Source organism: Bacillus sp. FSL M8-0063 (assembly GCF_038005545.1).
GTDB lineage: Bacteria > Bacillota > Bacilli > Bacillales > Bacillaceae_G > Bacillus_A > Bacillus_A wiedmannii.
Genome location: NZ_JBBOTJ010000001.1, coordinates 1,169,495 through 1,284,837 on the forward strand (window position 1 = coordinate 1,169,495; position 115,343 = coordinate 1,284,837).

Below are 115,343 nucleotides of genomic sequence, written 5' to 3' on the forward strand. Positions count from 1 at the left end.
GTAAACAAGAAAACTTATTAATCGTTGCATGTTCTGTAGGAATTGGGCTTGGGGTTACAGTTGTTCCTACATTATTCTCACAACTTCCTGAAAACATTCGTATTTTAACAGATAACGGAATTGTACTTGGAAGTGCGTCAGCAGTACTTTTAAATATCGTATTTAATATGGTGCCGCAGCGTAAAGTGAAAGTAAAAGAAGAGCCAGTGTCTATGCAAAGTGCAGTAAGGGAAGCGTAAAAAGTAAGTAGACACAATACGAATTGTATGTAATTAAGCCTATCTCATTTGAGATAGGTTTTTAATTTGTAGTGATGTTTAAAATACCAATCAAATTGAACCCATCGTTTTTATTACTGAGCTAGTTTAATAAGTTTATAATGTCTCAATTTCCAGATCTACTTTTAATTCTAAAGCTCCATTACTACAGGAGTTTTACCTGATGATGCAAAACGGTGCAACTTTATTCAAAAAGGTATGTTTTTTATAAACAGTACAAATTTGTTTTAAATCGACAGTAAAACTAGAAAAAGACCCTTGAAATTGCTGCTTAACAACAGCTTTCAAAAGGGGCGTTATAACAAAAAATGTACATTATTGTTAGAATATAATTATCCGTTAAAATAAGGAGAAACCAAAATATATATTTAGGAGGAGAAATATTTTGGAAATAGATCAAATAAAGAATATCTTAAGAAAAAGAGCAACTATCTTTCAAACAGGCGGAAAAAGACCTGATTCATCTATAAATGAAAGTTGGATTGGAAAGATTCCCTATTCATTCCCAAATGAAACTTGCCCAATCGACCGTTATCAAGACAAAATGTATGCGATTATGATGCTTAATTTAACACAAATACCTTTTGTTCCAGAAGCAGTAAAAGATATGAAAGTCATTGCAGTATTTCTTTCTCCAAACTTTGCTAAAGATTTGTCCAATTTATCAGGAAATTTTTGTGTTAGAGAATATGATTCTTTAGAGGAACTAGTACCGAATGAAATGTCACTTACGTTTCCAAATCTAAAACCTTTTCCCTTAATACCAAGATTAGTAGCTGATGAGTTTCCACAATGGGATACGGAAGATTTCCCTAACAACGTGCAAGATAGAATTATTGAACTTGAAAACACAATTGAGATTGACTACTACGAGGACATTTTTGAAGAAAATCATTACATACACAAATTAGGAGGCTATGCTTGCTTTGCACAATCAGGTATCCAATGGCCTGCGGATTATGAATTTATTTTTCAAATAACAGACGATCCCAAAGCCCATTTAAAGATTATTCATGGCGGTGGAATTTATTTTGCTAAAAATAGTAAAACAAATGATTGGATCGCACATTGTGATTTCTTATAGGAATATAAAGTGACGTTCTCTCATGTTATTTTTTCTCTAGTCCCTTTTAATATTTCTCCAGTTACATTGTGCCCCCTTACATCAATTAAAATGGTTTATTTAGTGCTACTTCAAATGTTGCAACTAGAACAACCGATGCAAAGTGCAGTAAGAGAAGCATAAAAAAAGAAAGGTCTCGTTATGAGACCTTTCTTTTCTTTTTAAGTGGCATCATTTTCCCGTACGTACCAAGACGCCAAATGTACTCAAGTGGCCCGTATTGATAACGTGATAGCCACCAGCGGCTAATAAAGATTTGTAACGTATAGAAACTAATGCAAAATAGAGGACCTACCCATAATGGAGCAAGATAATCATTTTTGAACAATAGTCCGAATACAAGTAACGTAACAATTGTATGCGAGATGTAATTTGTTAACGCCATTCGACCAACATATTGGAATGGTCGTAATAATGTTTGCCATTTTTCTTTCTGTAATAAACGCATAAGCGTGAAAATGTAGAAGATGAATAATGTTTTTCCGCTAAACATTGTAAAGCCTTGCATATAAATTGGTTCATAAGATGGTTTTGATAAGAAATAGCGGACCATGAGGAACCACATTGGCAACGTTAAAATGAACATAATAATTTGCCATTTTTTAAGCTTTGGATCTAACTCTTTCGTACGGCGGAAAATATCCTTTTTACCGGCATATAAACCAAGTAAAAATAGCCCAACTGTTTCTGGGAGCATGAATGCGTTTAGTCCAATTCCATCAGCATAAAATGCATGGAAACGATTTTGTATTTGTGACACCCAGTCTTCAAGTGGCATGATTGGTAAGGATAACCCAAGTTCATCTTTTGGCATGAAGGCAATACCAATACTAGCAATTAGCATAAGAAATTGAAAAATACTTAATAAAGCGATTGCCCATATTAAAATGGTACGAGGTTCTCTCTTATAAAATAAAAATAAGAAAAATCCAGCGATTGCATAAGTATGTAAAATGTCTCCGTCCCATAAAAGAACGTAGTGTAAGAAACCAAATAATAATAAAATAAGTAAGCGACGAACAAATAAAGTTTTTGGTCGATCTGTTTTCGCTTCAGCACGAGTCATAAAAATGTAAAAGCCTAGGCCGAATAAAAACGAAAAGATGGTATAAAACTTTGTTTGAATAAACATATCGTAAAACAGACGGATATAGCTATCTAGCCCCTCATAAATTCCTGAAAGATCACGTGAGTCAATCCCAGCGATAACAGGCCAGTTAACAAGAAAAATACCTAGTACAGCTATTCCTCTAATAATATCGATGGAGTGTATCCTCTCGCTTTGTGAAATATTTTGTGTCATTATTTTCCTCCTTGTTAAGTAATTCCCTTTTATTATACAAAATGTAAAGAGGAGGGTATATAGGTAATTTCCAATTTTTAAAACTGTTAAGATGTGTATTATGAGATATAATAAGAGTGCACAACAAGTTTTAACCTTCTTCAAAACAGGCAGTAAAGCTCCTTCTTATAAGGGGCTTTCTTTATGAAAAGTGTTGATAATGATTCTCTTTAATGATAAAATGTATTCAAAAGTGATAATCATTATCAAAAAGGTTGGTGCATGAGTATGGTATACGCATTAGTAGCAGGTACAGTCGCTGTATATGCAGTTATTGCAAAGTATGTTTTAAATGGAGTAGGAACAGCAAAATGAGTGATATGACATAAAATCCCTTTCATCTGTAAAAAGAATGAAAGGGATTTTTTATTTTTAATGAGAATATGCTGAAAATTTAGTATGATAGTAAAGTGAAACTGTAATCGATGAGGGGATGTATCTCCTGATGATTATGAGCTCGCAAATAGCGGGAAAAAGTATATACATCTTGGATAAAGGGGAACAAGGGGATGACAAACATAGTACAGACAAACGGTATGAAAAAACTTGTTTGTTTTTATGAAGAGTGGCAAAAACACGGCGATGCAGAGAATAGTGTAAAGTTGTTTGAGGTGATTCAAAAATATAAACAAGAACAGCTTATGATAGCGTTCTGCGGTCACTTCTCTGCAGGGAAATCAACGATGATGAATCATCTATATAAAGCGCAGTTGTTACCAACAAGTCCAATTCCGACAAGCGCTAACGTTGTCAAAATTGAAAAAGGAATGGATCGTGTTGTTGTAACAGTTAAATCTGGAGAACAGTACGAATATGATGGTGCATATTCAGCGGAAGAATTAAAACAAATTTGTAAAGACGGTGATGAGGTAATTGGTGTTCATATTTATCGGAATGATGCGCCAATTCCTGAGGGTGTTATGTTAGTTGATACACCAGGGATTGATTCAACAGATGATGCCCATCAATTAGCGACAGAATCAACGCTGCATCTAGCAGACGTAATTTTTTATATGATGGATTATAATCACGTCCAATCGGAAGTGAATTTGCAATTTGTTAAAGAATTGAAACAACGTAATAAAACGGTTTATCTAGTTGTAAATCAAATAGATAAACATAAAGAAAATGAATTATCGTTTGAGGATTATAAAGATAGTGTAAAACAATCGTTCTCTAACTGGGATATTGAAGTAGATGGAGTGTATTATACTTCATTGCGAATGATGAACCATACACATAATGAAATTGGGAGCTTAGAAACATTAATTACTTCTATTATGAAAGAAAAAGTGCAGTATGTAAGAGATGGAATGGAGCGAGAAACAGAATATTTAATGGGGGAACATTTCTCGTTTATTCTTTCAGAAAATGAAAAAGCTCTTTTGAAATATGAGGAAGAGCTAGCATCGCCGCTTTCTATTTCAGAGATAGTTGAAAAGAAAGAAGAGCTAACGGAAACTAAACAATGCGAGGCTAGTAAAGAATCTCATGTGAGAAACGAATTTATAAAAGGCTTACAAGCTATATTAGATAACGCGTATTTAATGCCATTTGAAATGAGAGAATTGGCAAATGTGTATTTAGAAACGAAATTAACAAAATTTAAGGTCGGTTTGCTGTTTGCGAAAGGAAAGACGGAGCAAGAAAAACAGAGACGTTTAGATGCTTTTTATTCTGCTTTGCAAAAGACTGTTGAAACGCAACTTGATTTTCATGTGAAAGAATTTATTGTTGCCTTCTTAAAAGAAGAAGGATTGTTCACAGAGGAAATTGGGAAAGACATATATGCTTTAGAAATTGCTTTTGGACCAGAAATGTTAGCTGAAGTCATTAAACAAGGTGCAGGTTTCACAGGGGATTACTTACTTCTTTATACAGCGGATGTAGCGAATGAACTGAAGAAACGTTATTTTACAAAAGCGCAGCAAATTTTTGATAAAAGTGCAGTCGTTTTAAAGCAAAAGGTGAAGGAAGCAGTTGCACGCATTGAAGAAGAGATTGAAAAATATACGATGTTGCAAACGGCAAAAGAAACGCAATTGCAATACAGTAACAATTTAGAGACATATGAAAGTTATTTGCAAAATGTTTGGCACGAGCGTGTTGCTACACCAGAAGGCTTGCAAATAGAGGAGATATTGCAAAGTAAAACACAAATTGTTAGTGAGAAATTCACACTACAAGAGCAGGAAAGCGCAAACGATCACGTAATGGCTCGTGAGGAAGAGATAAAAGGAACGGCAGCTTTAAATATTCAGCGTATATTAGAGAAAGTGAAGAAAGCTGAAACGATATTAGAGCCATTGCCAGCGCTGAAACATGTACAGCAAGAGGTAATAGAAAAAAGGCGTCGTGTGGAAACGAAACAATTTACAGTAGCGTTATTCGGAGCTTTTAGTGCTGGGAAATCATCATTTGCTAATGCACTGCTTGGTGGGAATGTACTTCCTGTATCACCAAATCCGACGACGGCAACGATTAATCAAATTTTGCCGGTTACAGAGGAAAAACCACACGGAACAGTAATGGTTCAATTCAAATCAAAGCAAGCTCTATTAGAAGATATGAAAGCTGTTTATAAGTTGTTTCATTATGAGATTACTACGTTAGATGAAGCGTTAGCACAAATTGATAAAGTTATGAAATATCCTTCACCAACTGGGAAGCAAAAAACAACATTTAGCTTTTTACGAGCGGTACAAAAAGGGTATGATACGGTTTCTGCTCATTTAGGCGAGCAGGTACAAGTTACATTAGAAGAGTTTTCTGATTATGTAGCGAATGAAGAAAAATCATGTTTTGTTGAGTACATGGAGCTTTATTATGATTGTGCTTTAACAAGGCAAGGAGTAGCGCTTGTAGACACACCTGGAGCGGATTCTATTAACGCCCGCCATACGGACGTTGCGTTCCAGTATATTAAAAACGCAGATGCTATTTTATTTGTAACGTATTATAATCATGTGTTCTCTCGTGCTGACCGTGAATTCTTAATCCAGCTTGGTCGTGTAAAGGATACTTTTGCACTTGATAAAATGTTCTTTTTAATAAATGCGGCCGATTTAGCAGAGTCTGAAGAAGAACTTGAAATGGTAAAAGGTTATATCGCAGACCAGCTACTGCAATACGGTATTAGAAATCCGCGTTTATTTGCAATTTCAAGTTTATGTGCACTTGAAGAGAAGCAAGGAAAGAATATTGAAAAAGAGAAGTACGGTATTTTACAAAACTCTGGGATTGTTAAGTTCGAGGAATCATTTACATCCTTTATGATGAGAGATTTAATGCTCGTATCTGTTCATGCTTTATATGGTACATTGCAAGGAGCAGATCAGCTTTTAGTAAATATGATAAACGGTGCAAAGCAGGGGAATGAAGAGAAAGAGAAGCAAACGAAAAAATATGAAGCAGAGCGTGATCAGCTACTTCATATTATTTCATCATATAGTGTGCTCGCTGAAGAGCAGGCGATGCAAAATGAAGTGAAAGAATTGCTTTATTACGTGCAACAGCGTCTATTCCTACGCTATAACGATGTGTTTACTGAATTTATTAATCCAGCATCGCTGCGAACGGATGGGAATGTGAAAGTGCAGTTGCAACAGTGCGTTATGGAATTAGTAGCATTTATTCAGCATGATTTATTACAAGAAATGCGTGCGACATCATTACGCCTTGAAAAATGGATAGATGAAGCGATGAAGCGTGCAAAGAATGAAATTGTGGTGAACTGTAAAGTAGAAAATGAATCAATTTCTATGAGTGGAACAGTGGATTATAAATATAAAGATATTGCACATAAAGAACCTTTCCCTTCAGTTGAAATAAAAGATTTCAAAAAAGCACTAGCGCATTTTAAAAATGAAAAAAGCTTTTTTGAAAAGAATGATAAAGCTTTCATGCAAGAAGAGGCTAAAGTTGTATTAGAGCCCTTCGTATCAAACTATGTAGCTGATGAAAAAGATTTATTTGTTCATCATTATAAGCAAGAGTGGGATTTGAAATGGAACTTATTCCAAAAAGTGATGCAGCAAGATGTGATGAATTATTATGAAAGTGTATTATTTGCATTGGCTGAAACAATTGATGTATCACTATATGAACAAAGTAAAGAACAGTTGCAAAAGCAGTTAGTAGAGATTGAAAAAGAAATTTATGTGATATAGTCGTTATGAGAAAAAGATTCGTTCGATTTTCTTTTGCAATACTGTATCTAAAGATTTGACAAACCCAGCAAATTCATCTGTAGAAATCATATGAGTAAGAACGAGGCGTCGGCCGTCTGGTGTTTCACCGCATAAGACGAATGAAGAAAATTCATATGTTTTGTTTTCTACTACTAATTTTGGGTAGGAATACGTGTCGCTTTTCTTCTTCTTTCCATCAATAGAGATGACGTTGCATTTTTTCTCATTGTTGTCCATGGTGAATCCCTCCTTTCTATTATTTATGGTAGACAAGGAGGGTTTAGAACAATAGAGAAAGGGGAGTTTTTTATGTGTGTAGTAATAGAGTATATTTCGAAAGAAGCTATACCGAAACCTTTACTATTGCTTGCTGATCCAAGTGAGCAGCAAATTGATGCATATGTACAAAGAGGGTTAACATATGTAGCTAAGCAAGAGGAGAGAGTTGTCGGTGTATATGTTCTTTTGGAAACAAGGCCGAAGACGATGGAAATTATGAATATTGCAGTTGTAGAGCATTTGCAAGGAAAAGGGATTGGAAAGCAGCTATTAAGTCATGCCGTAGAAACTGCTAAAGGATATGGTATGTCAAAACTTGAAGTTGGTACAGGCAATTCTAGTGTTTCACAACTTGCTTTATATCAAAAATGTGGATTTCGTATTTTTTCTATTGATTTTGATTACTTTTCAAAGCATTATGAAGAAGAGATTATTGAAAATGGGATTGTATGTCGTGATATGATTCGGCTTGCAATGGAATTGAATAAGAACGTATAACTTATTTAGGGGGAAGAGAAGATGGAAGTACATAAAGCAATTACAGCACATTCTCGTAAACAAAATGAAAGTGTAAAAGCATGTTTACAATTAGATGCGCAGCGTGAAGCAGCTATTGAAGCAGCCGTATCTCTTGCGTCAAAGGGGAAAGAATTTTCGGTTGATATCATTAATGTTGTAACAAAGCAAATTAATGATCTTGCAAAAAATGGTGTTACACTGCAACGTAAATTTGTTACGGAAGAAATGGTTATGGAGTATGTAAGTCGTTTGCAAGAGAAAGAAGGTCGTTAAAGATGATAGTTACAGTCGAATGGTTACGTGAGCATATAGAGGATGAGAATGTCCGTATAATCGATTGTCGTTTTGATTTAGCGAATCCTAATTGGGGTAGAGAAAAGTATGAGGAAGAACATATTCTTCATGCGTTATATTTTGATTTAAATTTAGATTTATCAAGTCCTGTAACAGAACATGGTGGTCGCCATCCATTGCCGAATATTGAGGAGTTTGCAGACAAGCTTTCACAAGCTGGTATTGGTGAACATACGACAGTAATTGCATATGACAGTCAAGCGGGTGCAAATGCTTCTCGTCTCTGGTGGTTATTAAACTATGTAGGACATGAGAAAGTATATATATTAGATGGTGGATTTCCAGCTTGGAAAGAGAATGGACTACCGATAACAAAGGAAATTCCTGTTGCTATACGAAAAACATTCAAAGCAAATGTACAAGATCATATGCTTGTAACGATGGAAACGGTGAGAGAGAATATTCATGCAGGTGCAGATGTTACGTTAATTGATTCTAGAGAGCCAAAACGTTATGCTGGTGTAGAGGAACTAGTTGATCCAAAAGCAGGACATATTCCGACAGCAGTAAACTATTTTTGGAAGGATGGAATTGTACAATCAGGACAATTTAAGAATGAAGCTGGGCAACAAGAACGATTCCGAAATCTTTTGAAAGATAAGGAAACAATTGTATATTGTGGTTCTGGTGTTACAGCATGTCCAAATATCCTTGCATTGAAATTAGCTGGATTCCAAAATGTTAAATTGTATGCAGGTAGCTGGAGTGATTGGATTTCTTATCCAGAAAATCAAATTGCAAAAGAAGAAGATTAATCACTTGCATGCAAAAATAATTTGTATTAAAATAAGGTCACAAGCAAGAAATTGCTCGAAAAACTTTGTATTTTACACATTGGAAACAATGTGATAATATAACGACAAGTAAATAATACATCCTGCGGTGTACGTAACTTATTTATGTCTAAAACCGATGTTAGTTATACGGAAGCTCAATATTTAGCGACCATCATCAAGCCTTCCTTGTGGAGGAAGATGTACGGTAACTGTGAGGGCATCCACCTGCGAGTAGCGGGTTTTTGGACATTTACGAGGAGCGGCACGTGCGGGGGTCTTATTTCAACTAACATTATATAAAATTCCTACGGTGTACGTAGCTTATGCATGTCTTAAACCAATAAGTTTAATATGGAAGTTCAATATTTAAATGTAGCTAACAAGCCGTCTTTTTAAGAAGGAAGTTACAAACATTTGTGAGAGCATCCACCTGTGAGAGCAGGTTTATGGACATCTAGAGAGAACGGCATATGTGGGGCTATATAAAAACCTTACGTTTTATACGTAAGGTTTTTTTGTTGCATAAATATATTTGTTTTATCTGGATTCACCTGTGAAGTTTCCATAATAAATATAGCACTTTCTATCTTCATCAATCTCTCTTGAATCTAAAGCGAACTCCATATGCATGCCGTCGCGCTGAATATATATAAGGTCTGAATGAAGAGATGGCAAAATTTCTTCATAGTTCCATACATCTTTCCGATCTATTATGCTAGAACTCGTTTCACTTAGTTCTCTAACCTCAAAACCGATGTGAGAGTATGTAGGATCTGAAGGGTCATTTGCAAACTCTTCTTTTTGAATATATATAACTGCTGTTCCGTCTGGATCTACTGAAGTTGCAGTAACAACATATGTCTTGTTATCTTTTATAAAATATTCACACGTCATGCGTGCGATGATTTCAGAATTAGAAATATTTGCGTAGTTCCATAAAGCAGGATACCTTTTCGTTTCATCATTAAGTCGATATTCTAAGCGCATTTTATCCCTCTTCTTCCTTTTTCTTCTACTTTATCATGCTATCTTATATAATAGGAATAGAATTTAAAAAGGGGAGTGCGAAGGTGACGAAAACGAAATGGCTAGTAGGTGGTGTCGTAACGTCTTTAATGACTGGCACCTTATTTGGCTGCGAGCAAGATCTTCCCCCAAAACCGAATGATAATAGTTGTTCAGATTGGGATTGGGATGATGAACTTGGGGTATGGCAGTGTGATGATAGTAGGTCAGGTTATCGTGGGCATTATTTTTATGGTGGGAGTTACTATCAAAATAAATCCACTTTTAAAAATTCATCGGCGTTTAAATCTTATCAATCGTCTGCGGAATTTAAAGGTGGAATTGGAAGCGGTTCAAAGGGAGGATTTGGGGGCTAACATATGTCGCAATACATAAGGGATCGAAAAGAATTTTACTCGAAATATCCGAATTTTTGGTCGGATTTATATGAATGTGAGTATAGTTTGTTTCATGTTTTTTTTATAACAAATCAGACTATGAAACAATTGCAATTAGCAACTGAACGAATGGGGAAAATATTTTTTAAGACTGCTAAACTTTTGCGGAATTTAAGTGACGAACAGCTTCTTGAACTTGGGTATCCTCCTGCAAGCTTATCGTTTATTAGAATGAAAGGATTATATCCTGAATCTGTTATTTCACGATTTGATTTCGTTTTAACAAATGATAACCAAATTAAAATGCTTGAGTTTAATAGTGATACACCAACTTTTATTATGGAATGCTTTCAAATGAATGGAAAAGTTTGTGGAAAACTAGGCTATGATGATCCAAACTTGGGTCAAGAACGATTACTATCTTCTGGTGTTACAAAGGCTGTAATGGAAGCGACAAAGGGAATAGATAACCCAAATGTTGTTTTTACAGCACATCATGAACATATTGAGGATTGGAATACGACTATGTATTTGAGTCAGTTATGCCATGTTGAAAATAAAGTAGTGCCAATGTCAGAACTTAGAATTACAAAAGATGCTTTAGTGGATAGGGATGGAGTACAGATTGATATTTTATATCGCCAAACATATCCGATAGAAGATTTAATTGAGGATCAAGATCCTGAAACAGGAGACTTCGTAGGTGTGGAACTGTTGCAACTTGTAAAAGCCGGAAAGCTTTTTATAATAAATCCTTTGTCAGCATTTTTGCTTCAGCCAAAATCAATTCAGTGTCTTATTTGGGGGTTAGCAGAAGAAAAGGCCTTTTATACAAATGAGGAACAACAGTGGATTAAAGAATATATGTTACCTACATATTTAGAACCAGATTTATTTTTAGGAAAAGGCTCTTTCGTTCAAAAACCTTCATTTGGTAGAGAAGGAGACACAATTACCGTTCGCGATAAGGACGAAAATATTATGATTCAAAATGCACACCAAACGTATAAAGCGTCACTGCCGATATTTCAAAAGTATACAGAACTTCCAGTCGTATCTTTGGAAACTGAGAAAGGGATGGAGAAACTGTCGTATGTGTTTGGTTCGTTTTTAATTGCTGGAAAAGCGAGTAGTATCGGTATTCGCGCTGGGGAAAAAATTACGGGGAATGAATCGTACTATTTACCGGTAGGTATAAAAAAGGAGGAAAGTATATGATTAATTTTTTATTATATTTAGCAGTAACACTGGGCCTTTTATGTATTGGTCTGTTCCTCATGGAAGTGACAACGAAAGTAAAAGAATTTAAGTTAATGGCCCAAGGAAATAAGGCGGTAAGCTATGTACTTGGAGGACGATTACTTGGGTTAGCTATTGTTTTATATTCGACAGCAGCTAATTCCATTTCACTTCTTGATATGGTTTCATGGGGAGCTGTTGGGATTTTGGCTCAAATTATCGTCTTTTATTTAGCTGAGTGGCTTACACCACGCTTTAATATAAACAAAAGTCTTGAAGAAGATAACCAAGCAGTCGGTCTTTTTCTTATGTTTTTATCACTTTCCATTGGGATTGTAATTGCTGGTTGTATAACTTATTAAAAACTTTACGTTTAAACGTGAAGTTTTTTATTTTATATACGTTAGTTCGCCATACATTTCGAAAAAATTGTAGGCTACTGTTGACATCTATTTTAAATAAGAGTAACATTTTCTATGTAATAAAAATAAGTCTCTGTTAGGTGAGGCTCCTGTATAGAGAAATGCTACTGCCCAAAAATGTCGAGAGACGCCAATGGGTCAACAGGAATGATCGAATTAAGGTTTTTCTTAACGTAGCTGGTAATGTACCTATGCTATACAGTGCTAAAACTCGGCGAGGGAGAGGTCCGTAGATTTCTAATTGTTTAGGAATCGTTTATTTGTGTATGTCATGACCTTTACTCTTTTCGGAGTAAGGGTCTTTTTGTTACAAAGCTATGAGTAAATTCATAGTATAAACTATAAAATTAAACGAGGAGGTGAGGAGCATGTCAAATTCTGACTCGGTTCCGTTACCCATATACTTCAAATCAAAAATATATGATGTAGGCAGGAAACGACTTGTTCCTCCCTCTATATTTATCATAATGTAGCGTTTATATGCATGTTTAAGCGCTAGACACTGTTACGGTAAAGTGGATAAATTGAGAAACAAAGCGTTTCTTCCTATGTTGTACAGGAGGAGACGATAATATGTTATATGCAAACAAAACTGTGGGTAACACGTCATATAAATTAAGTAAAAAATCAATGAAAGAACAAACAATGCTTCAAAAAAATAAAGATTTATTAATTGAAATCGCAACGAGAGATGTAAAATCTGTATTTGCGTATTTTAAAACAACAAGAGACGGATTATCTATGAAAGAGGCACAAAAACGCATTCAAGTATACGGCCGAAACGAATTAATTTCAAAAAGAGCGCGTATTGCGGAAGTAATGATGAAGCTAAGTGGAATGATTCCAGGTTTTTCAAAACAACATGTGCGTGATGGATTACAATGTGAGAAAATTACTGTGTCTCGAGTAGAATGTTCTAGTGTAACTGGTTTAAACGGTGAATTAAAAATGATGAATGTGCCAGTACAAGAGCTTGTTCCTGGGGATATGATTTTTCTTTCAGAAGGTGATACAGTACCGGCAGATGTACGTATCATTTACGCGAATGATTTATTAGTAAATGAATCCGTGCTAACAGGAAAAGATGCAAGTATTGAGAAATTTGAAAGTTGCTATCACCTTGAGCGTAAACGATTTATTCCTTTAAAACGAATGAAAGACTATAATCCACTTGAACTTGAAAACGTATGTTTCAAAGGGACTCATATTGTTGGCGGAAATGCAAAGGCTGTAGTTGTTTCGACTGGGAAAAATACGTATACAGGAATTCTTCATACTTGTTGTAGTAGAACGTCTTAATGTGTAAATGATGCTAAATATACAAAAACAATGTATAATAGACAAAGTTGAAAAAACGTAGAATGGTAATCTATTTATATAACCTTACGTGATGACGTGGGGTTATTATTTTTTTTGGTAGGAGAGGGATTATGAAAAAAGTATTATTAGTTGATGGTATGGCACTATTATTTCGTGCTTTTTACGCAACAAGTGTCTACGGACAATTTATGAAACGACAAGATGGTACCCCTACAAACGGGATTCATGGTTATATGAAACATTTATTAACAGCTATGCAAGCAATTGAACCGACACATATCGTAACATGCTGGGATATGGGTAGTACGACATTTAGAACAGAATCGTTCTCGAATTATAAAGCGAATCGTGTAGCGCCGCCTGAAGAATTAATTCCGCAATTTGATTTAGTTCAAGAAATGACTGCGAAATTGTCTATTCCAGTTATCGGTATGAAAGGGTATGAAGCGGATGATTGTATCGGCACGCTTGCAAAACAATACTGTAATGAAGCGGAAGTGTATATTTTAACAGGTGATACGGATTTACTTCAGCTTGTTGATAAGAACGTTACAGTAATGCTCTTGCGCAAAGGAATTGGAAATTACGAATATTACACACCAGAGAAAATCATGGAAGAAAAAGGCGTAGAGCCGTGGCAAATCGTGCATGCGAAAGCATTCATGGGAGATACGAGTGATAATTACCCAGGTGTAAAAGGTATCGGGGAAAAAACAGCTTATAAATTGATTCAAGAGCACGGAACAGTAGCAACTGTACTAGAAAATGTAGCAACATTAACGAAAGCGCAGCGTACAAAGATTGAAAGTGATCTAGAGAACTTAAATATTTCATTACAATTAGCACAAATTCATTGTGAAGTTCCAATTTCATGTTCATTAGAAGAAGGCTTACACACAATGGATGAAGAAAAACTTAGATTCGTTTGTGAAGAAATGAATTGGGGAAGACCAGAAATATTAATAAATATGCTATAAATAGTTTTGAAAGAGGGATGTTGTATAAGTCAAACTTTGACTTATACAACATCCCTCTTTTTGTTTTTACGAACAGTATCGTAGTAAATAAAATTATATCGAACTCAATTTTAAATATATAAATGTTTCGACAAAATATATGGATAGAAGTTGATGACAATAGCAACTTTTATAATGAAATGAAGCAATTTCAAAATGGTTTTAGGATGATCACATTTTTGCATGTTCACAAAGTTGTCAGAAAATAAATGAAATTTTCATATGAAGTTCAAATGGAATTCACAACAATCAATTATTATAAGGGCACACAGATAATTCCTTATCTTTTATATAAACCATCCCCCAAGGAGGACAATGGAAATGAGAAAAAAAGTGAGAAAATCTTTTAAACAATTATTAATTGAAAATAAACAATCACTATTAAATAATAAAGAAAATATGAAAGAAATTGAAGAGAGAATTGAGAAACGACATGTAGCATATAGTGGTGCCAATAATTAAATAAAATAAAAAAGATAGCCTTTAAAGGCTATCTTTTTTATTTTATATTGAAAAAACTTTATTCCTCTCTTTAATTTTGCAACTATGCAAGATGTTTTTATAGTGTTTTTCTGTCAATATTATTCATTTTTCGAGGTTGTAATTGGTATATATCAATTTTGAAGATTCGCTATTCATAATATTACAAAAAATGTTACAATACATTCAAAATTACGCTATAAAATCATTTTAATATGAAAAATTGGAATGAAAAGAAAGGAGAGGAATATGAATAATGGTGTCGCTTTGAAATGATTATTATCATTTCAGTAGGAGTTGATGTAAAACGATGGATAGGTATGAAGAACTGGATTCTATACGAGGAATTTCTTCATTGATAGTAATGATTAGCCATCATTTAATGATTTTTTCAGTATTTCAAAATTACAGTTATGAAGATAATAAACCATTTGTTATTTATCTATTAAAAGAAACACCTGCTCGTCTAATTTTTAGTAGTGGTAACGAATCTGTTATTATCTTTTTTGTTTTGAGTGGATTTGTTTTGTATAGATCCATTCAAAAAAACTACGATAGCTATGGATCATTCCTTTTAAAGCGTATATCTAGAATCTATATTCCATATATCATAGCAATAAGTATAGCTATTTTATGCCAGACTACAATGAGTAAATATGGTATTTCTAATTTAAGTGAATGGTTTAATCGCTCATGGACGATTGAAAGTTCTTTAAGCTTAATAGCGCAACATATTTTATTGATTGGGAAATATAATACAGATGCATATAACGGCGTAATTTGGTCACTTGTTCATGAAATGCGAATATCGATAATTTTTCCGTTAGTTTTGATGGTTTGTTTACGAAAAACGTTGAGGTATTCATTATTGTCATTGTTTATTTTTAGTATATGTTCTGTCGTGATTTTATTTTTATTTCACTCAAGTTTAACATTAACTAGTTATGCATTAACTCTGCATTACACAGTGCTGTTTTTACTAGGAGCACTAGTTGCGAAATATAAAAATAATTTAATAGTTTTTTATAGTAATCGTACTAAAAATGAGAAAATTGCATGGTTTTTATTTGCGGTTTTACTTTATATGTATGAAGGGCTTGTTGGAGAAATTAATTTGCTTAATAATTTTATATTTCGAGACTACGTAGTAGCGATAAGTGCATGTTTATTTGTCATATTAAGCTTGTCAGTATCAACTTTGTCATCCTTGCTACGTAATAAATACTTGTTATATTTGGGGAAGATTTCTTACAGTCTTTATTTATACCACACCATATCTTTATTTTCCCTAGTGTATATGCTTCATGAAATATTTCCGTTACCCATTGTTTTAATGTTATCGCTCATTCTTTCGTTTATACTAGCAATAATTTCTTATTTGTTTGTAGAAAAATTTGCATTCAGGATCGGAAAGTATATAACAAAGCAATCGAATTTAGAAAAGAAAAGACTATCTGTAGAAAGTGAGTTGCAGGATGTTATTCAAACAAAGGCGGTGAAATAATTGAAGCAAGAAATTAGTATGAAGGATTTTCAGCAGCTATTGAAAAGAAGAGTAGTAACAATTATTTTGACGATGTGTTGTGTAACATTTTCTTTAATTCTTATTTCTATGTATGTATTAAAGCCTTCGTATCAATATTCAACGCAAATTCTCGTTGGGAATTTAGATGGGTTTAATAAAGAAAATGCAGTGAATAAAACACAGGAAAATAAGCAACTTGTAACGTCGTATGTTGATATATTAAAAAGTCCACTCATTATTTCAACGGTTAAAAAAAATTTGAAATTAGAGCAATCAATTTATGAATTAGCACAAAAAATTTCAGTGGTGAATATGGACAACTCTCAAATCGTTACTGTTACAGTAAAAGATTCAGATCCTACAATCGTCAAAGAAATTGTAAAGTCATTGGCAGAACAATCTCAAAAAAGCTTTCAACAGTATACGAATGTACAGGGGATAAAAATATTAACTGACCCTGAGTTACAGGAAAAAGCTGAAAAGTTGTTTCCGAAATTGCAACTTATCATTCCTATCTCTTTAATTGTTAGCTTTTTTGTTGGGATAGGTTTAGCTGTATTTCGAGATTATTTTGATGAGCGTATATACGTGGAACAAGATTTAGAGAAAATAACAACAGTATCTGTTATTGGTCACATAAATATGAAACCGAATAGAAAAAAGAAATCTACAGAAGTTGATGCGCAATCATCTATATATCGAGGTGAACATGTCGATGTTTAAGACAAAGAAAAAGCTGCCATTTAATCCGCATGATGCTCTAATGAAAGAGCAGTTTTATACGGTGTATCACGAGTTGAAAAAATCGGGGAAACAAGTGTTCACAGTTACCTCAACGAAGGATAGAGGTGTTGTCGCGTCGCTTATAGTAAATCTAGGGCTAGTGTTTGCAGAGATGAAAAAAAAGGTGTTACTTATCGATGTGAATTTTTCTGATCCTAAACTACATCTACTATTACAAAGCAATTATACGAAAACAGTGAACGATATAATAAACGATTCCCCTTGTAGTTATGAATCTTTTTCTAGTAATTTATCTAAATACTTATATTGTATTCCTGCCCAAAAAACAGTACACACCGGAACGCCTTTAGTTGCTACGGATGAATTTGATCATGTAATTGCGAAGTGGAAAGAAGATTTTGATTACATTTTCTTGTATTCCTCTGAAGTATTTGAGCTTCCTGCTACGCACATGATTGCAGGGAAATGCGATGGAGTGGTCTTAGCAGTCAAAAAGAGAAAAGATTCCCTACGTACGGTGCAAAAAGTGATAGCAAATATAAAGAAGAAAGAATGTGAATTAATAGGTATAGTTTTATATTCTTGAATGTGGGGGTAACGATCTATGATTCGTGAAACAAACCAAGCCAAGTTGTATACGATTCCGGCTCAAGAAAAGACCAGTATTTTGAATCGAAGTATAAAGCGCTTGTTTGATATTATATTTTCACTCATATTGTTACTATTAACGCTACCAATTATGTTGTTCTTTTGTATTATGATTACTTTCGAAACAGCAGGAGCTCCAATTTATTTTCAAGAACGTTTAGGGATTAATGGAAGGAAATTTAATGTATTTAAATTAAGGTCGATGGTAAAAGATGCTGAAATAAATGGCCCACAATGGGCAAATGAAAATGATTCAAGAATTACTAAAGTTGGATCGTTTATAAGGAAAACGAGAATTGATGAGTTACCGCAACTTTTAAATATTTTAAAAGGTGATATGTCTTTTGTCGGACCAAGACCAGAGAGAGAGTATTTTTATAAACAATTTGATACGTATATTCCAGAATTCAAGGATCGTTTAATAGTGAAGCCAGGGTTAACAGGATGGGCACAAATAAATGGAGGATATAATCTTGATCCGAAAGAAAAGTTGAAATTGGATATGGAGTATATTGAAATGAAAACGATTAAGATGGACATTCGGATTTTATGTAAAACTGTTTTAATAGTATTGAACGGTAATGGTGCAAGATAAATATATGTAAGTAGGTTGCTTGCAAAGGAGAGCCGGTATGGGTAGATCTATTTTAAATAATATTATCCATCTATTTTATAGCACAATTTTAGCTAATCTTCTTCAAGCTGTGAGTTTAATTGCTTTAGCAAATTTTTTTAATGCACAAAATTATGGGATGTTTAGTGTTGCTATAGCAGTGACGTTTGTTATGTTATTTTTTACAGATTTAGGACTTACAAATACGTTTCTTCGAGAAGGCGCAAAAGATGGAGTAGACTTAGAGACGATTTTATCGTCGTATATAAAAGTAAGGATGATTCTACTTATTTTTATTTCTATAATCGGCTATATTGCTATTCATTATATGTATGCGGATAGAAATTTGATTTATATGATGATAAACGTAATGTTTTTCATGTTAATAGGATTAACTTGGCAAAATATAGGGATTGCCTACTTTCAGCTGACGGAGCGTATGAAGTATATAGCGCTTATTAAAGTTGTATCAGCGGCAATTGTCATTATCATTACATGTTTTTGTATTTTCGGAGAGTTACCAGTTTATATAACTGCTCGTTTATATGGATTTGGTTATATGATTGGTGGTGTATTCAGCATATATGTAATGAAAAGAAAGACGAGTATGAATATGAAAGTCGTAATTCATAAAGCGTTGTTTTGGCAAGTGACGCCTTTTATTATTAGTGGTTTTTTAATAATGAGTACGCCACAATTAGCACCTATCTTACTTAACTATACATTGCCATTAAGTATGGTAGGTGTTTTCGCGGTGGCTTATCGGATGCCAGCAGCTTTATATCAAGTACCAGGGGTGATTGCAGGGGCATTTTATCCAGTGCTCTTTAAGCATTATAATCAGAATAATTTAGAAGAGCATACGAAATTAAACTTACTTCAAATAAAATCAATGGCGATTGTGGGAATATGTATGACGATAAGTTTATATCATTTAGCGCCATACTTTATTTCTATATTTTTTCATGAGGAATGGAGAAATGCAGTAGAGCCACTCCAAATATTATCATTTCTCATTGTGCTGCAAAGTTTAAATATTGCTATAGCTGACGGCTTAACAACGAGTGGACGTCAAAATAAAAGAACGGTTGTGCAATGTATAGCATTAGTGATAGGTGGGATTATGCTTTATAGCTTTAGTAGTATTGGTGGAGTGATAGGAGCGGCTTACGCTATGGTTTTATTTGAAATTGTGGCTTTAGTTGGGTATATAGCGGTAAGTGTAGTGAAGAAAAAAATTGTATTCCAAATTGTAATACCGTATACAATTTATTTTGGCGTAACTTTTATTGGAGTGCAATATATATTGCATGCATATCATTTCATTGCGCTCGTTTTGAATACGTTAATCGTAGTAGTTGGTATATTCCTATATGATTACGAGTTGAAAAAACTTCTTCTTTCGTTTATAAGAAAAACACGCAAAAAGGATTATATTACGAAACAGGGGATATAGCCTATGGAAAATAATATAAAGATATCGATGAAATGGATTATGCTCTTAATATTATTTGTCATGTTAAGTAAATACAACATATATATTGGATTTTCGCTGAAGATATATATGATTTTTTTAGTTATATATTTTTGTTTAACAGTTAAAAACTTTCATATTCAAAAGCTATATTTTCATGAAGTTGTATTTTTGCTATTTTATTTCATCTATTGTTACAGTGGAATTCTTTCTATATATTTACATGCTAGTATTCGTATGATTCTTGGTGTGCTACTTGTTTTAGGGTGTTATTTTATAATGAGAAATTTATTAGGAAATGTTGAAATAGCAACACTTGAATCATCTATTGTTTATGTAGGATTCATATTTAATGTTGTAAGCCTAATACTGTATATAGTCGGTTTACAGCACTTTGGATTGTACGGTGGAGAAGAGAGAGAAATTTTTGCTGGACTATTAGTTGATAGAGGGTATCCAAGATTAATTGGTTTGCTAGATGATCCTAACATTTTTATTTTTTATAATACAATATTTTTTATGTATTATATGACAAACCTACATAATATGACGAACATTTTAGGATTGATTTTATGTGTTACGACAAGTTTATTAACTTTTTCAAGGGGAGGAATATTGGCACTTGTGCTTGTCGTTTTTGTATATGTATGTACATCTAGTTTTGCAAAAAAAATAAAAATAATAATGAGTTTACTATTGTTTGGTGTAGTGATTTTTAGTTTATCGAATAGTGTAATGGGTGGCCAATTGGATGACATATTGAATAAACGAATTTCTGATTTTTCGCATGATAATGGAAGTGGTAGATTTACATTATGGGAAGCTGCTTTTAAATATTATTTATCCAATCCATATATCGGAATCGGTGCATTTAATTTTTCGAATTATTATGAGTTTCAATTTAATGAAAAGTTATATGTACACAATACATTTTTAGAAATTTTGTCTGAATCGGGTACAATTGGTTTTCTGTTATATAGCGCTTTTTTATTCATATTAATGTTCAAGTTAACGCAGTATACTTTGTTTCGTGAAAAACCGTATCTTTTATTGACTATGATTGCATTTTTATTTCAGATGATGTCATTGTCACTCATTATTAACGAAGCGTTCTTTTTATTTTTAGCAATGGTTGTGAAGTACATTTCAATATATGAAGGAAGGGGAAAGGTAGATGGTAAAATGTCTATCAGCACATAATAAGGCGCCTCATGTTTCTGTAATAACACCTTCTTATAATAGTATATTTATAGGTGAGACGATTTTATCTGTACAGAATCAATCATATGAAGAGTGGGAAATGATTATCGTTGATGACGCTTCAACTGACCAATCTCTTGCAAAAATTAAAGAGATAATAGAAGGGGACTCGCGTATTAGATTATTATCATTAAAAGAAAATGTTGGTGCTGCTAAAGCTCGGAATATAGCGATTGAAGAGGCGAGAGGAAGGTATATTGCCTTTTTAGATAGCGATGATATATGGTTGCCACATAAATTGAAGACGCAATTGTTATTTATGGAAGAAATGAATGCGGCTTTTTCATATGCATCGTATAGCTTAATCGATGAAAACAGTAATGAACTAAATCGAGAAGTGAATGTACCAAAATTTGTTGACTATCATCGTTTGGCAGGAAATACAATTATCGGTTGTTTAACAGTAATGATTGATCGTGAAAAAATTCCGCATATTGAAATGCCTAGTGTACAGCCAGAAGATACAGCGTTATGGCTGAACTTATTAGATGAAGGACATGAAGCCAAAGGAATACAGCAAGTGTTAGCGAAGTATAGAATTGTAGCAAATTCTGTTTCGAGAAATAAAATTAAAGCGGCTTTTCGATATTGGAAATTATTAAGGGAACAAAAACGACTGAATGCAGTGCAAATCTTTTACTATTTTAGTAAGTATGCTTTTCATGCCTATAGAAAAAATAAAATCAATGTAGTTGGGAAGACGCAATTATGAATATACTGTTGATGACAGATAAATTGATAACTGGAGGAGCCGAGAGTTATTTTTGTAAATTGGAAAGCAATTTGCGTGATGAGAAATTTACGGTTTATACAGCTGCAGGTGATGGAGAACTATATGAATCTCTTACTAGAAAAGAAAATTTCATGTTACTTAGTCGATGGAATCATTTGAGAAATATTCATTACTTACGAAAAGAAATTTGTAAACGAAAGATAGAACTTATTCATGCAAATAGTTTTCGAATGGTATTATATTCTTTTTTAATTCAAAAGTTCATGAAAAAAAAGATAAAAGTCGTATATACGAAACATAATGTAACGATATTAGAAAAGAAAATGCCAACTTTTTTTCGTTATTTTATAAATAAATATGTGAATAATATTATTACAGTAAGTGAGTTTGAAAAGAATAATTTAATTTCAATGCATGTAGCAGAAGAGAAAATAAAGACAATTTATAACGGTGTGGATATTGAAAAGTTTTTATTCCAGCAGAAAAAGAAAGAATCTATTTATAAAATAGGGATATTAGCTAGACTATCCAAGGAGAAAAACCATCAGTTATTTGTAAAAATTGCAAATGTGTTGAAAAAAAGAGATGACTTTTTGTTTTATATTGCTGGTGATGGACCAGAGAAAGAATCTATTATGAAAGAAATAGAAAAGTATGGATTGCAGCAAAGTGTAAAGATGTTAGGGAATATTTCAGAGCCGCATAGGTTTATAGGAAATATGGATGCCCTACTTTTATTATCTTTTCGTGAAGTGTTTCCAATGGTAGTAATTGAAGCAATGGCTACAGGAACACCGATTGTTTCAATAGATGTTGGTGGAATAAATGAAGCGGTAATAGATGGGGAATCAGGTGTTTTGTTATCTGAATATTGCGAATCGGTATTTGCAAGTGCGCTTGAGGAACTACAAGGAAATGAGAAAAAGGTGAATGGTATTAGACTGAAAGCACGAGAGAAAGCAGAGAGATATTTCTCATTAACTAAAATGATAGAAGAAACGAAAAGTATATATGAATTAAACAAATGACCGTGCAAGTCGTTTGTTTTTTTTATTATAGAAACTTTTAAGAGAAAACTCACATATTATATGAAAAAGGTAATATGAGGAGTGAATTTATTTTGTCAGAATATATTTCTTCCCAAGAAGATTGTGTACCAGAAAATAGCGTTCATATTAATTGTTTTGGAGCAGTTCCGAATTCAGGGAATGATAGCTCATTAGCAATTCAGCAAGCTATAAATTATTGTGTAGCGAACCGAATTTCGACGGTTAGAATTACAGGGGTAAATACGTACAAAATTGTAAAGCCGATTGTTATTAAATCAAATGTAAGGTTAGAGCTAGATCCTACTGTTACGTTGCAAATTGATGGAGATTTTAATGCGTTTGAACTGCAACAAAATGCATCTATTACGGGTGGTACAGTTCAAGTTATAAATCCAGTGTTTCAATCTACTGTTATTTATGTTTCCGGTTCACAACAAATAGAAGTTCCTAATCACTCTCTTATATCAAATATAAATATAGTAAATGCAACGTCGTCATATAAAGGTAAGGCTATACACTTTTATTGTCAAAAAGCATGGGATTATATTAGTTTCTTTCAAGTTAACTTTATTCAAATTAAAAACTTTCAAACTGCAATACATTTGAAGACAGAATATATAGACGATATAAATACACCTTGCTGGATTAACGCAAATGTATTTCAATCTATATTTATTGATGGATGTCAGTATGGGATAGAAGTTGATGGAAACAGTGATTTACCAAATGAAAGTTCAGGAAATACGTTTCATGATATTCAAGTACAATGTAGACAGCAAACGAAAAAGGTCATTCGTTGTACGGGTGCCTATAATACATTTGATTGTATGATTTGGGATACGTACCGGATGAGTAGTGAACAGATTGTCATTGAATTTTCTTCTAATTCGCATCGTAACTACCTTTTTTCGAATTTACTTTCCACAACTATTGTAGATAAAGGACAATACAATGTTTGTAAGTCTACCTATGAAGAATCTCTTCGGATTCAGTTGCCGATTACGTTAAATAAACCACATTTAATAGGGAACCAAGATGATATATTAGTAAATGCTCCACAGAAGTATACTGTTAAGCAAGTAAGTGGGAAATTACCTTACGGGGGGAATCTCGCAAATTGCTTTAATTTAATAGATGAACAAAGTGTAAACTATATCGATGTTCCAGATAGTAATCCAGTTGTGATTGAGCTAGATTTTACGAAAAATCCAATCAAAATGTTGAATTGTTTTGGCATGTATTTTGGATGGGGAGAGAGTCCGAAGAAAATTAAAATCGAATATGCATTAAGTGCAACTGGAAATTGGGTTGTTGCATCGGATGTTCCATTAAATGTAGGCGATACAATTATATCGAATATGAAGGCGAGTCAACTATATAAAGTAAGAATTACATTGAGTGGTTATTCTCAAGACCAAAAGCGTTTTCGGATTAATCGTATGTTTGCAAGATCGTCGATGGAAAATGGGAATGCTTGGTTAGCGACAACTGGCGGAAGAATGTTTGGAGATATTGAAATAGAAGCAAGTAAAGGTATCATTATGAAGACTGCTAGTGGAGCGAAATGGAAAGTAACGATTAATGAGGCTGGCCAGCTTATTACGACTAAAATAACTTGAGATGATGATTGGTTGTAAATGCTTGGACGAGTTATTAGGTAGTACGATAAAGGGAATAAAAAAGAGATTGTAATTTGGGTTCAACCAAACTACAATCTCTTTTTGTTTAAATTAACGCCACCAAATCCAAGTCCAAAAGTAATTTCGTATATTTCGAGGGGTAATGCGTATAAAATGTTCGCCGTCAAAGAAACAATTGAAATTTGGAAGTGTTTCATCAGGATTTTTTGGAATAAAGTTGACGGTGTTTTCGTTGCTTGTAACGGTTACTGTAATTGGTGGGTCGGTAGGTGAGACTTGAAGTTGTAACGAAATATCCGCCGTGTTTTTAAATTCATTATTAACAGGTGGACTTATCACTTGTACTGTGAATAACACGCTAATTGTTTCGTTTGGTTCCAAATTAGTAGCGACTAGGAAACCGATATTCGGATTCGCTAGTGGAGAGCGTTCGCCGTTAATAAAGACAGTGCCGTTCATGAATTGTAAACCTAGTGGAATGGTATCTTGTAATGAAACATTTGAAAGTGAAATATCAGAAGTATTCGTAATCCGCACCGTATAATCAAAATATTGGTTTAAATAAGCTGAGTTGACGGAAGCGTTTTTTACTACTGTTGCAGTTATAAATTGAACTAGTATGCGTACAATGTTTGAATTAACAATGAAAGTAATAATCGGGTCTTGTGGTGTCAATTGGAAAGCTGCTGTAACTGTTGCGGAATTGACAATTGTATTGTTTGAAGGAATAGAAGTGACGAGAACTTTAAATGTTATCGTTGATACTCCATCTGCAGGTAAAGCGCCGATATTAATACCAGTGTCTGGACGAACATTTGGAACCGGAGTACCGTTAATTGTTACGCTGTTTTCTATAAATGTTGTACCAGCTGGAATGATATCTAGGACAGAAGTACTGATTGTAGGAATTGGTGAATGATTTATTACTTCCAATGTGAAAGTTATGGTCTCTCCTGTTGTTACGATAGATTTATCAGCTGTCTTTTCAATGCGAACCATCGGATCAACTACTGTTGTTGTAACGGTATTTGTTTGCTTTGTAATTGTAATAGGCGGTTCATTCGGATCAATGGTAACAGTATAGGAAATAGAAGCATCGTTATTGATTGCAGATTGAAGAGTTGAAGAAGATATTGTTACTTGGAAAGTAATGATAGCAGCTTCATTAGGAACAAGATTTCCTAATGTAATACCATTTTCAGGATTTGCATTAGGTTGATTGATTCCGTTAATCGTAACGCTGCCCGTAACGAAGGCTGTATCTACTGGTACGGTGTCTATGGCAAGAAGGTCTTCAATCGTAACATTACCGCTATTTGTAATCGTAATTGTATACGTTAAAGTTTGACCAGGTAATGCATTCGTTACATCAACAGACTTAATAGCAAAGACATTATCATTTTGGACAGTCGTTGTGACGGTATTGGTTGTAGTTGCATTCGTAACAGGTACGTTATTTGGGTTGACTATATAGTTAAAGGTAGTAATTGCGTTGTTGTTGAGTTCATTTGGTGTTGGGATAGAAGTCACAGACACTTGGAATGAAGCGATAGCATTTCCGCCAACAGTTATGGTACCAATTGGTATACCACTTACTGGATTAACTCCCGGAAGAGTTTCTCCGTTTACAATGACGCTATTTTCTATAAACGTAGTACCTTGAGGAATAATATCTTGAATGACTACATCATTTGCTGCAACATTACCAGTTTGATTGAGTGTAATCGTATACGTTAACGTGTCACCGACTGTTGCAAATGCTAGGTCAACAGTTTTATTACTATTCAAAGTCACATGATTAATTGTTGTTACGGCAGCTGATGAAATAATAGTTTCGGTAATAGGTGGTCGATCTGGTAACGTGTATTGGTATTCAATTGTACTCGTGTTAGAGATTGGATTTGTTTGCGGAATTGAAGTAACCCGTACTTGGAATAGAATAGTTGCTGTCGTATTAGACGGAATGTTATCAAGTTGTATCCCGTTAAGTGGATTGTCATTTGGACGAGCGGTGCCATTCACAATAACACTATTCTCTATAAAGCTCGTATTTGCTGGGATGATATCTGTAACGATAATGTTTTCTACTTGTATATTCCCACTGTTTGTGATGGAAATGGTGTAAGGGATAATCGTTTGTAGGTCAGCATATTGGATAGGTGTTGTTTTTATAGCGAGTACATTAGCAGAAATAACTTCAGTGAAGGTAATATTACTAGTTGATATTTGTTCCTCGCCATTAATTGTATAACGAGAAGTTGATTGGTTTTGGATACGACTGCTAGCTGGAAGAGATACCACGGTAACGGAAAACGTGACTGGGATAGAAGTGTTAGGAGCAATCGTTCCTACAAGTATACCAGTACTTGGATCCGCGTTAAGCTGAGGGATATTATTTACTAACACACTACCGTCTATAAAGGTTGTTCCATCAGGGATATTGTCTGTAAATACAACAGAAGTAGCATCCGTATTTCCTGTATTCGTTAAAGTTGTTGTATAAGTTAAAATGTCACCAATTGCTACAGAGGTCAAATCAACTGTTTTCAGTGAAACGATATCAGCGTCATTAATTTGGACGAAAGTAGTATTGGAAGTAGTAGATTTTTGAATAGGTGCAAAGTCAGGGTTGAAAATAAAATCGTAGACGATGTTTGCAGTATTAGGTGTTGGGTTTACAGCAGGTAAATTCGTAACGGAAACTTGGAACGTTATTGTTGTCGATTGATCTGCTGCGATATTAGGAATAGAAAAGCCGATATTTGGATCTGCTGCAGGAAGTACAGTGTTGTTAACTGTTACACTTCCCGGAATAAATACTGTTCCATCCTCTATAGTATCTGTAAAAAAGATGGAGTTAGTTGTAGTGGATCCGTTATTTTGAATGAGTACTGTATATTCAATGGTTTCATCAATATTAGCTAATACTGTATTAGCGGATTTTGTAGCGATAAGAATCACATCAATAAATTGTATATTTGTAGTATTGGAAGATGTCGTTTCTGAAATTGGTGGCAAGCTTGGGTCTGGCTGATACTCATAGTGGATGACGGCGATATTATTAATGTTATTTTGAGAAGGTGCAGAGACTACATTTACTTGGAATGTAACGATAATTGTATTGTTTGGAAGGATAATATCAAGGGTGATTCCGGTAATTGGATTTTCGTTAGGTCTCGGTATGCCATCTACAAGAATGCTATTTGGAACGAATGTGGTGCCAGCAGCAATTGCGTCAATTAGGAGAGTATTTGTAATAGGTACTGTACCAGCGTTTGTAACTGCGACTGTATATGTGATGATTTGACCTATGCGTGTAATAGATCTGTTAGCGGATTTAATTGCACTCACATTTGCCGTCCGCACTTCAGTATTTACTGCATTTGATAATGATCTACGCTGAATAATCGGAGAACTAGGGTCAATTTGGTATTCATACGAAGTGTCTGAAATGTTAATGACTGTGTTGCCCTCGGGTATATTTGTAAGTTGTACTTGGAATGAAATAGTGACTGTTTCATTTGGTTGTATCGTGCCGAGGGTTACTCCATTTTCAGGGTTCACACCAGGCTGAATCACGTTATTTATTGATAAGCTATCTTCAATGAATATAGTACCTTCTGGAATGTTGTCAATGAACACCGTATTGTTAGCTGGAACAGTTCCTATATTTTGTAGTGTATTTGTGTAGGTAATATGTTGCCCGATGGATACGAAAGTAACATCCGCCTGTTTAACAGAAATAATATTTGCATTTTGAAGTGATGTTGTAACAATATTAGAATTTGCAGAGCGATTCACTGGTGGAGCTGTAGGAATACTTACATATTGGTAATTTACAGATGATTGATTTACAATTTCGGTTTCAGTAGGTGGATTATTTGTTTGTACTTGAAATAGTATCGTTTTGGAACTATTTGGTGGAATCGTTCCAATTGGTATTCCGTTTTCAGGATTTGCATCAGGCTGAAGTACACCGTTAATTGTGACACTGTCTGGAACGAATGTAGTCCCAGCTGGAATAGAATCTGTAAAAGTAATATTTATTGCGTCAACATTTCCGGTATTTTTCACTTCAGAAATATAAAGTATAGTTCCGCCAATATCTACAGTGATTGGATTGGACGTTTTTGTAACTGTCAATTGTGCTTGCACGAAATTTGTAATGACAATATTACTTGTAGATGTTTCAGTAATAGGCGGTTGCCCTGGGTCTGGTTGAATTGTATATGTTGTATTAGATTGATTTGTAATCGATTGTTGCGAGAATGAATCGTTAATAAGAATTTGGAACGAAATAAGGTGAGTAGCGTTTGCTACTAGGTTAGGCAAAGTAACACCTGCATTTGGATTTGCACCAAGTATAGCTGTTCCGTTAAGTGTAAAACTATTTTCTACGAATGTAGTCCCTTCTGGAAGCGTATCTGAAAATATGAGATTAGTAGCTGGAATATTTCCGGTATTTTCTAGCGTTATCGTATAGGTCAAAATGTCACCGGTTGTTGCTTGTTGTGCATTGACAGCTTTTAAAGAAAGAACATTCGCATCCGAAATTTGTGTGAAAGCTGGATTAGACGTAATGGTTCGAGCGATGATAGGAGCAGTTGGATCGGCGATAAAAGTATAGTCAATACGGGCTATATTAGAAATTGGATTCGCGCTTGGAATGGATTGAACGATAACTTGGAATGTGACGGTGACGATTTCTGAAGGTGCAATGGCGTTTAATGAGATCCCTACGTTTGGATCAGTACCTGGAGCTGAAACGCCATTAATGGTCACACTATCCGGAATAAATGCAGTTCCCTCTGGGACCAAATCTGTTAAAGTAACTGTATTTGCAGTTGTATTCCCGTTATTTTGAACGACTACTGTGTAAGTGATTGTACCGTCAGTAGACTGTACGAGGGAATCTGTATTTTTAATTACAGATAGCGATGCATCAACGACAGCTGTATTCACCGTATTAGATGAAGATGTTGCTGTAACTGGAGGTTGACTTGGATCGACAATATAAGTGTAACTTGTAAGTGCTTGATTTATAATTGCTCCTTGCGGTGGAATAGAATTTGCAAGAAATTGGAACGTAATCGTAGCAGAATCACCTGGTGCGATAATACCAACTGGAATACCGAGAGTTGGACTTGCATCTGGAAGTGGAATCCCGTTAAGCGTAACACTATTTGGAACAAATAATGCCCCTTCAGGAACTCCGTTAATGAGTAATACAGAATTTGCAGGGAAGTTTCCAGTATTCGTTAATGTTGCTGTATACGTAATGATATCTCCGATAGATACGATTGATCGATTTGCTTCTAAAACAGTTGTAACAGTCGCGTTATTAATTTGTGTGGAAGCACTATTAGAAGTTATTGTACCTGTAACAGGAGGAGAGGCTGGATTAACTATAAATTCGTATTGAATAGATGCAACGTTTGTAATTGGGTTCGAAGGTGGAGTGGATGTAACTATGACTTGGAAAGTAACTGTTAAGGAACTATCGGTGTTCACGGTTCCGATATTCACTCCGTTATTTGGATTTGCACCTGGAATGGTACTTCCATTTACAGTAAAACTATTTTCAACAAAAGTTGTTCCTGTTGGAATCGGATCTGAGAAATTTACATTCGTAGCGTTTGTATTGCCGCTATTTTGAATTAAAACTGTATAAGTGATCGTGTCGCCGATGTTTGCAAAGGCAGTATTAGCAGTTTTTACAGCTGAAAGTATTGCTGAATTAATAGAAGTAACGAAGACGTTCGTTTCCACATTGCCAGGCTGAGCCTGTAATGCATTTCCTACGTTATATTGGAAGTTCACAAATCCTAAGTTTTGGAGTTCAGGTGTGAACGTTGTTGGGTTGCTTGTGATTTGAACTTGGAACATGATTGTTACAGTTTGATTTGGAATGATTGTATTTATGCCAATACCGTCAATGATAGAAGTAGATGCTAATGGTGTGCCATCAACAATAACTGATCCTGCAACAAATTGTGTCCACGATGGAATCGGGTCTGAGAAAATAACGTTATTAGCAGGAATATTTCCTGTATTCGTAATCGTAGTTGTATACGTAATCGTATCACCAATCGTTGCAAAAGCTTTATCTCCGATTTTAGTAGTAGTTAAAATAGCACTTTCAATTGTTGTTGTAACACTATTTGAAGTAATGTTTTTTGAAACAGGAGGATTAGCTGGATTGACGATATGTTGGAAACTAACACTAGCTTGATTGGTAATTGGATTTATAGGCGGAATTTCATCGGCACTAATATGAAATGTTACAATGACAGATTCGTTTGGCACAATATCACCAATTGGAACGCCTGTAATTAGGTCTGCATTTTGGATGGTAGTTCCGTTAAGTGTAAAACTATTCGGTTCAAAGGAAGTTCCGTCTGGAATTAGGTCGGTAAAAATAACATTCGTCGCACTAACATTTCCGCTATTTGTAATCGTAACGAAGTAGACAGTATCTTGCCCAATATCTACTGTTTCCACATTTGAATTTTTTTGTGCAGTAAGGATAGCGCTATTAACTTGTGTCGTCGTTGTATTAGATTGATTAGAAGTTGAAATGAACGGCTGATCTGGATCAACAATATAACGGTAAGTGGTAAGAGCCGAATTAGAAATAGGATTGTTGATTGGGAGGGTTGAAACGATGGCTTGGAATGTGACGATTGATGTGTTTCCACCATTAATTGAACCGATATTTACACCAGTAGATAAATCAGCGTTTGGAATGGTTTGCCCATTAACTGTGAAACTGTTTGGAACGAAACTTAAATTGCTATCAAGTATATCGATAACGGTAACATCAGTTGCAGCCACATTCCCGGTATTAGGAAGGTTAAGTGTAAATGTTATTGTATTATCAACATCCGCAAAAGTAAGATTTGCTGTTTTTGTACTAATAATAGTTGCATTGTTTATTTGAAGAAGCGTCGTGTTAGAATTAGCTGTACTTGAAACGGGAGGATTAACAGGATCAACAGTAAACTCATACGTCGTTGATGCTGTATTTGGTACAGGATTAATAGGTGGGATGCTGTTAACCGTAACTTGAAATACGATACTATATATTTCATTAGGCGGAAGTGCTGCAAGTAATACACCTGTATTTGGATTCGCGCCAGGTTGTAAAACACCATCAACAGTTAATGTGTTAGGAACAAATGTGAGTCCGCTCGGTAATACATCTGTGAATACAATGTTGGCTGCATCTGTATTTCCTATATTCGAAATAGAAGTAGTGTAAAAAGCAGTTTGCCCGACGTCTATAAAGGATACACTCTCGTTTTTCATCATGGATAATATAGCTTCTTTAATTTGAGTTGAAACAGGATTGCTAATTGAAGTTTCTGCATCAGGCGGTGAGACTAATTGATACGATGTTGATGAGAAATTTACAATTAGGTTTTCGGTTGGTAATGACGCCACGTTTACTTGGAATGAAACATTTACTGTAGACCCAGCTGTTATAGGCCCAATATTTACACCGTTCGATGGGTCCGCACCACTTTGAGGAACCCCGTTAATAGAAAATGAGTTTGTAATAAATGTAGTTCCGCTCGGTATTGTATCTGAGAAAATAACATTTTGTGCGGATGAGTTTCCATTGTTTGTTAAAGTAACAGTATAGGTGAGTGTGTCTCCAATACGACTAAAGGATTTATCGACTTGTTTTAATGAAAGAATGTTAGCTGTGTTAATTGTAGTGAACACTGTGTTTGAAGTAACATTTCTTGAAACAATAGGGGCATTAGGGTCAGTGATAAATGTGTAAGAAGAACTAGCGGAATTGGCAATAGGATTTTGAACAGGAGTAGAAGTAGCGGTAACTTGAAATGCTATTGCTATTGAGCTGTTAGGAGCAATTGCTCCAATTGTTATGCCTGTATTAGGATTAAGACCAATTTGCGTGATGCCATCTATTGTAACGCTATCAGTAATAAACGTTGTACCATCTGGTATAAGGTCAGTGAAAGTAATATTAGTTGCGTTTGTATTACCACTATTCGTTAAGGTTGTCGTATAGGTAATGGTATCACCTAGCGTTACAAGTGTTTGATCGACTGATTTAATCATCGTAATCATAGCATCTAATACAGGGGTTGTAACAATATTCGTTGAAGTAGAAGTAGTAGCAGGAGTTCCGTTTGGATCAACAGTATAAGAGTATAAAATCGTATCGTTACCCATAATCGAGCTTGAAGGGGGAACAGAAATAACATTTACTTGGAAAGTAACAGTTACTGTTTCACCTGGAGCGATATTTGGTATAGTTACTCCAAGTGCTGGCTGTGCACCAAGCTGTTGGATGCCATTTATTGTGACCGAATCTGGTACGAAAGTAGTGCTAGGAGGAATGGTACTTGTAAAAGTTATATTTGTAGCAGGTGTATTTCCTGTATTCGTAATTGTAGTTGTATACGTAAGTGTATCACCGACGGAAATAATAGATTTATCAACAGTTTTTGTTGTATTTAATATTGCACTATTAATTGTTGTTGAAACTGCATTAGATACATTCGTTTGTGATACGGATGGTTGGCTAGGATCGACCACATGTGCAAATTGTACAGAACTAAAATTCGAAATTGGATTTATACTCGGAATGTTTGTAACAAGTACGCTGATCGTAATAGCAACCATACTACCAGGGTTTATATTTCCAATCTGAATCCCACTAGCTGGATTCCCAATTTGTTGAGTGCCTAATTCGTTTATAAGAGTTCCAGAAATAAATGTTGTTCCGTCAGGTAACATATCAGTAAATATCACATTTTGTGATGTTACATTTCCAGGATTGCTTAATGAAATTGTATAAGAAATTGTATCTCCAATTGTTGCAAAAGTTTTATCTACAGATTTAATTGCCACAATTTCCCCAGAATTTATTTGTGTCGAAACAGGATTGGATGTCGTACTTCTTGAAACGAGTGGTAAATTAGGTCCTGTCATAAATTGATAATTAATAGAAGCACCGTTTACAACCGGTGAATTTGGCCCTCCAGGTCCGATTGTAAAAATAGGATTTGGAATACTAACTACTTGCACACTGAAGGTGACGTTTATAAAATCTCCTGCAATAATATCCCCAATTGGTATCCCATTCGCCGGATTTACTCCAGGTAATAAACCCCCACCTACTCGAACGCTATCTTCTATAAATACTGTATTATTTGGAATTGGATCTGTAAAAATGATATTCGTAGCAGTCGTGTTCCCTATATTATCTAATAAAACAGTATACGTTAAAAATGAATTTCCTGGTGCAACGTCAGAAAAGATACGGTCCACACTTTTCGTTGCTTGAATAAATGCTTCGTTAATTTGCACTAAAGTTGGATTACTTGTAGCTGTTTCTGTCACCGGTGGCTGGGTAGGATCCACAATGATAGAATATGTCGTACTGGATTGATTCAACGTAGGATTTGTAGCTGGTATTGAGCCAACGATAACTTGAAAACTAATTGTTGTCGTTCCTCCAACTGGAATGGGGTCTAAAGAAATCCCGCTCTCTGGTCTAAATCCAAGTTGTGGGATCGTATTAATTTGTACGCTATCAGGAACGAATGAAAGTTCAGGTGGTAATATATCGATAAAAACAGGTGTGTTTGCGGTAGTATTTCCGCTATTAGTGAGGGTAGTTGTATACGTAATTGTATCTCCAACAGCAGCAAATGCACTGCTTGCAGTTTTTGTTGCGATAACGGAAGCGGTATTTACTTGTGTAAAAGTTTTATTGGATTGAACTGTTCGTGAAACAGGCGGCTCATTAATATCAACAATAAAGCTATATTGAAGCGAGGATTTGTTAGGAATTGGATTAGGGTTTGGAAGAGTTGTAATATTTACTTGAAAACTAAGTGTAACCGATGCATTTGAATTCAAGTTACCAATAGTGATACCGTTTTGTGGATTTGCATTTGGGATGGTTACACCATTTATTTTAAAGCTATTTGGGACAAAAGCGGTACCGTTTGGAATTGTATCTGTAAATACAACGTTATTAGCAGTAGTATTTCCGGTGTTTGTAACAACTGAAGTGAATGCAATTGTATCTCCAATTGTAGCAAAAATTGTACTAGCATTTTTATTTATTACTAAAGTAGCATCAACAATCGGTGTAACTGTCGTGTTTGTTACGGTACTACCAACAGCTGGTGTTTCAGTTGGATTCACTGCATATTCGTAGTTTACAAGAGCATTATTCGTTAAAGTTCCACTAGGTGGAATAGCGAGGATTTTCACTTGGAATGTAATGAAAGTAGTGCCTCCTGGTGAAATATCGTCTAAATGAATACCTAATGACGGGTCTAATCCAGGTTGGGAAACGTTATTTATTGTAACGGAATTTGGGATGAAGGATGCGCCTGGTCCAAGTCCATCTGTTAAAACTGTAGCACTAGCAGGGATATTTCCTGTGTTCGTAACTGCAATCGTATAGGTAACGATATCTCCAATTGCAGCAGTCGGTGTGTTCACTGATTTCGTAGCGATGATTGTAGCGTTATTAATTTGAGTTGTTATTACGTTACTTAACGCATTGGCGGATGTTGGAGGTAAGTTAGGATTTATGACATATTGGTATGCTGTATTACTTTGATTAGGGATTGGGTTCGGATTCGGGATGGAATTTACTTGCACTTGGAACGAAATTATCGTATTTGCATTCGGATTTATTGGATCAATTGCTATTCCATTCGCTGGATTTACATTAGGAAGTAGATTCCCATTTACTGTTACACTATTAGGAATAAACGATGTCCCGTTTGGAATTACATCTGTAAAAATCACGTTTGATGCAAGAGTGTTCCCATTATTCGTTAAAGTAGTCGTATACGTAATAATATCATTTACGTTCGCAAACTGTTTATCAGCAGATTTTGTGGCGGTAATCGAGGCGTTATTAATAGTTGTCTGTACAGTGTTAGATACCACCATCTGCATGACAGTTGGTTTGGATGGATCGTACGTGTATTGGAATGTAGTGCCTGATTGATTCGTAATTGGATTTACAGCAGGAATAGTTGGTACAAAAACTTGGAATGAAACGGTACGTGATGAATTTGCCCCAATCGTACCGATCAAAATGCCGTTAGCAGGATTTGCATTTGCTATAGGGACACCGTTAATCGTTACAGTATTAGGAAGGAAGATGGTACCATCTGGAATGATATCTGTAAACGTTACATTAGTGGCAGGGAGATTGCCGTTATTCGTTAAAATTGTTGCATAAGTTATGACATCGCCAACATCAGCGAAATTTGTACTTGTTAGTTTCGTAGCAACAAGATTTGCGGTGTTAATTTGTGTCGTTACGATATTGCTAGTGGCATTTCTAACAACAGCAGGTAAATTTGGATCTGTGATAAAGCTATATTGTAGTGCAGCACTATTTTGAACTGGATTTGGTGAAGGTAAACTATTTGCACTAATTTGAAAAACAATGGTTGTAATTCCACCTGCGGGAATTGTCCCAACTTGAAGACCAACACTTGGATCAGCACCTAGCTGTAAAGCGCCGCCTATAAAAATACTATTTGGTACAAGAGTCGTACCAGGAGGGAGTATGTCGGTAACGACTACATTATTCGCTGGAGTATTCCCAGGGTTAGCTAAAGCAATTGTATATGTGATTGGTTGCCCAACATCAGCAATAGTTAAATCTACCTGTTTGACAATAACTACATTCGCTAAATTAATTTGTGTGCTTACAGTGTTACTTAAAGAGGTTTCTATAGTTGGTGGATCGCCTGGATTTAGAATAAAGCTATACTGTGTACTAGATGAATTTGTTGTTGGATTTTGTGTAGGTAAAGCAGTGACGGTTACTTCATAAGAAACAGTAATTTCACCGTTAGCAGGAATGGAAGGTAACGGAACACCGACGTTTGGATCAGCGTTATTTTGGAGTACACCATTAATAAGGAAAGTGTTTGGAATAAAGGTAGTACCATCTGGATTTGTATCTACGAAAGTAGGGCTATCAGCAGTAACACTTCCTGCATTCGTTAAAAGAATAGTATAAGTTAATACATCCCCAACAGTAGCAAACGCTCGATCCACTGTTTTTGCTGAAATGACATTTGCATCGTTTACTTGAGTAAATGTAGTGGTTGAAGTAGTGTTCTTACTTACAGGTGAAGCGTTTGGATCCACGATAAAGTTATAGGAAATAGAAGCGCTATTTGAAATAGGATTAGGATTTGGAATGCTAGTTATTAATACTTGGAATGAAGCTGTAATTGTAGTATTTGCATTGATGCTACCAATATTGATGCTAGCTGGTGTAGCACCTGGCTGAGCAACATTGTTAATCGTAACACTGTTTGGTACAAAGGCAGTACCATTCGCAATTGAATCGGATAGTAATACATTGTTCGCCGCAACATTTCCATCGTTTGTAAGAGCAAAGGTATAAGTTAATACATCTCCAACTTCCGCAAATGTTTTATCTACAGATTTAGTAGCTTGAAGATTTGCTAGTCTAATTGTTGATGTAACAGAATTAGAATTTGCTGTTTTTGAAGTTGGTGGCAGACTTGGATTTACACTATATAAATAAGAAACGAAAGCATTATTAATGATAGGATTTTGGGCGGTAATATTGATGACTGTTACTTGGAAAGAAAGTGTAAAAGTAGCTCCGCCAGGAATTGTGCCGATAGGTAAAGCAACGAGAGAATCTACATTTTGCAAAACTCCGTTTAATGTTACAGTACCAGGAGTCAATATCGTTCCATTTGGAAGTGGATCTGTTAGTTGCACGTTAGTTGCAGCTGTATTTCCACTGTTTGTAATGAGGATTGTATAACTTATCGTTTCGCCAATTGTGGCAAATTGTTTGTTTGTTGATTTTGTTAATGTTAAATTCGCGTTGTTAATTTGAGTGGAAACAAGATTAGAAGAGATATTTTTTGTAATTGGTGATTGGCTAGGATTGACGGTATATTGATAAGAAGCGCTTGATCCATTAGATACGACATTTGACGCGGGTATTGTGTTTACTACTACTTGAAAGGAAACATTTTTTGTTGAGCCAGTTGGGATAGATCCAATGTTCACACCGTTAGCAGGATTTGCTCCAACTTGTGTCGTTCCATCTATTGTTAAACTGTTTAGAACAAAAGTTGTTCCAGTAGGAATGACATCTGTAAAAATAACATTGTTCGCATTCGTATTACCTGTACCTGTAAAGGAAACAGTGTACGTTAGCGTATCACCAATATCTGCAAAATTTTTATCTACTGCTTTTGCCATAGTTACAGTAGCGTTATTCACTTGAGTAGATACGATATTCGTCGTATCAGTCCCGCTTACTGCAGGCTGATTTGGCACAGGAATGTATTGATATGTTGTTGTACCACTATTTAATATTGGATTTGTTTGGGGGATAGAAGGAACGAATACTTGAAATGAAATAGTAGTAGTAGAATTTGCAGCAATGGTTCCAATGGATATACCATTAGCGGGATTCGCTCCAGCTTGAATAACTCCGTTAACAGTTACACTTCCTGGAATGAAAGTAGTCCCACTAGGAATTGGATCCGTATATATAACGTTCGTTGCAGCGATATTTCCTATATTAGCTAAGGCAATACTGTAAGTTAACGTTTCACCAATGTCAGTAAAGATTTTGTTAACTGATTTTGTTCCATTAATATCTGCGAGATTAATTTGTGTTCCTGCAGAGTTGCTTGTTGCAAGACCGTTAAAAGTCGTTCCTCCGGCAATCGGTGTATATTGAAATGTAATATTCGCAGTGTTAGAGATAGGATTTTGACTTGGAAGAGAAACGACAGTCGCTTGGAAAGCTACTGTACGAGAAGAGCCATTATTAATTGTCCCCAGAGATATACCGGCGACCGGATTTGCGTTTGTTTGTGGTACGTTATCTATCGTTACGCTTCCAGGTATAAAGGAAGTACCGTTAGGGAGAACATCTGTAAAAGTAACGTTATTTGCAGGAAGAAGCCCGGTGTTAGGAACAGTAACTGTATAGGTTAGAATATCTCCAATTGTAGCGACACTTTTATTCACGCTTTTAGTTGCTTGTATATTAGGTGAGTTTATATTGATTTGTAAACCGACTGTATTTAACATATATGCATCCCCGTTAGTAGTTAAACGAATTGAGGCAGACACTTGGGAATTTGTTAAATAAGGAGAAATATCAATGGAAGTAATGTCCCATCCTTGTCTTCCAGCGGAGATATTTGTACTTGTAGAGGCACTCTGGTTTCGCGTTCCAAATGTACCAGTTGTATCTAAGTTCCCTGCAGCATTATTAATTTGAGAACCGAAGAAATTATTAACAGCATTATTTGGCCCAGATAATGCATTTAATGAACTGAAATTTGGTCCAAATAAAGCTTGATCCCCAGTTAAATCAGCATCCCCTTCAGTAGAACTTAAAAATAATCTCCCGCTTACAGGTCCCCCGGCAGGTGTTAAAAACCCGGAGACAGATACATCTGCACTACCGGTTTCTACAGAAACGCGGTTACCAGCTACGTAAATTGTTAAATTTCTTGCGGGTAAGGAACCGTTTTGATAAGCGACAATAAGCGTCCATCCTGCAGAATTAATGGCTCCATTAGAAGCGTCTAAAGGATCTACAAGTCCAGGAACAGAACCTGTTGTATAAGATCCAGATCCAGCAGCTTGAACGAGTGACGTTACATCCGCTGATCGTGTGTAAAATCCAAATGTGACAGATCCAGAAACGAATGTTTGATTTGAAGCTGTAACAGCCGAAGGGGTAATTGAGTATGTTGACACAGGTGTTGTAAAAGAAACGGGGTTTCCTAATACACTCGTAATGTTTTGATCACGAGATAAATAGTTTCCACCCCAAACGAGTTCTGCGTAAAGAATAGTACTACCAGCAGGGATATTCAAAATAGCGGTAGAACTATTTTGTGTATAGTTTAATGTTGTACCAGCAGGAAAAGTCGTTACTTGTAAAGCAGTATTCGTAGTTACGAATGCACCAATTGCCCCGATTGTACCAGCACGGTTTTGATTACTAATTTTACTTAACCCGAGTGTATTACCTGTAATTGCGAGTGCGCCGTTAGTGGTGGTAGAAAATCGATTCGTAATGGGCATGTTGTCACCTCATTTACAATATAGTCTTGGTCAAAATAGGATATGTGTGTGACAGATAAAGTGAAACATGTACAAGTTGATTTGATAATAATGATTTAAATGTCTAGATAAGGGGATGGGGAATGATTGGATTGAAAATAAGAGTGGATCGTCTTAGAAAAGAAAATATAGAGGATATTGTTGCATTATCTTCTTATATTGGCTGGGATTATAACAGAGAAGAAATTGAGACTATTTTTGACTCAGGTATTGTATACGGTGTGTGGAATGGGAGGAAGGAACTTATTGCTAGCGCGGCAATTATATTATATGGGGAGAAATTAGCGTCTATCGGAATGGTGATTGTACATCCGATTTATAAGGGAGGTGGGATCGGAAAGGCGATAACGAATTCATGCATTATGACTGTATCAGCTCAAACTCCAATAATGCTTATTGCTACGGATGAGGGAAAGCCTTTATACGAAAAGTTAGGGTTCAAGTCAGTGAGCTATGTTTCTAAATACATATGCAACTCATACAATGTGAATCATAAATGTGTAGAAAATGAAGAATGTATGATGGATTATGAAGAGGTTGATTTAGAAGAAATAATAAAAATAGATGAATATGCGTTTGGAACAAATAGAAAAGTATTTTTAAAGAAAAGAATTATACAAAGTGAACAATGCATCGTTGTAAAGGACAACAAACAAAATGTATTAGGTTACGGTTTAAGTATACAAACACTAGAAAATAAAATAATAGGTCCGGTCGTTGCTGAAAATGATGCGATGGCAATGAGAATTGTACATTATTTAGCAAGAGAACATCATGGTAAAGTAAGAATTGATGTACCAGAGGGTAAAAAAGATTTTATAAATCAATTAGAGGCTGTTGGCTTTCAAAAGGTTAATACACCACCAATTATGATGAGAAATAGTGAACAATTATTAAAACGGAATAATGGGCTCTATAGTATTGCAGCGCAAATTTTCGGGTGAAAAAGAATCCTTCTGAATGAAGGATTCTTTTTATTAATTACGATATTGGTCGTGAGTTGGTTGAAAAAGGTCTTCCTCGACATCTCTAACCATTGAAAAATGATCAACGTTATAATGTCCATGTAGAGTTTTATTATGATGACCAATAATTTGCTCTGCAGATAATACGTTAGAATCAGTTGTGGAATGACCGTTTTTAATTAATGTAACATCAAATCCTTGTACAGTAGCTGTTCTAACTGCGGTGTCGATGCAATGTTCTGTTTTACATCCACCGATAACGATATGATTAATTTTTTCTTCTTTTAAAAGTTCAAGTAGAGAAGTGCCATAGAATGAGTTTGTTGCTGCTTTATTAATAAGGATTGCAGACTGAGGTACTTTAATTTCATTATGTACTTCAAATCCTTCTCCACTACCAGAAGCAACATCGATATCTCTTACGAAAACAATAAGGGCATTTGCATCTATCGCTTTCTGTACGGCTGTATTTAGTGTAGATAATAACTCGGTTTTACGAAAAACTTCTTTTTCTTGTTCATTTCCATCCATTAATTCTTGCTGCGCATCGATAATTAATAGTGCTTGTTTCATCGTGTCTCCCCTTTAATATGAAATAAGTTCCACTATACATATTCATTCATATTACAAGGAAATCCTCTATTGTCTATGCAGTAGACGATAGATTTACAAAGTTGTCAAAGAAATTTCATTCTCATAGCGTGTAAAAACATGTATGATAGGAGATGGAGAATTTTTGAGTAGGTGGGAATAACATGCAAACAGTAGAAGATTATCTTTCATTCTTACATACGAAAGGATTTAAATTATCAGAGGAAGCACAAGGATTTATTATGTTCGGACAAGGATATACTGGTGCATCTGATGGTATTGTGAACGCGGCAATAGAAGCGACAATTAAACATCAATTACAGTTTGATGGAAGTTATTTTGTTGCGTTATTAGAACGATTGAAAGAAGAAGAAATTACAGATAAAAAAAGCGCTAAGGCTTTTATGCGAAAGTTACAAGCGTAACTTCACGCAGCCTGCGCTTCTTTTTTTGTTTTGGAAGGTAATTCAACAAAAACCATGCCTAGGAAAATACATAGACATCCGATAATAGCAGAAATAGAAAGTTGTTCGTTTGCAACGAGAACGCCTGTTAATGCAGCAAAAACGGGCTCCATTGCGAAAATAATTGCTACTCTCGTTGGAGACGTATGTTTTTGTGCAGATGTTTGAATGAAAAAAGCAATGGATGTCGCGAATAGGGAAGTTAGAAATAGAGCGAATAAAAAAGAAGAATTCGTCCATAGTGCTACTGAAAATAATTTTTCCCAATCTTCAAACAAAAAGGCGCAAATAGAAGAAAACATACCGACAGCTAATACTTGCGACGTGCTTAATAATAAAGGTGATATTTTCTTAGAGAAGAAGCCGTTAACGAGAATATGAGCAGCGAAAGCAACTGCACAACCGAGAACGAGTATATCGCCGATGTTTAATTGAAAAGAATCACCAGCTGTTAATAAGTATAAACCTGCTGTTGCTACAGCAATACCAAATACGATAAAAATAGTAGCTTTTTGTTTTAAAAAGATAAAAGATAGAATTGGTACCATAACGATACTAAGCCCTGTTAAGAAGCCTGCTTTTGAAGAAGTTGTATAAAGTAAGCCGAATGTTTGTAATACATAGCCAATACATAAAAAGAATCCAACGATTAATCCAGCGAGGCTACTCTGTTTTATATCTTGTTTTGAAGATTTTTTTGAGAAAATCATTTGAACGAATAATAAAATAATTCCAGCGAATAAAAAGCGAATACCATTAAAAGTAAATGGACCAACGAAAGACATAGCATTTTGAACGACAACAAATGTAGCTCCCCAAATAAAAGAGACGAATAATAACGCAAGAGGAGCAATCCAATCTTTTTTCACACTCATCCCCCCGTTAATTTTGTAAGATAGCTTTTCTAGCTAATTCATCAGCAACTTTATTTTGACTACTTGGAATCCACTTAATAAAAAAGAGATCAAAACTTTTTATGTACTGTAATGCTTCCTCTAATAGTGGTGCAAACATTTTATTTTTTGCGTATTCTTTTTCAACAGCTCGCTCGACAAGTTGCGAATCTGTACGAAAAGAGACAATGTTATAATTATGCTCCGTGCAATATTTTAATGCCGCAAGTAAAGCGTGGTATTCTGCTTCATGATTGGACATTCTCCCAAGGGGCAGTGATAATTGTACAGCTGGTTGCACCCCTTTAATAAACACGCCTGCACCAGAAGGACCAGGATTTCCTTTTGATGCACCATCAATATATACTTCAATCAAAATGAGAAACCTCCATATTATAAGATGATCCCCTACTTATATGTTTCCTTGAAGTAGGGGATAGAGTAACTTAGCCGATTGTAATACTATAACGACATGTAAATGTTTCATTCGCTTGTAAAGATTGAATTCCTTTTTTTTCCTTGAAATCTTTTGCTGGATTTACTTCATCAGCAATACCGTACCAAGGTTCAATACATAAGAAAGGTGCGTTCTCGCCTGGTGTCCACACGCCAACAAATGGGAATCCATCAAATTCTACTTTTACAAATTTATTATGTTTATGAGAACGAATAGAGATTTCATCCGTATTCATATTTTCAAAAATAAGCGCATCATTTTTAAATAAATCGTATGTAAGTGGTAATTCATTCGTATTTTCAGCAATTAATTGTTTTTTACTTGAAAGGTAAGGTCCTTCTAATACGCTTGTTTCTAAGCGTTCAGAATCATTAAATGATAAATGATAATCTGTAAATGATTCGCCCTCTAATAAGGGGAAGTTGAAACCAGGGTGTGCTCCGATTGAGAAGAACATCTCTTTTGAAGCAGGATTATTTACTTCATATGTTACATGAACGATTTGTTCATCTAGTTCATAAGAAACGAGTAATTCGAATTCGTATGGGTATTTTTTTAATGTCTCTTCATTACTAGTAACAATGTAAGTGATTTTTGTTTCACTTTGTTCTTTTACAGAGAATGTAAGATCACGAGCAAAGCCGTGCTGTGTTAAAGAATATGGTTTACCATCTACGTAGTATGTATTATCTACTAATCGGCCGACAATTGGGAATAAAATTGGTGCGCGGCGCCCCCAATAAGTAGAATCGCCTTGCCATAAGTATTCAGTGTTATCTTCTTTTAAGCGAACGCTTTGTAATTCTGCACCATTGTCAGAAATGGAAACGATCACTTTTTCATTTTGAATTGTTGCTGTCATGAAGTGAAACCTCCTAAAACTTTCATATGTTTTATTATACGTTGTCCAAAAGAAAAAAGGTAGTTAATGATAGGGATCTATTGACGAAAGAGTGTGTATTGCGTAGAATATAATCTTGTTGCTTAAAAAACGAATAACGTGGTTCGAAACCATCCCACGTAAAAAAACTAAGGAGATTTTGTCATGAATATTAGAACATTAGTCGGTAATGGTATTTTAGCGGCATTATATATTGCTGTTTCTATGCTGATTCAGCCATTTGGCTTTACGAATGTACAGTTTCGTATTTCAGAGATGTTTAATCATCTTGTTGTATTTAATAAGAAAGCAATTTACGGAATTGTATTAGGTGTATTTTTAACAAATCTCTTTTTCTCACCTATGATCGCTTACGATTTAGTATTTGGAGTAGGGCAATCTATTCTTGCATTAGTTGCAACGATTATTTCTATGCGATTTATTAAAGGTGTTTGGGCTCGTATGATTTTTAATACAGTTATTTTTACAATTACAATGTTTATGATTGCAACTGAACTTCATCTTGCATTTGATTTACCATTTATGTTGACTTGGTTAACATGTGCAATCGGTGAATTTGTTGTCATGGCGATTGGTATGCCTGTAATGTACTGGATTAATAAACGAGTACAATTTGAAAGATTTATGCAATAGATGAAAGAGCTATTCCTATAGGGATAGCTCTTTTTGTATGTAAGCAAATTGAATATAATGCTGTGACTCTTGATACAATATAATAAAATAAAGTGAGGCTTTCATTAGCTGACTACATATAAGAAATCTTATATAAGGGGAATCTAGTATGAAATATAAAATCCATTGGTTGTATAAAACAAAGAGCGGATTACAGACGGAATTAACGACAGATTATATGAACATAGAAGATGCATTGCAATTTGCAGAGGATTTCGAGAAAACAGGAAGAGTGAAAGAACTATCATTTTATGATGAAATGGATGCAGAATGGTCATTAAAGGAAATGAAAAAGCTGAGTAAACAAGTGGAGGAAGAGCCCCAAGAAATACTCGTTTATTTTGATGGCGGTTATGATGTACAGAAGAAAGAAGCTGGAGTAGGTATATGTGTATACTATAAAAAAGGAAATACAAAATACCGAATTCGCCGTAATGCATATATAGAAGGTATATATGATAATAATGAAGCGGAATATGCATCATTACTATATGGCATGAATATACTCGAGGAATTAGGAATTAAGTATGAAGCAGTTACACTTCGCGGCGATTCTCAAGTTGTACTGCAGCAATTGGCTGGAGAATGGCCGTGTTATGATGAGCATTTAAATCATTACTTAGATCAAATTGAACAAAAAGCGAAGCAAATGAAATTAAAACTTGTATGTGAGCCGATATCTAGAAAACAAAATAAAGAAGCGCATCAATTAGCTACGCAAGCATTAGAAGGAACAGTCATTGATAGTCATAAAGAAATAACCGAATAGAGAGGTGCAAAGGTGGATAAAAAGCAACTCATTACAGAGGTAAATGACTTATTAGAAACGTATTGTGAAGGATGTTTTTTGCGAGAACATAATAGAAAGACAAATAGTAAGTATTATGCTCATTCATTTTGTATACGACAATGTACAGTTGGAGAAACATTGAAAAAGTATGGAGAACAGTTATCATGAAAAAACATCCAGAGAAAATTCTCTGGATGTTTTTTAGTGTCTTGCTTCATTTAATTGATGCTCGCATTTACTTAATTTCTTTTCCTCATTCATTAAAAATGGCTCATCTAAATCTGTCGCAACAGATTTCATAATTTCAAGCTGAGAGCGAGCGGCTTCTACAGCAGTAGTCGCATGCTCTAATGTATCTGGATCCATTGAAATTGTCGCTGATCCTACCATTTTTTGTGCTGTTTCTACACGGAATTTCACTTCTTCAAAATCATTTACTTCTGATCCCATTATTAATTCCTCCTTTGTATATTGCGCATTTCACATAGTTTTTGCTCTGTAAAACGGAAATATACAAAGGAATAACAAAGGAGGTTACCAAGTAAGGTAACCTCCTGTTATATGTTGGATTAAAGTTTTACTACGTTAGCAGCTTGAGGTCCGCGGTTTCCTTCAGTGATATCGAAAGATACTTCTTGACCTTCTTCTAAAGCTTTGTAGCCGTCACCTTGAATAGCAGAGAAATGTACGAATACATCGTCAGCGCCTTCCATTTCGATAAATCCAAAACCTTTTTCGTTGTTAAACCATTTTACTTTTCCTTGCATGCTACAATTCCTCCTAAAAACATTTGCTTTTTTCATTTAGTGAAATTCATTTGAAAGATAATATAAACTAAAAATGCTATAATCTTGAATATTCTGCTAAATGATTAATTTAAATATACACGAATTGGTAGAAATTAGTCAAGTAAGCGATTTTATTTTTTTGTATTTTTAAATAATTTTCCAGCCGAATTTTTAAATAGGTATAGGACAGGCCGAGTATGTAATATTCTTAATTGAATGCTATACATAATGAGGTGAAAGAAAGAATGAATGAGTCTTATTTATTAGATAATGAAGGAATGAGAACGAGAACTGACATACCAAATTGGGTTACAAAAGAATTTCAAAATTTTTCGAGTGTCGTGCTAGAACCAACTTTCCCGTGTTATTTCGGCTTAACAGCTTTAAAAAAGAATGAACTTCGTTATTCATTTCTCTCTCATAATGATTGGAGTCATTTGCCACATACAATGTTATCTTTTTTAGAGTTAATGAAAGAGCGCCCAATTGTAAGAAGAGGGTTCTTTCTTTTTGTGGAACCGGAATGTGAGGAACAATCACTGGAATATTATCGTGATTATTTTTGGAAAGTACTACAATATTTACATGAAAACGATGATCAAACATGGCCGAAGCAAATTCCGGAAGACCCAGACCATTACTTATGGGAATTTTCATTTGGTGGTGAACCGATATTCGCATTTGGAAATGCGCCAGCTTATAAACAAAGAAAAACTAGGCATTTAGGAAATTCTCTCGTTATTGGGTTTCAACCACGCACCATCTTTGATGGATTAGAAGGGGATCGCCCTAAAGGAGCATATTCAAGACAAACGGTCCGAGATCGAGTTGAAAAGTGGGATCAGCTGCCGAAACATCCTAATATTAGTCATTATGGTGATCCAGATCATCGCGAATGGAAACAATACTTCATAGGAGACGATGTAGAGGTGGTAAAAGGAAAATGTCCTTTTCTTCATAAGTTAGAAAAGTAAGAGCCATCATCCAGATGGCTCTTTTGTATATTTTGGATAAAAAAGGGTATTTTAGTAGTAAATATTTTGATGAAAGCTAGTCTATTTTTAATCATTACAACATTACTTAATAGTAAAGGAAGTAGAAAGGATAGAGCGATGTTTGGAGCGATTATACAACAAATTGTATTAGGTATTTCATTAGCTGCGCCAGTAGGTCCGATTAATATTGAAATGTTAAAACGAGGAATTGAACGAGGTTTTTGGCATGCGTGGGTTGTTGGAATTGGTGGGATGACTGCAGATATTTTGTTTATGCTTCTCATCTACTTCGGTTTATCTTCTGTGTTTATGTATACATATGTACAAGCTTTTATGTATTGCACAGGGTTTTTCTTATTATTTTATTTAGGATTTCAAAGTGTAAAACAAGGAATTTCCCACACGAATATGGAATATAAAAAGGAAGAGGTAGGTGGCCTGAAACAATCGTTTATGGCAGGTTTTTTAATTGCGATATCCAATCCATTAAATCTTGTTTTTTGGTTTGGTATATACGGAAGTACACTTAGCTCATTGCTTACGAAGGTAACGAAACAAGAAGCATTTTTGTACAGTCTTTGTATTATCGTTGGCATTATTTTATGGAATTTAAATATTGCTTTTTCTGTCCATTTTGGCAGAACTTTATTAAAGCAAAAAGCACTTGGCTATATAACAGCCGGAGCAGGTATTATTTTAGTAGGATATTCTATCCATTTTGCATACAAAGCTTTACAGTTGTTCACATAAGATTGAAGGGGAGATTTTTATGTATCGAACCACTATTGACGGAAAAGAAATTATTATTACGTTAGCACCAAAAATCCGAAAAGAAATTACTGATAGGAATCCACTATATGAAGCGGTATTTCATACTGCAGCAAGATTACTACAAACAAAGCAACCGACGTTTGCGGTAAATCATGAAATATTTGGGCTCATTATTGGAGAGGTACAAAGAGGAGAAGTAACAGTGTTTGCGGTGGAACATATTATTCCAAAGCAAAATATATTTGGATCGAACAATTTTTTCTCGACAATAGAGCAGCAGGCAAATTTGTAAAGTGAATAGAATAAAATAAAAAATAAAAGAAATAGTCGTAACGATATGTTGCGGCTGTTTTTTTGGAAAAGGGGGAAGGAAGATGAAGAGAGTGGGGAAAGAGTTCTTTTTACAACATGATATCGTTATTATGTATAGTATTTTATTTGTTTTTATCATTATTTTAAAAATGCAATTTTTCACATGGATCGGTATGTTCGCGTGTTTGTTTGGGATTGTTTTTTATACGCTTAACGAATATATGACACATCGATTTTTATTTCACTTAAAGCCACCTAAAAACGTATTTTTATTAAAAATGTTAAGAAGATTACATTATGATCATCACGTATATCCAGATGATTTAAAACTATTATTTTTGCCTGTATGGTTTAGTATACCTAGTTTTACTATATATTTACTTATATCATACGCTATAACAAAAAGTGTTACTATTACACTTTCATTCGGAATTGGAATGATTATTATGCTTCTCGTTTATGAATGGAAACATTATATTGCACATAAGCCAATTCGTCCGTTCACTAAGTTTGGGCGATGGCTCAAAAAACAGCACATATTACACCATTATAAAAATGAAAAGTTTTGGTTTGGTGTTTCAAATCCCGTATTCGATTTCATATTTGGAACGCTTAAAGATGGAAAGGACGTTGAATTAAGCGAAACAGCTCGTAATTTAGAAAAAGAGAAAAAGACAGAAGTAGTGCGATAAGCACTACTTTTTTATTCTGTTTTAATGGGCATCAAATCTTGACTGGTATGAGATTGAAGTACGTAATTTTTATGTTGAAAAAGTATATTAAAAATTTAGGGGAAATTGCCGAAAAATGTCTATCGAAAAATCTTTGCAGGAATGTATGGATTGTCTAAAATGGAAATAAGTTTCTGAATATTTATAAAATTTAGTCTTTAGGTATACAAGGGGGAATTGTATTTTCAGTAAGAGAGGGGAATGGGAATGAAAAGAGATGATACGTCAGCACGTAAGTTACAAAATGAAGTGAATTATACAGAGGTTGTTCAGTCAGAAGAATTTCAATTGCTATTAAATACGAAAAAGAAGTTTATCGTTCCGATGAGTATTTTCTTTTTAAGCTTTTTTATTGCATTACCTATTTTAACATCGTATTCAAAGGTACTCAATACACCAGCATTTGGGGATGTTACGTGGGCATGGGTGTTTGCATTTGCGCAATTTATCATGACGTGGTCATTATGTATGATTTATAGCAAAAAAGCAGAATCCTTTGATGAAATCTCGCAAAAAATTCTACAAGATATGCAAAAAGGGAGGGGCTGACTTTGAATATAACCGCTTTTGCACTATTTTTAATCATCGTTCTTGGTACACTCGTCATAACTTATTTTGCATCAAAGAAAACAAAAAATGCAAGTGAGTTTTATACAGCTGGAGGAGGATTAACTGGTTGGCAAAATGGTCTGGCCATTGCGGGAGATTACATGTCTGCTGCGTCATTTCTTGGTATAGCCGGAGCGATCGCATTAACTGGGTTTGATGGGTTCTTTTATAGTATCGGCTTTTTAGTTGCTTATTTAGTTGTTCTATACCTTGTTGCAGAACCGCTTAGAAATTTAGGGAAGTACACGTTAGCGGATATGATTGCGGCACGTTTTGATGCGAAAAAAGTTCGCGGCGTTGCAGCGCTTAATACAATGACGATTTCGATTTTTTATATGATTGCACAATTAGTTGGGGCTGGTGCACTTATTAAATTATTATTAGGGATCGAATATACGACATCAGTTTTAATCGTTGGTACATTAATGACAGTGTACGTTATTTTTGGCGGAATGACTGCGACGAGTTGGGTACAAATCGTTAAGGCTGTACTACTTATGGCTGGTACATTTATTATTTCTGTTATCGTTTTCTCAAAATTTAATTTTAGTGTGACTGAAATGTTCGCGCAAATGAAAACTGCTACTCCGTTAAAAGATTCGTTTTTAAATCCAGGAGTAAAGTATAAGGATGGTCTTGATACACTGTCTTTAAATTTAGGACTAGTTCTTGGTACTGCCGGATTACCCCATATTCTTGTTCGCTTTTTTACAGTACGTGATGCAAAAACGGCACGGCAATCTGTTGTGTACGCTACGTGGTTAATTGGCGCATTTTATATTATGACAATCTTCTTAGGATTTGGGGCAGCAGCATTTGTAGGGAATGAGGCAATTATGAAAGCAAACCCTGCTGGTAATATGGCAGCACCTTTATTAGCTAAAGCGTTAGGTGGAGATTTCTTATTTGCTTTCGTTTCAGCAATTGCCTTTGCAACTATTTTAGCTGTAGTGGCAGGCCTTGTATTAACAGCAGCATCAGCATTTGCACATGATTTTTATAATGAAATTATTCGCAAGGGGAAATCAACGGAAAAAGAGCAAGTTTCAATGGCTCGCTATGCGTCTATTGGGGTAGCGGTATTATCCATTATACTAGCGTTATTTGCTCAAACATTGAACGTAGCATTTTTAGTTTCATTAGCATTCGCAGTTGCAGCGAGTGCAAATCTACCAGTTATATTATTCACAATATATTGGAAGCGCTTCAATACAACAGGTGCTATTTCGGGTATGGTCGTTGGTCTTGTATCAGCAATTGTTCTCGTAGCATTAAGTCCAAATGTTTGGAACCCTGTAGCTGGAAAAGCTATATTTGTGGGGGAAGCGATTTTCCCATATACGACACCTGGAATTATTTCAATTCCGCTTGGATTCCTTGCAGCATATTTAGGAACAGTTTTATCTAGTAAGAAAGAAGATGCTGCGAAATTTGATGAGATTCTTGTAAAATCTAATACAGGTCATGGTGTTAGTGATGCATCGTCGCATTAAAAAAAGAGGGGCTTTTCGATATATAAGAAAAGCTCCTTTTTCTTGTAAATATTACTGTATTGTAAGTAGGATTTTGTCTTAATTTTGTGGAATGAAAATAAGCAGGGAGAAATTTAAATCATCATGGCACCAGCGCAGCTTTTGTGAAAAATAAGTTGTTATGGAAGGTGGAAGAAATGATGAAAACGAAACAGACTGATGAATTATTAGCAAAAGATGAGCAATATGTTTGGCACGGAATGCGTCCCTTTAGTCCAAATAGTACAATGGTAGGGGCAAAAGCAGAAGGGTGCTGGGTTGAAGATATAGAAGGGAAAAGATATTTAGATGGTATGAGTGGTCTTTGGTGTGTGAATAGTGGATACGGAAGAAAAGAGCTTGCAGAGGCGGCTTATAAGCAATTACAAACATTATCATACTTTCCGATGTCACAATCGCATGAACCGGCTATAAAGCTTGCAGAAAAATTAAATGAGTGGCTTGGAGGGGAGTATGTTATTTTCTTCTCTAATAGTGGCTCGGAAGCGAACGAAACGGCTTTTAAAATAGCAAGGCAATACTATGCTCAAAAAGGTGAACCGCATCGTTATAAATTTATGTCACGTTACCGAGGGTATCATGGAAATACAATGGCAACGATGGCAGCGACGGGACAAGCACAGCGTAGATATCAATATGAGCCATTTGCTTCAGGATTTTTACATGTAACACCGCCAGATTGTTATCGTATGCCTGAAATAGAAAGAGAGAACATTTATGATGTAGAATGTGTAAAAGAAGTAGATCGCGTTATGACATGGGAATTAAGTGAAACGATTGCAGCTTTTATTATGGAACCAATTATTACGGGCGGAGGCATTTTAATGCCGCCACAAGACTATATGAAAGCTATTCATGAAACGTGTCAAAAACACGGTGCACTTCTCATTAGCGATGAAGTAATTTGCGGTTTCGGACGTACAGGAAAAGCATTTGGATTTATGAATTATGACGTTCAGCCGGATATTATTACGATGGCAAAAGGGATTACGAGTGCATATTTACCGTTATCAGCGACAGCTGTGAAAAGAGAAATATATGAAGCATTTAAAGGGAAGGGAGAATATGAATTCTTCCGTCATATTAATACATTTGGTGGAAATCCTGCGGCTTGTGCATTAGCGCTTAAAAACTTGGAGATTATGGAAAATGAAAATTTAATTGAGCGGTCTGCACAAATGGGCTCGCTTTTATTAGAGCAATTAAAAGAAGAAATTGGAGAGCATCCACTTGTTGGGAATATTAGAGGGAAAGGTCTACTAGTTGGAATTGAACTAGTAAATGATAAAGAGACGAAAGAGCCAATTGATAACGACAAAATTGCAAGTGTTGTAAATGCTTGTAAAGAAAAAGGGTTAATTATAGGACGAAACGGCATGACAACAGCAGGATATAATAACGTCTTAACGTTAGCACCACCACTTGTTATTTCAAGTGAAGAAATCGCCTTTGTTGTTGGAACGTTGAAGACAGCGATGGAACGCATTTAATGAACGAAGCGAGTCGTAATACGGCTCGCTTTTGTTTATTATGTGAAATATGATACATTTTCAAAGGGAGGGGAATTTTTATGAAGAAATATGATCCTAGTCAACATTATCACATCGGATATTATGAAGATGGATATGATTTAGAAGTGACGGCGTACAAAAGAATAAATGAACCAGTTTGGGATGCTTATATTCTGCACTTCGAGGCAGACGATTTTTATAAAAAAGTGGAGGAAATGAAACTAGGTGAATATATAGATGATTACGGCATTATGGTGTATTCATTTAGTAATGATATGGATGATGAAGAAGCACGAATTATTTTTGAAAAAGGGTTAAAAAAGAACGAGATTGTTTAAAGATAAAATGAAAAAAGAGATTACTATCTTATAAGATAGTAATCTCTTTTTATTGTAGAAAGCTTATTTACTTGCTTTCATTGCTTTATCTTTAGCACCAAAAGTGTATTTTAACATTGGTGGTGTAATCATTGTAGTTAAAATAACGACGATAACGATAGCTGTAAAGTAATCTTGTGCTAAAAGACCTGAAGACAGTCCTGTTCCTGCGATGATAAGTGCAACTTCACCACGAGAAACCATTCCAGCCCCGATAATGGCAGAAGACTTAGCGTCAAATCCAGTCATTCGTGCACCGAATCCACAACCAATTAGTTTCGTTAATACAGCGATTACTGTTAATGCTAGGATGAACCAAATTTGATTGCCAATACCGTCAAATGTAATATTCATACCAATACTAACGAAGAACACTGGAACGAACATAGCGTAAGCGATTGGTTCTACTTTCTTTTCTACTTCATGTTTGTAGTTCGTTTGAGAAATAGCGATACCAGCTGCGAAAGCACCGATAATACCAGCAATTCCTAATAATTCACCGAAATATGCGAATGAGAAACAGATGATAAGAGCCGCGCTTACGATAGACTCAGATACGCGCAGTGGTGATAACCAGCGCATGATTGCAGGAACACCTTTCCATCCGATTAAAATAATAGAAGCGAAGAATACAACTTTCTTCAAGATAACCATTGTTAAGTTAACATCGTCTGTACCTAAGAAGCTCATTGCAAATGCTAATAAAATAACAACAAGAATGTCATCAAATACAGCTGCGCCAAGCATAGTTGTACTTTCACGTGTTTTCATCTTTCCTAAATCACGAAGTGTTTGTACGGAAATACTAACACTTGTCGCACATAGAAGTAATCCTAAAAATACAGCATTTCCTTGTTCCATTCCCATAACAAGACCAGAAACGTAACCACCTACGAATGGAAGAAGGATACCTCCAAGTGCAACTGCTAAAGAAGAATTACGATTTGCGTTTAATTCCTCTAAGTCTGTTTCAAGTCCTGCCATAAACATTAAAAGAATAACACCGACATTACTTAATTGTGTTAGAAGCTCTGAATTTTCAATCCAACCTAATATAGCTGGACCGATAACGATACCGACAATTAATTTACCTAGTACAGAAGGTTGACCTAGTCTAACACTAAGATCACCAGCAAGCTTTGTACTTAATAAAATAAGTGCAATTTGAAAGAAAAATTCGAAATCCATCGGATCCTCTCCTCATCATTTTTATTTTTATCATACGATTTCTCGGAATTTGCCTAATGAAAATATGTAAAACACATTAAACAAAGGGTCTGATTACAAGTTCTTTTGAACTCGTAATTTGAACCTGTAATTAATATATAATAAAATGTATGAAAAATCAATGAAAAAATAGCAGATTTTCATGATAGGATTCGATTTAGGTATGGAGGGAATCACTATATAATAAGAAGAAATAAGGCTACATTTTTTATGAATTGGAGAAGGATATATGTTATTAAATAAACGTTTTACAATTGGAGAAATGGCAAAAATGCATAATATAGCGGAATCTACTTTACGCTATTATGATGAAAAGGGGATTTTTCATCCGTCTATTGTGGACCCGCAAACAAATTATCGCTATTATACAATCGATCAATTTTCACTATTAGATACGATTAAATTTTTACGCCAATTAAATATTCCATTAAAGGAAATTAAGAAATATATTGATGAAAGAAATCCAGCATACGCACTCAATTTACTGGAAAAACAACAAGAAATGATGTTGAAAAAACAAAGAGACATTGAGTATGCTTTGGCGAAAATGGAACATAGAATTCATTTAATAAAGAAGGCGACAAAAGCAGAAACCGATCGAATTGTTATTAAAAAGATACCGAAAAGAAAAATAACAGCGATTGCAGTGGCGCCGAATACGACAGATGATATGTTTGATTACTATATTCATTCGCTTCAAAAAAATATGAAGCAAATGGATGATAGTCTATTTTCAGGAGATATAGGTGTGACAATTTCCAAAAAAGCATTCATGCAAAATGAATTTCAAGCATATAGCAGTGTGTTTATTCTTTTGGATTATATGCCGTATGAAGTGCATACTTCAGATGAAATTAAAGAAAGTTTATTTGCTTGTTCTTATCACCATGGACCATATGAAGAAACAGATGCAACGTATAGGGAGTTACTTTCATACATTGATAAAGAAGGTTACGAAGTGAATGGAGATTCGATTGAGATTGGGTTGATTGATTGGTCTGTAACAGAAAATCCAGAGGAGCAAGTAACAGAAATTCAAATTCCTATAATGAAAAAACAAAGCAATAAGATGTAGGACTCGTATCATTACAAACTGGCATCAAACACGATAATTCAGTTACCTATTTTTTAATTCTCTATTGACCTTCAAGTAACTTGAAGGTTTAAACTATGAACAGAGCATTGAAAAAGGAGCATTTATATGATGGAAACAACAGAAAAATTAAGAGAAAAACCAATAAAAAGTTTATTTATTTCTTATTTAATACCAGCTGTTCTTGGAATGGTATTAATGTCAGTTAATATTGTGATTGATGCGGTTATGATTAGTCGGGGAGTTGGAGCGAACGGATTAGCAGGAGTAAACGTGGCTATTCCAGCGTTTTCAATTTTCTTCTCTATTTCATTATGGATTGGAATGGGCGGAGCAACGTTATATTCCATTGCACTAGGTGAAAATAAATTAGAAAGAGCAAGGTCTATTTTTACTCAATCCATGACGGTAGCAGTAATTATCGTAGGTGTTTTAGCAGCGATTTGCTTATGGAGAATAGAAGATTTAGCATACTTATTTGGTGCAAACGAAGTGATTTTACCGTATGCTTTAGACTATTTACACGTATTATTAACATTTGGAATGATATACGTTTTAGAAAATATTTTAAGTACATTTATACGAAATGACGGAAATCCTAATTTAGCAATGGCAGGTCTAGTTGTAACGGCTGTATTAAATATAGTGTTTGACTATATCTTTATTTTCATCTTTGGATGGGGCGTAACAGGTGCTGCCTCAGCAACTATTCTTTCAGCAGCGATTGGTTTCCTTGTATTATTAACTCACTTCTTTAGAAAAAGTAGTATTTTAAAATGGACGAAATTCCATTTTGAATGGGATACAGTTAAACAAATTATGGTAATTGGTTTCCCGAGCTTTACAGCAGAAAGCACAGTTGCAATTGTAACAATCGGTTTTAACATTGCATTCGTTCAATATGCAGGAGAAGTAGGAGTCGCTTCTTATGCGATGGTGAACAGTATTCATGCGATGACATTACTACTATTCTTCGGTGTTGGAGCAGCGTTACAACCGATCGCTAGTTTCCATTACGGGGCAAATTTATCAGAAAGATTGCGTGAAGGATTAAAGTTCGCTGTAAAAATTGCGGTAGTACTCGGTGGTATTGCAATAGTTATCGGATTATTCTTCGGGAAATATATTATTGGTCTATTTGATGTCCAATCTCCAGAGTTATTGGAGTTAACATTAACGGGTATTAGCTTGTTCTTTATCCAATATGTATTTTTAGGCTATAACATTGTGTATGGAGAGTACTTCCAATCAGTGCGACAAACGACAAAATCAGTGCTTATTATAATGAGCCGAGGGTTACTATTTATTATTCCATTATTATGGATTATGCCAAAATTATTTGGGATAAATGGAATTTGGCTCGTTATGCCAGTAGCTGAAGTATTGACAGCGATTATCGTATTTACGATGAATCGTATGAAACATCCTGTTCCGTTAAATATGACAGGAAAGAAAGAAGCGATATAATGAAGAAAATCCCCTTGAGCAAGTAAGGGGATTTTTTTACTCTTTTAAACTAATTGCAAAAGATCCATCTATTTCTTGAACAGACGCGAAAGCAACGCTTTTAATATTAGTGATGCCTTTTTCTTTTAATTCTTTATATAACCATTTTTTGTCCTTATGAATTAACTTTAAGTTATCGTATTGAATTTGCGAATCAACAATAAGAGCAATTGGTAATCCAGCATACGTAACATCTATGTTCAAATCTTTTGGAGTTAATGGTACAAGTTCACGCTTTGGTAAAATGCTAATGGCTCCGTTCGCTTCTAAAATAGCATATTCAATTTCGTGAACACTTGGGTATCCTGCAACGCGAAGGTTAGACAGTAGTTCAGCAATTGGATATCTACTTTTTTGTAAGTTCTCAAAAATAATGTCACCATGTTTAATTAAAATAATGGGGTGTCCAAGAATAAAACGATTTAGTTTGTTTAGTAAGCTTAATTTTGTAAGAAGCAAATGTAAACATGTAATAACGACCATACCGAGAAAAGCTTGCAAAGCACCAGAGACTGGTATGGCCTGAAAAGCTAAATAAGATAAAAAGATAATAGCCCCAAAATCATGAGGCGTTAGTTGTGCTAAAGCAGATTTACCGAGCAATTTAAGTGATAGTAAAAATAAGATGAAAAAGAACGATACGTTACATAAAAAGAGAAGCAATAGAGACACTCCTTCGTGCAAAGTTGTACTTACTGTTCCCGAAAGAAATATAAATATTACTTTCTAGAGGATAAATTAGGCTGAATTGGAATTTGTCTGTATACAAACAAATAAATGGATATTATCATGAAAGAAGCAAAGAACTTAGGAGTATATGGATATGAAAAAGAAGAAAATAATTAAGTATATGATAGGCATTATAATGGTTTGCGCCGTTTATGCAGGATTTTTACAATATAACATTTATAAGCATGGGCAAATGAATGCTACCTACGATGCGGATTATATAATTGTATTAGGCTCGAAAGTAAACGGAACGAAACCGTCGTACTCATTGCAATATCGTATTGATAAAGCAGCTGAGTATTTACAATCACATGAGAAAACAATTGCTATAGTATCTGGAGGGAAAGGAAAAGGAGAAGATATTTCAGAAGCATTAGCAATGAAAAATGGATTAATGAAACTGAAAATTGCAGAAGACCGCATCATTATGGAAGATAAGTCAACGAGTACAGATGAGAATATTAAATTCTCAAAACCTTTAATTCCGGACAATATGAAAAAGGGAATGATCGTAACAAACGACTTCCATATGTTTAGAGCGAAAAAAATAGCAGCAAAACAAGGTTTACAATTAGAAGGTCTTCCGGCCGAAACACCGAAGCGAATTGTCATTTCATCGAATTTACGAGAGTATTTAGCCATTACTCAATATTGGTTTATGAATCGAATATAGAGAAAATAATCCCGCCTGAAATTTCAGGCGGGATTATTTTAGAGGGAAATCTTACAAATATGTCATGTTCATGAAAGGTAAAGCGATAGTTTCTAGAATGGATTCCTGACATAATGAAGATAACAAAAACTATTTAGAGGTGAGTCGGATGAAAGGAAATAATATATTATCTTCACTATGTTACTTTAGTATCTTTTTTGCACCATTTTTACTGCCAATTATCGTGTACTTCGTTGCGGAGGATGAAGTGAAATACCACGCGAAAAAAGCATTTTGGTCACATATTTTCCCGTATGCGATTTTATTTGGTGGATTAGCAGTATCCGGCATATATGGTTTAAGCTTCAATCAATCCGATGGTGCTGGAATTGGAATGATGATCACATATGCGGTGTTCATTCTTGTAGGGATTTATTACTTCATTTGGAATATCGTAAAAGGTATTAAAGTTTTGAAAACAGCGTAATAAGACAAGAAATAATTTGATGTAAATCTGTCGTTATTCGTCGGTAAGTCGATATATTCGAAAAATCGCTGATATATTTAAATTATCGTCAATAAAATTTCATTTACCGCACTAATAAACGTTTTAAAAAGAGCAATTCAAAAAGAATTGCTCTTTTTGTGCTTATAAGTTGTGAATATTGAAAAAGATATGTTAATTTTTCATTATGAAGAGAAAAAAGGAGTGATTTTCATGAATGAGATCATACATAAAATGGAGCAACACGTTTCAGTTCGTAAATATAAAGAAGAATCAATTCCGAAAGATGCAGTAGAAAGAATGGTGCAAACTGCGCAACATGCCGCTTCCTCACATTTTGTACAGGCGTATTCTGTTATATATGTAACAGATCAAGACTTAAAGGTTAAACTAGCAGAGTTATCTGGAAATCTTCACGTGAAAGACTGTGCAGCATTCTTTGTTTGTTGTGCAGATTTAAAACGACTTGAAATGGCATGTGAAAAACATAGTACAGAGATAAAGTATGAAGGAGTAGAAGACTTTATCGTTGCGACGGTAGATGCTTCACTGTTCGCACAAAACTTAGCGTTAGCAGCAGAATCGTTAGGATACGGTATTTGTTATATTGGTGGTATTCGTAATAACCCGAGAGAAGTGAGTGAATTGCTTCATTTACCGGATAAAGTATATCCTGTATTCGGAATGACAGTTGGTGTACCAGATGAAGATCATGGAGTGAAACCACGTTTACCAGTAGCGGCAATCCTTCATGAAAATGGATATGATGAAAAGAAATATGATGAATTATTAAACGAATACGATGAAACGATGAGCTCGTACTATAAAGAAAGATTAGCAAACAAGAAAAACGTAACATGGACGGAATCAATGAGTTCGTTTATGTCCAAAGAGAAAAGAATGCATATGAAAGAGTTTTTAAGTGAAAAAGGATTTAATAAGAAATGAGTAAAAAGGCAGACCTGCATGCAGGTCTGCCTTTTTTGGAGGAGAAATATGATTGTCTTCGAATAAGTATAGGAGGGAGGAGATAATATGAAAAAAGCTTTAATCTTTTTATTTGATGGATTTGCAGAATTTGAAGTAAATATAGCGAGTTTATTTTTAATAAGTAAGGAATTCGAAATAATAACAGCAACTGTAGACGGAAAAACAGTTAAAGGAGAAGGTGGTTTTTTATGTCAACCACATGTCTCTATCGAGCAGGTTGAAGTAGCAGACTATGAAGTGTTTATTGTGCCAGGAGGACATATTTTTGACCATTTAGAAAATGAACAATTGTTATCGATCGTGAACGAATTACATAAGCAGAACAAATGGATAGCGGGTATTTGTGCAGGAACATCTTTACTACATGCAGCAGGCGTACTTAATAAGAAGAAATTCTCAACATCATTAACATCAGATGAAAAACAGTTAGCACATTTACATGAATGGGAATATAAACAAAATAAAGATGTAACCGTTGATGGGAAAATCATAACAGCGGTAGGGTCTGCTTACGTTGAATTTGCTGCTGAAATAATGAAGCAGCTCAATTTATTTAACGAAGCTGAAGTGAAGGAGAACTTGCAATACTTTAAAAATGTAACAGAGGTTTGTGATGAAACGTTAGTATAAGTGAAAAGTTTGATTGTTAATACCTAAGTTCAGAATGTAGATTCCACTTTCTGAACTTAGGTATTTTATTTGCTATTATATACATAGAAATAAAAATTAAGAATTTTTTACAAAAGTGATAGAAAATGAGAATGAACTGCCAATAGTAAGTAAAAGCAGCTGCTAAAGGGGAACTGAGGAAGGAAGATACTTATGATTTTCAATTCTGAAGGGGATTTAATTATAGCTATGAAAAAACATGATCAAGATGCTTTGAAAGAAGTGATTGATCAATATGGAAAATTAATTTTGTACATTATTCATAAATCATTAAGTACCCCTATTGAAAAACAATATGTGGATGATTGTTATAACGATGTATTTACTGTCATTTGGTTTCATATCGACCAATTTGATACAGAAAAAGGAAACTTAAAATCTTGGATGATTGGTATTACTAAATTAAAGGCATTGGAATATAAAAAGAAAGTATATAAAGAGAATAAAATCGATAAAGACGTAGAAATAGATACAAGTGTCCATGATAGGTATGAAATAGAACAAGAAGAAGAGATTATGGAAATAGTTCAAGATTTAAATAACAAAGATCGATATATCTTTTTAAACAGGTATATTGATGGATATTCTATTGACGATATTGCGAAAGAATTAAAAGTAACGGTGGATTATATATACAATCGAATTTCTCGAGGGAAGAAAAAAATTCAAAAACTGTGGAACGGGAGTGTGTAATATGGATAAAAGATTATTATCTATGTTAAATGAACTCCAATATTCAGAGGAAGAAATTGCACGTTTAGAGAAAGAAGCGAATGAGTCTATAAATATAGATAAGTATTATGTGAAAAACGGGGAATTATTAAAGAAATTAACGATGCAAATATTGGAAGAATCAGTTCGGAAAGAGTTGCAAGAAGGAGAAGAAATCGAGTGTGAAATATTAGTGGAAGAAGGAGGCTTTGTTAATTCTAAAGTTATACCGAATATATTCACGGCAGGTGCTACTTTTTATTATTACATTGTTTTAACTAATACAAGGTTACAAATTATAGCGTTAGATTGTTATTTTAAAAAGTTGAATGAATACAATGTACTAGTAAACTCAATTCAAGCAGTTTCGCAACATAAAAAAATGAAAAATGTATATGGAATTAAAATAAATAACAATTATATACAATTAGGAAGTAAAGAGTATAATCAAGAATTAACAATTTTATTTGAAAAGCTAAAACAATGTGGAGTGAAAGAAGAGAGATATAAGGAGTTTGAAAAACATTGGATGATTTTTTTCAATGTTTTTGTAATAGCAATAGGTGGGCTTCTAGTTTTAAAATATTTAATATGAAAATAAAAAGCGGCATAATAGTCGCTTTTTATCGTTTAGTTAGTATTTTATTTATGATTTTGTATCTCTAAAATATGTTTTTTAGTTATGATGTAAAATACTTCACCGCACGTAATAATATATAAATTCGTTTAAATTTATATATTATTACACAATCTAAAGTATCTTTATCTTGAGAAACTTATTTACAACAAATGCAAACTTTCAATAAGAAGATACATACCCGTGCAACTCAAAAGGATATACGTAAATATTTTGAAAATCCGTTGATTAAGCCATTTGAAAATAATTTGTCCTAAAAATAAACCTAGAAATACAATTGGAATAGCATACAAACTTGATTGCCAAATTGCTTTGTTTGTGCCAGTAAAGAGTATTTGAGTTAGAAGACTAATGAAATATATAAATAGATAAAAAGCTAAAGTAGTTGCTCTCAACTTCTCTTTTTTCGTATCAGTTCCTGTAAAGTAAAGTAACAGGGGTGGTCCTGGCATACCGATACTTGTCGTTAAAAGACCGGATAATCCACCGACTAAGAAATCTCTAGATTTTGTTGATTTAATCTTAAAGTTGCATATTAGCATCAACGTTAATAGTAAGAGCAGGATGCTAATTGCTAATTTAAATGTGTTGATGTTAATGGAAGTGAAAATTAAAATACCAAAAGGAACACCAACTATACTTCCGAAAATTAATCTTTTCAGTAGAATAAAATCAATGTCCATTCTTATTTTCCAGATGAGTGATATGGAAATAATTAAGGATAAAATGATATTTATTTGTATAGCTTCTTGTGGTAGAAATAACATGAGTAAGAAAGGTGTTGCCATAATAGAAAAGCCAAAACCTGTACTTGTTTGTAAAATAGAAGCTACTAATATAATACATATGAAAATGAATATAATCTCCAAAATAGCCCTCCTACATAATCAGATCCAATACATATTTTAACATAAAGTGAAACTTTAATCAGTGGGGGTCTTACTGTCCTTTAATATGGGAAAAAAGCGGCATAATAGCCGCTTTTTATATTGCACTTAATATTCCAATGATGACCCTGTAGCATTAAAATATTTTTCTCGTGAAGGCGTCATTACACGGATTGCTAATAAACAGGAAAGGAAAAGAATGAGTAATGAGCTGCTTATTACAGTGATTTGAACGGAAAGGAATTGTGCGGATGCCCCAATTGCTAAAATGAAAAAGATTTGGATGAAATTTTTTATTGAATCAAACACGCTATCGATACGTCCTATCATATGTACAGGGATGTTATTTTGATAAAATGTTATAAAGCCAGTACCAGCAAATGATGAAGAAATGCCAAGTAAAATGAAACCACTCGCTGCGACTATAAATGAATTTGAAAAGGCGAAAATTACATAGCCTATTGCTGTGAAAATCATACCTAATCCGATACAATGTTGAATTGGTAATCGTTTAGCAAAGAGAGAAACAAGTAATGAACCGAAAACGTAAGCAGCACCAGTTATACTAACAAGCATGCTATATTCCATGTTGGATAAAAACAGTACTTGTTTTGTGAAAACAACCTCTTGTGAATCGAGTGCCATAGAGACAAGCGTAGTAGCTTGAAATAAAACGAATATGAGAATAATGTAACTTTCAGTTCGAGCGAATGAAAAAACTTGTTTCCAATCACTTCGTAATGTTTGTACGAAAGTATTTGCAACTTCTTCGTTTTGCTTTGTTTGTAACGTAATGTTTGGTAAGAAATAAATGAGAATAGTAGAAAGTAGAAAGGAAAGTGAGTTGCAGTAAATAACAAAGGATGCTGAGTACGTGGTGAGAAGTATTCCAGCAAGGGCTGGACCGATAATAAAAGCCCCGCTTGTACAAAAGTTATTCCAAGCGTTGAATTGAGCGCGTTCTTCAGCTCGTATGAGCATTGTTTTATAAGAAAATGAAGCTGGATCGAAAAATGATGTGGCAATACGAGTCAAAAAGATAAAAATATAAATGGCCCAAATAGAATCAAATAGTGGAATACAGCCAATAAGAGCTGCCCGAATTATATCTGTGATGAGCATAATGGACCGTTTGTTTAATCGATCTACTATACTACCAGACCATATTTTTGTAACAACGGTCGCAATTGGACCTACAATCCATAATCCTGCTACAGCAGCAGGGGAGTTTGTGCTATTTAACACCATTACGTTTAGGGCGATGAGATACATAAAATCACCTAAACGAGAAATTCCTGTTCCCGACAATAATAATAATTTATTTTTCATAAGCAGTTGGACCTTTCTTTCATTGTTTTTTAATCCTGCAGGAAATAGCGTATTCCTCTTCGGAGCTTGATTGACGAGCGGTTTTGTTTTCCCAGCGTAATAACACTTGTGTAACTTCCCAAGTAAGCTGTTGTAATTCCTCTGGAGTTAAAAATAAATGAGATACAATATGACTGCCTGTATTCGTTCCTTCTGTGCCGCTTTCTTCAATATAGAAATGAGCAGATTTTGCCTTGTAATATTTTTCAATAATTCCTCGTTTTTCTTTCGTGTCTACTAATTCAAGTAACCCTCCATCATATAAAATTTGAACGTGATAATGAACGCTACCAGCAGATTTATTTAGTTTAGTAGCTACTTGTTTTGCAGTGAGTGCCTCGTCTTTTAAAAGGTGAAGAATTTGAATGCGAGTTGCATTAGAAATGAGCTTCTGCTGCTCAGCTGAAATAGTAAGTCTATCGTCAAACATTATGATATCTCCTTTCTTATGATCTAAATTTATTGTACATTCTAAAAAATTAGAACGTAAGGGAAATAAATCGCCTTTTTCCTTTATATTTCGACATAAATAAAAATAGCATGTACATAAACATGCTATTAAGTGATAGTAGATTCTTCATTAAGTTTCCCTCGATAAAACAAGAACAGCCATATAAAACTCACAAAAATACAGCATATAGCTAACAAGGTACCAATAACTTGAGGAGAAAGAACTTCTAAAAGCCATCCCGTAAAAAATATAGATAACTGAATAAGAGATCCGTAAATGGAATAATGGAATGAAAAAACTTTACCAATCATATTTTCCTTCGTATAAGTTTGAAGTAATGTCGTATCAAGTGGAACGATGATTCCTCCTGCTATGCGCATACAGAATATAGTAATGATACCGATAATAAGTTGATTGGATAAAATAAATCCGAGAAAGAAAATTCCTTGTAGGAGATAGGCCCACCCGAATGCTTTTTTCATTTTTTCTTTATTATGAGAAATATAAAGATTAACGAGAAGGCTTCCCATCATAAGCCCAGCCCCTTGAACCGTATATAAAATTCCAATGTTGGTGTGGAAAATTTTTTCGGCATAGATCGTTAGAAGTAGCTGATAAGCGCCTCCAATCATGCCCCATGAAATGCCGACAAGAATTAACGTTAAAATGATTTTTGTTTGTAATATGTATGTGTAACCATCTTTTATATCAGTAAAAAATGCTTTTTTCTTGTTACAAGTATCATGAGAAGGGACACTCATATTATAAATAAAATAGGCTGAAATAAAGTATGACAGGCTATTTACTAAAAAAGCGAATTCAATATGTAAAGATTGTGCAATTATCCCGCCCAAAGAAGCCCCCATAATAGACATAAAACCATTAATTGTACTAGAAAGAGAGTTAGCAGTTACGAAATGATTTTGGTGTACGATATTTTTTAAGGTTGCTTGTTTAGCCGGCTCAAATAAACAAGAAAGTACGGATAAACATATGTTAGAAATGAAAATAATCTCGATTTTATATAGTGCAAATAAATAAGTGAGGACGATTATGCCTCGTAAAATATCGGTAAAAATCAGAATCTTCTTTTTAGAAAAACGATCTACAACTCCGCCTATGAAAGGACTAAGAAGAAGCTGGGGTAAACCTTTACTTATAAAAGTTAGTGCAATCATAAACGGAGATTCCGTTAGGCTATAGACGAATGTTAATAAAGCTACAGTATGAAACCAATCTCCAAGTACACTTAACGTTTGCCCGTAAAATAGTTTATTGAAGTTTTTATTTGTTTTTAGAAGTGTGGAATAAGAAACTGACATAAAATTTAATCTTTATGTAATGATGATGCTTGAACTTGTTTTTTCCACTCGCTTAAGTACACTTTCTCTGCTGTAGGAAGTCCAATAGGTAATTGTGCAATCAATTCTAAACTATTTCCGTCAGGATCGTTAAAGTATACGGCGGTATGCGCTAATTCTGGAAAAACAATCGGTTCAATTGGTTCCATTCCAAAATCTTTTCGTGCTGAAATGCCTTTTTGATTTAGCCAATGAATCGCATCTTCTAAATCATGTAAGCTTACTTGAAAGGCGATGTGTCGTAAAGAGGGATGATAATTAACTTTGTATTCTGTGCCTTCCCAAAGACCGAGCCAACTTTCGTTTTCTTTAATCCAAAAGAAAGCAATATCATCTCCTCTTTTATATAATTTCAGTCCAAGTGATTCATAAAAAGATATTGATATCTCTAAGTTACTGACAGGTAAATGTGCTTCGTAAAGACCTTTAATCATTGTAATCCTCCTTAGTAAAATATTTCTTATTTCATAGTAAACGTTTTTTTATTAGTTGAAATCACAAAAAGGAGGGATATCACTTCATACGAAAGTATGAAAAAACAGCTCAAATATGAGCTGTTTTCGTATAGTTTTTCGTTCATTTGTTAAGGATAGGATATATTAGTATCCGTATCCGCCGCCACCCCAGCAGCTACATCCGATGATGATTAGAAGGATGAATAGTACGATAAGCAAAGCAAATCCACCGCCGAAACCAGCGCAACTTCCACCATAGCTCATATGTTTTCCTCCTTTTGAGTAAGTTAATCTATATAATTCATGGACTACTATATACAGTATGTTTTTAGTATGGAAAAGGAGCCAGTCTCTTTTGTAATTAGACAAACGCCTGTATGGTTATTTTGATTGTATATTGTGCTAGGGATATGTGAAGAAATCGTTATATATTTTGCGATTTGTTCATAAAAAAATATAAAAATTGTAAAAAAAACCATTTTTATATTTTTTTATGAGAGGATTTGTACTATAATTTTACAAGTAATATTATGGGAAAAGGGAGTTTTAGTAAAGAGATGGAGATGGGAAAATTACACAATAAAATAGAAAACAAAAAGAAAGAGCTAATCCAACTTGTTGCTAGACACGGATTGGATCATGATAAAGTTTTGTTATTTAGCCGAGATTTAGATATACTTATTAATAAGTTTATGAATGTAAAAGATAAAGTACACAAATAAATAATTTATAGTTTTTTATATTAAGATATTTTGTAAAAAAGGAGAGAAAAGTATTTGGAACATTTACAAGAAGAGCTATATAAACAAATAAAAGAAGAAAAAGGTATTGTTACAATTTTTTTAAAGAGTGGCGTTAGAATAGTAGGAGAAGTTGTTGCGATAGACAAATTTACCGTTTTAATGTTAGTTGATGGAAAACAACAGCTTATATACAAGCAGGCTATATCAACAATAATGAAATAAGACACTCATATTGAGTGTCTTTTCATTATCGTTTGCAAGCTTCCACGTCAATGCCGGCAGCGAGTAATTTCTTTTCTCCATCCTGTTCAATCATTTTTTGTAATTTAGATAGGAAAGAATCAAAGTTTGTATGCTTTGCTACTTGGAATGTCATTTTATGCTCAATTGGTAGCCACGTATCAATATCAGCTTCGTTATGCTGAATTTTCACCTCAAGCTTATCAAGTGCGTTAGCTACTTTTGCTTCGTACGTTTCTTTCGCTTCAAACTCCATCCATAAATCATATAATTCCTCACCGAGAGAACCTTTTAATGTTCGTTTAATATTTAAAATGGCTTCTTGCTCATTTGTTTGTTTTTGTAATTGTAATTCATGACTATTCATTGTATCAAAAGCAGGAATATCACCAGCTTCAGCTTCGACTAGGTCGTGAATAATAACCATTTTAAGTAATTTTTCAATATTTACTTTTTGATCTAAATAAGGCTCAACCAAAATGGCCATTAGAGACATGCGCCACGTATGTTCAGCAACACTTTCTTGACGTCCGTTAGAAAGCCAGCTATGTCGCATTTCATATTTTAATTTTTCTGCTAGTGCAATGACTTGTAAAATGTTATGTTCCATTGTAATCCTCCTCATATTTCCATACTGTAATTCTAATATGGAAATAAAATGTGTCAATTCTATGAGTATATTGCGATAAATAGATGATAAGCGTATAATACTTATTATATGTGAAAACGCATTATTAAAATAAAAAAATGTTTTATAAAAATGAAAAGGAAAGGGCAGGAATATGGGAGACGAAAATCAAGGATTTGCTAGACCACAAAGAAGAAAAAGGAAGTTTGACATTTCTAGCCCAGTCGGCATTATAGTAGGTTTTGCCATAGTGATAGCGGCAATTATGATTGGCGGCGGCGGAATAAAAGCTTTTAAAAACTTTTTAGATGTTTCATCTATTTTAATTGTCATAGGGGGAACTACAGCGACAATTGTTGTGGCATATCGATTTGGAGAAATAAAAAAATATACGAAAAGCATTTTTACTGTTTTACATAGAAAAGAAGAAAATTTAGAACAGTTAACGGATTTATTTGTTGATTTTTCGAAAAAGTCTAAAAAACACGGCCTACTTTCTTTAGAAGTTGATGGAGAGCAAGTAGACAATCCTTTTATTCAAAAAGGAATTCGATTAATGTTAAGTGGTTACGATGAAGATGAATTAAAAGAAGTGTTAATGAGAGATGTTGAAACGGAAGTGTATGAGTTAAGAAAAGGGGCAGCATTATTAGATAAAATTGGCGATTTCGCTCCAGCTTGGGGCATGATAGGGACTTTAATCGGTCTTATCATTATGCTTCAAAACTTGCAAGACACATCGCAAATTGGTACAGGGATGGCAGTTGCGATGTTAACGACATTGTATGGGTCAGTACTTGCAAATATGATTGCAATCCCTCTTGCTGAAAAAGTGTATCGTGGTATTGAAGATTTATATACAGAGAAGAAGTTTGTTATTGAAGCGATTTCAGAATTATATCGCGGTCAAATTCCTTCTAAATTAAAGTTGAAACTCGATACATATGTATACGAAACAAAGATAAAAAAAGTAAAACGAGCAGCCTAATATTTCAAGGAGTGGTATGGTTATGATGAAACGACCGCAAAAGGGATCGCCTCGTTGGATGACGACTTTTACAGATTTAACGATGTTATTATTAACTTTCTTTGTATTACTAGTTGCTACATCAAAGCAGGATGCAGTAAAATTGTCAAAGATGCTTGAAAAGTTTAGTGACGTGGAGCAAGTAGATGCGAAAGTAATGGAAAATACAATACCAGATATTTCGCATGAAAAAAATGATGAAAAAATGTTCTCGAAAAAGAGAATGGACGAATTATATAAAAAGTTAAAAGCATATGTAGATAATAACGGTATTAGTCAAGTGAATGTATATCGAGAGGATACGGGAGTAAGCGTCGTTATAGTAGATAATTTAATATTTGATACGGGTGACGCGAACGTTAAACCGGAAGCGAAAGAGATAATAAGTCAATTAGTTGGGTTTTTCCAATCAGTACCAAATCCGATTGTTGTTGAAGGGCATACAGATAGTAGACCGATTCATAACGACAAATTCCCTTCTAACTGGGAGCTGTCTTCAGCAAGAGCAGCAAATATGATTCACCACTTAATCGAAGTGTATAATGTGGATGATAAAAGGCTAGCTGCGGTAGGATATGCAGACACAAAGCCAGTTGTACCAAATGATTCACCGCAAAATTGGGAGAAAAACCGTCGCGTTGTCATTTACATAAAAGAATAGTATATTATCATTTTAATAATAAAATAATGAAAATACGAAAATTCTTTTAAAAAAATATTAAATTTTATCATTTTATTTTGTATAATGAGTGAGAATGATAAGGTGAAATATTAAGATATATTTATACATAGAAGGAGAGAATTAAAAAGAATGGCACATAAAATTTTAGTTGTAGACGATGCGATGTTCATGCGAACGATGATTAAAAACTTATTAAAAAGTAATTCTGAATTTGAAATTATTGGTGAAGCAGAGAATGGAGTAGAAGCAATTCAGAAGTTTAAAGAACTTCAACCGGATATTGTAACATTAGATATTACTATGCCAGAAATGGACGGACTTGAAGCGTTAAAAGAAATTATTAAAATTGATTCAAGTGCAAAAGTTGTTATTTGTTCTGCAATGGGACAACAAGGTATGGTATTAGATGCAATTAAGGGTGGAGCAAAAGACTTTATTGTAAAGCCGTTCCAAGCAGATCGCGTAATTGAAGCTTTAACAAAAGTAGCAAACAGCTAATATAGAAGGGGTGCCACAAGGAATCTAAACATTGATAGCGGATATGCGTGTGGCCCCCTTTTTTCTTGCTTTAAAACACTAAATTGTTATACATAAATGAAATGTTTGTTAGACAGGTAGGGGATGAAAATGCAAACAGATCTATTAAATATATTTTTTGAGGAATCAGAAGAACATTTACAATCGCTAAATGAAAATGTGCTAACTTTAGAACAAAATCCCACTGATATGGATGTTGTGGGAGAAATATTCCGCTCAGCCCATACATTTAAAGGTATGTCAGCGAGTATGGAATTTACGGAAATGGCGGATTTAACGCATAAAATGGAAAACGTTTTAGATGAAATTCGTCATGGGAATATAGTTGTAAATGCAGAGATTATTGATGTGATTTTTGAGTGCATTGATAATTTAGAGAAGATGGTTGCAGATGTGCAACAAGGCGGAATGGGCAATATTGATGTAATTACAACTAAGCAGAAATTAGAAGCATTATTGAATGGCAATGTAGAAACTCCTGCGGAATATATTGAGCAAGAACCTATAAATAATGATGATGCAGTTTCGCATGAAGTGCATATAACTGTTGAGCAACATGCTATTTTAAAAGCAGTACGTGCAATTATGTGTATTGAAGCACTGCAAAATGTAGGTAATGTACAAAAAACAGTTCCAAGTATTGAAGAAATTGAAGCAGATGCTTTCGGGTTTGAGTTCACAGTATTTATGGATACTGATCAAAGTGAAGAAGAATTAAAACAAGTAGTGCTTCATGTTTCTGAAATTGAGAAAGTAGAAGTAAAGCAAGGACATACATTAAAAGAAGTAGTCTCGAAAGAATTGGGTACACAAGAAGCTATGCAGGAAGATTTACAAGCGGCTACGCATGTGGAATCAACTAAAGAAGTATCGAAGCAAGCTGCTAATGCTACACCTGCTAAAAGCGCTGCAAAAACGAAAAATGGTAAAGTGGAAAATCGTTCCATACGTGTTCAATTAGAAAAAATTGAAAGATTAATGAACATGTTTGAAGAAAGTGTAATTGAGCGTGGTCGTATAGATGAATTGGCACAAGCAATTCAAAACAAGGAATTAATTGAGCATTTAAATCGATTAGGCGATATTTCAAAAGATATTCAAAATGTACTACTAAACATGCGTATGGTACCGATAGAAACTGTTTTCAATCGTTTCCCGCGTATGGTACGTATGTTAGCGAAAGATTTAGGGAAGAAAATCGATTTACAAATTACAGGTGAAGACACCGAAGTTGATAAAATTGTTATTGATGAAATCGGTGATCCACTCGTCCATTTAATTCGTAATGCAATTGATCATGGGGTTGAAACTGTTGAACAACGTCGTGATGCAGGAAAAAATGAGACAGGTACGATTAAATTAGAAGCGTTCCATAGTGGAAATCATGTCGTTATTCAAATTACGGATGATGGAAATGGAATTCATAAAGGGAAAGTATTAGAAAAAGCGATTAAAAATGGTGTTGTAACAGAATCTGAGGCAAATAAATTAACGGACCGTGAAGTATTTGATTTGATTTTCCAACCCGGATTTAGTACAGCTGAAGTTGTATCAGACCTTTCTGGGCGTGGCGTTGGATTAGATGTAGTGAAACATACGATCCATAGTTTAGGTGGACACTTAATTATTGATTCTGAAGAAGGGAAAGGTAGTACATTTAGAATTGAACTGCCATTAACGTTGTCCATTATTCAATCTATGCTTGTTCAAACGAATGATAAACGTTATGCTTTCCCTCTTGGCAATATTGTTGAAGCAATTCGGATTAAAAAAGAAGACATTCAATCCTTACAAGGAAAAGATGTGTTAAATTACCGTAATCAAATTATTGAAGTGAAGCATTTAAGTACTGTATTTGGTGAGAAAACAGTAGATGAGGCGTTTGCGTCATATGATGGTCAAATGGTTCCTGTGTTAATTGTTCGTAATACACATCGCAGCTATGGACTTATTGTAAACACAATTATCGGTCAAAGAGAAATCGTCTTAAAGTCATTAGGTGACTTCTTTGCAGAGAGTTCGAATTATTTCTCTGGTGCGACAATTCTCGGTGATGGACGAGTGGTCCTCATTTTAAACCCAGAAGGTTTATAATAGGAATGAAGGAAAGCTCCCCACTTGTATACAATTGGGGAGCTTTTTGGTTAATCGTTACTAATCTAAAAATGGGAATAAATACATATTAACGTTTTATATAATAAGTTTGTTAAAATAAAATGAGAGTTTATATCATTTGATAGAAAAACAGAAATGAGGAGGCAGAGAAAATGCCTGAGCAACACACAAAAGGGGATAAGAGCACAATTGTGCTAGAAAAAGAAAATGAGCATTTAACGCCTCAAGAATGTGATATTCTTGGCGAAATTGCAAATATATCATTTGGTTCAGCTTCGACTGTATTATCAACAATCTTAAATAGGCAAGTAAGTATTACTGCTCCTCGCATAGAATTGGTAGATTTATATGATTCAAGCGACGTCGAAGTTCCACACGTTGTATTAAACATTCATTTTACAAAAGGATTAGATATGGAAAACCTTCTTGTCCTTAAGCAAGATGTTGCATTATCCATTGCTGATTTAATGATGATGGGAACAGGTGAAGTGGAAGACGGAAAAGAACTTGGTGAATTAGAGCTAAGTGCTGTACAAGAAGCGATGAATCAAATGATGGGGTTCGCAGCTACATCTATGTCAGAATTCTTTCAAGATACAGTAGATATGTCTCCGCCGACAATTAAAGTTGTAAAGTTATCAGAAGAAATGGAGAAAATTTCTGAGATTGATGGGAATCAAACGATTGTTAAAGTATCGTTTGATTTAAAGATAGATAATCTTGTAAACTCTAAACTTGTGCAAATTGTTTCAGTTGAACATGCGAAACGAATGGTAAATAAATTAATGCAATTATCTGGTGGAGTAGAAGAAAAAGATGAGCCAGCAGAAGTAGTGGAAACGGAGATTGTAGAAGAACAAGTTGAAAAAGAGCATTTAACACAAGAAGAGAAAGATGTCCTTGGTGAAATTGCAAATATTTCAATTGGTTCAGCTTCAACAGTATTGTCAACACTATTAAATCAGCCAGTTACAATTAGTACGCCCAATGTAGAATCAATCAATGTTCGTCATTATGACGGAGTACCAGTCCCGTTTGTTATTTTAAATGTTGATTTTGTTGAAGGGCTAAAGAATGAGAATGTATTCGTATTTACGAAAGATGTCGCTTTAACAATGGTAGATTTAATGATGATGGGAACAGGGGAAGTTGATCCAGAGAAGGAGCTTAGTGAATTAGAACTGAGTGGTATTAAAGAAATTATGAACCAAATGATGGGGCATGCTGCGACGGCGATGTCAGAAATGTTTCAAGAAAAAATGGACATGACACCACCAAATGTTAAATTCGTAACGTTAAAAGAAGAAATGGAATATTTGGGAGAGTCAATGAAAGTGGACGAACTCGTCCAAATTACGTTCAACCTTGAAATTGGTGACCTGCTTCAATCGAAAATGTATCAAATTTTACCGATTTCAGAAGCGAAAGAAATGGTAAGAAGACTTCTATATCCAATGATGGAAGAGGAAGAAGAGATTGTTACGGAAGAAATTGAAGAAGAAAAAATTGTAGAACCTGTTGTGCAACCTATTGAATTTAAAGAAGTAAAACAAATGGAACCAGTATACATGGATACATCCATCTTACAAAATGTAGAAATGAATGTGAAATTTGTATTTGGAAGCACAGTGAAAACAATTCAAGATATTTTAAGTTTACAAGAGAATGAAGCGGTTGTACTGGATGAGGATATTGACGAGCCAATTCGTATTTATGTAAATGATGTATTGGTGGCGTATGGTGAACTTGTAAATGTAGATGGATTTTTTGGAGTAAAAGTGACGAAATCGCTATAAGTCGTTGAAATAGGAGTTTGAGCTAGTAGATGAAAAACGTAAAGTTTTTTCTAATGAGCTGGTTATTCATACATATGTATTTGTTCTTCCCTCTGCAAAGTCAGGCGGAAGAACAAATTGAGCCAGATCAAAAACTAAATGAAATGAATGTACAAGAAGAAAACAAAGAAGTTCAAGAGCAGCCAGAGCAAGTGGAATTGAATCAAGGTAAAGAGGAACAACAAGAAGTAGCAAATGAACAAGAGGTCGAAAAAAAGATAGAGACGGATCAAGGGGTTATTACAGTAAATAAGTCGGAATTAAAAGTTGGCGAAGAAGTGCGGGTTATTGTAGAGCCGAAAGAGCAAAATGTTCAAAGTATAAAAGGTATTTTGCGCTTGCCAAAAAACGACGATCAGTATGAACAAGAAAGAATGCTATCGTTTAAGTATGAAGAGGAAACGAAGCGATGGATTGCTAACTACAAGGTCGAAACTTTTGATTTGCAAGGTGATTGGAATCTTCAGCTCATTCAAAGTTCTAAAGAAACTGAGAAAGAAGAGCTTATAGAAAATGAAGTGAAAGTCCCATTTATTCGTATAAATAATGACACGCCAACAATAGATAAAGAACTGCCGAAGTTGCATAAAGTTACTGTTGACGAGGCGAAAGAGAAGCTAATTGAACGGAAACAAGGCGATTCTATACGTGTGCGAGTGAAGGCGACAGACGTAGAATCAGTTGTGAAAGAGGTTCGTGTTATATTAAAAGGGAAAGAAAATAAAGAGATTACATTTTTATTAGATTACAATAAGCGCGACATGGATTGGCAAAAAGTATTTGAAATAACGGATGCGTTGCCAATCGGGACATACGAAATACTTGTAGAGATAGTGGATGCGGCCGGCAATAAACTGGTTGAGGAAAGTGAGTATATCGTTTCTATTTTGGAGCAAAAACCAGAAGAGAATAAAAAGATAGAAGAACGAGAGAATGAAGATAAATTAGAAGTTAAGGAAGAACCTGAGAAGCAGGAAGACTCGAAAGTAGAAATCCCGCTTCCAGAAGAAAAACTGCTAGTTGTTCAAATTCCGAAAAAAGAAGAGAAAGTAAACGATCTTATAAAAGAACCATTGAAAGAGAAAGAAAAAATTACTTATGTTATAAAAGAGCCTCTCACAGACAACAAGGAAGTAAATAAAGCGAAGGCTCAAAAAGATAAAGATAATAACAATCAAGTCATTTCGAAAAAGAAAGAGAAAAAAGAAGAGCCAGAAGATAAGAAAGAAGCAAAAAGTGAACAGGGAATACAAGCTTCTAATGTATTTGCTATCATGTCAGGTTTATTCGTATTGTTTTTAGTTTTAAAAAGTAATAAAGAATGGGGCTAATAATTTCATAGTAGTGGAGGCGCTTAGATGGAGATTAAACGTACGACAATTGAAAATAAGACGCTACAACCATTAAAACAGCCTGCAGCTATTTCGGAACATGAAATCCAGAAAGAACGAAAGCATAGTAATCTAGTGTTTACTGGACAGTCTAAGATTATTTCGAGAAATAATGAAATAGGGATTTTACTTGCGAGTTTAGGTGATGGAAAGGTTATGAAGGAAATGCTTTCTAAAGAGATGGATACAGTATTACAACTCTTTAAAAAGTTACATACGTTAACTGGTGAAGGAAAGCAAACAGAAAAAGTATTTGAACAAGTAATGAGAAGTTTACAAGGGCTTGTTAAACAGGCGCATATAAAAGAACTTCCTTTGTTAGATGGAACGTATGATTTCGCAGAAGTACAACTATCATTTGGTAGAAAGGTACATATTCCGTTATTAGATGTAAGTGCACTCATTTCTAGAGTGGAAAGTGATTCTTCAGAAGGAAATATAAATTTAATGGTAACGGTTATTACTGCTTACATAACGAAATTGTCTAACGAAACTATTTTAATTAGCGTTACAGATCGCACTGCTAAAGAGCGGGATGTAAGTGTATGGAGAGCGCTTGCAGAAATGAATATGACACAATTATCACAGGCCCTGAAACAAACGATGCAAGAACATAAATGGTCTATGACATTTCTTTTTCTCTTTGTATGGATTGTTGCTATTATTTTAATTCGAGTTATATAAAAAGGTCGTCACTTTACATTGTGACGACCTCTTTTATATTTTTTCGTAAAAGAATGTATCAAAGCGCTGAAGATTGTATCGTTCAGGTGTTAAAATTTGTTCAGTACTACCAACAAATAATACGCCACCTTTTCGTAGAGCACGACTAAACTTTTCATAAAGTTTTACCCTTGCTTCTTCAGTAAAGTATATCATTACGTTGCGACAAATGATTAAGTCGTAATTTGTATCGAATGACTGCATTAACAGGTCGTGTTGTTTGAACGTCACGTTTTGCTTAATGTTTTGATGTAATGAATATATATCATTCTCTTTTGTAAAATGACGCTCTTTCAAATCAATAGGTAATTCTTTTAAAGAACGTTCTGTATATTGACCGCGTTTTGCAGTTTCTAAAATGTGAAAATCAAGATCTGTTGCTTGTATTTCAAAACGAAATGGAGCTAAATGTTTCGATAAAATTAAAGAGAGTGTATATGGTTCTTCACCGGCAGCGCAAGCGGCACTCCATACTTTTAATTTTCCGTTATTTTGTTCAAGTAATTTTGGTAGTGCTTTCGTCTCTAATGTTTGCCAACGTTCTTTATTTCTAAAAAACTCTGAAACGTTAATTGTAATATAGTCAATAAAACTTAAAAATAAATTTTGATCGGTACGTAAATTGCTTAAAAAACTAGTGTAGTTCTCAAAGCCCTTTCTCGAAATAAAAGCATCGATTCTACGACGCATTCTATCTTGTTTATATGAAGCGATATCCATATTGAATTGTTGTTTAAAACTCGCGATAAAATGATCATAATCTTGTTCAATTATCATATTTATAATAGGCACAATAACGATATTGTGCCTCCCCCTTTACATCATACGGATTTTTTGTTCAAAGTTTTTTTTCATCTGTTTTTCATGTAAACCTGGTAAATCATAAATAACAGCATCAATTCCTGCTTCTTTTGCAACGTCAACGGGAATGACAGATGTATGCTTGTCCCCATTATAAAAACAGAGAACTAAATCGGTATCTTCGATTATTTGTTTTACAAAAAACATATAATCCGATCGGTAAATGGAGTCGGAAGGATGATCAAAAGTAACATACTCGGCTCCGTGTCTTTTTAAGTAATCAAGGACCTCTTGAAATTCATCTGTTAATGCTTGTAACGGCTGTAGCGTGTAAAGGCATAAATTTTGAGCGAGTCTTTCGTTTTCGATGAAAAAACGAAGAATCTCATTTTCGATAGATTTATAACATAATATGTAAATTTTATGTTTGTGAGCATAGTCAGTTAAAAATTTTTTTATTTCTTCTTGATCTAATGCTGTTAATTGATTTGAACCACAAAGAAAAATATTCATAGATTTGTGCCACCTCATGCTAAATTGTAACATATCTTTTATAAAAAATAACTGCAAAATATTAGTGTTCAGAGTATAATTATAAATAACTGGATTTTACGATTAAGTTTAGGAAGAAATAAAAAAATAAATAGGTGATATATATGCTGCGTTCGATCTCGCATAATCCAATTTTATCGCATATACCGCCTGCTACTCAAATGCCGAAAGAAGCAAATGTCAGGACAGGACTTGCATTTTCGGATAATTTGCATGCAGATCCGAAAAAAGATAAATTGCTAGAACAAATGGAAGCATTTGTCGATAACATTGGAGAAATTAAAGAGAAAATTGAAATGGAATTAACGCTTGATAATGTAATGGAATACAAAAATACAGTAAAATCATTTTTGAATTTTTACGTAGATAATGTATTGCAATATAAAGATGTCATGTCTCGTCATCCGCGTTACGGATATTCACAGAAAATGACGATTGTAAAACAGGCGGAAATGGGATTAAATGAGCTAGAAGATGTTATGAATTTAATTAATACGAAAACGGGACATTTAGAAATGTTAAATCAGATTGGAGAAATCCACGGTTTAATTGTAAATTTAGTCTTGTAAAAGGGAAGGAAGCTATATGTACATACAATTATATGAAAAGCTTGTTATTATTCAAAAAGCATATGAAAACATTCAAGCGCTTGGAGAACAAATATATGAGAATTTAAAACATAAAAATGTAAATGCAGTTCAAAAGTTACAAGTAGAGCAATTGCAGTACATTGATGGTTTAAAAAAGTTATCAAGTTCATTTGAAGAAATGGTTGTTCAGTTTTGTAAAGAACAGGGCGTGGAATCATTTCGCGTAAGTGCGTTATTTTCGTATTTTTCTCATGAAGAAATTGAAAAAATGGAAGAATTACAAAAAAATGTAGCTGAATTAGAAGAGAATGTAAAAATGATTCTTTTGAAAAATCAATATTACTTAAACGTACTATTAAAAACTACAGAAAGTATTGTGGATTCCGTTTCTGAATATAATTTAGAGCGAAACAATAATTCACAAATCTTTATGAACGAACTATTGTAAAGGGGAAGTGAAACATTATGAGATTATCTGATTATAATACGCCGCTATCGGGTTTATTAGCGGCACAAATGGGATTACAAACGACGAAACAAAATTTATCTAACATTCATACGCCTGGTTATGTGCGTCAAATGGTGAATTACGGATCGGCTGGGGCAAGTCAGGGCTATTCACCGGAACAAAAAATAGGTTACGGTGTACAAACGTTAGGCGTTGACCGTATTACAGATGAAGTGAAGACGAAACAGTTTAACGATCAATTATCTCAACTCTCTTACTATAACTACATGAATTCGACTTTATCACGTGTAGAATCTATGGTTGGAACGACAGGGAAGAATTCATTATCTAGTTTAATGGATGGCTTCTTCAATGCCTTTCGTGAAGTTGCAAAAAATCCAGAACAACCAAATTACTATGATACATTAATTTCTGAAACTGGGAAATTTACAAGCCAAGTAAATCGTCTGGCGAAAGGCTTAGATACAGCAGAAGCACAAACGAGAGAAGATATTGAAGCGCATGTCAATGAATTTAATCGTCTTGCTGGCAGCTTAGCGGAAGCGAATAAAAAAATTGGACAAGCAGGTACACAAGTGCCAAATCAACTTTTGGATGAACGTGATCGTATCATTACAGAAATGTCTAAGTATGCAAATATAGAAGTGTCTTATGAATCTATGAATCCTAATATCGCGAGTGTTAGGATGAATGGTGTTTTAACAGTAAATGGACAAGATACATATCCACTTCAATTAAATAAAGAAAAAGAACCAATGATTGCTGAAATTTACGGTTCGGAAATTCCTTTAACTAGTGGAGCAATCCAATCAGCGATCGATACGAAAGCGAAGATTGCTAGTTATAAGAAAAACCTTGAAGAACTAATGAATTCTGTAAAGAATGAAGTGAACACAGTAATGGGGAAAGAGTTCTTCGTTGGAGATCAAGCGAAAGATATGAAATTAAACCCTGAATTTGCAAAAGATGTTTCGAAAATGAAAATATCAGCTGAAACAGCAAATAAACTAGCAGCAATTACAGATGGAAATTATAAAGAAGGTCTTTCTTATAAACAAGCATTAGACCAGTTCGTAGTTGGTGTTGCATCTGATAAAAGTGCAGTGAATGCTTATCAAAAAATTCATGGGGATTTATTAGAGGGGATTCAGCAAGAAAAAATGGGTGTTGAAGGCGTTAATATGGAAGAGGAAATGGTTAATTTAATGGCCTTCCAAAAATATTTCGTTGCAAACTCTAAAGCTATTACTACGATGAATGAAGTGTTTGATAGTCTATTTTCGATTATTCGATAAGTGATAGTAATTGATTGGAAATATATAAGGAGGAGATAGAAATGAGAGTATCTACATTTCAAAATGCAAGCTGGGCAAAGAATCAGTTAATGGATTTGAATGTGCAACAACAATACCACCGAAATCAAGTAACTTCAGGGAAGAAAAACCTTTTTATGAGTGAAGATCCACTTGCGGCAAGTAAATCATTTGCGATTCAACATTCATTGGCGAATATGGAGCAAATGCAAAAAGATTTAGCGGATTCGAAAAATGTATTAACACAAACCGAAAATACTTTACAAGGTGTTTTTAAATCTTTAACGAGAGCAGATCAATTAACGTTGCAGGCATTAAGTGAGCAAAATGGTGAAAAAGAATTGAAAGCCATTGGTGCAGAGATTGATCAAATTTTAAAACAAGTTGTATATTTAGCAAATACGAAAGAGCAAGGTCGTTATATTTTCGGTGGTGATAGTACAGAGAAACCACCATTTACAGAAGATGGTACGTATCAAGGTGGACAAAATGATGTGAACTGGCAACTAAATGACGGTTATGAATTAAAAGCATTTCGTAACGGTGAAGCGCTATTATCCCCTGTTATAAAAACGTTAAAACAGATGAGTGAAGCGATGCAAAAAGGTGACCAAAAAGCATTACAGCCGTTATTAGGAGAAAATAAGAAAAATTTAGATGGCATCATTAACCGTACAACTGAAGTTGGTTCGACAATGAACACAATGGAGACGTTTAAAACAATTTTAAGCGAGCAAAATTTAGCACTTCAAGAAAACCGTAAAGAAATTGAGGATGTTGACTTAGCGGTAGCAATTTCTGATTTAGCTTATATAAACGCAACGTATGAAGCTACGTTAAAAGCAGTTAGTACGATGAGTAAAACGAGTATTTTAGACTATATGTAATCTATAAGGAGTGAGAAAAATGGCAGGAACAACGATGACAGGTATTGGTGGTAGACAACAAATTTGGAACCTCGGAAATAATATGATCGATACTTCTAACCTAGTAGAATTAGAGCTGCAAGCGTTAGATATGAGGAAAACACCGTATACGAAAGAAAAGAACGATCTTACAAATGATAAACTATTATATACAAGTTTGAAATCGGAATTTAGCTCTTTCACACAAACTTTTAAAAACTTAGCGGCTTTTAAAGGGAATGAAAAAAAAGTAACGACAACGCAAGAAGGCTATATAGATGTAAAAGCTGATGGTGGTGCAATTGCTGGCACTTTTAATATGACGATTACTCAGCTTGCACAGCGTCATCAAATAGCCTCTAATAAGGTTACTGATATAAATGCGAAGCTTCCTAAAGATGAAACAATAAAACTAGGTGATAAAGAACTAAAAGTAACAACTGATATGACATATAAGGATTTAATTAATAAAATTAATGACGGAGATTATGGTGTATCGGCTTATACACTTGGAGATAAAATTTTCATGACCTCGAAAAAAGAAGGGGCAATGAATGAAATTAAATTAGAAAAGACACCACCGAATGTACTTACAGATTTGTTTTATTCGAAAGTGGAAGGAAAAGACCCACTTGCCACGGAAATGAAATTAAATACTATTAACGAAGCATTAGATGCAAAATATACTATTAATGGTATTGAAGGTAAAAGTCCTAGCAATACAATTGAAGCTCTTCCAGGCGTGAAAATTGAATTGTTAAAAGTAACTGAGCCGACAGTAGAAGGAACATCAAATGCAGGTACAACAACAGAACCAAAAGCAAAAGGCATAGATCTAAAATTCACAGTAAGTGACTCAAACGTAACAGACGCATCAAATATTATTAAAAAGATGGTTGCAGATTATAATAAAGCTGTTGCTACAGTAGATATCTTTGCTGGTAAAGGTGGGGCCTTCCAAGGACAAGCTATTATGCAAAGTGTGCGTCAAGCTATGAACAATGTTGTAACATTTTCACAAGAGGGCAATTACTTATTCTCATTTGGTATTCAATTAAAGCAAGATGGAACGATGGAAGTTAATGACGAAGCATTAACGAAAGCGTTAAAAGAAAAACCGGATGCAGCGAAGCAATTTTTCTTTAGTTCTAACGGTTTAGGAAAAATGATGGAAGAGCCACTTGATAAGTTATTTGGTGATAAAGGTGTAGTTGGAGAACGAGTAAAAAACATTGATTCACGTGTAAGTGATTTAGATAAAAAGATTAAAGATATTGAAACGCAAAACTTGCAAAAGCAAGATGAAATTGTGAAGAAGTATCAAAAGCTAGAAAGTACGTTAGCGGCGCTTGATAGCCAATTAAAAACAATTAAAGCAATGACAAAACAAAAAAGTGATGATTAATGAAAGGTAAGGAAGTGATTGTATGCAAGCATGGCAACGTTATATGCAAAATGATATTATGACGAGTAATCCGATTAAAAATACAATTTTTATTTATGAAAGATGTATTGTAGAGTTTCGTAATTTAGAAGAACTGTTACATACTTTTAAGCTACAAGAAGGAGATGCACTTCTTGAAAAGTTAGAACGTATTTTTGAAGAATTAAAGCTTCAATTAAATCCTGAAATTACGAAAGATTTATATGATAGTCTGTACGGTTTATACGATTGGATTAGCATTCAAATTCAAACGATGAAAGTAACACGTGAAGCAAAAGACATGGATGCAATTGTGAAAGTGTTACAAGATTTAATAGATGGTTACCGCGGAGCACTTGAAAATGAACAATGATATTTATCGGACGTTTGTTGGCTGTTTTAATGAAATCGGTGAATTGCAAGTGTCAGATGGGGAGTTTGCTGAGAAGAGTGAGATGTTAAATCGCTGGATGATGACATTGGATGAGGAAACACGTGCACAAGTTGCAGCAGAAGTAAGCCCATTCATTATTAAGGCGGCACAGCATATCCGAGATAAGCAAAAGATTTTGGAAGAAATGATTATGACAAATGATGGGCGCATGAAAGCTAATTCATTTTACGGTAAATTTTAATGATTGAGTTTAGAAACGGATTCCCCTTTTAAGAGGGGATCCATTCCTTTGTTTTAATAAAGACTTCCGCTGATTGAGGTTTCATTTTATGACTGTAATGAAAAATAGTAGTAATCTAAATAATGTAAAAATGAACTTTAGTTTGTAGATCATATATTGAAATGTTCCGTAGATTATTGCGTGTATACAGTTTTTTTGTATTCTTTTTTATATTTTTGTATTTTTCTAAAGACAACAATGGAAAAATGGAATAAAATATGTAAGGGTACATGATTGTTAATATTTTAATAAACGCATATAAGAAAATAAATAATGAAGTGAAACTTCCATCAGTGGATCATGAAGTTAAAAAAGAAAGGGTGTGGAATATGCCAGATTTAGTGAGTGATGTAGGCCATTATATGAATTATTTAGTGACGAAACGAAATACTGTTTCTAGTAATATTGCAAATGCGAATACACCCGGCTATAAAGCGCAAGATGTAACATTTGCTGAGCAAATGAATAAAAGTAGTGCATTATATAAGAACAATGCTGCGGACTTAAAGAGTAATCCAAATTTATATCAAACGAATGAAATGCACTTACCGACAGTGAATACGAAAAATACATATGCAAAGATGCAAACAAAATCAATGCAAACGAATAAAGATGGAAATAGTGTGGATGTAACGACAGAAATGCTAGATTTAATGAAAGCAAATCAGTTATACGGTATTTCAATTAACGCGATTAATACACAATATGCAATTAACCAAGCGGCACGCGGACGTTAAAAGTAGAAGGAGAGACAACGATGTTTCAGGCAATTAATGCAAGTGGCTCAGGGCTAACGACAGCGAGAAAGTGGATGGAAGTTACTTCTAACAATATTGTAAATACAAATACAACGGCTGCTCCGGGGGCGAATTTATATGAGCGTCGTAGTGTAGTGCTAGAATCAAACAATAGTTTTGCAAATATGTTAGATGGGTCTCCTACAAATGGAGTAAAAATAAAAAGTATTGAAGCAGATAAAACTGAAAACTTAGTGTATGATCCAACACATCCGCATGCAAATGAAGAAGGATATGTACGCTATCCAAATATTGATGTGACTGCTGAAATGACGAATGTAATGGTTGCCCAAAAAATGTACGAAGCGAATACAAGTGTATTAAATGCGAATAAAAAAATGCTTGATAAAGATTTAGAAATTGGCAGAGGATAAGGGGGAATATAGTAATATGAAAATCCAACCAATGTTAAATACGCAACCATTTGGAGCAATTCAGTCAATTGGTGCACCGAAAACGTCTCAAACATCTGTAGTTGAGGGGAAAAAGTTTATTGATTTATTGGAAGATATGAATCAAACGCAAAACAATGCACAAACAGCAGTATATGATTTACTAACTAAAGGAGTAGGAGAAACGCATGACGTTTTAATTCAGCAGAAGAAGGCTGAGTCTCAAATGAAAACGGCTGCTCTCGTACGTGATAATCTTATTGAAAATTATAAGTCACTAATTAATATGCAAATTTAGGAAAGTGGACGGGTGTGTTTAAATGGAAAAGATGAAAAATGTTATCCAATCGTTAAAAACGTGGCATAAGTTAGTAATCGGTGCTGCGCTTTTAGCGATTGTAACAGGAGCACTTTTATACTTCACCTTGCCAGATAGATATGTTGTTGTATATCAAAATTTAAATGATGCAGATAAGCAAGAGATTACAGCAGAATTATCAAAGTTAGGTGTCGATTATCAGTTAGCGGCCGATGGATCGATTCGTGTGCAAAAAAATGATGCTCCATGGGTTCGAAAAGAAATGAATGGGATGGGCTTACCGTTTAATTCTAAAAGCGGTGAGGAAATTTTATTAGAAAGCTCGCTCGGTTCAAGTGAGCAAGATAAAAAAATGAAGCAAATTGTCGGTACGAAAAAGCAATTGGAGCAAGATATCGTAAGAAACTTTGCGACAGTTGAAACGGCAAATGTTCAAATTACATTACCTGAAAAAGAGACAATTTTTGATGAAGAAAAAGCAAAAGGAACAGCTGCGATTACTGTAGGTGTGAAACGTGGCCAATTATTAACGGCAGATCAGGTTGCAGGTATACAGCAAATGATTAGTGCTGCAGTTCCTGGCGTGAAAGCAGAAGAAGTAAGTGTGATTGATAGCAAAAAAGGTATTATCTCAAAAGGAGCAGATGAAGCGCATTCTACTAGTTCCTCTTCTTATGAAAAAGAAGTAGAGATGCAACATCAAATTGAAGGTAAATTAAAGCAAGATATTGACGCAACATTAATGACGATGTTTAAACCGAATGAATATAAAGTGAATACGAAAGTATCTGTAAACTATGATGAAGTTACACGCCAGTCAGAAAAATATGGTGATAAAGGTGTACTTCGTAGTAAACAAGAGCAAGAAGAAAGCTCTACTGCGCAAGAAGGAGCAGAGACAAAACAAGGTGCTGGTATTACAGCGAACGGTGAAGTGCCAAATTACGGTACGAACAATAATCAAAATGGTAAAATCGTCTATGATAATAAAAATGGTAACAAAATTGAAAACTATGAAATAGATAAAACGGTTGAAACGATTAAGAAACATCCAGAATTAACGAAAACAAATGTTGTAGTATGGGTAGACAATGATACGTTAGTAAAACGAAAAATGGATATGACTACTTTCAAAGAAGCAATCGGCACAGCTGCTGGGCTTCAAGCTGATCCGAATGGAAACTTTACAAACGGTCAAGTTAACGTTGTAACTGTTCAGTTTGATCAGCCGAAAGAAGAGAAGAAGAAAGAACCAGAAGAAAGCGGTATAAACTGGTGGTTATTCGGTGGAATTCCAGCTGGTTTATTAGCAATTGGTGGTCTAGTATGGTTCTTATTAGCAAGACGTAAGAGAAAGAAAGAAGAAGAGGAATATGAAGAATACTTAGCAGAAGAGGAAATTGCTGCAAGTAATGAAAGTATCATGGAAATTCCTGAAGAAAAAATAGTACCAGAGCCAAAACCAGAACCAGAAGAACCGAAAGAACCAACGTTAGATGAACAAGTGCATGATGCTACGAAAGAACATGTAGAAGGAACTGCAAAAGTAATTAAAAAATGGTTAAATGGACAGTAAGGGAGGAACAACGATGTTAGATGAAATCTCCTCCAAAGAAAAAGCTGCCATCCTTATTCGTACATTAGAAGAAGGGGTGGCAGCAAAAGTCATTGAATATATGACGGCTGAGGAAAAAGAAGTATTACTTCGTGAAATCGCGAAGTTTCGTGTATATAAACCGGAAACGTTAGAAAATGTACTAGGGGAGTTCTTGTATGAATTAAATGTAAAAGAATTAAACCTAGTGACTCCGGATAAAGAATATATTCGTCGCATATTTAAAAATATGCCAGAAGACGAACTAGAAAAATTATTGGAAGATCTTTGGTATAACAAAGATAATCCGTTTGAATTCTTAAATTCACTTGCGGATTTAGAACCGCTTCTTACTGTACTTAATGATGAATCGCCACAAACGATTGCGATTATCGCTTCTTATATTAAACCGCAGCTTGCTTCTCAATTAATTGAGAGATTACCAGATCATAAGCGAGTAGAAACGGTAATGGGGATTGCGAAGCTAGAGCAAGTTGATGGTGAATTAATAAATCAAATTGGTGATTTATTAAAATCAAAATTAAATAATATGGCATTTAATGCAATTAATAAAACGGATGGCTTGAAAACAATAGTAAACATTTTAAATAATGTTTCACGAGGTGTTGAAAAAACAGTCTTTCAAAAGCTGGATGAAATGGATTATGAGTTATCTGAGAAAATTAAAGAAAACATGTTTGTATTTGAAGACTTACTCGGACTTGAAGATCTTGCACTTCGTCGTGTATTAGAAGAAATTACAGATAACGGTGTTATTGCGAAAGCACTTAAAATTGCAAAAGAAGAAATTAAAGAGAAATTATTTACATGTATGTCTTCAAACCGTAAAGAGATGATTCTAGAAGAATTAGATGGCTTAGGGCCGCTTAAGATGACGGATGCTGAAAAAGCACAGCAAACGATTACAGGCACAGTGAAAAAGCTAGAGAAGGAAGGAAGAATTATCGTTCAAAGAGGTGAAGATGATGTCCTTATTTAAAAACAGAATTCCGAAGAATTCTGTTTCTTTTTCTGAAGAAACGTATGAATTACAATTTCCAAAACCAATACCAGTTCAAGTCGAAGAAGAAATACAGGTGGACCATGAAGAGCTTCTTGCACAGCAACAATCATTACATACTGAACTGAATCAACTAAGGCAAGAACAGCAAATGCTAGAACGAGAGCGTCAACAGCTATTGCAAGATAAAGAAGAATTTCAAATGCATATTCATGACCAAATGGAACAGATGGAAGCAGCACGTATGCAGTTTCAAAAAGAACAACAAGAAACAGCATATGAATGGACAGAGTTATTATGGAATCAATCTTTTCAACTAGCAGAAAAAATCGTGAATCAAGCGGTAGATTCACGATTGCTTGATGTGTTACCCATTTTAACTGGTATCGTTCAAACGTTGCCTACTTCGTTTGAAAAATTAATCATTACCGTACACCCAGAAACATTTGAACGTATTCAAGAAGAGAAGGAAAATACGAAAGAGTATTGGTTACTACAATTAGTAGAATGGAAATATGATTTCTCCTTACAGTTCGGTGAATTTGTTCTAGAAGAAGAGAAAGAGTTCTTTGAATTTAAATTTGCACCTATATTTGCGAAACTTCGCCAGAAATGGGAAGAAGAGAAGGTATTTGAGGAGCAAAATGTATGAATAACAAGCTCATGAACGAACATAGTAAATGGAATACGTTTATTGAAACCCCGTTTTATACGAAAATCGGTAAAGTTCATAGTGTACAAGAACAGTTTTTCGTAGCGAAAGGGCCAAAGGCGAAAATTGGAGATGTTTGTTTCGTTGGGGAACATAATGTTTTATGTGAAGTGATTGCGATTGAAAAAGAAAACAATATGTTACTTCCATTTGAGCAAACAGAAAAAGTATGTTATGGAGATTCAGTTACATTAGTTGCAGAAGATGTTGTCATACCTCGTGGGAATCATTTACTCGGAAAAGTGTTAAGCGCAAATGGCGAAGTACTAAATGAGGATGCAGAGAATATTCCATTACAAAAAATAAAACTAGATGCCCCGCCTATTCATGCATTTGAACGTGAAGAAATTACCGATGTATTTGAAACTGGAATCAAATCGATTGATTCTATGCTAACAATTGGCATCGGTCAAAAGATTGGTATTTTTGCAGGTTCTGGTGTTGGTAAATCTACTTTACTCGGAATGATTGCAAAAAATGCAAAAGCTGACATTAATGTTATTAGCTTAGTAGGAGAACGTGGCCGGGAAGTAAAAGACTTTATTCGAAAAGAATTAGGTGAAGAAGGAATGCGAAAAAGCGTCGTTGTTGTAGCGACGTCAGATGAAAGTCACCTAATGCAACTTCGTGCAGCGAAGCTTGCAACGTCTATTGCTGAACATTTCCGTGATCAAGGTAATAACGTACTACTTATGATGGACTCTGTTACTCGTTTTGCTGACGCGCGTAGGAGTGTTGATATTGCCGTTAAAGAGTTGCCGATCGGTGGTAAAACACTCTTAATGGAAAGTTATATGAAGAAGCTGTTAGAGCGCTCTGGGAAAACACAAAAGGGATCTATAACAGGTATTTATACCGTACTCGTTGATGGAGACGATTTAAACGGCCCTGTACCAGATTTAGCGCGTGGTATTTTAGATGGACATATTGTATTAAAACGTGAGCTTGCAACACTGAGTCATTACCCTGCTATTTCAGTGCTAGACTCAGTGAGTAGGATTATGGAAGAAATCGTTTCGCCAACTCATTGGCAACTTGCAAATGAAATGAGAAAAATCTTATCTGTTTATAAAGAAAATGAATTGTATTTTAAATTAGGAACGATTCAAGAAAATACAGAAAATGCTTATATTTTTGAATGTAAAAACAAAGTAGAAGGTATAAATACGTTTTTAAAACAAGGTCGATCTGATAGTTTCCAATTTGATGATATTGTTGAAGCGATGCACCATATAGTATAAGACCTCTGCCCAAGAGGTCTTATTTTTTTGTTTTTTTAATATTTCACAGATTTTTTTGGAAAAAAACTATATAATAGAAAAAGAGAACGTTATAATAGGAAGGGGCTATGAAAACAGGTGGATAAGCAGCAGTACGACACGATAAAATTGCAAATAAATCAAGAAAAAGAACAGATTTTGAAAGAAGTGTATGAATTAACAGGTGAAAAAAGAAAAATAGAACAAAAAAAAGAATATGATTTATATGTAGTAAAATCGCGTAGTAAAGTCGTACAAACTGGGCAGCGTATAATGGCTGGCATGCTTTCGTCACATACGTTTTCACCTGAAAGAATAGAAGAATGGAATCGGAAAATTAAAAAAACGGAAGATTTTATTCAAAAAAATGAAAGCCTTTTAGAACAGGTAAAAGAAAAAGAACGTGTCATTGATGAAATGTATCAAGAAGATTGTAGAAAGCTTGCAAAAGTACGAGAAAAGCAGGAAGAAAAAATGCTTCTTGATTTGAAAATGTGTATGAATGGGTGAGGTGAATATAGTGATACAGTCTGTATTACCGGTGCAACAAAGTTTACCTCCGCAAAAAGAAAAAGGGCTAGAAGTACAATCAAAAAGTGAAGATTCTTCATTCGATCGTACGATGAGAATGGAAAATAAAAAGCAGCCGAAAACGGAGAAAATGAAACGAGAAGAAGCACCAAAAGAAGAAAAAAAAGAATATATTCTTTCTAAACAATCAGTAACGAAAGAAGAGCCAATTGTAAAGAAAGAAGAAAAAAAAGAGACAGAACAGTTACTATTAGCTGTATCTGAGCAAATGGTTGCAATTGAACAATTACGTGTGCAGCCGGAATTGTTATATCAATACATACAAAAAATACAAGAGCTATATAAAGAATATGGAAATATAAAACTTAACGAATTACCCGCCAATGAATTACAACAGTTGCAAGAGCTTCTTTCAAATATGAATATCAAAAATGCTATATGTTTAGAAGATACAATGCAAATGGTATTAGACAAAATGAAGATGCCGGAGCAAACGATGCAAGCATTAAAAATTGTAGAAACAGAAACTTGTAATATTGCAAAGAAACAAGAGGATTCCAAAGATTTAGATGTAGATCTTCCAAAAGCTGAGGGCGATGATGTAAAGATAGAGTTGCCTGAAGGTGATGTGTTAAACGATTCGAGTTCAACGGGTGCGGAGTTATTAAATAAAGCAACGGGTACGGATCAAATAGGAAAATCAAATAGTGGCGCTGAGAAAGTTACGTTACCTGACTTAGGAAAGAAAATGGAAGCACAAGTAGAAGCGTTGCAAAAATTTGTAGTGAAACAAGAGCGTGTTTTATTTCAGTTAAACCCAGAAAAACTTGGTACATTAACGGTGTTTATGAAAAAACATGGAGATCAAATTGATGTTCACGTAGAAATGGAAAAACATGATGCGAAAAAACGTGTTGAAATCATTTTTGATGAATTGAGATTGAAGTTAAAAGAAAAAGAAATCAATATTCAAATTAGCTATTCAGATAAAGATGAAAATCGAAAAGAACAGCGAGAACAAGAGCAAAGACAAAAACAAAAATTAGCAAGTACAAAACATGAAAAACAACATGCAAAAGAATTTGCGGGATTATTGGAGGAATAAAGTGTGCCAACAGTTGGATTAAATACAACGAGTACAAATCATATTCCGTTACAAGCAGGAGCACAAACAAAAAACGCATCTGTTACTGGTGCACAGTCGACAGCTCAACAAGCAAACGGAGTATCAGCAAGTACTCAAAAAACACCCGGTATTATGGATAAAGATGATTTCCTGAAACTTTTCTTAGCAAGCTTTCAACATCAAGACCCGTTTAATGCGATGGATATGAACCAAATGATGAACCAAACAGCACAGCTATCGCTTATGGAGCAAGTACAGAATATGACGAAAGCAGTAGATAAACTGCAATCAACGATGTATTCGACGGCTCTTGATGGAGGGATGAAGTTTTTAGGAAAGTACGTTAGAGGTGTAAGCAATAATGGAAAGCAAGTGACTGGTCAAGTGGAAACAGTTCGACTTGCTGAAAATAACGATGTGCAACTTATTGTTGATAATCAAGTTGTCTCACTTCGTTTCATAGAAAGGGTTTCTGATAAACCGATAACAGAAACTAATCCGGAAGATGAGAAGAAAGATGATATAGAAAAAAATGAAGAGGTTAAACAAGATTAATAAAAGGAGTGTACAAAGGTTATGATTAAAGCGTTATATACAAGTATTACAGGGATGAATGCAGCACAAAATGCATTAAGTGTTACTTCAAATAATATTGCAAATGCACAAACAGTTGGATATAAAAAGCAAAAGGCTATATTTGATGATTTGCTATATAATAATACGGTTGGTTCACGTGGTGATGGTGCTTATGCTGGCACGAATCCAAAGAGTATTGGTAACGGTGTAAAGTTCAGTGGGACATCTACAGATTTTAGTGATGGCTCTATTACTTTAACTAGTGATAAGATGGAGACAGCGATAGAAGGAAACGGTTTGTTTTTAGTTGGTGATCGTAATGCTGGAAATGTAGAGTATACGAGAAAAGGGTCTTTTAGTGTATCGAAAGATAGCTATGTTACAAATACAGGTGGACAGTATGTACTAGGTTATGGTGTAAAAACAGGAACACAAGAAGTAGATTTTTCTTCACGACCAAGCCCAATTCATATTCCAATGGGATCAGCTGTTGGTGGGATTCAAACAGATAAAGCGACAATAGGCGGAAACCTTCCTAGAAACCAAAATGCATTATCTCACGAATTCACAGTTTTTGATGCGGAAGGGAACTCGTTAACGTTACGTGTAAATATTAAACAAAAGACTACAAAAGAGACTGTAGATGGTAAAGAAGTTGAAAAGCCAGTGCCAGGTGAATATACATATGCAGTTTCTGTAAGAAATGATTCTAAAAACGAAAAAGAATTTAAGCCTATTGAAGGTATGCCGGACAACAAACCGCTTATATTTGATACATTAGGAAATTTAAAGCAAACAGATGAGGCTGTACAAAAAGATCCAGTAACTGGTGAAATTACTAAAGGTGGATCTGTTCAAATTCCTTTTGGTGGTGGTCTAACACTTGATTTAAGCGGATTAACAAATTATCCGACAGGGAAAACTATTTCTACCACAGAAGTAACGGGGCGTCCAGCTGCAATTGCAAATGACTATTCTATTTCTGACGGTGGTTTCGTTATGATGAAATATTCGGATGGTAGTATGAAAGTTGTAGGACAACTAGCTGTAGCTACATTCCCGAATTCAGGTGGATTAATGAAAACAGGGAATGGAAATTACGTTGCGACACCATCAGCGGGTATTCCAGGAATAGGTGTTGCTGGTGAGAATGGTGCAGGGAATGTACGAGGGTCAGCAAAAGAAAGTTCAAACGTAGATTTATCTGTAGAATTTGTTGATTTAATGCTTTATCAACGTGGGTTCCAAGGAAATGCGAAAGTAATTAAAGTTTCAGATGAAGTATTAAATGAAGTTGTAAACTTAATTCGATAATATATCATAAAGTAAAATTGTAATGTAGTAGAAAGGGTTTTTTATTCGTATGACGACAAGACAAGAGCGAATTTTACAATTGCCTTTTTTCGAAAATAAACGTGAACTTGCAGAGCAAGTGTTAAAAATGGAACGAGAAGAGCATATATATTTACCTGATCAATTTGAAATTAAGCAAGTACCTGCATATTCATTTGGTGAAAAGCAATCAATTATTGGCCGTATTCATGAGTTTTATTTCGTAAGTGTTGGTAGCGAAGGAGAATGGAAGTATCAACTGTTTAAGGACGAGATGAAGTGCCGTGAGTTTTTTATTACACTATCAGGAATAACGGATCAGCAGATTGCATTTTGGTTCAATAACATCGAGTTATTGAAAAGTTCTTAAAAAGATCTAAAAAGACCTTAAAAGCTCTTTTCAGGGTTGAAGAGAGGACCCAGCGTTGTTTTGGAGCGGTTAGTGCCTAATAGGGCCTCGACTGGTGTATAAGGACAGAGGTATGGAGAGTTACTAGGGTAGTATAAGAAGAGGTAAGCGAAGTTTAGTGTGGATAAACAGTTATGATCCAGACGGGCTCCTAGTTGTAAGAATAGAGCTATGGAGGCGTACTGAGATGGTTGGGGATGAGATAATCATTTCATAGTAGGCTAGTGCCTTCTGGATAGTATGTGACGATAGATTTCTATAAAAGGAGAGGTGAGGAGGATGGCGCAGAATAAGTATCGCGTTACATTCATTTCGCCAAGTGAGGTTGAGCAGCGGACTGTTATGGCGGCGAGTAGTTTGCCAGATTTAATTCGTAAAGTAGAGAGTATTATTGCAGATCCGAACGGTTATTTTGTAAATGATAAAAAAAATAATTGCTATTTTAAAGTGATTAAAGAAAATGTTACATTTATTCAATATGAGTTACTATTTTCTGATAAAGAAATTCATATTGAAAAATTAAAACATATAGCACCATCTATATTGAAACAATTATTTAAAAAAATAAATGATCCAGAATTATATGCGCTTGCGCTACTTGATGTTGATATAGCGACGAAAGAATATGTGTTAGAAGAAATGGATTCGGAGCTAAGAATAAGAGTAGAAACGGAGCTTTCGAAAAAGTGGGAAGCAATGCCGACAGAAATTGTAGGAGCACAAGAAGTGTTATTAGAGGCACTTGCTTCGTTTATACAAGATTAAGCGTCTTTTAAAATAAATCGTTCGACTATCTATATTTTTCATATAGGTAGTTGACTTTTTCGGTTTAATAAAGCTTAATAATTAGATATACGGAATTAATGGAAGGGGAGCGACACCTTTATGTCACAAGCACAAAGTATTTTATTAGAAAGCGGAACAAATGAATTAGAGATTGTTACATATACTGTTGGTGAAAACCTATTTAGTATTAATGTAATGAAAGTACGTGAAATCATTAATCCATTCCCTGTTACAACTGTGCCAGAATCTCATCATGCAGTTGAAGGTGTTGTTCAAGTACGTGGTGAAATTTTACCTGTTATTAACTTAGCGACGGCTCTTAATTTAAAATCAACAAAACCACTTGATCAAACGAAATTTATTATCTCTGAATTAAATCAAATGAAAGTTATTTTCCGCGTTGATGAAGTGCATCGTATTCAACGTATTTCGTGGGAACAAATTGATGAGCCAGCTTCATTATCTATGGGACTAGAAGAAACGACATCTGGTATTGTAAAGCTAGATGGAAAAATCATCTTACTATTAGATTACGAGAAAATTGTATGTGAAATTAGTGGTACTGGCTATGACAATAAATCACTTGCAGGTTTAGAGCAAAAAACGGATCGAGCTGAAAAAGTGATTTATATTGCAGAAGATTCAGCGATGCTTCGCCAAATATTAGAAGAAACATTATCATCAGCTGGATATACGAAAATGAACTTCTTCAGCAATGGTGCAGAAGCATTAGCACAAATTGAAAAACTAGCGAAAGAGCAAGGTGAAAAAATGTTTGAACATATTCACCTGCTAATTACTGATATTGAAATGCCAAAAATGGACGGACATCATTTAACGAAAGTTGTTAAGGATAGTGAAGTAATGAATCGTTTACCGGTTATTATTTTCTCTTCATTAATTACAAATGAATTATTCCATAAAGGCGAAGCTGTAGGAGCAAATGCGCAAGTAAGTAAGCCAGATATTCAAGAGTTAATTGGTTTAGTTGATAAGTTAGTGCTTTAAAAGCTTTTATTAGTAGCTGGAAGAGAGAATCTAGCGAAGTGTGGAAGTGGGGGTCAGTGCCTAATAGAGCCCCATGTGATTAAGGTCAGACATATGGAGTGGTTTTAAGGTCAGTAGAAGAATAGAGCTTTCAATTGAGGGTTTGAAGAACCGATATACATCTCTATTCTTTTAGTAGGGAGGAGGGAACTAGCCATGTGTAAGTAGTATTGGCTAGTTCCTTTTTAGTATTCTATACTCTGCTGTACAGGTAGGAAGATTAAACATTTCTGGAGTGTTTGTGGCTGTATGAATAGTCTCTACTTCGAGATTTTCAATTCGTTTAATGAATAAATAGCTGGCTTATTTATTTGAAAATATAAGAGAGCGTATTTTTGGATTATGCTAGTAAGGTTGCGTAGTAACGCAAACTTTTTCGGTGAAAATATATCTGAAATACCATATAATATAATTAATATGTAATTATAATTAATTAAAAATAATTTTTCTATTTCTATACTTTCTATACATTTTTGTATGTTTAATATTTGACAGATAATTTCGAAATGTTATAATATGGATATGGAAAAATGCTATTTTCTAAAAAGACATGGGAGTCAGATGAGAATTGTGAAAGGATGAGGGGGAGTGGCACAGATTATGTATCACCACACAGCAATCAATGTATTAAATCTTTTACAAAACATGTCAAATAATAAAATGAACGATGTGCAGCTAGAAGGGGAATTAAAAAAAATAGAGAAACAATTCCGAGTAGAGTATGAAGAATTAGTTGATTTATATAATAGAATGGTATTATTTCAAATAGATATCGAAAAAAATGGCGGGATGCGAGCGTATGAAAAATCTACAATTACATGGCTGAAGTCTGAGCTAGAGTTACTGTATGAAGTGTATCAATTTTCCCAACGTCACGGTTTAAACATTATTAATATTTCAAAATACGTTAGTAAAAAAGAACTAAATCTTTTTCCAAAAACAGCAAGTCAATTACAAAATACGTATTACAAATTAAAAAAATGTGAAATACCGTTTGAAAATATTAAAAAACAAAAACCAGGACGAAAGCGAAAATATACACCTGTAAAAGAACCGATTGTTGAGATGAAAAAAGAAAACAAGCAAGAGTTAAGAGGAGAAGTTCAAAATACGGAGAGTGAAAAAAGCCTTGTAACAGTTATATCTGGTATTGTTGATAATTTTGAAACGATTAGCCAGTGTAGTGAAAGAAAAGAGTATGAACTACATCAGTTCATGGAAGGAATCTATAAGCTTTCTAGCATGGCTGCAGAGCGTTCAAAAGATGAAAAGAATGCTCGAGGACTCGAAGGCGAATTACATGTATTACGAGCTGAAAATGAAAGACTAAAGCGAGAAAAGGAAGAGCTTGTTCATGATATAAAAGAAATGACGCATCATTTAATTCATTTCATTACGAGCTCTGATATTGATCAAATTCGCACATTACCTTTCTTCGTAAAAGAATGTAAACAAGATTTGCATAAATTAGGGTTATATAACGCACAAGACGGTAAAATGAAAATTATGGTTGATCGTAGTGGGCAGGTTATGACTGTAACACAGTAATAAAATTTGGGTACAAAATAAAAGGGAGATACATAGTTTATATGTATTTCCCTTTTGTTTTGTATGGAATCGTTTCATAGAAGGAAGATGATTTTTTAAGATTGTAGCAACTTGGAAACCATTTGCGGTATTTGATTTGCCTGTGAAACCATACTAAGCGCAACTTCAGTTAACTATTTAAACTTTAAAAAATCGCTCATTTCCTGCGCCATATCTGCATCTTCAATTCGAGATGCAGCATCTGTTAGGGCCATACTTTGGCTATTTAAATTTTCAATATTAAACTGTAAACGATTGATCATAGCCCCAAGATCAGCACGATGAAGTGATATATTTTGTAAAGCCTCTTCAATTTTACGAATCGCCGCTCTTGCTTCTTGTTCTGTTGAAATCTTGATGGCATGTTGTGTAGGGGAAGGGGGAATTTGTTTCGTCATATTTACTATATGACCGATATCGCATCGTTATTATTACGAATTGCCACACGCATACCACTGGCTCTCGCATGCATACGAGTCACAATCGCAATATTTGCAGGATTATCAGAATCATGGTTTAACTTCTTACCAGTTGCTAAATGCTCCATCGCAACATTCATACTTTTTTCATTCTCATACAACAACTGCCTAGCATTCATACTTAAAACATTCGTACACATTCCTTATCTTATACTTTCATATATGGTCTTAAAGTTAACCTCTAGTTGTGTTTTAACATGAGAGGGGATAGAGATAGGCATGGACTGCTTCTACGCATCGAGGATGCTCTCTTCCATAAAAAAGAAAGCTTTTACAAATGATTTATCTATATATATAAAATAAACCTCTCCGCAAGCAGAGAGGTTTATTCATGAAACGAACTCAAATGGCTTATTGTAATAATTTAGAAACCATTTGTGGAGTTTGGTTTGCTTGAGAAAGCATGCTGATACCAGCTTCGTTCAAGATTTTGAACTTAGTCATTTCAGACATTTCTTTCGCCATGTCAGCGTCTTCGATTTGAGAAGCTGAAGCTGCCATAGAGTTTTCTTGGCTCTTAAGGTTGTTTACATTGAAGTCAAGACGGTTTAATGTAGCACCTAGAGTAGCACGGTTATCAGCAACTGTTGTAAGAGCAGCATCAAGTTGTCCAACTGCATTTAGAGCTGATGGTTTTGCAGTATCTAATTTTGCAGTATCTTTAATTGCATCAAAAGCGTTTACAATATCAGTGTATCCTTTTCCTGCTGTTGTTGCATCTGTTGCTGTTGTTGCAAAGGCAGTTGCTGCTGTTGTAACTTTAGTTGCATCTGCACTATCAAATCCTGCTGCTTTAAATGCAGCTCCAAATGCAGCTACAGCTGCCTTTTGTGCAGTAAGGTTAGCTGCTTTAGCATAGTCAGCTTTAAATGTGTCAAAAGCTTCAATAGATTTTTTTGCATCATCTGTTAAAGCAGTTTCGATTGATAAGTCTGCGATACCTAAATCTGTAAGGCTCGCACCCTCTAATTTAATTCCAATCTGTTGAGCTGTTGCATCAGAGTCAAGAGTTTGGATTTTAATTTCTTGTGTAGACTTTAATAGGTTTTTGTCGTTAAATTGAGTATTGTCAGCAATGTAAGTGATTTGCTCTTTTAATGCAGAAAACTCCTTGTTTAAAGCAACTTGGTTTTTTGTAGTATTTGTACCAGTTGCAGATTGGTTTGCAAGGTCACGCATACGAAGTAAGATGTTAGATACAGAGTTTAAAGCTGAATCTGCAGTACGGATTAAAGACATACCATCTTGTGTGTTACGGGCAGCAACGTTTAAGCCGCCTTCACGAGCTTTCATACGAGTTGCGATTGCAAGACCTGCTGCATCGTCAGCTGCGCTATTGATACGTTTACCGCTTGATAAACGATCCATAGAGTTACTCATTTTTGCTTGGTTTTGGCGCATGTACTCTTGAGTACGCATGCTGTTAATGTTTGTATTAATTCTCATGTTAAGAACCCCCATTTTTTTATATTGACTTTTCTGCAAATTGAAAAACGGTAATATGCGAAAAAATCAATTTCGAGATTTATTGTAATCCCTGTCATAGCGGGTGTCAACTAAAAATTCGAATTAATAAATATAAAAAAATAACAGTTTAACAATATATTCATTTTTTTATTACAATATTATTAAAAGGATTATTGCAAACTTTAAAAAAAAACTCTAATATTAGATTATCTTTGTTTACCGAAAAGGTGATATTATGATAGTTGGAAATATAGTAAAAGAAGTGCTTGCATATAAGAAAGGACAAATTCAGCAAAAGCTAAGTAGTCCACAAGCATTCGTTAGTAGTCGTTTTCAAGAGAAGTTGCAGAGTGAACCTGCGAAGGAGACGAAGGGTACTGCACAGCCGACAAGTGTAGCCGATATGAGTCAGCCGGTACAATCTACGAAAATAGAAACGGTCGTAAATAAACCGGAACAATCTATTAATAAAGTAGAGGAAGCGAGTAAGCCTGAAGAAAAAGCTGAAACGAAGAACGTAGATGAAGTGCAAGTCGCACAAAAAGAGTTTGAACGACGTTTCCCAGAAACGAAAAATGAGGCTGCTGATACGTGGGGATTAACGAAGAAGTATAATATTCAAAAAATACGTTCTTCCAATGAGGGGAAGTATGAGGATATTATTGATCGCACTAGCCGTACATACGGAATTCCGAAAACGTTAATTCAAAAAATGATTGAAGTAGAGTCTAATTTTAATCCGAAAACGGTGTCACATGCAGGTGCGATGGGTCTTATGCAGCTTATGCCAGCGAATGTGAAAGAGATGGGTATAAAAAATCCATTTTCACCAGCTGAAAGTATTGAGGGCGGTGTGAAAGAGTTAAGCGGTTATTTAAAGAAAAATAACGGCGACTTAGTATTGGCACTTGCATCTTATAATGCAGGTCCTGGTAATGTGAGAAAGTACGGAGGCGTACCGCCATTTAAAGAAACGCAAGGATATATTAAAAAAATATTAAATATCGACGTTTCAAAATAAGAAATTTCATATATAGAGAGAACATGAAATTTTCGTGAACATGATATGGGAGTTGGCTAGATTTGAAATTACAAGATGATATTCCGTTAACAATTTATTTTGAAATCGGAAATACGAAAAAGAAAATTGAAGATTTGCTTCATATTACGAAAGGTACATTGTATCGTCTTGAAAATTCAACGAAAAATACGGTGCGTCTTATGCTTGAGAATGAAGAGATTGGAACCGGAAAGATTTTGACGAAAAACGGGAAGATGTACGTTGAAATCGTTGAATTGAAAAGGTAGGGAAGGGGATTGTCATGAGTGGCGAAAAATTAAGCCAAGAGCAAATTGATGCCCTGCTGAAGGCGGTAAATGAAGGCGAGGAAATGCCAGCTTTCGCACAAGAAGCAGGGAAGCAAGAGAAATTTCAAGAGTATGATTTTAATAGACCGGAGAAGTTCGGTGTTGAGCATTTACGTAGCTTGCAAGCAATTGCTTCTACGTTTGGAAAACAGACGTCACAGACGTTGGCAGCGCGTATGCGTATTCCGATTGAGTTAGAGCCTTCAACGGTTGAACAAGTTCCATTTACGAGTGAGTATGTGGAGAAAATGCCGAAAGATTATTATTTATATTGCGTTATTGATCTTGGCCTCCCAGAGCTTGGAGAAATTGTTATTGAGATTGATTTAGCGTTCGTTATTTATATTCATGAATGTTGGCTTGGCGGAGATAGTAAGCGTAACTTTACGATGCGCAGACCACTAACTGCGTTTGAGTTTTTAACGCTTGATAATATATTCTCGCTTCTTTGTAAAAACTTAGAGCAATCATTTGAAAGTGTTGTGGCGATTGAACCGAAATTTGTAACGACGGAGACAGATCCGAATGCATTAAAGATTACGACAGCAAGTGATATCATTTCATTACTGAACGTAAATATGAAAACAGATTTTTGGAATACGACGGTGCGTATTGGTATTCCGTTCTTATCTGTTGAAGAAATTATGGATAAGTTAACGTCTGAAAATATTGTCGAACATTCTTCGGATAAGCGTAAAAAGTATACGTCTGAAGTGGAAGTGAAAGTAAATCAAGTGTATAAACCTGTTCACGTTGCAATTGGCGAGCAAAAAATGACAATGGGTGACATTGAACAAATTGAAGAAGGCGATATTATTCCGCTTCATACGAAAGTTTCGGATGAATTACTTGGTTATGTTGATGGAAAGCATAAATTTAATTGTTTTATTGGAAAAGATGGAACGCGTAAGGCGCTCTTATTTAAAAGTTTTGTAGAGTAGGAGGATCCATATGAAGCATGAAATATCTCCTGTATCATTAATGGGATTAGAAGATTTTGCAGGAAAGCGAAATGAAACAAGTAAAGCACATATTGATACTGTTTCAGACATTTCGATTGAACTTGGTGTAAAGCTTGGGAAGTCATCTATTACGCTTGGTGATGTGAAGCAATTAAAAGTGGGCGATGTCCTTGAAGTAGAAAAAAACTTAGGACATAAAGTAGATGTGTATTTAAGTAATATGAAAGTTGGCATTGGGGAAGCGATCGTAATGGACGAGAAGTTCGGTATTATTATTTCTGAAATTGAAGCTGACAAGAAGCAAGCTGCGCTTATGAAAGCGCAAAGTCAAATGCAAGATAAAGAGTAGAGGAGGAGTCATATGTCGTATATGACGACCTTATTTCAAGTCGTTTTACTGTTTGGTGCGCTCGGCTACGGTGCATATTATATGACGAAAAAGACGCGCAAGCAGCAGTTTTTTAAACAAGGTGAGAATGGCCATATTCAAGTAAAAGACGGCGTGTATTTAAATCATCAAACGAGCGCCTTTTTATTTGAAGTGGACGGCAAGCAAGTGTTCACTGTTATTAGTAATAACGGTGTGCAATCTGTGCAATTAACAGGAACAGGAAATCAGTTTCAACAAGCGCTAGAAGACGCGGTGAAGAGTGAAACGAAAAAAGTAGAGGATCCATCATGAGAATAAAGAAACAGTTATCATTATTAGCCGTTATTTTCGTATTTTCTATCGTTTTTTCAATTATTTTTGTAAATCCAGCGTATGCAGCCCAAAACGGTTTTATTAATTTCGAAAATGGAAAAGAGTTTACGAGTAATTCAAGCGTACAACTATTTGCACTCGTTACCCTTTTATCATTATCTTCATCTATCGTTCTATTATTTACACATTTTACTTATTTTATGATCGTTCTTGGGATTACACGTCAAGGACTTGGGGTAATGAATTTACCACCAAACCAAGTACTTGTTGGACTTGCATTATTTTTATCACTCTTTACGATGCAGCCTGTACTTGGGCAGTTAAAGAGCGATGTGTGGGATCCGATGACGAAAGAGAAAATAACTGTAAGTCAAGCTGCGGAGACGACCGCTCCGATTATGAAAGAGTATATGTCAAAGCATACGTATAAGCATGATTTAAAAATGATGCTGAAAGTGCGCGGAGAAGAGTTGCCGAAAGATTTGAAAGATCTTTCATTATTTACGCTCGTACCATCCTTTACGTTAACGCAAATTCAAAAGGGATTGTTGACGGGGATGTTCATTTATTTAGCGTTTGTATTTATAGATTTGATTATTAGTACACTGTTAATGTACCTCGGGATGATGATGGTACCGCCGATGATTTTAAGTTTACCGTTTAAAATACTCGTTTTCGTATATTTAGGTGGATATACAAAAATCGTCGACATTATGTTTAAAACAGTCGCCTGAAGCGTTTGATGCTATGTGATAGGAGTCATATAAATGAATACGTCACCAATTATAGATATTTTTCAAACCTTTTTTTATAAAGGGGTTATGATTTTAATGCCGGTTGCCGGCGTAAGTATGATTGTCGTTATTATCATCGCCGTCATTATGGCGATGATGCAAATTCAAGAGCAAACGCTGACGTTTTTACCGAAAATGGCGAGTATTGTACTCGTTATTATCATTTTAGGTCCGTGGATGTTTCAAGAGTTAACGACGCTTATTTTAGATTTATTTGATAAAATTCCATCGCTATTGCGTTCGTACTAAGATAGGTGAACTGAAATGAATATGGAATTATGGGCGGCGACGTTTTTTGCGTTTTGCCGCATTACTTCATTTTTATATTTTTTACCGTTTTTCTCAGGTCGATCCATTCCAGCAATGGCGAAGGTTACAGTTGGACTTGCTCTTTCCATTACAGTGGCCGATCAAGTTGATGTCTCTCACATAAAGACAACTTGGGACGTGGCAGCTTATGCAGGTACGCAAATTGTAATTGGATTATCGCTTTCAAAAATTGTAGAAATGCTGTGGAATATTCCAAAAATGGCAGGGCATATTTTAGACTTTGATATCGGTTTATCACAGGCGAGTTTGTTTGATGTAAATGCAGGCTCACAGTCTACTTTACTATCAACCATTTTTGATATATTTTTCCTCATTATTTTTATTTCACTTGGCGGCATTAATTATTTCGTTGCCACGATTTTAAAGTCGTTTCAATATACAGAGGCGATTTCAAAATTGCTGACGACTAGTTTTCTAGATAGTCTACTCGCAACGTTATTATTTGCGATAACATCAGCGGTTGAAATTGCTCTTCCGCTCATGGGAAGTTTGTTCATCATTAACTTTGTTTTAATTTTAATCGCAAAAAATGCACCGCAATTAAACGTTTTTATGAATGCGTATGTGATTAAAATTACGTGTGGTATTTTATTTATTGCGATGAGTGTACCGATGCTCGGTTATGTGTTTAAAAATATGACAGATGTATTACTGGAAGAGTATACGACACTATTTAACTTTTTCTTAACGAAGTAGGGGGACGCGTATGGCAAAGGATAATAAAACAGAAAAGGCCACCCCGCAGAAGCGTAAAAAATCGCGTGAAGAAGGGAATATTGCCCGGAGTAAAGATTTAAATAATTTATTTTCTATACTTGTATTAGCAGTTGTCGTTTACTTTTTCGGGGATTGGCTCGGTTATGAGATTGCAAATTCTGTAGCGGTGCTGTTTGATCAAATTGGAAAAAATACAGATTCGACCGAGTATTTTTATTTAATGGGTATTTTATTATTAAAAGTATCAGCTCCAATATTAATACTCGTATATGCTTTTCATTTATTTAATTATATGATTCAAGTCGGTTTCTTATTTTCTTCTAAAGTCATTAAGCCGAAAGCGTCACGTATTAACCCGAAAAACTATTTTACAAGATTGTTTAGTCGTAAAAGTTTAGTAGATATCTTGAAATCACTGTTTTATATGGGATTAATCGGTTACGTCGCTTACGTTCTCTTTAAAAAGAATTTAGAGAAAATCGTTAGTATGATTGGATTTAACTGGACTGCGTCACTTACTGAAATTATTAGGCAAATTAAATTTATCTTTTTAGCTATTTTAATTATATTAATCGTTCTTTCTATTATTGATTTTATTTATCAAAAATGGGAGTACGAACAAGATATTAAGATGAAAAAAGAAGAAGTAAAACAAGAGCATAAAGATAATGAAGGGGACCCGCAAGTAAAGGGGAAACGAAAAAACTTTATGCATGCGATCCTGCAAGGAACAATTGCGAAGAAGATGGATGGTGCAACGTTTATTGTAAACAACCCGACTCATATTTCGGTCGTACTTCGGTACAATAAACAGGTTGATGCAGCGCCAATTGTCGTTGCAAAAGGGGAAGATGAGCTCGCATTATATATACGAACGCTTGCCCGTGAACAAGAAATACCAATGGTGGAAAACCGTCCGCTTGCTCGTTCTTTATATTATCAAGTCGAGGAAGATGAGACGATTCCAGAAGATTTATACGTAGCTGTAATTGAAGTTATGCGCTATTTAATTCAAACGAATGAACTTGAAGTATAATAGCGCGGTTGGAGGAGATCTCTTGTGTTTAAGATAGATTCTGCAAGAACCTATTTTTCTATCTTTTTAGCAGCGTCATTCGTAGTGGCGCTCTTAATTCCACTTCCACCATTTATACTTGATATCGTTATCGTTTTTTTACTAAGTATGTCAGTGCTTATTTATATGCGAGCAACAAGTATTAACGAGTGGGATGAATTAAAGTCATTTCCGACGATGCTGTTATTAATCGGGATTTTCCGCGTATCGATTAACGTATCGACGACGCGAGCGATTTTGACAGACGGAAATGCGGGGCATGTTATTGAAGAGTTCGGTCAGTTTGTAATTGGCGGGAACTTATTAATTGGTATCGTTATTTTCATAGTATTAATCATATTCCAGTTTATCGTTGCAAACGGTGCGTCTCGTACTGCTGAAGTTGCAGCTCGTTTTACACTTGATTCTTTACCGGGGAAACAAATGTCAATCGATGCGGATTTAAACCAGCGTATTATTACTGAAAAAGATGCACAGGCAAAACGAAAAAAGTTAAATATGGAAACAGAGTTTTACGGGGCGATGGATGGCGCTGGGAAGTTCATTAAAGGGGACGTTATTTTCGGGATTGTCATTTTATTCGTAAACATTATTTTCGGTTTAATTGTCGGCATAATGCAGCAAGGAATGAGCTTTGCTGAAGCAGCTATTCACTATACACAGTTAACTGTCGGTGACGGAATTGTAAACCAAATCGGTTCGTTAATGCTTGCGATTTCAACAGGTATTATCGTAACGCGTGTATTTGACGGTTCAGCGGATACAGTAACAGAAGGAATCTTTAAAGAGTTATTAGCACATGAAGTCGTTGTATATGCGCTTGGTGGTTTATTTATAGCAATGGGTATTTTTACTCCGCTACCATTTCTACCATTCGCACTCGTTGGTGGAACAATTATCTTCTTAGGAATTCGTAATAAAAACCGAATAAAGAAAGAAAAAGAAGACGAGCTTCAAAAAGAATTAGAAATGATTCAAGGCGAAGATGAGCAACTGCAACAAGTGGAAGATTCATTCGGAGTATTTACAGATAAATATCCAATTATTGTAGAGCTCGGTTTAGATTTAGCAGCCCTTGTAAAGCAGAAAATTAACGGGGAAACAGCTCGTGATAAAGTTGTTTTAATGAGGAAGTCGATTATTACCGACCTTGGTATTAACGTTCCTGGCATTAACTTTAAAGATAATACGAGTTTTAGACCACGCGGACGTTACATTATTCGTATTAAAGGTGCGAAGGCAGCTGAAGGTGTTTTAAAATCAGGTTATTTATTAGCACTGAAAACACCGAATGTAATGGCCGATTTAGATGCAGAACCAGCGAAAGATCCAATTTTCGGTGAAGATGGATATTGGATTTTAGAGCATATGGTACAAGATGCACAAATGAAAGGCTATCAAGTATTAGAGCCACTGAGCATATTAATTACACATTTAGATGTTGTCGTTAGACGTAATCTTCATGAGTTAATTCAGCGTCAACATGTAAAAGACTTAATTAACTCGCTTGAAAATGATAACGGCGTTTTATTAGAAGAGATTAAGAAGAAAGAAATCGACTTATCACTCGTTCAAAATGTTATTAAACAATTGCTAAAAGAGGGTATTTCTATTCGTGATTTACCAACTATTATTGAAGGTATTATTGACGGAAAAGAAATTTATCAAAATCATGTAGACGGTGTAACGTCATTCGTCCGTGAATGTATTTCAAAAGTGATTTGTGAAAATGCAAAAAATCCTGACGGTAAAATATATGCGGCGCTCTTCTCAGATTCAATCGAGTTAGATGCGGATGTTGTGAACAATTCCTATCAAGGTTATTTATTAAACTGGGATTTAGATTTAGAATCGCGAGTAGTTGAGCAAGTACAACGCGTATTTAAACAAGCTCGTTTAATGGGAAGAGAACCAGTGTTATTAACGCGTAGAAAAGATTTCAGATTTGCGATTGTAAGACTTCTTGAGCGTTATCAAGTAGAAGCGCAAGTACTTTGTATTAGCGAATTAGCACCAGAAATTGTTGTAGATCAAATTGCCTATATTGAATAGTAGGGGGTGAAGTAATGGAAAGTACAGAAAAGAAAGAAGCGTTAATGCGAATAAAAGCAGCTTCGAAAAATGAATTGTATCGAAAGTTATTTGACCAATATGGTACAGATTATTATTACGTTGTCGATGAAAGTGTAAAACGAAACATCCCGTTTTTTTGGAAAAAGAATTATGAAATGTTAGTTGCTTTTCCAGAGGATAAACAGGAAGAAGTGAATGAAGGCACAGCTCAATTTCATGAACAATTAATGGATGTTGTAAATGATCCTTCAGAACAAATTGTGAAGGCGAACGGAATTCAATCGGTACTGCACAATTTAGAAAACGTGACGACTTCTATGTCATACGCGGCGATGCAAACAGGAAATAGTGAAGAATGGGGAAGAAAGAAAGAGAAACTATTAAAGTTGTTTGAAAAAGGTATCGTCGTTGTAAAACAGACAGAAGAAACGAAAGTAACGAAAAAGCAAAATGCTGTGAAAAAAGTCGTTCCGGTCAAGAAAGAAGAAATTGTTGTAAAAAAAGAAAAGCAAGAATCTGTACCGTTTATTATTCAAAAGGTAATTCGGATGCTAGAACAAAACGATGTAGAGCAATACTTCATTCATGCATATGCTGAAAAGTTAAAAGTAAAGTTTGAGAATGCGACGATGATTACAGAAGAAGAAGTGATCGGATACATATTGGAAGATATGAGATCTCATTTCAACACGGAAAACGTTTTTGAAAAAGAAGTGCAAACAATAGCGTTAATTGGTCCAACTGGAGTTGGAAAAACGACGACACTTGCGAAAATGGCATGGCAGTTTCACGGTAAGAAAAAAACGGTCGGTTTTATTACGACAGATCATTCGCGCATTGGAACAGTACAGCAACTGCAAGATTACGTAAAAACAATGGGATTTGAAGTAATCGCTGTACGTGATGAAGCTGCAATGACAAGGGCGCTTACGTATTTTAAAGAAGAAGCGCGCGTCGATTATATTTTAATTGATACAGCCGGAAAAAATTATCGTGCGTCGGAAACAGTGGAAGAAATGATTGAAACGATGGGACAAGTAGAGCCAGATTATATTTGCTTAACGTTATCAGCTTCGATGAAAAGTAAAGATATGATTGAAATCATTACGAATTTTAAAGATATTCATATTGATGGTATCGTATTTACGAAATTTGATGAAACAGCAAGTAGTGGTGAATTGTTGAAAATTCCAGCAGTATCATCAGCTCCAATTGTATTAATGACAGACGGACAAGACGTGAAACAACATATACATATCGCTACAGCTGAACATTTAGCGAAACAAATGTTACAAACATCGTAGAAAAGAGGTGAAGGATAAGGCAACTGCCTTATTCAAACGAGTATGAACGGTCTTTATATAGGTTCTATGGGTATGATGAATTATATGCAGCGCATTAATGTTCATTCGAATAACGTTGCAAATGCTCAAACGACAGGATTTAAAGCAGAAAATATGACTTCTAAAGTATTTGATGTACAAGACACATATCGCCGTGGTGATGGAGCTGTGACAAATATCGGTTCGGTCGATTACGCTGTAGTACCAGCCGCAACGCATGTGAACTTAGTACAAGGAAATATACAAATGACAAATAGTGCTACAGATTTCTTTTTAGATGACGGTACGTCTGGCGCAGCTTCGTTTTTCGTTACATCTAAAAATAATGAAACGTTTTTAACAAGAGACGGTAGTTTTACAGTAAATAGTGATCGTTATCTGCAAACAACTTCAGGTGCTTTTGTAATGGGTGAGAATAATGAACGTATTCGTATTCCAGAAGGAGCAAAGGTAGCTGTACAAGCAGACGGTACGTTATATGATGCGGTGACGCAAAATAATATTGCTCGCCTGCAAACAAAAACAGTAGGTGCAGAAGCGAATAATCGTCTCGTACAAAGAGAGAACAAAAGCTTTACTCTAGCAGAAGGAAACATTGCTGATTTACCGAACGGGGTAGGGACAATAAAAAATCATATGCTAGAAAATTCAAATGTAGATATGACGAAAGAGATGGCTGATCTTATGACGGATCAAAAAATGATTTCAGCGTCACAACGCGTTATGACTTCATTTGATAAAATTTATGAAAAAGAAGCGAATGAAATATTGAGATAGGAGACTTCCGTTAGCGGGAGTCTTTTTTTATTGCTTTTATTACAGTTACCCCATAAAATAATATTGATAATCATTATCACTTTATCTATTTGTATAAGAATAGAATTTTATAATGATAGCAACATTTATTTAACTAGATGAATTAAAAATAAGGGGATGGTGTGTATATGTCTACAAAAAAACAACTTTGCATTGGGTTATGTTTAATTTCGAGAAAGAAAGAAGAAGACTGTATATTTGATTCAGGAATTGATGAACAAGTAGAGTTAGCGAAACAGGCAGAACAGGCTAAGTTAGATTTTGTTTTTAAAGCAGATTATTTAGTGGCGCACCCGGATTTAATTGCTCGTAATAAAGGGAATGTCATTTTAGATCCGACATTACTGTTTACTGCTATTGCTTATGCAACAGAAAAAATTGGAGTCGTTACGACTGCGTCAACTTCGTTTTACCCACCATATATATTAGCGAGGCAATTACAATCTTTGAACTGGATTAGTAAAGGCCGAGTAGGGTGGAATATTGTTACATCCATTGACGGCGCTGAAAACTTTGGTGAGGAAGGAATGTCATCATCTGAGGAACGATACGCCAAAGCGGCAGAATGTACAGCGTTAGTAAGAAAACTTTGGGGGAGTCACCCGAATGAAGTATTGAAAGTAGATAATCCTGATGTTATTAGAGAAATGGTAAAGCCTATTGAGCATAATGGTGAATACTTTAAGGTGAAAGGTCCACTTAATATTCCGCAGCATATTTCAGGGGAAATGCCATTATTTCAAGCTGGTGCTTCAGAGTCAGGACGGAATTTTGCTGCTTCTGTTGCGGATGCAATTTTTGCTGCAACGCCAGATGTAGAGTCAGGGATGGAACTGCGTCAAGATTTAAGAAGAAGAGCAAAGCAGCATGGCCGAAAGCAAGATGATATACGTGTATTGCCTGGATTATATTTCTTTATAGGAGATACATATGAAGAAGCATTAGAAATGCATAGGTTAGCTCATCAACATCTTACAAAAGAGAAGAGATATGCGTTACTTGAAATGGTGCTCGGATTAAACGCTAGAGGGATTCCACTAGAAAGTAAGATTACGGAAGAGATGCTGCCAAGTCGGGATCAAACTGTTCGCAGTAAAACACATGCCGAATTATTACGGAACTTCATCATTAAAAATGAACCAACCCTTGAACAAATACTAGAACGACCAGAAGTTGTTGGCTCCGCTCATTGGGTCGCGGTTGGTACAGCGCAAGACGTTGCGAAGCAAATTATGGATAGGTTTGAGGCAGGAGCGTTAGATGGATTTATTGCTATTCCAGGAGGACCTCCAAAGTCAGTGGATCTATTCTTAAGTAGGGTCATTCCTTTATTTGTGAAGGCCGGTGTATTTAGGGAAGAGTATACAGGTTCTACTTTACGGGAGCATTTAGAGGGACATACCTCAAAAACATTGCAGTTAAAATAACAGGAGTGTTACGTACAAAAAGCCTTTCATAAGAAGGCTTTTTATTTTTGAGATTAAATTTCAGAATTATCAATTGACTTTATAGGTCTGTTTTTTTATATTAGTAGGTATACTAATAACTACTAACATACATGCATCGTTTTGAAATGAGAGTTATATAGATTGTGAGGGGTACTGATGGATGAAATTATAAAGGAATTACAAAAGTTAGGTTTTTCCCAGTACGAATGTAAAGCGTATATTGGACTATTAAAACATTCTCCAGTAACTGGGTATGAAGTGAGCAAACAGACAGGAGTACCTCGTTCTATGATTTATGAAGTGCTCGGTAAATTGATGGATAAAGGAGCGGTGCATATCGTTCCGTCAGAACCGGTGAAATATGTACCGGTACCAGCTACCGAATTAATGAATCGAATGCGAAAAGACTTTGAGAAGTCCTTTGAATTTTTAGATGAGAAATTAAATTGTTTAGAACAAGAGCGACAAATAGATGTAATTTCGCATATTCGCTCAAATGATCGTGTTGTAAAAGAAATATGCAATATAATTAATAGGGCAAAGGAAGAGTTATGGATTTCTGTATGGGAAGATCAAGTGCATGAAATTGAGCCATATATTCGTCAAAAGGAAGAGGAAGGTGTACATATATTTTCAATCTTATTTGACGCTCCAAATACAAAAATAGGTGCGACGTTTCACCATAATTATATGACGCCCCACGTTGTTGAAAAGAGAATGGGTGGTCATTTAACCGTTATTGCTCGTGATGGAGAGGAAGTATTAATTGCCAACTTCTCAAATGATAGCACTTCATGGGCCGTTACAACGTATGACCCAGCTTTAGTTCTCGTTGCTACAGAGTATGTGCGGCACGATATTATGGTTGAAGAAATCACAAAGGAATTTGGAGCTGATAAGTTAGATACGTTATGGCGTGAAAATATAGATTTAGTTCATGTCGTAACAGGAAAACGAACGATGGAAGGAATGGAGGATGATACGAATGAGTAAAGCTCAGACCCATGTAGCTTTTCAGAGCGATGATACATTTCAGCAAGGAGTAAAAGATTGTTTACCAACTGTATTTGGTTATTTAAGTATCGGTATAGCAGCTGGTGTAATTGCAAAAACAGCAGGGTTCTCAATCATTGAAATTGCGTTTATGTCCACTTTAATTTATGCAGGTTCTGCCCAATTTATATTAGCTGGTATGTATGCAGCTGGCGCTCCTGCTTCAGCAATCATTTTCACCGTCTTTTTTGTTAATTTACGCCACCTTCTAATGAGTGCTGCCCTTGCACCATACTTTACGAAACTTCCACTATTAAAAAACGTATTTATCGGTTCTCAAATTACAGATGAAACGTTCGGCGTGGCAGTACAGCATGCAGCGCAAAAAGGATATGTAGGTGACAGGTGGATGATGGGGTTAAATGTCACAGCATATTTAAATTGGATTCTTGCTACTATTATTGGCGGGCTGTTTGGTGAGTGGATACCAGATCCACATACGTACGGGATGGATTATGCATTACCAGCAATGTTTATCGGATTATTTGTCCTTCAGCTCATAAGTAGTAAACCGAAACTAGCAATTCATCTTACTGTTGCAATTGTAGCGATTATGATCGCATACGTTTCACACTTATTTATGCCAGATAGTATAGCGGTTATTATCGCAACATTACTAGCTGCGACGATTGGAGTTGTGATTGAAAAATGGAAATGAGATTAGACGTACTATTACTTTTACTAGCAGCTGGAGCTGTCACACTCGTGCCACGTATTTTACCTCTACTCGTATTTAGCAAACTACAAATTCCAGACTGGGGTTTAAAATGGTTAAATTACATACCAATTGCGATATTAGCAGCACTTTTAGCACAAGTATTATTTATGCATGAGACGATGCAGTGGGATTACCTTATCGCAGCAATCCCAACATTTCTTGTTGCGATATATACTCGTAGTTTATTAGGTACAGTATTAACGGGAGTGATTGTGATTATTTTGTTACGTTTCTTTTTCTAAAAAGGATTACGCTCATATAATAGCGAAAGGTGTAATAACATGAAAGATATAGGGGTGGTGTTATGATACTTTTAACGATAGGAGCAATTTTGTTAACGTTGTTTATTTTATTTATTATCGGCTTCGTCACGTTTATGATGTTTGTTGATAAGGCGACACCTCAAATATATTATACACCTTGTGAATCAGTGACAGTGAAAGCTAAAGGTAAACATAGAAGGAAGAAAAGTTGAAAGTTGGCTTTTCTTCCTTTTTCTATTACATCCCCGAAAGAACTAACAACAATAACCCAAATAGAAAACTAATAACGGAAAGAAAACAGATACATATGGAGAACACACGATTATTTCTCCATTCGCGCCAGAAAACGATAAATCCTAAAATACAAAGGAGAAACCAAATGGGCAAGAATATGAATTCGCTAACTTTCTCGGGAGGTAACGTATAAAAAGTTGTTGAATATAAGATCCAATTTGTAAAAAATAAAATGCAAACGATAATAGATTGTAAGTGGGGGCGTTTGAAAAACTCCCCTTTTTTTACAGTTATAAAAATGATAGTTAGCGCTGCGAAAAAGGCAATGAATATGAAAAGAAGTAAGAGTAATGTAAGCGTTATTTGGATTTCCTTTATAAGATTGTTTTTGCAAGAAATGCATCTATTACATTGTATGCCTGCTTTGTAGAGTTCGCTCTATATTTTTCAGTGTACGGATTTAAAAAACTATGTTCACCGTGTAGTTGTTTTATTTCTAATAAAGGATTTTTTTGTTGCTGCAATGTTTGAATGAAAGAGGATACTGAAAAACTAACTTCTTTTTCAGGGAAAATAAGTAAGGTAGCGCATGTAGGTTTTATATGAATATAGTCACGTATACGGGAACCGTAACATCCGATAATAAAATCTATTTTCGGATTGTTACTGCATAGCCATGAGATGGTAGCGCCAACACTAAAGCCGATAAGTCCAATATGTGAATAATTACTTGAAAGAGTATTGATGAATTCTTTAATTTGTTCTTTTCCATCATCAAATCCAATATTATTTACAAAATGTTGATATGCTTTTTCTTCATCACTATAATGAAATGCATGTTGCGATTGTAGAAGATTAGGACAGAATACATCTATATGAGATGAAGTGAAGTGGTGGGTAACGTGATGCATATGGTCGTTCACACCATAAATTTCATGAACAGCAACGAGAGCTAATTTTTTCTCCATCGTTACAATGTACCTCTATGAAACTTAAATTCTTTCTCAACAAGGCAAATACGCAGGTGGAAGTTTTCATACCATTGCTCACGGCCTCTTTTTTTCGCTTCTTTATGTAAGGCGTTCTTTTTCCAATTTTCAATTGCTTCAAGTGATTCCCAATAAGAAATTGTAATGCCGAGGCCCGAATTATCTCGTGCACTTTCTACACCTAAAAATCCAGGTTGCTGTTTCGCAAGTTCCTCCATTCTTTCGGCAACGGTACTATAATCTGTTGTATCATTTGATAAACTAGAAGTGAATATAACTGCATAATAAGGTTTGTTTTTTTCTAAATCAGATTTCATTGTCTGTCCCCCTTAATGTATAGTACAAATAATTAATCCATAGTTTGTATTCTAGCAGGTCACAAAAAGAAAAGAAGTAGAAAATTCTTATTTTTTCATCCCATGTAAAATAGAAGATAGAAGAAATTTATAATAAGTAATCTAAAGGATGAAAAATGCCACTTCAAAAGTCGAAGTGGCATTTTTTATATTTCCTCTAAGCTATTAACTGGAACTGTTAATTCGCGTCCTGGGTTTTTAACTTCATATATGCGGGCGGTTTCATTGCTTTCGTCGACGTGTTGAATCGTAACAGGCATGCCTTGAAAACTGACATTAGCTTGCTCCGCTGACACAGAAAGCTCTTTTGCACGTTGAATATTCATTTATATTCCTCCCATCATTATTATCTTTGCTAAAAAAGAGGAATAATATACCATTTCGAGACATTCTTAAAGTTTTTGTATTGTTTGTAATGTTCCTTTAATAAATGAAGAGAAGATGGAATCAGGATAGCTATCTATCGCTTGAACTGCTTCTTTTGCTTCTTTGAGTGCAGCTGTTTTATCTTGAAGTTCTATATAGCAAAGAGCACGATAAGATCCAGCCGTTAATAACCACGATTGATCAAGTGGATGACTCATATAATCTGGTATAGTAGCATGTTTTAATGTTTCCAAAGCGTCCTTATAACGTTTTAAGCCATACAAAGATTTTCCTTTTTCAATATAATACAGTCCATCGTCTTGAAAAATTGGTACATCTTTTAGTTTTTCTCGGAATTGTTCTAAATGTTCTAATGCAATTGTATATTCATTCGTAACGGTATTGTAGTAATAAGCTTTTAATATATGTATATTTGCAGCGGATAAAGTATCTTCTGTAAAAATGGCAAATTGCTCAGATTTTTTTATGTAATATAAATATCTTTCTTTATCAGTTGTAATGATTTTTTGATAAGATAAAATACGGTAAAATTCATCTGTTTTATAATACACTTGGTGTTTTTTTGAAAATGCAAGTGCATCTAAAATGACTTTTTCACATTTTTCATAATTGCCATATGCGAGTAAAATAATTGCTTCTTTTAAATATAATTGTATATGTGTAATAAGATCCATTTCTAAATTCTTCGTTTTATATTCATCGCGAATTTTGGTAATCAACTGTAAACATTCTTTATATTTTTTCCGTTTGTAGAGCATATAGTAAAACAGTAGTTTCGTTTCAGTGCTTTCTCGATATAAAGTATATTTTTCAAATATAGAAACAGCGGTTTCAACGTAAGATTCAATATTATAATCGTTCATAATAGCTGCTCCTGTTAGGAACTGTTTATATAAACGAGCCGTATTTATAGTAGAAGATAGCTCTTTTTGAACAATCGGTAGTAGAGTTACATATACTTCATCACATTTATTTTCCTTTATGAGTTGCTCCATTTTTGTAATGAGTTCTACAATTTCATCATCGTCTTCCTCTAATAAAAAGCTCGTTTCACATTCAAGTTTTTCAGCAATATATTGTAATGTTTTCATGGAAGGTGTAGCTTTTCCGTTTTCAATTTGACTAAGCATACTTTTTGTCAGTTCCGAACCTGCCAGCTCTGTTTGTGTAAGTTTTTTTTCTTTTCGTAATGCCTTAATTTTTTCGCCGAGAGTTGCCATATTATTGCTCCTTTATCATTAAAAAGTTAAATTGTATTTAACTTTTTGTTGTAAAAATTGGAAAGTTGATTATATAATAAGTTTAACACAATTTAACTTTTAAGGGGAGAAAGTCATTATGGGAGATATAAGTATAGGACAACATGATACAAGAATGAAAGTTGCAACGAGAAATATTATTTTGATGATGATTGGAAAGATGACGTCTTTATTAGGGGCAGGT

Annotated in this window: 118 protein-coding genes, 2 other RNA genes, 1 pseudogene and 2 riboswitches (2 of these 123 running past the window's edge); of the genes and pseudogenes, 93 read left to right on the forward strand and 28 right to left on the reverse strand. The window is 34.7% G+C overall.

The features are described from left to right. Window positions 1–239, forward strand: partial view of a xanthine permease PbuX gene (gene pbuX, locus MKX31_RS06080; RefSeq protein ID WP_000809222.1) — the end only. Its footprint begins 1,084 nt before the window's first position; only the last 239 of its 1,323 coding nucleotides appear in the window; its start codon lies off the left edge, out of view; its stop codon occupies window positions 237–239. 424 nt (window positions 240–663) lie between these two features. Next, window positions 664–1,362 carry a DUF1963 domain-containing protein gene (locus MKX31_RS06085; RefSeq protein WP_064476593.1) on the forward strand — a complete coding sequence of 233 codons (699 nt, stop codon included), beginning with the start codon at window positions 664–666 and terminating at the stop codon, window positions 1,360–1,362. Window positions 1,363–1,540: 178 nt separating this feature from the next. Here MKX31_RS06085 and MKX31_RS06090 read toward each other — a convergent pair whose 3' ends face one another. After that, on the reverse strand, window positions 1,541–2,704 hold the full coding sequence (locus tag MKX31_RS06090) for a DUF418 domain-containing protein (protein ID WP_064476592.1): 1,164 nt from the start codon (window positions 2,702–2,704) through the stop codon (window positions 1,541–1,543). Window positions 2,705–3,252: 548 nt separating this feature from the next. On the opposite strand from MKX31_RS06090, the gene MKX31_RS06095 reads away from it, so the two are divergent. Further along, window positions 3,253–6,912 (forward strand): dynamin family protein, encoded by a 3,660-nt coding sequence (locus MKX31_RS06095; protein ID WP_098111401.1) that lies wholly within the window; start codon window positions 3,253–3,255, stop codon window positions 6,910–6,912. A gap of 3 nt (window positions 6,913–6,915) precedes the next feature. Here the strand turns inward: MKX31_RS06095 and MKX31_RS06100 are convergent, their stop codons facing one another. Then, on the reverse strand, window positions 6,916–7,170 hold the full coding sequence (locus MKX31_RS06100; protein ID WP_000369740.1) for a DUF3931 domain-containing protein: 255 nt from the start codon (window positions 7,168–7,170) through the stop codon (window positions 6,916–6,918). 72 nt (window positions 7,171–7,242) lie between these two features. On the opposite strand from MKX31_RS06100, the gene MKX31_RS06105 reads away from it, so the two are divergent. From MKX31_RS06105 to ssrS (MKX31_RS06125), 5 genes are all read left to right on the forward strand, one after another. Then, entirely contained in the window at window positions 7,243–7,710 is a 468-nt protein-coding gene (locus tag MKX31_RS06105) for a GNAT family N-acetyltransferase (protein ID WP_048561317.1), read from the forward strand. Between the two features lie 21 nt (window positions 7,711–7,731). Further along, on the forward strand, window positions 7,732–8,004 hold the full coding sequence (locus MKX31_RS06110) for a YpbS family protein (RefSeq protein ID WP_000451806.1): 273 nt from the start codon (window positions 7,732–7,734) through the stop codon (window positions 8,002–8,004). Window positions 8,005–8,006: 2 nt separating this feature from the next. Then, window positions 8,007–8,840, forward strand: a complete 834-nt coding sequence (locus tag MKX31_RS06115; protein WP_064476590.1) for a sulfurtransferase — start codon at window positions 8,007–8,009, stop codon at window positions 8,838–8,840. Window positions 8,841–8,956: 116 nt separating this feature from the next. Further along, window positions 8,957–9,139, forward strand: a non-coding RNA gene (gene ssrS / locus MKX31_RS06120) — 6S RNA. Between the two features lie 21 nt (window positions 9,140–9,160). Then, window positions 9,161–9,344: non-coding RNA, 6S RNA (gene ssrS / locus MKX31_RS06125), on the forward strand. Between the two features lie 54 nt (window positions 9,345–9,398). On the opposite strand, the gene MKX31_RS06130 is transcribed toward ssrS (MKX31_RS06125), so the two are convergent. Further along, entirely contained in the window at window positions 9,399–9,848 is a 450-nt protein-coding gene (locus MKX31_RS06130; protein WP_001235541.1) for a hypothetical protein, read from the reverse strand. Between the two features lie 83 nt (window positions 9,849–9,931). Here MKX31_RS06130 and MKX31_RS06135 point away from each other — a divergent pair, with 83 nt between their 5' ends. From MKX31_RS06135 to MKX31_RS06205, 15 genes are all read left to right on the forward strand, one after another. After that, window positions 9,932–10,243: a hypothetical protein gene (locus tag MKX31_RS06135; RefSeq protein WP_064476589.1), complete on the forward strand. Its 312-nt coding sequence runs from the start codon at window positions 9,932–9,934 to the stop codon at window positions 10,241–10,243. Window positions 10,244–10,246: 3 nt separating this feature from the next. Further along, window positions 10,247–11,482, forward strand: coding sequence for a glutathionylspermidine synthase family protein (locus MKX31_RS06140; protein WP_064476588.1), 1,236 nt, complete (start codon window positions 10,247–10,249; stop codon window positions 11,480–11,482). Beyond that, entirely contained in the window at window positions 11,479–11,865 is a 387-nt protein-coding gene (locus MKX31_RS06145) for a DUF350 domain-containing protein (protein WP_000606860.1), read from the forward strand. The genes MKX31_RS06140 and MKX31_RS06145 overlap by 4 nt, the downstream gene beginning before the upstream one ends. Before the next feature lie 125 nt (window positions 11,866–11,990). Then, window positions 11,991–12,156: riboswitch (M-box (ykoK) riboswitch) on the forward strand. Between the two features lie 342 nt (window positions 12,157–12,498). Beyond that, a complete protein-coding gene (locus MKX31_RS06150; protein WP_000964966.1) occupies window positions 12,499–13,224 on the forward strand; it encodes a P-type ATPase in 726 nt (241 codons plus the stop codon). A gap of 131 nt (window positions 13,225–13,355) precedes the next feature. Next, entirely contained in the window at window positions 13,356–14,222 is an 867-nt protein-coding gene (locus MKX31_RS06155) for a 5'-3' exonuclease (RefSeq protein ID WP_064476586.1), read from the forward strand. A gap of 360 nt (window positions 14,223–14,582) precedes the next feature. Further along, window positions 14,583–14,723 (forward strand): FbpB family small basic protein, encoded by a 141-nt coding sequence (locus MKX31_RS06160; protein WP_046955196.1) that lies wholly within the window; start codon window positions 14,583–14,585, stop codon window positions 14,721–14,723. Window positions 14,724–15,051: 328 nt separating this feature from the next. Beyond that, complete coding sequence (locus MKX31_RS06165; protein ID WP_340980312.1) at window positions 15,052–16,245, forward strand: acyltransferase family protein; 1,194 nt, start codon at window positions 15,052–15,054, stop codon at window positions 16,243–16,245. Continuing rightward, the gene (locus tag MKX31_RS06170; RefSeq protein ID WP_048561310.1) at window positions 16,246–16,989 is read left to right on the forward strand and encodes a YveK family protein; all 744 of its coding nucleotides are present in this window, start codon (window positions 16,246–16,248) and stop codon (window positions 16,987–16,989) included. Continuing rightward, complete coding sequence (locus MKX31_RS06175; RefSeq protein WP_340980314.1) at window positions 16,976–17,596, forward strand: CpsD/CapB family tyrosine-protein kinase; 621 nt, start codon at window positions 16,976–16,978, stop codon at window positions 17,594–17,596. The genes MKX31_RS06170 and MKX31_RS06175 overlap by 14 nt, the downstream gene beginning before the upstream one ends. 18 nt (window positions 17,597–17,614) lie before the next feature. Further along, complete coding sequence (locus MKX31_RS06180) at window positions 17,615–18,253, forward strand: sugar transferase (protein WP_048561308.1); 639 nt, start codon at window positions 17,615–17,617, stop codon at window positions 18,251–18,253. Window positions 18,254–18,290: 37 nt separating this feature from the next. Next, the gene (locus MKX31_RS06185) at window positions 18,291–19,727 is read left to right on the forward strand and encodes an oligosaccharide flippase family protein (RefSeq protein ID WP_142315014.1); all 1,437 of its coding nucleotides are present in this window, start codon (window positions 18,291–18,293) and stop codon (window positions 19,725–19,727) included. Window positions 19,728–19,730: 3 nt separating this feature from the next. Further along, on the forward strand, window positions 19,731–20,945 hold the full coding sequence (locus MKX31_RS06190) for an O-antigen ligase family protein (protein ID WP_064476580.1): 1,215 nt from the start codon (window positions 19,731–19,733) through the stop codon (window positions 20,943–20,945). Further along, window positions 20,920–21,717, forward strand: coding sequence for a glycosyltransferase family 2 protein (locus tag MKX31_RS06195; RefSeq protein WP_088048417.1), 798 nt, complete (start codon window positions 20,920–20,922; stop codon window positions 21,715–21,717). The genes MKX31_RS06190 and MKX31_RS06195 overlap by 26 nt, the downstream gene beginning before the upstream one ends. After that, entirely contained in the window at window positions 21,714–22,766 is a 1,053-nt protein-coding gene (locus tag MKX31_RS06200) for a glycosyltransferase family 4 protein (RefSeq protein WP_064476578.1), read from the forward strand. Before MKX31_RS06195 ends, MKX31_RS06200 begins: the two co-directional genes overlap by 4 nt. Before the next feature lie 92 nt (window positions 22,767–22,858). Next, window positions 22,859–24,406, forward strand: a complete 1,548-nt coding sequence (locus tag MKX31_RS06205) for a hypothetical protein (protein ID WP_142315015.1) — start codon at window positions 22,859–22,861, stop codon at window positions 24,404–24,406. A gap of 111 nt (window positions 24,407–24,517) precedes the next feature. On the opposite strand, the gene MKX31_RS06210 is transcribed toward MKX31_RS06205, so the two are convergent. Continuing rightward, window positions 24,518–39,550: a DUF7507 domain-containing protein gene (locus MKX31_RS06210; RefSeq protein ID WP_340980318.1), complete on the reverse strand. Its 15,033-nt coding sequence runs from the start codon at window positions 39,548–39,550 to the stop codon at window positions 24,518–24,520. 122 nt (window positions 39,551–39,672) lie between these two features. Between MKX31_RS06210 and MKX31_RS06215 the strand changes: the two genes are divergently transcribed. Then, window positions 39,673–40,533 carry a GNAT family N-acetyltransferase gene (locus MKX31_RS06215; protein WP_064476575.1) on the forward strand — a complete coding sequence of 287 codons (861 nt, stop codon included), beginning with the start codon at window positions 39,673–39,675 and terminating at the stop codon, window positions 40,531–40,533. Between the two features lie 33 nt (window positions 40,534–40,566). Here MKX31_RS06215 and MKX31_RS06220 read toward each other — a convergent pair whose 3' ends face one another. Next, the gene (locus MKX31_RS06220) at window positions 40,567–41,127 is read right to left on the reverse strand and encodes a cysteine hydrolase family protein (protein ID WP_088048420.1); all 561 of its coding nucleotides are present in this window, start codon (window positions 41,125–41,127) and stop codon (window positions 40,567–40,569) included. Window positions 41,128–41,309: 182 nt separating this feature from the next. Here MKX31_RS06220 and MKX31_RS06225 point away from each other — a divergent pair, with 182 nt between their 5' ends. Next, window positions 41,310–41,570, forward strand: coding sequence for a DUF6123 family protein (locus MKX31_RS06225; protein ID WP_001195212.1), 261 nt, complete (start codon window positions 41,310–41,312; stop codon window positions 41,568–41,570). A gap of 2 nt (window positions 41,571–41,572) precedes the next feature. Here MKX31_RS06225 and MKX31_RS06230 read toward each other — a convergent pair whose 3' ends face one another. The 3 genes from MKX31_RS06230 to MKX31_RS06240 all read right to left on the reverse strand — a co-directional run bounded on the left by MKX31_RS06230 (window position 41,573) and on the right by MKX31_RS06240 (window position 43,821). Beyond that, the gene (locus tag MKX31_RS06230; protein ID WP_064476573.1) at window positions 41,573–42,478 is read right to left on the reverse strand and encodes a DMT family transporter; all 906 of its coding nucleotides are present in this window, start codon (window positions 42,476–42,478) and stop codon (window positions 41,573–41,575) included. 13 nt (window positions 42,479–42,491) lie between these two features. Beyond that, entirely contained in the window at window positions 42,492–42,878 is a 387-nt protein-coding gene (locus tag MKX31_RS06235; RefSeq protein ID WP_064476572.1) for a reverse transcriptase-like protein, read from the reverse strand. 70 nt (window positions 42,879–42,948) lie between these two features. Next, complete coding sequence (locus MKX31_RS06240) at window positions 42,949–43,821, reverse strand: aldose 1-epimerase family protein (protein WP_088048421.1); 873 nt, start codon at window positions 43,819–43,821, stop codon at window positions 42,949–42,951. 132 nt (window positions 43,822–43,953) lie between these two features. Then, window positions 43,954–43,998: riboswitch (PreQ1 riboswitch) on the forward strand. Window positions 43,999–44,004: 6 nt separating this feature from the next. Here MKX31_RS06240 and MKX31_RS06245 point away from each other — a divergent pair. The 3 genes from MKX31_RS06245 (at window position 44,005) to MKX31_RS06255 (ending at window position 45,490) form a co-directional block, all read left to right on the forward strand. Beyond that, window positions 44,005–44,493: a QueT transporter family protein gene (locus MKX31_RS06245; RefSeq protein ID WP_088048422.1), complete on the forward strand. Its 489-nt coding sequence runs from the start codon at window positions 44,005–44,007 to the stop codon at window positions 44,491–44,493. Between the two features lie 148 nt (window positions 44,494–44,641). Continuing rightward, complete coding sequence (locus MKX31_RS06250; RefSeq protein ID WP_088048423.1) at window positions 44,642–45,301, forward strand: ribonuclease H family protein; 660 nt, start codon at window positions 44,642–44,644, stop codon at window positions 45,299–45,301. A gap of 12 nt (window positions 45,302–45,313) precedes the next feature. Then, window positions 45,314–45,490: a zinc-finger domain-containing protein gene (locus MKX31_RS06255; protein WP_000358801.1), complete on the forward strand. Its 177-nt coding sequence runs from the start codon at window positions 45,314–45,316 to the stop codon at window positions 45,488–45,490. Window positions 45,491–45,523: 33 nt separating this feature from the next. On the opposite strand, the gene MKX31_RS06260 is transcribed toward MKX31_RS06255, so the two are convergent. Together MKX31_RS06260 and cspB are read right to left on the reverse strand one after the other, a co-directional pair. Next, window positions 45,524–45,772 (reverse strand): DUF2564 family protein, encoded by a 249-nt coding sequence (locus MKX31_RS06260; RefSeq protein WP_000534395.1) that lies wholly within the window; start codon window positions 45,770–45,772, stop codon window positions 45,524–45,526. Between the two features lie 119 nt (window positions 45,773–45,891). Beyond that, entirely contained in the window at window positions 45,892–46,089 is a 198-nt protein-coding gene (cspB, locus tag MKX31_RS06265) for a cold shock-like protein CspB (protein ID WP_001161731.1), read from the reverse strand. 266 nt (window positions 46,090–46,355) lie between these two features. Here cspB and MKX31_RS06270 point away from each other — a divergent pair, with 266 nt between their 5' ends. From MKX31_RS06270 to MKX31_RS06305, 8 genes are all read left to right on the forward strand, one after another. Then, window positions 46,356–47,084 (forward strand): YqcI/YcgG family protein, encoded by a 729-nt coding sequence (locus MKX31_RS06270; RefSeq protein WP_064476568.1) that lies wholly within the window; start codon window positions 46,356–46,358, stop codon window positions 47,082–47,084. Window positions 47,085–47,222: 138 nt separating this feature from the next. Beyond that, window positions 47,223–47,855, forward strand: coding sequence for a LysE family transporter (locus MKX31_RS06275; RefSeq protein WP_000466561.1), 633 nt, complete (start codon window positions 47,223–47,225; stop codon window positions 47,853–47,855). 19 nt (window positions 47,856–47,874) lie between these two features. Beyond that, complete coding sequence (locus MKX31_RS06280) at window positions 47,875–48,168, forward strand: hypothetical protein (protein ID WP_064476567.1); 294 nt, start codon at window positions 47,875–47,877, stop codon at window positions 48,166–48,168. An 82-nt stretch (window positions 48,169–48,250) separates the two neighbouring features. Beyond that, entirely contained in the window at window positions 48,251–48,880 is a 630-nt protein-coding gene (locus MKX31_RS06285; RefSeq protein WP_064476566.1) for a sterol desaturase family protein, read from the forward strand. Window positions 48,881–49,126: 246 nt separating this feature from the next. Beyond that, window positions 49,127–49,468 (forward strand): DUF485 domain-containing protein, encoded by a 342-nt coding sequence (locus tag MKX31_RS06290; RefSeq protein ID WP_000817375.1) that lies wholly within the window; start codon window positions 49,127–49,129, stop codon window positions 49,466–49,468. Window positions 49,469–49,470: 2 nt separating this feature from the next. After that, window positions 49,471–51,021, forward strand: a complete 1,551-nt coding sequence (locus tag MKX31_RS06295; protein WP_001027730.1) for a solute symporter family protein — start codon at window positions 49,471–49,473, stop codon at window positions 51,019–51,021. Window positions 51,022–51,200: 179 nt separating this feature from the next. Beyond that, entirely contained in the window at window positions 51,201–52,550 is a 1,350-nt protein-coding gene (locus MKX31_RS06300; protein WP_141669145.1) for an aspartate aminotransferase family protein, read from the forward strand. 80 nt (window positions 52,551–52,630) lie between these two features. Beyond that, window positions 52,631–52,909, forward strand: coding sequence for a DUF3986 family protein (locus MKX31_RS06305; protein WP_088048424.1), 279 nt, complete (start codon window positions 52,631–52,633; stop codon window positions 52,907–52,909). 63 nt (window positions 52,910–52,972) lie between these two features. On the opposite strand, the gene MKX31_RS06310 is transcribed toward MKX31_RS06305, so the two are convergent. Beyond that, window positions 52,973–54,136, reverse strand: a complete 1,164-nt coding sequence (locus MKX31_RS06310; RefSeq protein ID WP_088048425.1) for a cation:proton antiporter — start codon at window positions 54,134–54,136, stop codon at window positions 52,973–52,975. Window positions 54,137–54,404: 268 nt separating this feature from the next. Here MKX31_RS06310 and MKX31_RS06315 point away from each other — a divergent pair, with 268 nt between their 5' ends. Both MKX31_RS06315 and MKX31_RS06320 read left to right on the forward strand, forming a co-directional pair. Beyond that, window positions 54,405–55,250, forward strand: coding sequence for a MerR family transcriptional regulator (locus MKX31_RS06315; RefSeq protein ID WP_088048426.1), 846 nt, complete (start codon window positions 54,405–54,407; stop codon window positions 55,248–55,250). A 129-nt stretch (window positions 55,251–55,379) separates the two neighbouring features. Beyond that, window positions 55,380–56,735 carry an MATE family efflux transporter gene (locus tag MKX31_RS06320; RefSeq protein ID WP_098102217.1) on the forward strand — a complete coding sequence of 452 codons (1,356 nt, stop codon included), beginning with the start codon at window positions 55,380–55,382 and terminating at the stop codon, window positions 56,733–56,735. A 36-nt stretch (window positions 56,736–56,771) separates the two neighbouring features. On the opposite strand, the gene MKX31_RS06325 is transcribed toward MKX31_RS06320, so the two are convergent. After that, window positions 56,772–57,437 (reverse strand): DUF421 domain-containing protein, encoded by a 666-nt coding sequence (locus MKX31_RS06325; RefSeq protein WP_088048427.1) that lies wholly within the window; start codon window positions 57,435–57,437, stop codon window positions 56,772–56,774. 160 nt (window positions 57,438–57,597) lie between these two features. Here MKX31_RS06325 and MKX31_RS06330 point away from each other — a divergent pair, with 160 nt between their 5' ends. The 6 genes from MKX31_RS06330 (at window position 57,598) to MKX31_RS06355 (ending at window position 61,625) form a co-directional block, all read left to right on the forward strand. Then, window positions 57,598–58,176: a YdcF family protein gene (locus tag MKX31_RS06330; RefSeq protein WP_088048428.1), complete on the forward strand. Its 579-nt coding sequence runs from the start codon at window positions 57,598–57,600 to the stop codon at window positions 58,174–58,176. Window positions 58,177–58,324: 148 nt separating this feature from the next. Further along, window positions 58,325–58,642 carry a DUF4870 domain-containing protein gene (locus MKX31_RS06335; RefSeq protein ID WP_000678044.1) on the forward strand — a complete coding sequence of 106 codons (318 nt, stop codon included), beginning with the start codon at window positions 58,325–58,327 and terminating at the stop codon, window positions 58,640–58,642. 231 nt (window positions 58,643–58,873) lie between these two features. Next, a complete protein-coding gene (nfsA, locus tag MKX31_RS06340) occupies window positions 58,874–59,608 on the forward strand; it encodes an oxygen-insensitive NADPH nitroreductase (RefSeq protein WP_340980331.1) in 735 nt (244 codons plus the stop codon). 87 nt (window positions 59,609–59,695) lie between these two features. After that, on the forward strand, window positions 59,696–60,280 hold the full coding sequence (locus MKX31_RS06345) for a type 1 glutamine amidotransferase family protein (protein WP_098102190.1): 585 nt from the start codon (window positions 59,696–59,698) through the stop codon (window positions 60,278–60,280). A 186-nt stretch (window positions 60,281–60,466) separates the two neighbouring features. Then, window positions 60,467–61,012 carry a sigma-70 family RNA polymerase sigma factor gene (locus MKX31_RS06350; protein ID WP_142315016.1) on the forward strand — a complete coding sequence of 182 codons (546 nt, stop codon included), beginning with the start codon at window positions 60,467–60,469 and terminating at the stop codon, window positions 61,010–61,012. 1 nt (window position 61,013) lies between these two features. Then, window positions 61,014–61,625: a flagellar motor switch protein FliG gene (locus MKX31_RS06355; protein WP_098102194.1), complete on the forward strand. Its 612-nt coding sequence runs from the start codon at window positions 61,014–61,016 to the stop codon at window positions 61,623–61,625. A 185-nt stretch (window positions 61,626–61,810) separates the two neighbouring features. On the opposite strand, the gene MKX31_RS06360 is transcribed toward MKX31_RS06355, so the two are convergent. The 6 genes from MKX31_RS06360 to MKX31_RS06385 all read right to left on the reverse strand — a co-directional run bounded on the left by MKX31_RS06360 (window position 61,811) and on the right by MKX31_RS06385 (window position 66,453). Further along, window positions 61,811–62,536, reverse strand: coding sequence for a sulfite exporter TauE/SafE family protein (locus tag MKX31_RS06360; RefSeq protein WP_064476558.1), 726 nt, complete (start codon window positions 62,534–62,536; stop codon window positions 61,811–61,813). A gap of 126 nt (window positions 62,537–62,662) precedes the next feature. After that, window positions 62,663–63,883: an MFS transporter gene (locus tag MKX31_RS06365; RefSeq protein ID WP_340980336.1), complete on the reverse strand. Its 1,221-nt coding sequence runs from the start codon at window positions 63,881–63,883 to the stop codon at window positions 62,663–62,665. A 19-nt stretch (window positions 63,884–63,902) separates the two neighbouring features. After that, complete coding sequence (locus tag MKX31_RS06370) at window positions 63,903–64,352, reverse strand: ArsR/SmtB family transcription factor (RefSeq protein WP_064476555.1); 450 nt, start codon at window positions 64,350–64,352, stop codon at window positions 63,903–63,905. Between the two features lie 128 nt (window positions 64,353–64,480). Further along, window positions 64,481–65,695, reverse strand: coding sequence for an MFS transporter (locus tag MKX31_RS06375; protein ID WP_340980338.1), 1,215 nt, complete (start codon window positions 65,693–65,695; stop codon window positions 64,481–64,483). A 5-nt stretch (window positions 65,696–65,700) separates the two neighbouring features. Next, window positions 65,701–66,168, reverse strand: a complete 468-nt coding sequence (locus tag MKX31_RS06380) for a VOC family protein (RefSeq protein ID WP_098111835.1) — start codon at window positions 66,166–66,168, stop codon at window positions 65,701–65,703. 165 nt (window positions 66,169–66,333) lie between these two features. Continuing rightward, window positions 66,334–66,453, reverse strand: coding sequence for a YjcZ family sporulation protein (locus MKX31_RS06385; protein WP_000120179.1), 120 nt, complete (start codon window positions 66,451–66,453; stop codon window positions 66,334–66,336). Window positions 66,454–66,692: 239 nt separating this feature from the next. Between MKX31_RS06385 and MKX31_RS06390 the strand changes: the two genes are divergently transcribed. Then, entirely contained in the window at window positions 66,693–66,911 is a 219-nt protein-coding gene (locus MKX31_RS06390; RefSeq protein WP_002096752.1) for an aspartyl-phosphate phosphatase Spo0E family protein, read from the forward strand. Between the two features lie 54 nt (window positions 66,912–66,965). Further along, window positions 66,966–67,154: an RNA chaperone Hfq gene (hfq, locus tag MKX31_RS06395; RefSeq protein WP_000400660.1), complete on the forward strand. Its 189-nt coding sequence runs from the start codon at window positions 66,966–66,968 to the stop codon at window positions 67,152–67,154. Window positions 67,155–67,179: 25 nt separating this feature from the next. Here the strand turns inward: hfq and MKX31_RS06400 are convergent, their stop codons facing one another. Next, a complete protein-coding gene (locus MKX31_RS06400) occupies window positions 67,180–67,782 on the reverse strand; it encodes an HD domain-containing protein (protein WP_088048433.1) in 603 nt (200 codons plus the stop codon). A gap of 172 nt (window positions 67,783–67,954) precedes the next feature. On the opposite strand from MKX31_RS06400, the gene MKX31_RS06405 reads away from it, so the two are divergent. The 7 genes from MKX31_RS06405 (at window position 67,955) to MKX31_RS06435 (ending at window position 76,071) form a co-directional block, all read left to right on the forward strand. After that, complete coding sequence (locus tag MKX31_RS06405) at window positions 67,955–68,788, forward strand: flagellar motor protein MotP (RefSeq protein ID WP_098111834.1); 834 nt, start codon at window positions 67,955–67,957, stop codon at window positions 68,786–68,788. A gap of 22 nt (window positions 68,789–68,810) precedes the next feature. Next, entirely contained in the window at window positions 68,811–69,488 is a 678-nt protein-coding gene (locus tag MKX31_RS06410) for an OmpA family protein (RefSeq protein ID WP_098102200.1), read from the forward strand. Window positions 69,489–69,638: 150 nt separating this feature from the next. Next, entirely contained in the window at window positions 69,639–70,007 is a 369-nt protein-coding gene (locus MKX31_RS06415) for a response regulator (RefSeq protein WP_000940570.1), read from the forward strand. A gap of 129 nt (window positions 70,008–70,136) precedes the next feature. After that, window positions 70,137–72,140, forward strand: coding sequence for a chemotaxis protein CheA (locus MKX31_RS06420; protein WP_098102201.1), 2,004 nt, complete (start codon window positions 70,137–70,139; stop codon window positions 72,138–72,140). Between the two features lie 173 nt (window positions 72,141–72,313). Then, window positions 72,314–73,957, forward strand: a complete 1,644-nt coding sequence (locus MKX31_RS06425) for a flagellar motor switch protein (protein WP_048561278.1) — start codon at window positions 72,314–72,316, stop codon at window positions 73,955–73,957. Window positions 73,958–73,986: 29 nt separating this feature from the next. Beyond that, window positions 73,987–75,327: a transglycosylase gene (locus MKX31_RS06430; protein WP_340980345.1), complete on the forward strand. Its 1,341-nt coding sequence runs from the start codon at window positions 73,987–73,989 to the stop codon at window positions 75,325–75,327. 27 nt (window positions 75,328–75,354) lie between these two features. Then, window positions 75,355–76,071: a hypothetical protein gene (locus MKX31_RS06435; RefSeq protein WP_098111831.1), complete on the forward strand. Its 717-nt coding sequence runs from the start codon at window positions 75,355–75,357 to the stop codon at window positions 76,069–76,071. 33 nt (window positions 76,072–76,104) lie between these two features. Here MKX31_RS06435 and cheR read toward each other — a convergent pair whose 3' ends face one another. Next, on the reverse strand, window positions 76,105–76,887 hold the full coding sequence (cheR, locus tag MKX31_RS06440) for a protein-glutamate O-methyltransferase CheR (protein WP_116349646.1): 783 nt from the start codon (window positions 76,885–76,887) through the stop codon (window positions 76,105–76,107). A gap of 39 nt (window positions 76,888–76,926) precedes the next feature. Further along, window positions 76,927–77,424, reverse strand: a complete 498-nt coding sequence (locus tag MKX31_RS06445; protein ID WP_098102206.1) for a flagellar motor switch protein FliG — start codon at window positions 77,422–77,424, stop codon at window positions 76,927–76,929. 143 nt (window positions 77,425–77,567) lie between these two features. Between MKX31_RS06445 and MKX31_RS06450 the strand changes: the two genes are divergently transcribed. The 22 genes from MKX31_RS06450 (at window position 77,568) to MKX31_RS06555 (ending at window position 96,286) form a co-directional block, all read left to right on the forward strand. Beyond that, the gene (locus tag MKX31_RS06450) at window positions 77,568–78,032 is read left to right on the forward strand and encodes a YaaR family protein (protein ID WP_000946323.1); all 465 of its coding nucleotides are present in this window, start codon (window positions 77,568–77,570) and stop codon (window positions 78,030–78,032) included. A gap of 16 nt (window positions 78,033–78,048) precedes the next feature. Continuing rightward, window positions 78,049–78,501: a hypothetical protein gene (locus tag MKX31_RS06455; RefSeq protein ID WP_048561273.1), complete on the forward strand. Its 453-nt coding sequence runs from the start codon at window positions 78,049–78,051 to the stop codon at window positions 78,499–78,501. 17 nt (window positions 78,502–78,518) lie between these two features. After that, on the forward strand, window positions 78,519–79,817 hold the full coding sequence (flgK, locus tag MKX31_RS06460) for a flagellar hook-associated protein FlgK (RefSeq protein WP_340980347.1): 1,299 nt from the start codon (window positions 78,519–78,521) through the stop codon (window positions 79,815–79,817). A gap of 41 nt (window positions 79,818–79,858) precedes the next feature. Next, the gene (locus MKX31_RS06465) at window positions 79,859–80,722 is read left to right on the forward strand and encodes a flagellar hook-associated protein 3 (protein ID WP_098093083.1); all 864 of its coding nucleotides are present in this window, start codon (window positions 79,859–79,861) and stop codon (window positions 80,720–80,722) included. Between the two features lie 19 nt (window positions 80,723–80,741). After that, window positions 80,742–82,145 (forward strand): flagellar hook-associated protein 2, encoded by a 1,404-nt coding sequence (locus MKX31_RS06470; protein WP_098093085.1) that lies wholly within the window; start codon window positions 80,742–80,744, stop codon window positions 82,143–82,145. Between the two features lie 22 nt (window positions 82,146–82,167). Continuing rightward, window positions 82,168–82,536 (forward strand): flagellar export chaperone FliS, encoded by a 369-nt coding sequence (locus tag MKX31_RS06475; RefSeq protein ID WP_001149518.1) that lies wholly within the window; start codon window positions 82,168–82,170, stop codon window positions 82,534–82,536. Then, complete coding sequence (locus MKX31_RS06480) at window positions 82,526–82,798, forward strand: hypothetical protein (RefSeq protein ID WP_001058080.1); 273 nt, start codon at window positions 82,526–82,528, stop codon at window positions 82,796–82,798. Before MKX31_RS06475 ends, MKX31_RS06480 begins: the two co-directional genes overlap by 11 nt. Before the next feature lie 368 nt (window positions 82,799–83,166). Continuing rightward, window positions 83,167–83,574 carry a flagellar basal body rod protein FlgB gene (gene flgB, locus MKX31_RS06485; protein WP_001113102.1) on the forward strand — a complete coding sequence of 136 codons (408 nt, stop codon included), beginning with the start codon at window positions 83,167–83,169 and terminating at the stop codon, window positions 83,572–83,574. Between the two features lie 20 nt (window positions 83,575–83,594). Continuing rightward, complete coding sequence (flgC, locus tag MKX31_RS06490) at window positions 83,595–84,008, forward strand: flagellar basal body rod protein FlgC (protein ID WP_098093087.1); 414 nt, start codon at window positions 83,595–83,597, stop codon at window positions 84,006–84,008. A 16-nt stretch (window positions 84,009–84,024) separates the two neighbouring features. After that, window positions 84,025–84,324 carry a flagellar hook-basal body complex protein FliE gene (gene fliE, locus MKX31_RS06495; RefSeq protein ID WP_000701682.1) on the forward strand — a complete coding sequence of 100 codons (300 nt, stop codon included), beginning with the start codon at window positions 84,025–84,027 and terminating at the stop codon, window positions 84,322–84,324. A 22-nt stretch (window positions 84,325–84,346) separates the two neighbouring features. Further along, a complete protein-coding gene (locus tag MKX31_RS06500) occupies window positions 84,347–85,921 on the forward strand; it encodes a flagellar M-ring protein FliF C-terminal domain-containing protein (RefSeq protein WP_340980352.1) in 1,575 nt (524 codons plus the stop codon). A gap of 13 nt (window positions 85,922–85,934) precedes the next feature. Further along, the gene (locus tag MKX31_RS06505) at window positions 85,935–86,939 is read left to right on the forward strand and encodes a flagellar motor switch protein FliG (protein ID WP_000883360.1); all 1,005 of its coding nucleotides are present in this window, start codon (window positions 85,935–85,937) and stop codon (window positions 86,937–86,939) included. Beyond that, on the forward strand, window positions 86,926–87,612 hold the full coding sequence (locus MKX31_RS06510; protein WP_098093089.1) for a FliH/SctL family protein: 687 nt from the start codon (window positions 86,926–86,928) through the stop codon (window positions 87,610–87,612). Before MKX31_RS06505 ends, MKX31_RS06510 begins: the two co-directional genes overlap by 14 nt. Beyond that, on the forward strand, window positions 87,609–88,913 hold the full coding sequence (gene fliI / locus MKX31_RS06515; RefSeq protein WP_098093091.1) for a flagellar protein export ATPase FliI: 1,305 nt from the start codon (window positions 87,609–87,611) through the stop codon (window positions 88,911–88,913). Before MKX31_RS06510 ends, fliI begins: the two co-directional genes overlap by 4 nt. Window positions 88,914–89,030: 117 nt before the next feature. Next, window positions 89,031–89,441 carry a hypothetical protein gene (locus MKX31_RS06520; protein ID WP_000360879.1) on the forward strand — a complete coding sequence of 137 codons (411 nt, stop codon included), beginning with the start codon at window positions 89,031–89,033 and terminating at the stop codon, window positions 89,439–89,441. Window positions 89,442–89,451: 10 nt separating this feature from the next. Further along, the gene (locus MKX31_RS06525) at window positions 89,452–90,567 is read left to right on the forward strand and encodes a flagellar hook-length control protein FliK (protein ID WP_142315017.1); all 1,116 of its coding nucleotides are present in this window, start codon (window positions 89,452–89,454) and stop codon (window positions 90,565–90,567) included. 3 nt (window positions 90,568–90,570) lie between these two features. Further along, window positions 90,571–91,143, forward strand: coding sequence for a flagellar hook assembly protein FlgD (locus tag MKX31_RS06530; RefSeq protein WP_001143483.1), 573 nt, complete (start codon window positions 90,571–90,573; stop codon window positions 91,141–91,143). Between the two features lie 21 nt (window positions 91,144–91,164). Further along, window positions 91,165–92,478, forward strand: a complete 1,314-nt coding sequence (gene flgE / locus MKX31_RS06535) for a flagellar hook protein FlgE (RefSeq protein WP_098093095.1) — start codon at window positions 91,165–91,167, stop codon at window positions 92,476–92,478. A gap of 49 nt (window positions 92,479–92,527) precedes the next feature. After that, a complete protein-coding gene (locus MKX31_RS06540; RefSeq protein ID WP_000213334.1) occupies window positions 92,528–92,866 on the forward strand; it encodes a DUF3964 family protein in 339 nt (112 codons plus the stop codon). A 318-nt stretch (window positions 92,867–93,184) separates the two neighbouring features. Then, a complete protein-coding gene (locus MKX31_RS06545) occupies window positions 93,185–93,670 on the forward strand; it encodes a hypothetical protein (protein WP_000068322.1) in 486 nt (161 codons plus the stop codon). Window positions 93,671–93,790: 120 nt separating this feature from the next. Beyond that, window positions 93,791–94,699: a chemotaxis protein gene (locus MKX31_RS06550; protein ID WP_064459934.1), complete on the forward strand. Its 909-nt coding sequence runs from the start codon at window positions 93,791–93,793 to the stop codon at window positions 94,697–94,699. Between the two features lie 639 nt (window positions 94,700–95,338). After that, entirely contained in the window at window positions 95,339–96,286 is a 948-nt protein-coding gene (locus MKX31_RS06555) for a DNA-binding domain-containing protein (protein ID WP_340981540.1), read from the forward strand. A gap of 95 nt (window positions 96,287–96,381) precedes the next feature. Here MKX31_RS06555 and MKX31_RS06560 read toward each other — a convergent pair. Both MKX31_RS06560 and MKX31_RS06565 read right to left on the reverse strand, forming a co-directional pair. After that, a pseudogene (locus MKX31_RS06560) lies at window positions 96,382–96,944 on the reverse strand (flagellin). A 211-nt stretch (window positions 96,945–97,155) separates the two neighbouring features. Beyond that, a complete protein-coding gene (locus MKX31_RS06565; RefSeq protein WP_340980362.1) occupies window positions 97,156–98,250 on the reverse strand; it encodes a flagellin N-terminal helical domain-containing protein in 1,095 nt (364 codons plus the stop codon). 256 nt (window positions 98,251–98,506) lie between these two features. Between MKX31_RS06565 and MKX31_RS06570 the strand changes: the two genes are divergently transcribed. From MKX31_RS06570 to MKX31_RS06650, 17 genes are all read left to right on the forward strand, one after another. Further along, the gene (locus MKX31_RS06570; RefSeq protein WP_340980364.1) at window positions 98,507–99,292 is read left to right on the forward strand and encodes a lytic transglycosylase domain-containing protein; all 786 of its coding nucleotides are present in this window, start codon (window positions 98,507–98,509) and stop codon (window positions 99,290–99,292) included. A 62-nt stretch (window positions 99,293–99,354) separates the two neighbouring features. Continuing rightward, entirely contained in the window at window positions 99,355–99,579 is a 225-nt protein-coding gene (locus MKX31_RS06575; protein WP_000775712.1) for a flagellar motor switch protein FliN, read from the forward strand. A gap of 14 nt (window positions 99,580–99,593) precedes the next feature. Continuing rightward, on the forward strand, window positions 99,594–100,580 hold the full coding sequence (fliM, locus tag MKX31_RS06580) for a flagellar motor switch protein FliM (RefSeq protein WP_098111822.1): 987 nt from the start codon (window positions 99,594–99,596) through the stop codon (window positions 100,578–100,580). Window positions 100,581–100,590: 10 nt separating this feature from the next. After that, the gene (gene fliN / locus MKX31_RS06585) at window positions 100,591–100,950 is read left to right on the forward strand and encodes a flagellar motor switch protein FliN (protein ID WP_262741619.1); all 360 of its coding nucleotides are present in this window, start codon (window positions 100,591–100,593) and stop codon (window positions 100,948–100,950) included. Between the two features lie 12 nt (window positions 100,951–100,962). Further along, the gene (locus MKX31_RS06590; RefSeq protein ID WP_000121176.1) at window positions 100,963–101,283 is read left to right on the forward strand and encodes a hypothetical protein; all 321 of its coding nucleotides are present in this window, start codon (window positions 100,963–100,965) and stop codon (window positions 101,281–101,283) included. Beyond that, entirely contained in the window at window positions 101,280–102,038 is a 759-nt protein-coding gene (locus MKX31_RS06595; RefSeq protein ID WP_001220586.1) for a flagellar type III secretion system pore protein FliP, read from the forward strand. Before MKX31_RS06590 ends, MKX31_RS06595 begins: the two co-directional genes overlap by 4 nt. Window positions 102,039–102,071: 33 nt before the next feature. Further along, window positions 102,072–102,347, forward strand: a complete 276-nt coding sequence (locus MKX31_RS06600) for a flagellar biosynthetic protein FliQ (protein ID WP_001098085.1) — start codon at window positions 102,072–102,074, stop codon at window positions 102,345–102,347. A 15-nt stretch (window positions 102,348–102,362) separates the two neighbouring features. Continuing rightward, entirely contained in the window at window positions 102,363–103,124 is a 762-nt protein-coding gene (locus MKX31_RS06605) for a flagellar biosynthetic protein FliR (protein ID WP_227455507.1), read from the forward strand. A 10-nt stretch (window positions 103,125–103,134) separates the two neighbouring features. Next, the gene (flhB, locus tag MKX31_RS06610) at window positions 103,135–104,181 is read left to right on the forward strand and encodes a flagellar type III secretion system protein FlhB (protein ID WP_001040116.1); all 1,047 of its coding nucleotides are present in this window, start codon (window positions 103,135–103,137) and stop codon (window positions 104,179–104,181) included. A gap of 24 nt (window positions 104,182–104,205) precedes the next feature. Beyond that, the gene (flhA, locus tag MKX31_RS06615; protein ID WP_340980368.1) at window positions 104,206–106,272 is read left to right on the forward strand and encodes a flagellar biosynthesis protein FlhA; all 2,067 of its coding nucleotides are present in this window, start codon (window positions 104,206–104,208) and stop codon (window positions 106,270–106,272) included. 14 nt (window positions 106,273–106,286) lie between these two features. Next, window positions 106,287–107,597, forward strand: coding sequence for a flagellar biosynthesis protein FlhF (gene flhF / locus MKX31_RS06620; protein WP_340980369.1), 1,311 nt, complete (start codon window positions 106,287–106,289; stop codon window positions 107,595–107,597). A gap of 42 nt (window positions 107,598–107,639) precedes the next feature. Beyond that, complete coding sequence (locus tag MKX31_RS06625; protein ID WP_340980370.1) at window positions 107,640–108,413, forward strand: flagellar basal-body rod protein FlgG; 774 nt, start codon at window positions 107,640–107,642, stop codon at window positions 108,411–108,413. Window positions 108,414–108,580: 167 nt separating this feature from the next. After that, on the forward strand, window positions 108,581–109,879 hold the full coding sequence (locus tag MKX31_RS06630) for an NtaA/DmoA family FMN-dependent monooxygenase (RefSeq protein WP_340980371.1): 1,299 nt from the start codon (window positions 108,581–108,583) through the stop codon (window positions 109,877–109,879). Between the two features lie 177 nt (window positions 109,880–110,056). Then, complete coding sequence (locus MKX31_RS06635) at window positions 110,057–110,893, forward strand: TrmB family transcriptional regulator (protein ID WP_340980372.1); 837 nt, start codon at window positions 110,057–110,059, stop codon at window positions 110,891–110,893. Then, on the forward strand, window positions 110,886–111,611 hold the full coding sequence (locus MKX31_RS06640; RefSeq protein ID WP_340980373.1) for an AzlC family ABC transporter permease: 726 nt from the start codon (window positions 110,886–110,888) through the stop codon (window positions 111,609–111,611). The genes MKX31_RS06635 and MKX31_RS06640 overlap by 8 nt, the downstream gene beginning before the upstream one ends. Beyond that, on the forward strand, window positions 111,602–111,913 hold the full coding sequence (locus MKX31_RS06645; protein ID WP_000425942.1) for an AzlD domain-containing protein: 312 nt from the start codon (window positions 111,602–111,604) through the stop codon (window positions 111,911–111,913). The genes MKX31_RS06640 and MKX31_RS06645 overlap by 10 nt, the downstream gene beginning before the upstream one ends. 62 nt (window positions 111,914–111,975) lie before the next feature. Then, a complete protein-coding gene (locus MKX31_RS06650; protein ID WP_000602248.1) occupies window positions 111,976–112,146 on the forward strand; it encodes a DUF3951 domain-containing protein in 171 nt (56 codons plus the stop codon). Window positions 112,147–112,171: 25 nt separating this feature from the next. On the opposite strand, the gene MKX31_RS06655 is transcribed toward MKX31_RS06650, so the two are convergent. From MKX31_RS06655 to MKX31_RS06675, 5 genes are all read right to left on the reverse strand, one after another. Then, window positions 112,172–112,531: a hypothetical protein gene (locus tag MKX31_RS06655; protein WP_340981541.1), complete on the reverse strand. Its 360-nt coding sequence runs from the start codon at window positions 112,529–112,531 to the stop codon at window positions 112,172–112,174. A gap of 11 nt (window positions 112,532–112,542) precedes the next feature. Next, entirely contained in the window at window positions 112,543–113,136 is a 594-nt protein-coding gene (locus MKX31_RS06660) for a dienelactone hydrolase family protein (protein WP_098103339.1), read from the reverse strand. Window positions 113,137–113,138: 2 nt separating this feature from the next. After that, complete coding sequence (locus MKX31_RS06665; protein WP_340980376.1) at window positions 113,139–113,474, reverse strand: antibiotic biosynthesis monooxygenase family protein; 336 nt, start codon at window positions 113,472–113,474, stop codon at window positions 113,139–113,141. A 185-nt stretch (window positions 113,475–113,659) separates the two neighbouring features. Then, window positions 113,660–113,839: an H-type small acid-soluble spore protein gene (locus MKX31_RS06670; RefSeq protein WP_001025744.1), complete on the reverse strand. Its 180-nt coding sequence runs from the start codon at window positions 113,837–113,839 to the stop codon at window positions 113,660–113,662. Window positions 113,840–113,905: 66 nt separating this feature from the next. Then, window positions 113,906–115,120 carry a helix-turn-helix transcriptional regulator gene (locus MKX31_RS06675; RefSeq protein ID WP_340980377.1) on the reverse strand — a complete coding sequence of 405 codons (1,215 nt, stop codon included), beginning with the start codon at window positions 115,118–115,120 and terminating at the stop codon, window positions 113,906–113,908. A gap of 118 nt (window positions 115,121–115,238) precedes the next feature. On the opposite strand from MKX31_RS06675, the gene MKX31_RS06680 reads away from it, so the two are divergent. After that, window positions 115,239–115,343, forward strand: the 5' end (the start) of a protein-coding gene (locus tag MKX31_RS06680; protein ID WP_340980378.1) for an MFS transporter. 1,164 nt of this gene lie beyond the right edge of the window; 105 of the gene's 1,269 nt are visible here — the first part of the coding sequence; its start codon is at window positions 115,239–115,241; its stop codon lies off the right edge, out of view.

Coding starts and splice junctions, on each gene's coding strand:
- MKX31_RS06090 (WP_064476592.1), bottom strand. CDS start 2,704: ATGACACAAAATATTTCACAAAGCGAGAGGATACACTCCATCGATATT.
- MKX31_RS06095 (WP_098111401.1), top strand. CDS start 3,253: ATGACAAACATAGTACAGACAAACGGTATGAAAAAACTTGTTTGTTTT.
- MKX31_RS06100 (WP_000369740.1), bottom strand. CDS start 7,170: ATGGACAACAATGAGAAAAAATGCAACGTCATCTCTATTGATGGAAAG.
- MKX31_RS06105 (WP_048561317.1), top strand. CDS start 7,243: ATGTGTGTAGTAATAGAGTATATTTCGAAAGAAGCTATACCGAAACCT.
- MKX31_RS06110 (WP_000451806.1), top strand. CDS start 7,732: ATGGAAGTACATAAAGCAATTACAGCACATTCTCGTAAACAAAATGAA.
- MKX31_RS06115 (WP_064476590.1), top strand. CDS start 8,007: ATGATAGTTACAGTCGAATGGTTACGTGAGCATATAGAGGATGAGAAT.
- MKX31_RS06130 (WP_001235541.1), bottom strand. CDS start 9,848: ATGCGCTTAGAATATCGACTTAATGATGAAACGAAAAGGTATCCTGCT.
- MKX31_RS06140 (WP_064476588.1), top strand. CDS start 10,247: ATGTCGCAATACATAAGGGATCGAAAAGAATTTTACTCGAAATATCCG.
- MKX31_RS06145 (WP_000606860.1), top strand. CDS start 11,479: ATGATTAATTTTTTATTATATTTAGCAGTAACACTGGGCCTTTTATGT.
- MKX31_RS06150 (WP_000964966.1), top strand. CDS start 12,499: ATGTTATATGCAAACAAAACTGTGGGTAACACGTCATATAAATTAAGT.
- MKX31_RS06155 (WP_064476586.1), top strand. CDS start 13,356: ATGAAAAAAGTATTATTAGTTGATGGTATGGCACTATTATTTCGTGCT.
- MKX31_RS06160 (WP_046955196.1), top strand. CDS start 14,583: ATGAGAAAAAAAGTGAGAAAATCTTTTAAACAATTATTAATTGAAAAT.
- MKX31_RS06165 (WP_340980312.1), top strand. CDS start 15,052: ATGGATAGGTATGAAGAACTGGATTCTATACGAGGAATTTCTTCATTG.
- MKX31_RS06175 (WP_340980314.1), top strand. CDS start 16,976: ATGTCGATGTTTAAGACAAAGAAAAAGCTGCCATTTAATCCGCATGAT.
- MKX31_RS06180 (WP_048561308.1), top strand. CDS start 17,615: ATGATTCGTGAAACAAACCAAGCCAAGTTGTATACGATTCCGGCTCAA.
- MKX31_RS06185 (WP_142315014.1), top strand. CDS start 18,291: ATGGGTAGATCTATTTTAAATAATATTATCCATCTATTTTATAGCACA.
- MKX31_RS06190 (WP_064476580.1), top strand. CDS start 19,731: ATGGAAAATAATATAAAGATATCGATGAAATGGATTATGCTCTTAATA.
- MKX31_RS06195 (WP_088048417.1), top strand. CDS start 20,920: ATGGTAAAATGTCTATCAGCACATAATAAGGCGCCTCATGTTTCTGTA.
- MKX31_RS06200 (WP_064476578.1), top strand. CDS start 21,714: ATGAATATACTGTTGATGACAGATAAATTGATAACTGGAGGAGCCGAG.
- MKX31_RS06210 (WP_340980318.1), bottom strand. CDS start 39,550: ATGCCCATTACGAATCGATTTTCTACCACCACTAACGGCGCACTCGCA.
- MKX31_RS06215 (WP_064476575.1), top strand. CDS start 39,673: ATGATTGGATTGAAAATAAGAGTGGATCGTCTTAGAAAAGAAAATATA.
- MKX31_RS06220 (WP_088048420.1), bottom strand. CDS start 41,127: ATGAAACAAGCACTATTAATTATCGATGCGCAGCAAGAATTAATGGAT.
- MKX31_RS06225 (WP_001195212.1), top strand. CDS start 41,310: ATGCAAACAGTAGAAGATTATCTTTCATTCTTACATACGAAAGGATTT.
- MKX31_RS06240 (WP_088048421.1), bottom strand. CDS start 43,821: ATGACAGCAACAATTCAAAATGAAAAAGTGATCGTTTCCATTTCTGAC.
- MKX31_RS06245 (WP_088048422.1), top strand. CDS start 44,005: ATGAATATTAGAACATTAGTCGGTAATGGTATTTTAGCGGCATTATAT.
- MKX31_RS06250 (WP_088048423.1), top strand. CDS start 44,642: ATGAAATATAAAATCCATTGGTTGTATAAAACAAAGAGCGGATTACAG.
- MKX31_RS06260 (WP_000534395.1), bottom strand. CDS start 45,772: ATGGGATCAGAAGTAAATGATTTTGAAGAAGTGAAATTCCGTGTAGAA.
- cspB (WP_001161731.1), bottom strand. CDS start 46,089: ATGCAAGGAAAAGTAAAATGGTTTAACAACGAAAAAGGTTTTGGATTT.
- MKX31_RS06270 (WP_064476568.1), top strand. CDS start 46,356: ATGAATGAGTCTTATTTATTAGATAATGAAGGAATGAGAACGAGAACT.
- MKX31_RS06275 (WP_000466561.1), top strand. CDS start 47,223: ATGTTTGGAGCGATTATACAACAAATTGTATTAGGTATTTCATTAGCT.
- MKX31_RS06280 (WP_064476567.1), top strand. CDS start 47,875: ATGTATCGAACCACTATTGACGGAAAAGAAATTATTATTACGTTAGCA.
- MKX31_RS06285 (WP_064476566.1), top strand. CDS start 48,251: ATGAAGAGAGTGGGGAAAGAGTTCTTTTTACAACATGATATCGTTATT.
- MKX31_RS06290 (WP_000817375.1), top strand. CDS start 49,127: ATGAAAAGAGATGATACGTCAGCACGTAAGTTACAAAATGAAGTGAAT.
- MKX31_RS06300 (WP_141669145.1), top strand. CDS start 51,201: ATGAAAACGAAACAGACTGATGAATTATTAGCAAAAGATGAGCAATAT.
- MKX31_RS06305 (WP_088048424.1), top strand. CDS start 52,631: ATGAAGAAATATGATCCTAGTCAACATTATCACATCGGATATTATGAA.
- MKX31_RS06310 (WP_088048425.1), bottom strand. CDS start 54,136: ATGGATTTCGAATTTTTCTTTCAAATTGCACTTATTTTATTAAGTACA.
- MKX31_RS06315 (WP_088048426.1), top strand. CDS start 54,405: ATGTTATTAAATAAACGTTTTACAATTGGAGAAATGGCAAAAATGCAT.
- MKX31_RS06320 (WP_098102217.1), top strand. CDS start 55,380: ATGGAAACAACAGAAAAATTAAGAGAAAAACCAATAAAAAGTTTATTT.
- MKX31_RS06330 (WP_088048428.1), top strand. CDS start 57,598: ATGAAAAAGAAGAAAATAATTAAGTATATGATAGGCATTATAATGGTT.
- MKX31_RS06335 (WP_000678044.1), top strand. CDS start 58,325: ATGAAAGGAAATAATATATTATCTTCACTATGTTACTTTAGTATCTTT.
- nfsA (WP_340980331.1), top strand. CDS start 58,874: ATGAATGAGATCATACATAAAATGGAGCAACACGTTTCAGTTCGTAAA.
- MKX31_RS06345 (WP_098102190.1), top strand. CDS start 59,696: ATGAAAAAAGCTTTAATCTTTTTATTTGATGGATTTGCAGAATTTGAA.
- MKX31_RS06355 (WP_098102194.1), top strand. CDS start 61,014: ATGGATAAAAGATTATTATCTATGTTAAATGAACTCCAATATTCAGAG.
- MKX31_RS06365 (WP_340980336.1), bottom strand. CDS start 63,883: ATGAAAAATAAATTATTATTATTGTCGGGAACAGGAATTTCTCGTTTA.
- MKX31_RS06370 (WP_064476555.1), bottom strand. CDS start 64,352: ATGTTTGACGATAGACTTACTATTTCAGCTGAGCAGCAGAAGCTCATT.
- MKX31_RS06375 (WP_340980338.1), bottom strand. CDS start 65,695: ATGTCAGTTTCTTATTCCACACTTCTAAAAACAAATAAAAACTTCAAT.
- MKX31_RS06380 (WP_098111835.1), bottom strand. CDS start 66,168: ATGATTAAAGGTCTTTACGAAGCACATTTACCTGTCAGTAACTTAGAG.
- MKX31_RS06385 (WP_000120179.1), bottom strand. CDS start 66,453: ATGAGCTATGGTGGAAGTTGCGCTGGTTTCGGCGGTGGATTTGCTTTG.
- MKX31_RS06400 (WP_088048433.1), bottom strand. CDS start 67,782: ATGGAACATAACATTTTACAAGTCATTGCACTAGCAGAAAAATTAAAA.
- MKX31_RS06405 (WP_098111834.1), top strand. CDS start 67,955: ATGGGAGACGAAAATCAAGGATTTGCTAGACCACAAAGAAGAAAAAGG.
- MKX31_RS06410 (WP_098102200.1), top strand. CDS start 68,811: ATGATGAAACGACCGCAAAAGGGATCGCCTCGTTGGATGACGACTTTT.
- MKX31_RS06415 (WP_000940570.1), top strand. CDS start 69,639: ATGGCACATAAAATTTTAGTTGTAGACGATGCGATGTTCATGCGAACG.
- MKX31_RS06420 (WP_098102201.1), top strand. CDS start 70,137: ATGCAAACAGATCTATTAAATATATTTTTTGAGGAATCAGAAGAACAT.
- MKX31_RS06425 (WP_048561278.1), top strand. CDS start 72,314: ATGCCTGAGCAACACACAAAAGGGGATAAGAGCACAATTGTGCTAGAA.
- MKX31_RS06430 (WP_340980345.1), top strand. CDS start 73,987: ATGAAAAACGTAAAGTTTTTTCTAATGAGCTGGTTATTCATACATATG.
- MKX31_RS06435 (WP_098111831.1), top strand. CDS start 75,355: ATGGAGATTAAACGTACGACAATTGAAAATAAGACGCTACAACCATTA.
- cheR (WP_116349646.1), bottom strand. CDS start 76,887: ATGATAATTGAACAAGATTATGATCATTTTATCGCGAGTTTTAAACAA.
- MKX31_RS06445 (WP_098102206.1), bottom strand. CDS start 77,424: ATGAATATTTTTCTTTGTGGTTCAAATCAATTAACAGCATTAGATCAA.
- MKX31_RS06450 (WP_000946323.1), top strand. CDS start 77,568: ATGCTGCGTTCGATCTCGCATAATCCAATTTTATCGCATATACCGCCT.
- MKX31_RS06455 (WP_048561273.1), top strand. CDS start 78,049: ATGTACATACAATTATATGAAAAGCTTGTTATTATTCAAAAAGCATAT.
- flgK (WP_340980347.1), top strand. CDS start 78,519: ATGAGATTATCTGATTATAATACGCCGCTATCGGGTTTATTAGCGGCA.
- MKX31_RS06465 (WP_098093083.1), top strand. CDS start 79,859: ATGAGAGTATCTACATTTCAAAATGCAAGCTGGGCAAAGAATCAGTTA.
- MKX31_RS06470 (WP_098093085.1), top strand. CDS start 80,742: ATGGCAGGAACAACGATGACAGGTATTGGTGGTAGACAACAAATTTGG.
- MKX31_RS06475 (WP_001149518.1), top strand. CDS start 82,168: ATGCAAGCATGGCAACGTTATATGCAAAATGATATTATGACGAGTAAT.
- MKX31_RS06480 (WP_001058080.1), top strand. CDS start 82,526: ATGAACAATGATATTTATCGGACGTTTGTTGGCTGTTTTAATGAAATC.
- flgB (WP_001113102.1), top strand. CDS start 83,167: ATGCCAGATTTAGTGAGTGATGTAGGCCATTATATGAATTATTTAGTG.
- flgC (WP_098093087.1), top strand. CDS start 83,595: ATGTTTCAGGCAATTAATGCAAGTGGCTCAGGGCTAACGACAGCGAGA.
- fliE (WP_000701682.1), top strand. CDS start 84,025: ATGAAAATCCAACCAATGTTAAATACGCAACCATTTGGAGCAATTCAG.
- MKX31_RS06500 (WP_340980352.1), top strand. CDS start 84,347: ATGGAAAAGATGAAAAATGTTATCCAATCGTTAAAAACGTGGCATAAG.
- MKX31_RS06505 (WP_000883360.1), top strand. CDS start 85,935: ATGTTAGATGAAATCTCCTCCAAAGAAAAAGCTGCCATCCTTATTCGT.
- MKX31_RS06510 (WP_098093089.1), top strand. CDS start 86,926: ATGTCCTTATTTAAAAACAGAATTCCGAAGAATTCTGTTTCTTTTTCT.
- fliI (WP_098093091.1), top strand. CDS start 87,609: ATGAATAACAAGCTCATGAACGAACATAGTAAATGGAATACGTTTATT.
- flgE (WP_098093095.1), top strand. CDS start 91,165: ATGATTAAAGCGTTATATACAAGTATTACAGGGATGAATGCAGCACAA.
- MKX31_RS06540 (WP_000213334.1), top strand. CDS start 92,528: ATGACGACAAGACAAGAGCGAATTTTACAATTGCCTTTTTTCGAAAAT.
- MKX31_RS06545 (WP_000068322.1), top strand. CDS start 93,185: ATGGCGCAGAATAAGTATCGCGTTACATTCATTTCGCCAAGTGAGGTT.
- MKX31_RS06550 (WP_064459934.1), top strand. CDS start 93,791: ATGTCACAAGCACAAAGTATTTTATTAGAAAGCGGAACAAATGAATTA.
- MKX31_RS06555 (WP_340981540.1), top strand. CDS start 95,339: ATGTATCACCACACAGCAATCAATGTATTAAATCTTTTACAAAACATG.
- MKX31_RS06565 (WP_340980362.1), bottom strand. CDS start 98,250: ATGAGAATTAATACAAACATTAACAGCATGCGTACTCAAGAGTACATG.
- MKX31_RS06570 (WP_340980364.1), top strand. CDS start 98,507: ATGATAGTTGGAAATATAGTAAAAGAAGTGCTTGCATATAAGAAAGGA.
- fliM (WP_098111822.1), top strand. CDS start 99,594: ATGAGTGGCGAAAAATTAAGCCAAGAGCAAATTGATGCCCTGCTGAAG.
- fliN (WP_262741619.1), top strand. CDS start 100,591: ATGAAGCATGAAATATCTCCTGTATCATTAATGGGATTAGAAGATTTT.
- MKX31_RS06590 (WP_000121176.1), top strand. CDS start 100,963: ATGTCGTATATGACGACCTTATTTCAAGTCGTTTTACTGTTTGGTGCG.
- MKX31_RS06595 (WP_001220586.1), top strand. CDS start 101,280: ATGAGAATAAAGAAACAGTTATCATTATTAGCCGTTATTTTCGTATTT.
- MKX31_RS06600 (WP_001098085.1), top strand. CDS start 102,072: ATGAATACGTCACCAATTATAGATATTTTTCAAACCTTTTTTTATAAA.
- MKX31_RS06605 (WP_227455507.1), top strand. CDS start 102,363: ATGAATATGGAATTATGGGCGGCGACGTTTTTTGCGTTTTGCCGCATT.
- flhB (WP_001040116.1), top strand. CDS start 103,135: ATGGCAAAGGATAATAAAACAGAAAAGGCCACCCCGCAGAAGCGTAAA.
- flhF (WP_340980369.1), top strand. CDS start 106,287: ATGGAAAGTACAGAAAAGAAAGAAGCGTTAATGCGAATAAAAGCAGCT.
- MKX31_RS06625 (WP_340980370.1), top strand. CDS start 107,640: ATGAACGGTCTTTATATAGGTTCTATGGGTATGATGAATTATATGCAG.
- MKX31_RS06630 (WP_340980371.1), top strand. CDS start 108,581: ATGTCTACAAAAAAACAACTTTGCATTGGGTTATGTTTAATTTCGAGA.
- MKX31_RS06635 (WP_340980372.1), top strand. CDS start 110,057: ATGGATGAAATTATAAAGGAATTACAAAAGTTAGGTTTTTCCCAGTAC.
- MKX31_RS06640 (WP_340980373.1), top strand. CDS start 110,886: ATGAGTAAAGCTCAGACCCATGTAGCTTTTCAGAGCGATGATACATTT.
- MKX31_RS06645 (WP_000425942.1), top strand. CDS start 111,602: ATGGAAATGAGATTAGACGTACTATTACTTTTACTAGCAGCTGGAGCT.
- MKX31_RS06650 (WP_000602248.1), top strand. CDS start 111,976: ATGATACTTTTAACGATAGGAGCAATTTTGTTAACGTTGTTTATTTTA.
- MKX31_RS06660 (WP_098103339.1), bottom strand. CDS start 113,136: ATGGAGAAAAAATTAGCTCTCGTTGCTGTTCATGAAATTTATGGTGTG.
- MKX31_RS06665 (WP_340980376.1), bottom strand. CDS start 113,474: ATGAAATCTGATTTAGAAAAAAACAAACCTTATTATGCAGTTATATTC.
- MKX31_RS06670 (WP_001025744.1), bottom strand. CDS start 113,839: ATGAATATTCAACGTGCAAAAGAGCTTTCTGTGTCAGCGGAGCAAGCT.
- MKX31_RS06675 (WP_340980377.1), bottom strand. CDS start 115,120: ATGGCAACTCTCGGCGAAAAAATTAAGGCATTACGAAAAGAAAAAAAA.